This window comes from Nocardia amikacinitolerans NBRC 108937 (genome assembly GCF_001612615.1).
GTDB lineage: Bacteria > Actinomycetota > Actinomycetes > Mycobacteriales > Mycobacteriaceae > Nocardia > Nocardia amikacinitolerans.
This window is the reverse complement of the sequence record NZ_BDAU01000006.1, coordinates 113,219-207,271: the sequence shown is the minus strand read 5'-3', so window position 1 is coordinate 207,271 and position 94,053 is coordinate 113,219. Positions and strand designations below refer to the sequence as shown.

General features: G+C 68.7%; 85 protein-coding genes and 7 pseudogenes (1 of these 92 running past the window's edge). 65 read left to right on the top strand and 27 right to left on the bottom strand.

Features of this window, described 5'->3' with window-relative positions; all coding sequences use genetic code 11:
* The first annotated feature begins 101 nt into the window (after positions 1 to 101).
* The 8 genes from NAM01S_RS06410 to NAM01S_RS06375 all read left to right on the top strand — a co-directional run bounded on the left by NAM01S_RS06410 (position 102) and on the right by NAM01S_RS06375 (position 7,259).
* Positions 102 to 1,211 (top strand): lycopene cyclase family protein, encoded by a 1,110-nt coding sequence (locus NAM01S_RS06410; protein WP_372511615.1) that lies wholly within the window; start codon positions 102 to 104, stop codon positions 1,209 to 1,211.
* On the top strand, positions 1,211 to 2,143 hold the full coding sequence (gene ku, locus NAM01S_RS06405; RefSeq protein WP_067780726.1) for a non-homologous end joining protein Ku: 933 nt from the start codon (positions 1,211 to 1,213) through the stop codon (positions 2,141 to 2,143). The genes NAM01S_RS06410 and ku overlap by 1 nt, the downstream gene beginning before the upstream one ends.
* Before the next feature lie 126 nt (positions 2,144 to 2,269).
* Entirely contained in the window at positions 2,270 to 2,689 is a 420-nt protein-coding gene (locus NAM01S_RS06400; RefSeq protein WP_067780723.1) for a DUF4247 domain-containing protein, read from the top strand.
* Between the two features lie 12 nt (positions 2,690 to 2,701).
* A complete protein-coding gene (locus NAM01S_RS06395; protein WP_067780720.1) occupies positions 2,702 to 3,127 on the top strand; it encodes a DUF350 domain-containing protein in 426 nt (141 codons plus the stop codon).
* A 2-nt stretch (positions 3,128 to 3,129) separates the two neighbouring features.
* Positions 3,130 to 4,698: a polyamine aminopropyltransferase gene (locus NAM01S_RS06390; protein WP_067780717.1), complete on the top strand. Its 1,569-nt coding sequence runs from the start codon at positions 3,130 to 3,132 to the stop codon at positions 4,696 to 4,698.
* A 47-nt stretch (positions 4,699 to 4,745) separates the two neighbouring features.
* On the top strand, positions 4,746 to 5,300 hold the full coding sequence (locus tag NAM01S_RS06385; protein ID WP_067780714.1) for a GNAT family N-acetyltransferase: 555 nt from the start codon (positions 4,746 to 4,748) through the stop codon (positions 5,298 to 5,300).
* A 507-nt stretch (positions 5,301 to 5,807) separates the two neighbouring features.
* A complete protein-coding gene (locus tag NAM01S_RS06380; protein ID WP_169810813.1) occupies positions 5,808 to 6,461 on the top strand; it encodes a response regulator transcription factor in 654 nt (217 codons plus the stop codon).
* A 159-nt stretch (positions 6,462 to 6,620) separates the two neighbouring features.
* The gene (locus NAM01S_RS06375) at positions 6,621 to 7,259 is read left to right on the top strand and encodes a MerR family transcriptional regulator (protein ID WP_067780711.1); all 639 of its coding nucleotides are present in this window, start codon (positions 6,621 to 6,623) and stop codon (positions 7,257 to 7,259) included.
* Here NAM01S_RS06375 and NAM01S_RS06370 read toward each other — a convergent pair.
* Positions 7,229 to 7,903 carry an HAD-IA family hydrolase gene (locus NAM01S_RS06370; protein WP_067780708.1) on the bottom strand — a complete coding sequence of 225 codons (675 nt, stop codon included), beginning with the start codon at positions 7,901 to 7,903 and terminating at the stop codon, positions 7,229 to 7,231. The two genes, NAM01S_RS06375 and NAM01S_RS06370, sit on opposite strands and share 31 nt — an antisense overlap.
* A gap of 269 nt (positions 7,904 to 8,172) precedes the next feature.
* On the opposite strand from NAM01S_RS06370, the gene NAM01S_RS06365 reads away from it, so the two are divergent.
* From NAM01S_RS06365 to NAM01S_RS06315, 11 genes are all read left to right on the top strand, one after another.
* Positions 8,173 to 9,900 carry a fatty acyl-AMP ligase gene (locus NAM01S_RS06365; protein WP_067780706.1) on the top strand — a complete coding sequence of 576 codons (1,728 nt, stop codon included), beginning with the start codon at positions 8,173 to 8,175 and terminating at the stop codon, positions 9,898 to 9,900.
* Positions 9,897 to 15,500 (top strand): type I polyketide synthase, encoded by a 5,604-nt coding sequence (locus NAM01S_RS06360; RefSeq protein ID WP_067780704.1) that lies wholly within the window; start codon positions 9,897 to 9,899, stop codon positions 15,498 to 15,500. The genes NAM01S_RS06365 and NAM01S_RS06360 overlap by 4 nt, the downstream gene beginning before the upstream one ends.
* Positions 15,497 to 18,565, top strand: a complete 3,069-nt coding sequence (locus tag NAM01S_RS06355) for a type I polyketide synthase (protein WP_067780701.1) — start codon at positions 15,497 to 15,499, stop codon at positions 18,563 to 18,565. Before NAM01S_RS06360 ends, NAM01S_RS06355 begins: the two co-directional genes overlap by 4 nt.
* Positions 18,562 to 19,377 (top strand): thioesterase II family protein, encoded by an 816-nt coding sequence (locus tag NAM01S_RS06350; RefSeq protein WP_084482546.1) that lies wholly within the window; start codon positions 18,562 to 18,564, stop codon positions 19,375 to 19,377. Before NAM01S_RS06355 ends, NAM01S_RS06350 begins: the two co-directional genes overlap by 4 nt.
* A complete protein-coding gene (locus NAM01S_RS06345; RefSeq protein ID WP_067780698.1) occupies positions 19,374 to 20,390 on the top strand; it encodes an AfsA-related hotdog domain-containing protein in 1,017 nt (338 codons plus the stop codon). The genes NAM01S_RS06350 and NAM01S_RS06345 overlap by 4 nt, the downstream gene beginning before the upstream one ends.
* The gene (locus NAM01S_RS06340) at positions 20,387 to 22,033 is read left to right on the top strand and encodes an FAD-dependent monooxygenase (RefSeq protein WP_169810812.1); all 1,647 of its coding nucleotides are present in this window, start codon (positions 20,387 to 20,389) and stop codon (positions 22,031 to 22,033) included. Before NAM01S_RS06345 ends, NAM01S_RS06340 begins: the two co-directional genes overlap by 4 nt.
* Before the next feature lies 1 nt (position 22,034).
* Entirely contained in the window at positions 22,035 to 23,150 is a 1,116-nt protein-coding gene (locus tag NAM01S_RS06335) for a cyclase family protein (protein WP_084482544.1), read from the top strand.
* Between the two features lie 98 nt (positions 23,151 to 23,248).
* A complete protein-coding gene (locus NAM01S_RS06330) occupies positions 23,249 to 25,489 on the top strand; it encodes an MMPL family transporter (RefSeq protein WP_067780695.1) in 2,241 nt (746 codons plus the stop codon).
* A gap of 68 nt (positions 25,490 to 25,557) precedes the next feature.
* Positions 25,558 to 26,004 (top strand): nitroreductase family deazaflavin-dependent oxidoreductase, encoded by a 447-nt coding sequence (locus NAM01S_RS06325; protein WP_067780692.1) that lies wholly within the window; start codon positions 25,558 to 25,560, stop codon positions 26,002 to 26,004.
* The gene (locus NAM01S_RS06320) at positions 26,001 to 27,572 is read left to right on the top strand and encodes an MFS transporter (protein ID WP_067780690.1); all 1,572 of its coding nucleotides are present in this window, start codon (positions 26,001 to 26,003) and stop codon (positions 27,570 to 27,572) included. The genes NAM01S_RS06325 and NAM01S_RS06320 overlap by 4 nt, the downstream gene beginning before the upstream one ends.
* Positions 27,573 to 27,600: 28 nt before the next feature.
* Positions 27,601 to 28,272 carry an MspA family porin gene (locus NAM01S_RS06315; RefSeq protein ID WP_067780688.1) on the top strand — a complete coding sequence of 224 codons (672 nt, stop codon included), beginning with the start codon at positions 27,601 to 27,603 and terminating at the stop codon, positions 28,270 to 28,272.
* 29 nt (positions 28,273 to 28,301) lie between these two features.
* On the opposite strand, the gene NAM01S_RS06310 is transcribed toward NAM01S_RS06315, so the two are convergent.
* Together NAM01S_RS06310 and NAM01S_RS06305 are read right to left on the bottom strand one after the other, a co-directional pair.
* Entirely contained in the window at positions 28,302 to 28,925 is a 624-nt protein-coding gene (locus tag NAM01S_RS06310; protein WP_067780686.1) for a hypothetical protein, read from the bottom strand.
* Between the two features lie 197 nt (positions 28,926 to 29,122).
* Positions 29,123 to 30,244 (bottom strand): serine hydrolase domain-containing protein, encoded by a 1,122-nt coding sequence (locus tag NAM01S_RS06305; RefSeq protein ID WP_067780683.1) that lies wholly within the window; start codon positions 30,242 to 30,244, stop codon positions 29,123 to 29,125.
* A 411-nt stretch (positions 30,245 to 30,655) separates the two neighbouring features.
* Between NAM01S_RS06305 and NAM01S_RS06300 the strand changes: the two genes are divergently transcribed.
* On the top strand, positions 30,656 to 31,006 hold the full coding sequence (locus NAM01S_RS06300) for a hypothetical protein (protein ID WP_253798225.1): 351 nt from the start codon (positions 30,656 to 30,658) through the stop codon (positions 31,004 to 31,006).
* A gap of 236 nt (positions 31,007 to 31,242) precedes the next feature.
* Positions 31,243 to 31,701: a hypothetical protein gene (locus NAM01S_RS06295; protein WP_157107613.1), complete on the top strand. Its 459-nt coding sequence runs from the start codon at positions 31,243 to 31,245 to the stop codon at positions 31,699 to 31,701.
* Here NAM01S_RS06295 and NAM01S_RS06290 read toward each other — a convergent pair.
* Positions 31,698 to 32,525 carry an LLM class flavin-dependent oxidoreductase gene (locus NAM01S_RS06290; RefSeq protein ID WP_067780677.1) on the bottom strand — a complete coding sequence of 276 codons (828 nt, stop codon included), beginning with the start codon at positions 32,523 to 32,525 and terminating at the stop codon, positions 31,698 to 31,700. The two genes, NAM01S_RS06295 and NAM01S_RS06290, sit on opposite strands and share 4 nt — an antisense overlap.
* Positions 32,526 to 32,600: 75 nt before the next feature.
* On the opposite strand from NAM01S_RS06290, the gene NAM01S_RS34785 reads away from it, so the two are divergent.
* Complete coding sequence (locus NAM01S_RS34785) at positions 32,601 to 32,741, top strand: hypothetical protein (protein WP_157107612.1); 141 nt, start codon at positions 32,601 to 32,603, stop codon at positions 32,739 to 32,741.
* Between the two features lie 35 nt (positions 32,742 to 32,776).
* Entirely contained in the window at positions 32,777 to 33,721 is a 945-nt protein-coding gene (locus NAM01S_RS06285) for a LysR family transcriptional regulator (RefSeq protein ID WP_067780819.1), read from the top strand.
* Between the two features lie 377 nt (positions 33,722 to 34,098).
* On the opposite strand, the gene NAM01S_RS06280 is transcribed toward NAM01S_RS06285, so the two are convergent.
* On the bottom strand, positions 34,099 to 34,779 hold the full coding sequence (locus NAM01S_RS06280; RefSeq protein WP_067780675.1) for a nuclear transport factor 2 family protein: 681 nt from the start codon (positions 34,777 to 34,779) through the stop codon (positions 34,099 to 34,101).
* 289 nt (positions 34,780 to 35,068) lie between these two features.
* Here NAM01S_RS06280 and NAM01S_RS06275 point away from each other — a divergent pair, with 289 nt between their 5' ends.
* Both NAM01S_RS06275 and NAM01S_RS06270 read left to right on the top strand, forming a co-directional pair.
* Positions 35,069 to 35,896 (top strand): MHYT domain-containing protein, encoded by an 828-nt coding sequence (locus NAM01S_RS06275; RefSeq protein ID WP_067780672.1) that lies wholly within the window; start codon positions 35,069 to 35,071, stop codon positions 35,894 to 35,896.
* Between the two features lie 21 nt (positions 35,897 to 35,917).
* Complete coding sequence (locus NAM01S_RS06270; RefSeq protein WP_067780669.1) at positions 35,918 to 36,691, top strand: SMI1/KNR4 family protein; 774 nt, start codon at positions 35,918 to 35,920, stop codon at positions 36,689 to 36,691.
* A gap of 18 nt (positions 36,692 to 36,709) precedes the next feature.
* On the opposite strand, the gene NAM01S_RS06265 is transcribed toward NAM01S_RS06270, so the two are convergent.
* Positions 36,710 to 38,476 carry a GNAT family N-acetyltransferase gene (locus tag NAM01S_RS06265; protein WP_067780666.1) on the bottom strand — a complete coding sequence of 589 codons (1,767 nt, stop codon included), beginning with the start codon at positions 38,474 to 38,476 and terminating at the stop codon, positions 36,710 to 36,712.
* Positions 38,477 to 38,535: 59 nt separating this feature from the next.
* Between NAM01S_RS06265 and NAM01S_RS06260 the strand changes: the two genes are divergently transcribed.
* Positions 38,536 to 39,315 (top strand): alpha/beta fold hydrolase, encoded by a 780-nt coding sequence (locus NAM01S_RS06260; protein WP_067780663.1) that lies wholly within the window; start codon positions 38,536 to 38,538, stop codon positions 39,313 to 39,315.
* Positions 39,316 to 39,499: 184 nt separating this feature from the next.
* Here the strand turns inward: NAM01S_RS06260 and NAM01S_RS06255 are convergent, their stop codons facing one another.
* The 4 genes from NAM01S_RS06255 to NAM01S_RS33770 form a co-directional block, all read right to left on the bottom strand.
* Positions 39,500 to 40,012 carry a nitroreductase/quinone reductase family protein gene (locus NAM01S_RS06255; RefSeq protein ID WP_067780656.1) on the bottom strand — a complete coding sequence of 171 codons (513 nt, stop codon included), beginning with the start codon at positions 40,010 to 40,012 and terminating at the stop codon, positions 39,500 to 39,502.
* 93 nt (positions 40,013 to 40,105) lie between these two features.
* Positions 40,106 to 40,264, bottom strand: a complete 159-nt coding sequence (locus NAM01S_RS34780) for a hypothetical protein (protein WP_157107611.1) — start codon at positions 40,262 to 40,264, stop codon at positions 40,106 to 40,108.
* Positions 40,265 to 40,680: 416 nt separating this feature from the next.
* Positions 40,681 to 41,109 carry an NUDIX hydrolase gene (locus tag NAM01S_RS06250; protein ID WP_067780653.1) on the bottom strand — a complete coding sequence of 143 codons (429 nt, stop codon included), beginning with the start codon at positions 41,107 to 41,109 and terminating at the stop codon, positions 40,681 to 40,683.
* A 15-nt stretch (positions 41,110 to 41,124) separates the two neighbouring features.
* The gene (locus tag NAM01S_RS33770) at positions 41,125 to 43,290 is read right to left on the bottom strand and encodes a bifunctional SDR family oxidoreductase/aminotransferase class I/II-fold pyridoxal phosphate-dependent enzyme (RefSeq protein WP_084482541.1); all 2,166 of its coding nucleotides are present in this window, start codon (positions 43,288 to 43,290) and stop codon (positions 41,125 to 41,127) included.
* A gap of 168 nt (positions 43,291 to 43,458) precedes the next feature.
* Here NAM01S_RS33770 and NAM01S_RS06240 point away from each other — a divergent pair, with 168 nt between their 5' ends.
* The 5 genes and pseudogenes from NAM01S_RS06240 to NAM01S_RS36395 form a co-directional block, all read left to right on the top strand.
* A complete protein-coding gene (locus NAM01S_RS06240; protein WP_067780649.1) occupies positions 43,459 to 44,757 on the top strand; it encodes a helix-turn-helix domain-containing protein in 1,299 nt (432 codons plus the stop codon).
* Between the two features lie 164 nt (positions 44,758 to 44,921).
* Positions 44,922 to 45,098 (top strand): annotated as a pseudogene (locus NAM01S_RS37035) (transposase family protein); the annotation flags it as partial.
* Positions 45,099 to 45,276: 178 nt separating this feature from the next.
* The gene (locus tag NAM01S_RS06235) at positions 45,277 to 45,801 is read left to right on the top strand and encodes a transposase (RefSeq protein WP_067780646.1); all 525 of its coding nucleotides are present in this window, start codon (positions 45,277 to 45,279) and stop codon (positions 45,799 to 45,801) included.
* A 994-nt stretch (positions 45,802 to 46,795) separates the two neighbouring features.
* Positions 46,796 to 46,977, top strand: a pseudogene (locus tag NAM01S_RS37160) (hypothetical protein); the annotation flags it as partial.
* Positions 46,978 to 46,988: 11 nt separating this feature from the next.
* A pseudogene (locus NAM01S_RS36395) lies at positions 46,989 to 47,072 on the top strand (hypothetical protein); the annotation flags it as partial.
* A gap of 180 nt (positions 47,073 to 47,252) precedes the next feature.
* Here the strand turns inward: NAM01S_RS36395 and NAM01S_RS06230 are convergent.
* Complete coding sequence (locus NAM01S_RS06230; RefSeq protein ID WP_253798229.1) at positions 47,253 to 48,119, bottom strand: class I SAM-dependent methyltransferase; 867 nt, start codon at positions 48,117 to 48,119, stop codon at positions 47,253 to 47,255.
* A gap of 525 nt (positions 48,120 to 48,644) precedes the next feature.
* Between NAM01S_RS06230 and NAM01S_RS06225 the strand changes: the two genes are divergently transcribed.
* Both NAM01S_RS06225 and NAM01S_RS06220 read left to right on the top strand, forming a co-directional pair.
* Positions 48,645 to 49,682 (top strand): fused (3R)-hydroxyacyl-ACP dehydratase subunits HadA/HadB, encoded by a 1,038-nt coding sequence (locus NAM01S_RS06225; protein ID WP_067780640.1) that lies wholly within the window; start codon positions 48,645 to 48,647, stop codon positions 49,680 to 49,682.
* Positions 49,683 to 49,812: 130 nt separating this feature from the next.
* A complete protein-coding gene (locus NAM01S_RS06220; protein WP_067780639.1) occupies positions 49,813 to 50,292 on the top strand; it encodes a nucleoside deaminase in 480 nt (159 codons plus the stop codon).
* Positions 50,293 to 50,342: 50 nt separating this feature from the next.
* Here NAM01S_RS06220 and NAM01S_RS06215 read toward each other — a convergent pair whose 3' ends face one another.
* Positions 50,343 to 51,101 (bottom strand): DUF1460 domain-containing protein, encoded by a 759-nt coding sequence (locus NAM01S_RS06215; RefSeq protein WP_084482552.1) that lies wholly within the window; start codon positions 51,099 to 51,101, stop codon positions 50,343 to 50,345.
* A gap of 202 nt (positions 51,102 to 51,303) precedes the next feature.
* Here NAM01S_RS06215 and NAM01S_RS06210 point away from each other — a divergent pair, with 202 nt between their 5' ends.
* The 8 genes and pseudogenes from NAM01S_RS06210 to NAM01S_RS06175 all read left to right on the top strand — a co-directional run bounded on the left by NAM01S_RS06210 (position 51,304) and on the right by NAM01S_RS06175 (position 58,738).
* Positions 51,304 to 51,801, top strand: coding sequence for a MarR family winged helix-turn-helix transcriptional regulator (locus NAM01S_RS06210; RefSeq protein ID WP_067780633.1), 498 nt, complete (start codon positions 51,304 to 51,306; stop codon positions 51,799 to 51,801).
* Positions 51,794 to 53,422: an MDR family MFS transporter gene (locus NAM01S_RS06205; RefSeq protein WP_067780629.1), complete on the top strand. Its 1,629-nt coding sequence runs from the start codon at positions 51,794 to 51,796 to the stop codon at positions 53,420 to 53,422. Before NAM01S_RS06210 ends, NAM01S_RS06205 begins: the two co-directional genes overlap by 8 nt.
* Before the next feature lie 121 nt (positions 53,423 to 53,543).
* On the top strand, positions 53,544 to 54,698 hold the full coding sequence (locus tag NAM01S_RS06200; protein WP_067780627.1) for a hypothetical protein: 1,155 nt from the start codon (positions 53,544 to 53,546) through the stop codon (positions 54,696 to 54,698).
* Between the two features lie 87 nt (positions 54,699 to 54,785).
* Positions 54,786 to 55,079: pseudogene (locus NAM01S_RS06195) on the top strand (OsmC family protein); the annotation flags it as partial.
* A 24-nt stretch (positions 55,080 to 55,103) separates the two neighbouring features.
* Positions 55,104 to 56,407 (top strand): annotated as a pseudogene (locus NAM01S_RS06190) (bifunctional o-acetylhomoserine/o-acetylserine sulfhydrylase).
* Positions 56,408 to 56,810: 403 nt separating this feature from the next.
* A complete protein-coding gene (locus NAM01S_RS06185) occupies positions 56,811 to 57,194 on the top strand; it encodes a type II toxin-antitoxin system RelE/ParE family toxin (RefSeq protein ID WP_157107610.1) in 384 nt (127 codons plus the stop codon).
* Positions 57,191 to 57,532, top strand: coding sequence for a helix-turn-helix domain-containing protein (locus NAM01S_RS06180; RefSeq protein ID WP_067780621.1), 342 nt, complete (start codon positions 57,191 to 57,193; stop codon positions 57,530 to 57,532). The genes NAM01S_RS06185 and NAM01S_RS06180 overlap by 4 nt, the downstream gene beginning before the upstream one ends.
* Before the next feature lie 264 nt (positions 57,533 to 57,796).
* Positions 57,797 to 58,738 carry a formylglycine-generating enzyme family protein gene (locus NAM01S_RS06175; protein ID WP_084482551.1) on the top strand — a complete coding sequence of 314 codons (942 nt, stop codon included), beginning with the start codon at positions 57,797 to 57,799 and terminating at the stop codon, positions 58,736 to 58,738.
* A 78-nt stretch (positions 58,739 to 58,816) separates the two neighbouring features.
* Here NAM01S_RS06175 and NAM01S_RS06170 read toward each other — a convergent pair.
* Both NAM01S_RS06170 and NAM01S_RS06165 read right to left on the bottom strand, forming a co-directional pair.
* Positions 58,817 to 59,480 (bottom strand): annotated as a pseudogene (locus NAM01S_RS06170) (GAP family protein).
* A 60-nt stretch (positions 59,481 to 59,540) separates the two neighbouring features.
* Positions 59,541 to 60,689, bottom strand: coding sequence for an AI-2E family transporter (locus NAM01S_RS06165; RefSeq protein WP_084482537.1), 1,149 nt, complete (start codon positions 60,687 to 60,689; stop codon positions 59,541 to 59,543).
* A 158-nt stretch (positions 60,690 to 60,847) separates the two neighbouring features.
* On the opposite strand from NAM01S_RS06165, the gene NAM01S_RS06160 reads away from it, so the two are divergent.
* Positions 60,848 to 61,648 (top strand): LLM class flavin-dependent oxidoreductase, encoded by an 801-nt coding sequence (locus NAM01S_RS06160; RefSeq protein ID WP_067780618.1) that lies wholly within the window; start codon positions 60,848 to 60,850, stop codon positions 61,646 to 61,648.
* A 13-nt stretch (positions 61,649 to 61,661) separates the two neighbouring features.
* Here the strand turns inward: NAM01S_RS06160 and NAM01S_RS06155 are convergent, their stop codons facing one another.
* Together NAM01S_RS06155 and NAM01S_RS06150 are read right to left on the bottom strand one after the other, a co-directional pair.
* Positions 61,662 to 62,939 carry an RNA polymerase sigma factor gene (locus NAM01S_RS06155; protein ID WP_067780615.1) on the bottom strand — a complete coding sequence of 426 codons (1,278 nt, stop codon included), beginning with the start codon at positions 62,937 to 62,939 and terminating at the stop codon, positions 61,662 to 61,664.
* A 15-nt stretch (positions 62,940 to 62,954) separates the two neighbouring features.
* The gene (locus NAM01S_RS06150; protein WP_067780612.1) at positions 62,955 to 63,374 is read right to left on the bottom strand and encodes a YciI family protein; all 420 of its coding nucleotides are present in this window, start codon (positions 63,372 to 63,374) and stop codon (positions 62,955 to 62,957) included.
* 267 nt (positions 63,375 to 63,641) lie between these two features.
* On the opposite strand from NAM01S_RS06150, the gene NAM01S_RS06145 reads away from it, so the two are divergent.
* Entirely contained in the window at positions 63,642 to 64,841 is a 1,200-nt protein-coding gene (locus NAM01S_RS06145) for a serpin family protein (RefSeq protein ID WP_067780609.1), read from the top strand.
* Positions 64,842 to 64,847: 6 nt separating this feature from the next.
* Here NAM01S_RS06145 and NAM01S_RS06140 read toward each other — a convergent pair whose 3' ends face one another.
* Positions 64,848 to 65,198, bottom strand: coding sequence for a hypothetical protein (locus tag NAM01S_RS06140; protein ID WP_067780597.1), 351 nt, complete (start codon positions 65,196 to 65,198; stop codon positions 64,848 to 64,850).
* Between the two features lie 148 nt (positions 65,199 to 65,346).
* Here NAM01S_RS06140 and NAM01S_RS06135 point away from each other — a divergent pair, with 148 nt between their 5' ends.
* From NAM01S_RS06135 to NAM01S_RS06100, 8 genes are all read left to right on the top strand, one after another.
* On the top strand, positions 65,347 to 65,946 hold the full coding sequence (locus NAM01S_RS06135) for a PepSY domain-containing protein (RefSeq protein ID WP_084482536.1): 600 nt from the start codon (positions 65,347 to 65,349) through the stop codon (positions 65,944 to 65,946).
* An 84-nt stretch (positions 65,947 to 66,030) separates the two neighbouring features.
* The gene (locus tag NAM01S_RS06130) at positions 66,031 to 67,377 is read left to right on the top strand and encodes a cytochrome P450 (protein WP_067780592.1); all 1,347 of its coding nucleotides are present in this window, start codon (positions 66,031 to 66,033) and stop codon (positions 67,375 to 67,377) included.
* Positions 67,374 to 68,282 carry an alpha/beta fold hydrolase gene (locus NAM01S_RS06125; protein ID WP_067780589.1) on the top strand — a complete coding sequence of 303 codons (909 nt, stop codon included), beginning with the start codon at positions 67,374 to 67,376 and terminating at the stop codon, positions 68,280 to 68,282. The genes NAM01S_RS06130 and NAM01S_RS06125 overlap by 4 nt, the downstream gene beginning before the upstream one ends.
* A complete protein-coding gene (locus NAM01S_RS06120) occupies positions 68,266 to 69,141 on the top strand; it encodes an SDR family NAD(P)-dependent oxidoreductase (RefSeq protein ID WP_067780585.1) in 876 nt (291 codons plus the stop codon). The genes NAM01S_RS06125 and NAM01S_RS06120 overlap by 17 nt, the downstream gene beginning before the upstream one ends.
* Positions 69,138 to 70,631: a flavin-containing monooxygenase gene (locus tag NAM01S_RS06115; protein ID WP_067780582.1), complete on the top strand. Its 1,494-nt coding sequence runs from the start codon at positions 69,138 to 69,140 to the stop codon at positions 70,629 to 70,631. The genes NAM01S_RS06120 and NAM01S_RS06115 overlap by 4 nt, the downstream gene beginning before the upstream one ends.
* 10 nt (positions 70,632 to 70,641) lie before the next feature.
* On the top strand, positions 70,642 to 71,277 hold the full coding sequence (locus NAM01S_RS06110; protein WP_253798234.1) for a TetR/AcrR family transcriptional regulator: 636 nt from the start codon (positions 70,642 to 70,644) through the stop codon (positions 71,275 to 71,277).
* Positions 71,278 to 71,477: 200 nt separating this feature from the next.
* A complete protein-coding gene (locus NAM01S_RS06105) occupies positions 71,478 to 72,419 on the top strand; it encodes an alpha/beta hydrolase (RefSeq protein WP_067780579.1) in 942 nt (313 codons plus the stop codon).
* A gap of 192 nt (positions 72,420 to 72,611) precedes the next feature.
* A complete protein-coding gene (locus NAM01S_RS06100) occupies positions 72,612 to 73,382 on the top strand; it encodes an SDR family NAD(P)-dependent oxidoreductase (RefSeq protein ID WP_067780801.1) in 771 nt (256 codons plus the stop codon).
* Between the two features lie 101 nt (positions 73,383 to 73,483).
* Here NAM01S_RS06100 and NAM01S_RS06095 read toward each other — a convergent pair whose 3' ends face one another.
* The 7 genes from NAM01S_RS06095 to NAM01S_RS06065 all read right to left on the bottom strand — a co-directional run bounded on the left by NAM01S_RS06095 (position 73,484) and on the right by NAM01S_RS06065 (position 78,084).
* A complete protein-coding gene (locus NAM01S_RS06095; RefSeq protein WP_067780576.1) occupies positions 73,484 to 73,690 on the bottom strand; it encodes a hypothetical protein in 207 nt (68 codons plus the stop codon).
* Between the two features lie 86 nt (positions 73,691 to 73,776).
* Entirely contained in the window at positions 73,777 to 74,343 is a 567-nt protein-coding gene (locus NAM01S_RS06090; protein WP_067780573.1) for a hypothetical protein, read from the bottom strand.
* Between the two features lie 40 nt (positions 74,344 to 74,383).
* Positions 74,384 to 75,103 (bottom strand): esterase/lipase family protein, encoded by a 720-nt coding sequence (locus NAM01S_RS06085; protein ID WP_067780571.1) that lies wholly within the window; start codon positions 75,101 to 75,103, stop codon positions 74,384 to 74,386.
* Positions 75,104 to 75,516: 413 nt separating this feature from the next.
* Positions 75,517 to 75,936, bottom strand: coding sequence for a hypothetical protein (locus tag NAM01S_RS06080; RefSeq protein ID WP_067780569.1), 420 nt, complete (start codon positions 75,934 to 75,936; stop codon positions 75,517 to 75,519).
* A 345-nt stretch (positions 75,937 to 76,281) separates the two neighbouring features.
* Positions 76,282 to 76,935, bottom strand: coding sequence for a TetR/AcrR family transcriptional regulator (locus NAM01S_RS06075; RefSeq protein WP_067780566.1), 654 nt, complete (start codon positions 76,933 to 76,935; stop codon positions 76,282 to 76,284).
* A gap of 154 nt (positions 76,936 to 77,089) precedes the next feature.
* Entirely contained in the window at positions 77,090 to 77,335 is a 246-nt protein-coding gene (locus NAM01S_RS06070; RefSeq protein ID WP_169810810.1) for a hypothetical protein, read from the bottom strand.
* Between the two features lie 98 nt (positions 77,336 to 77,433).
* Positions 77,434 to 78,084 carry a hypothetical protein gene (locus NAM01S_RS06065; RefSeq protein WP_218018345.1) on the bottom strand — a complete coding sequence of 217 codons (651 nt, stop codon included), beginning with the start codon at positions 78,082 to 78,084 and terminating at the stop codon, positions 77,434 to 77,436.
* A gap of 249 nt (positions 78,085 to 78,333) precedes the next feature.
* Between NAM01S_RS06065 and NAM01S_RS06060 the strand changes: the two genes are divergently transcribed.
* The 8 genes and pseudogenes from NAM01S_RS06060 to NAM01S_RS06030 all read left to right on the top strand — a co-directional run bounded on the left by NAM01S_RS06060 (position 78,334) and on the right by NAM01S_RS06030 (position 85,784).
* Positions 78,334 to 80,001, top strand: a complete 1,668-nt coding sequence (locus tag NAM01S_RS06060; protein ID WP_157107609.1) for a hypothetical protein — start codon at positions 78,334 to 78,336, stop codon at positions 79,999 to 80,001.
* A gap of 127 nt (positions 80,002 to 80,128) precedes the next feature.
* A pseudogene (locus NAM01S_RS37490) lies at positions 80,129 to 80,455 on the top strand (SDR family NAD(P)-dependent oxidoreductase); the annotation flags it as partial.
* A complete protein-coding gene (locus tag NAM01S_RS37485) occupies positions 80,440 to 80,691 on the top strand; it encodes an SDR family oxidoreductase (RefSeq protein WP_444980102.1) in 252 nt (83 codons plus the stop codon). The pseudogene NAM01S_RS37490 and the gene NAM01S_RS37485, both read left to right, overlap by 16 nt.
* Before the next feature lie 68 nt (positions 80,692 to 80,759).
* Positions 80,760 to 81,503, top strand: coding sequence for a DUF8020 domain-containing protein (locus tag NAM01S_RS06050; RefSeq protein ID WP_067780555.1), 744 nt, complete (start codon positions 80,760 to 80,762; stop codon positions 81,501 to 81,503).
* A 90-nt stretch (positions 81,504 to 81,593) separates the two neighbouring features.
* On the top strand, positions 81,594 to 82,220 hold the full coding sequence (locus NAM01S_RS06045) for a TetR/AcrR family transcriptional regulator (protein ID WP_067780553.1): 627 nt from the start codon (positions 81,594 to 81,596) through the stop codon (positions 82,218 to 82,220).
* Between the two features lie 78 nt (positions 82,221 to 82,298).
* Positions 82,299 to 83,801, top strand: a complete 1,503-nt coding sequence (locus NAM01S_RS06040) for a DUF1214 domain-containing protein (RefSeq protein WP_067780547.1) — start codon at positions 82,299 to 82,301, stop codon at positions 83,799 to 83,801.
* A 39-nt stretch (positions 83,802 to 83,840) separates the two neighbouring features.
* Positions 83,841 to 85,337, top strand: a complete 1,497-nt coding sequence (locus NAM01S_RS06035; protein ID WP_084482534.1) for a DUF1254 domain-containing protein — start codon at positions 83,841 to 83,843, stop codon at positions 85,335 to 85,337.
* Positions 85,338 to 85,451: 114 nt separating this feature from the next.
* Positions 85,452 to 85,784, top strand: coding sequence for a hypothetical protein (locus NAM01S_RS06030; RefSeq protein WP_084482533.1), 333 nt, complete (start codon positions 85,452 to 85,454; stop codon positions 85,782 to 85,784).
* Between the two features lie 112 nt (positions 85,785 to 85,896).
* Here the strand turns inward: NAM01S_RS06030 and NAM01S_RS06025 are convergent, their stop codons facing one another.
* Positions 85,897 to 86,814 (bottom strand): NAD-dependent epimerase/dehydratase family protein, encoded by a 918-nt coding sequence (locus NAM01S_RS06025; protein WP_067780543.1) that lies wholly within the window; start codon positions 86,812 to 86,814, stop codon positions 85,897 to 85,899.
* 151 nt (positions 86,815 to 86,965) lie between these two features.
* Between NAM01S_RS06025 and NAM01S_RS06020 the strand changes: the two genes are divergently transcribed.
* Positions 86,966 to 87,706 carry a TetR/AcrR family transcriptional regulator gene (locus NAM01S_RS06020; RefSeq protein WP_067780540.1) on the top strand — a complete coding sequence of 247 codons (741 nt, stop codon included), beginning with the start codon at positions 86,966 to 86,968 and terminating at the stop codon, positions 87,704 to 87,706.
* A gap of 464 nt (positions 87,707 to 88,170) precedes the next feature.
* On the top strand, positions 88,171 to 88,914 hold the full coding sequence (locus tag NAM01S_RS06015) for a DUF899 domain-containing protein (RefSeq protein WP_067780537.1): 744 nt from the start codon (positions 88,171 to 88,173) through the stop codon (positions 88,912 to 88,914).
* A gap of 41 nt (positions 88,915 to 88,955) precedes the next feature.
* Here NAM01S_RS06015 and NAM01S_RS06010 read toward each other — a convergent pair whose 3' ends face one another.
* Positions 88,956 to 89,291, bottom strand: coding sequence for a DUF4333 domain-containing protein (locus NAM01S_RS06010; RefSeq protein ID WP_067780534.1), 336 nt, complete (start codon positions 89,289 to 89,291; stop codon positions 88,956 to 88,958).
* Positions 89,292 to 89,491: 200 nt separating this feature from the next.
* Here NAM01S_RS06010 and NAM01S_RS06005 point away from each other — a divergent pair, with 200 nt between their 5' ends.
* From NAM01S_RS06005 to NAM01S_RS05990, 4 genes are all read left to right on the top strand, one after another.
* On the top strand, positions 89,492 to 89,962 hold the full coding sequence (locus NAM01S_RS06005; protein ID WP_218018344.1) for an FAD-dependent monooxygenase: 471 nt from the start codon (positions 89,492 to 89,494) through the stop codon (positions 89,960 to 89,962).
* A 347-nt stretch (positions 89,963 to 90,309) separates the two neighbouring features.
* Entirely contained in the window at positions 90,310 to 91,011 is a 702-nt protein-coding gene (locus tag NAM01S_RS06000) for a histidine phosphatase family protein (RefSeq protein ID WP_253798240.1), read from the top strand.
* Between the two features lie 282 nt (positions 91,012 to 91,293).
* Positions 91,294 to 91,659: an ArsR/SmtB family transcription factor gene (locus NAM01S_RS05995; RefSeq protein WP_253798243.1), complete on the top strand. Its 366-nt coding sequence runs from the start codon at positions 91,294 to 91,296 to the stop codon at positions 91,657 to 91,659.
* The gene (locus NAM01S_RS05990; protein ID WP_067780526.1) at positions 91,656 to 92,186 is read left to right on the top strand and encodes an SRPBCC family protein; all 531 of its coding nucleotides are present in this window, start codon (positions 91,656 to 91,658) and stop codon (positions 92,184 to 92,186) included. Before NAM01S_RS05995 ends, NAM01S_RS05990 begins: the two co-directional genes overlap by 4 nt.
* 88 nt (positions 92,187 to 92,274) lie before the next feature.
* Here NAM01S_RS05990 and NAM01S_RS05985 read toward each other — a convergent pair whose 3' ends face one another.
* Positions 92,275 to 94,053, bottom strand: the 3' portion of a protein-coding gene (locus NAM01S_RS05985) for an acyl-CoA dehydrogenase family protein (protein ID WP_157107608.1). The gene runs 60 nt beyond the window's last position; 1,779 of the gene's 1,839 nt are visible here — the last part of the coding sequence; its start codon lies off the right edge, out of view — the gene reads right to left on this strand; its stop codon occupies positions 92,275 to 92,277.

Genomic DNA, 94,053 nt, shown 5'->3' with positions numbered 1-94,053 from the left:
CAGCTGGGCACCGCGCGACAACGAGCGGCCGGGGTCGAGCGACAACGCGCGGCCGGGGCCGAGCGGCGGCAGGCGGCGCGGCGCGACCGACGGCGGCGGCCATCGTGACCGACATCGTCGTCTGCGGCCTCGGCCCCGCCGGGCGGGCGCTCGCACATCGCTGCCTGGCCCGCGGCATGTCGGTTGCCGCGGTCGATCCCGCACCCGCGCGGCCGTGGGCCGCGACCTACGCCGCCTGGGCGGACGAGCTACCCGGCTGGCTCGATCCGGCGGCCACGGCCGCGACGGTCGCGCGCCCCGTCGCGTGGGGCGCGCGACGCCACGAACTCGATCGCGCGTACGTGGTGCTCGACACGAAGCGGTTGCAGGACTCGCTGGACCTGACCGGCGCGGAGATCGTCGCCGAGCGCGCCGTTCGGCTCGAACGGCACGGCGTGACGCTGGCCTCGGGCCGGACCCTGACCGCCGAGCGGGTGATCGACGCGCGCGGGATCGCCCGCTCCCCCGCCCGCGCCGAACAGACCGCCTACGGCGTGCTCGTCGACGAGACGGTCGCCGCGGGCATGGAGCCGCTGTTCATGGATTGGCGCGCCGACAACGGCGCGCATCCGGCCGCGCCGCGCTCGTTCCTGTACGCGGTTCCGCTGGGCGGCGGCGCGATGCTGCTCGAGGAGACCTGTCTGGCCGGGCGGCCCGCGCTGGACACCGGCGAACTGCGCACCCGCCTTCGGCACCGGCTGCGCGCCCGCGGCATCGCGCTCGGCGGCGACGAGCCCGTCGAGCGGGTGCGGTTCCCGGTCGAAGGCGGCCGACCCGGGCGGCGCGCGTTCGGCGCGGCGGGCGGATTCACCCATCCCGCAACGGGATACAGCGTGGCGGCCGCACTGGCGGCGGCGGACGCGGCGGCGGCGGGAGAGAACCTCTGGCCGCCGTCGGCCCGCGCGGTGCGGGCCCTGCGCGCGGCCGGGCTGCGCGCGCTGCTCGCGCTGCCGCCCGCCGACCTGCCCGCCTTCTTCGACGCCTTCTTCGACCTGCCCGCGCCGCTGCAACGCGCCTACCTGTCCGGCCGCGCCGACCTGGCCGGGACCGTCGCGGCGATGGGCGCGCTGTTCGCGTCGCTTCCGGCCGGATCGCGGTTCCGAATCGCCGCCGCGACCTCGGGGATTCCGGTTCGCTCGCGCGGGAGGGGTGGTTCGGCCATCATGGAGTGATGGCACGAGCTATCTGGAAGGGCTCGATTGCATTCGGGCTGGTAAACGTCCCGGTCAAGGTGTACACCGCCACCGAGGACCACGACATCAAATTCCACCAGGTGCACGCCAAGGACGGCGGCCGGATCAAATACCAGCGCGTCTGCACCGTCGACAACAAACCCGTCGAGTACGTCGACATCGCCAAGGCGTACGAGTCGCCCGACGGCGACCGGGTGATCCTCTCCGACGAGGATTTCGCCCGCCTGCCCGCCGCGGAGAAGCACGAGATCCCGGTGTTGCAGTTCGTGCCGTCCGACCAGATCGACCCGATCCTGTTCGACAAGAGCTACTACCTCGAGCCGGACTCCACCACGCCGAAGGCCTACGTGCTGCTTGCCACCACGCTGGAGCGCATCGACCGGACCGCGCTGGTCCACTTCACGCTGCGCCAGAAGACCCGGCTCGCCGCGCTGCGGGTGCGCGAGGGCATGCTCGTGTTGCAGACGCTGCTGTGGCCCGACGAGGTGCGCGCGGTCGAGTTCGAGTCCCTGCAGGACGCGTCGGAGCCGCGGCCGCAGGAGATCAAGATGGCCGAGACGCTGGTCGAGTCCATGTCCGACGATTTCGATCCGAGCCAGTTCACCGACGAGTACCAGATCGAACTGCAGAAGATCCTGGACGAGGCGATCGCCAGCGGCAGTGACCGGGTGACCACCAAGCCCGAGGCCGCGCCCGCCGAGATGGACGCCGAGGTGGTCGATCTGGTCGCCGCGCTGCAACGCAGCCTCGAGGCCAGCGGCAGGCGCGCGGCGGGTTCCTCCGGCGGTGCCCAGAAGAAGACCGCGAAGAAGGCCGCGCCCGCGAAGAAGACCGCCAAGGCGGCCAAGAAGACCGCCGAGAAGCCCGCCAAGAAAGCCGCGAAGAAGACCCAAGCCCGCAAGGGCGCCTAGCGCGCGATCGCCTCGGAGACTGGACGCGGACGGCCGCGTCGGTGATACAGTGCCCGACGAGTTTTCGACAGAGGGGACTCGACGTATCACCTACCGGGCTCGGCCCGGCGCTCTACGGGGGGACACATGCACCACCTCGGCAGGACGGTCATCGGCTTCGTCGCGGTGGCCGCGCTGCTGCTCTCGGTCGTCGGCTGTGGCGACGACATCGAGAGCGCGCGCGATTTCGTCGCCGCCAAGTATTCCCGTGCCGCCTCGCTGGACCAGGCGAACGACGGCCGCGCCTACACCGCCGCGCTCGCGCCCGCCGCCGTCGGCAGCGCCATCGTCGCGGCCTCGCAGCCGCTGGACAACCGCCGCGTCGGCGACCGCACCTATCTGCAGTATCGCAACGACATCATCACCGTCGCCCCGCACGGGACCGGCTCGATGATCCTCGTCGACCAGTACGGCAACGGATACCGGCGCCACCAGTCGACGGTGTCGAGTTTCGGCTGGCCGAGTCAGCCGCCGGGCAGCGAATACCGCGGCCAGAGCGGCAAATAGAAGGAGAAACACATGCTGGCAGATCTCGCGGCCGACGCGGGCGCGGCGCTCGCCTACACCGGCGTCGGCATCGCGTTGATGGCGCTCGGTTTCGTGCTCGTGGACGTCATCACGCCTGGCAACCTGCGCGAGCAGATCTGGGTCGAGCGCAACCGCAACGCCTCGCTGCTTGTGGCGTCGAACCTGCTCGGCGTCGGGATCATCGTGGCGATGGCGATCTGGACCTCCCAGGGCGCGATCGGCGAGGCGCTGCTGGCCAGCGCGGTGTACGGCGTGATCGGTCTCGGCGCGATGGCGCTGTCGTTCCTGCTGCTCGATCTGCTGACCCCCGGCCAGTTCCGAGATGTGGTCGCGGACGGCGCGATTCACCCGGCCGTCTGGGTTACCGCGGCGCTGCATCTCGCGGTGTCCTTCGTGGTGGCCGCGGGCCTGTCCTGAGTATGGTGGCGGGCACCGAGACCGCACCGCTACCGCCGCGGCTGCGGCGCCGCCCGGCCCGGATCGCGCTGCTCGTCACCGCGTTCGTCTGCGCGGCATGCGGCCTGGTCTACGAACTGTCGCTGGTGACGCTCGGCAGCTACCTGCTCGGCGACACCGCGGCGCAGGCCTCGATCACGTTGAGCGTCATGGTGTTCGCCATGGGCATCGGCGCGCTGGCCGCGAAACCGCTGCGCAGGCACGCCGCGGCGGCGTTCGTTGCGGTGGAGCTGATCCTCGCGCTGCTCGGCGGGCTGTCGGTGGTGATGCTCTACGCCGCCTACGCGTGGCTGAACATCTACACCACGGCGCTGATCGTGATCGCGAGCATTCTCGGCATTCTGGTGGGCGCCGAAATCCCTTTGCTGATGGAGCTTTTGCAGCGGATTCGCAAGCAGGAGCCGGGCAGCGCGGTGGCCGACCTGTTCGCCGCGGACTACGTGGGCGCGCTGCTCGGCGGGTTGGCGTTCCCGTTCCTGCTGTTGCCCGTGTTCGGCCAGATTCGCGGCAGCCTGATCGTCGGCGTGGTCAACGCGGCGGCGGGGCTGGCGCTGGTGTTCCTGTTGTTCCGCACCGAACTCCGGCCGCGGGCGCGGTGGGGCTTCGGCGCGCTGACCGCGCTCGTCGCGGCGACGCTGTTCGGCAGCTACCTCTACGCCGACCGGTTCGAGGCGACGGCGCAGCAGGCGCTGTTCGCCCATCCGATCGTGCTGCACGAGCGGACCAGGTACCAGAACATCGTTCTCACCGAGTCGATCTCACCGTTCGGCACCCCGGACACCCGGCTGTTCCTCAACGGCGATCTGCAGTTCTCCTCGGTCGACGAGTACCGCTACCACGAGGCGCTGGTGCATCCCACCCTCGCCGGTCCGCGCCGCGATGTGCTCGTCCTCGGCGGCGGCGACGGTCTGGCGCTGCGCGAGATCCTGCGCTACCCCGATGTCGAGACGATCACCCTGGTGGAGCTGGACCCGGAGATGATTCGGCTGGCCCGCACCGACGCGCGGCTGGCGGCGTTGAACCGCAACGCTTTCGACGATGCGCGGGTGCGTGTCGTCAACGAGGACGCGTTCTCCTGGCTGCGCGGCTCCCCCGGCGCCTACGACGCGGTGCTCGTCGACCTGCCCGATCCCGACCAGACCTCGATCGCCAAGTTGTACTCCAAGGAGTTCTACGCGATGGCCGCCCACGTGCTCGCCCCCGGCGGCACGCTCGCGGTCCAGTCCGGTTCGCCGTTCTTCGCACCGCGCTCGTACTGGTGCATCGCGAACACGATTCGCGCGGCGGGCCTGCGGACACTGCCATACCACGTGGACGTGCCGAGCTTCGGCGACTGGGGTTTCGTGCTGGCCACCAGGGACACCGAACCGCGCCTGCGCCTGGACCCGCCCGCCCCGCTGCGCTCGCTCGACGAGGCGACGCTGGCCGCCGCCGCGGTGTTCGCGCCCGACCGCCGCGACACCGGCGCGCCCGTCTCGACCCTGATGCATCCGGTGATCGTCGACTTGGAACTGCGGGAATGGCGACGCTGACTCCCGCATGAGCGGCACGGCGGCTAGCCCCTGGCAAACTATGCGCCATGGACACCGCCACCGTGATCGTCCCCATGGGCCTCGGCCACTTGCGCCAGGTGCTCGATCTCGGCCATCAGGTCTTCGACACCGGCACCAAGCCATACACCTCGTGGTCGCTGACCAGCGTCGCCGAGCACCTGGACAGCCCCGACAACGCGTGCTGGGTCGCGCTGGATTCCGATCGGGTCGTCGGATTCGTGCTCGGCTCAATGGAATTCGAGCTGCGCGACGACTGGGGCTATCTGGAATGGATCGCGGTCGCGCCCGACATGCAGGGGCACGGCATCGCGCGCAGGCTGGTCGACGCGTGCTCGGCGGCACTGTTCGCGCGCGGCGCGCGGCGCATCGTCACCGACGTGGAGAACAACAACACCGCCTCGGCGACGCTGATGACCCGCAGCGGTTTCCGTCCCGCCGCGACCGTCACACTGTTCGTGCGCTCCAACCCCGACGAGCCGGCAGCCGATGCCGACGCGGCACTGCCGCCGATCGCGCCCGGCACCAAACGCGATCTCATCCGCCGCGGCAGGCTCGCGGGCGAGGGCCGCGGCGGTCGTTGAGTACGCTCGATTTCCCGCGAATCCCGTTGCGTGCCCCTATTTTTCGCGGCTTGACCGCGAATTTCCGTACGCGCTTCTCACAACCACGTTTCCGATCCTTGCGGTAAGTGTTAACGGATCGGGAACATTCGAAGCCTAATTGTGCGCTGCGGAACAACCGGGTTGTGGAGTGCACCGTTAGCGGATAGGGTCACTTCCTATAACCGGTCGCAGGTTCCAAAAGCCAAGTGTCGGTAGTCGTTTCGATACCGATCCGGGACGGGGCCGGTTTTCTGGTTCATCGTCGAACGAAATCCAGCGGGTTGATGCCGCGCGCTCTCGTGGCATCGGCCGACGGGTCGGCTACACGCCGGAGGTCGTCCTCGTGGCGACCGCCCGGGTCCGACTCAGCAAACCCCGAGGTGGATGGTGGAAATGAGCGGAACCGCCCGAATGAGACGCACGGCAGACGTGGAAAGCGCGATAACGGACGCCGTTTCGGAATGCTCCGCTCCACGCCTCGTGTCGGTGATACCGACAAACGGTCTGCCGCAGCGCGTCATCCACATCCAGATTGTCACGGACAACTTCCTCACCCGCGAGATGTTGTGTGATTTCCTGAATTCCGAAGAGGATTTCACGGTGGTCGGTGACGTGTCCTGGAACGAGGCCGGATATCTCGCCGCCGCCGTGCGTCCGGACGTCATCGTGTTGGACAACGACGAAATCGGCAGTGCCACCGTGCGCATGGTGCGCTCGCTGACCCGCGCCTGCCCCGGCGCGGCGGTCGCGGTGCTCAGCTCGACGGGCACCGAGACCCTGCTGTACGACATGCTCGACGCGGGCGTGCGCTGCTTCCTGCACAAGAAGATCTCGCGCAGCGAGCTGGTCAGCGCGATCCGGGGGATCGCCGCGGTGGAGGATCAGATCACCGTCAGCGTGCCGCGGGATTTTCTCACCGGCGCCGGGGCCAATCGCGGCAGGCTCTCGGCGCGCGAGGAACAGGTGCTGCGCCTGGTGTCGGAGGCGATGACGAATCGGCAGATCGCCAATGCGTTGTCCATCACCGAGGGCACCGTGAAACGGCATCTGCGTAGTATTTTCGACAAGCTCGGCGCGGTCTCCCGCATCGACGCGGTGAATCGGTATCGGGCGCACATCGGCCAGCAGGATTCCGCCTGACGGCGCCGCCGGACACGATCACTTCGGAGCCCGCGCATGGCCGTAGCGCACACGAAAGTACGTCCATGCGGCCGGAGCATTCGAACAGCAACCGGAACTGGCCGCTATCCGTCTGACCTACACTTGGGCGACCAGTAGTAGCGCGGACGGGAGGCGGATATGCGTATCGCCGAATTGAGCAAGGTCTCGGGCGTGCCTGCACCCACCATCAAGTACTACATGCGCGAAGGGCTGCTCTTTCCCGGCGAACGGACCAGCCCCAACCAGATGCAGTACGACGACTCACATGTGCGGCGGCTCAAGCTGGTTCGGGCGTTGATCGAGGTCGGCGGGCTGTCGGTGGCGGCGACAAGGGAAGTCCTCGACAAGATGCGGACGCCGGGGATGACGGTGCTGGAGTCCGCGGGCAAGGCGCAGTTCGCGATGAGCAAGCCCCCCGCCGGGGAGCCGGACGACGCGCAGCTGGCCGCCGCCGATCAGGTCCGCGATCTGCTCGCCCGCCGCGGCTGGCAGGTCCGCGAGACGAACCCGGCGCGCGGCACCCTCGCCGCGGTGCTCGCCACCCTCGGCAGGCTGGGACAGCAGCACTGGGACCTGCTCGACGACTACGCCGAGCTGGCCGAACGGATCGCGGCCAAGGAGATCGACACGCTGCTGCGCCAGCCGAACGCGGAGAGCATGGCCGAGGCGCTCGTCGTCTGGACGGCGCTCGGCGACGCGATGTTCAGCGCTCTGCGCCGGCTGGCGCACGAGGACGCGGCCTCGGCCTATATCGCGACGCCCTCGGCGACGAGCTGACGCAGCTCGGCGTCCACCTCGGCGATCGCCGTCGCGGCGTCACGGAACAGCACCGCGCGCCACCCGGCCGCCCTCGCGCCCGCGCAGTTCTGTGGCAGGTCGTCGATCAGAATGCAGCGGTTCGGTTCGACGCCCGCGCGCGCGGCCGCCAGCTCGAAGATCTCGGGATCAGGCTTGCGGCAGCCGACCTGCGCCGAGTTCACGACCTGCTCGAACAATTCCTCCGCGACGACCATCCGCCGCCAGTGCGGCTCCCACGCGGGCGGCATGTTCGACAGCATGCCGACGAAGTGTCCGGCGCCTCGGTAGCGGCGCAGCGCGTCGTCCCACTGCGCGTTGGCCTTTCGGCCGTCGAACCAGGTCTCGGCGAGGCTGGGCACCGCGGTGTGCACGCCCTGCCCGCGCAGCGCCGCGCGCACCAGATCCAGCCACTCGTCCTCGCCGATCAGCGGCGTGTCCAATGGCAGCATCATGTCCTCGGTGCCGAACGTCGCGGTGACTTCCGCGATCGCGCGGCGCAAAGGATCCGGCGCCAATCCCGTCTTCGCGCAGAATGCCGCGAATGTTTCGGCTACCGGCGGCGTGAGCACTCCCCCGAAATCCGACCAAATGGCGATGCGCTTCCGCGCTGTGCTGCTCGTCACAGTTCTACTCCGCTCTGTGTTCGGCAATTCTTCGGTGCAGCGGGACCGTATCTGCGAGACTGCGCCGGTCGCCATTGCACAAAGGTGACAATCCCTCCGGACTATTCCTTCCGAGAGTTTTCCGTCCGAAAGTGATACGTCTTCCGATCCCGCGTGCGTCACCCTTCGGACCACGTTCTGCGCCTGTCCATTTCGCCGCCTCCGCCCGTAATGTCCCTGTTCTGTCGGCACCGTCGTGATGGCTGCCGGCTGATCGAGGAGGGATTGCGATGGAAACCGAACTCCGGGCTCGAACGCTCGCCGAGGCAATTTCGCAGCGCGCCGCCGACGCTGCCGACAGAATCGCGTACACCTTTTTGCCGGACGGCGAAAAAGAATCGCATTCCTGGACTTTCGCGGAACTGGAGCAACTGACCCGCGCACTGGCCGCGCGCATTTCCCGAGAGGTCGCGCCCGGCAACCGGGCGCTGATCGTGGCGCCGGATTCCGCCGATTTCGTGCTCGCGTTCCTCGCCTGCCAGTTCGCGGGCGTGGTCGCGGTGCCGGTGTACCCGCCGTTCCCGGTGACCTCGCCGCGCCGGGTGGAGACCCTGCGCACCATCGCCGAAGACTGCGGCGCCGCCGCGGTGCTGTGCGCCGCGCCGGAGCAGACCCGCGCCATGCTGATCGGGGCCACCCCGGAACTGGATCGCCTGCGCTGGATCGGCATCGTGGCCGACGCGGACGGCACCGCGGACTTCGAACCGGTGCCGGTGACGGGCGCGGATGTGTCGTTCCTGCAGTACACCTCGGGCTCGACTTCCGCGCCGAAGGGTGTGGTCGTCACCCATGACGCGCTCATGCACAATCAGGAATTGCTCTGCCGGACAATGGGTTACAGCGCCGAATCACGCATCGTCGGCTGGCTCCCGCTGTTCCACGACATGGGCCTGATGGGCATCGTGGTGCCCGCCGTCTACGCGGGCAGCCGCACGGTGCTGCTGCCGCCGCTGACCTTCGTGCAGCGTCCGGTCCGCTGGCTGCGCGCGGTGACTCGCTATCGGGCCACCATCACCGGCGGTCCCAATTTCGCCTACGAGCTGTGCTGCCGCCGCATCCCCGCCGCCGATCGGGCGGGCATCGACCTCAGCTCGCTCGAGGTCGCGTTCAACGGCGCCGAGCCCATCCGCGCGGAGACCCTCGACAAGTTCGCCGCCGAATTCGCCGGGCACGGCTTCGATTCGAACAGCTACTACCCCTGCTACGGGCTGGCCGAGTCCACGCTCATGACCACCGGTTCGCGCCGCGGAGCGGGCGCGGTCACGCTGACGGTGAGCCGCGCCGAACTGGCCGAGGGCCGCGTCACGCCGGGCCAGGACCAGACGCTGGTCGGTTCCGGACGCGTGGCGCTGCACCGCGAACTGCTGATCGTCGACCCGGACACCAAGGTCCCCCTGCCCGACGGACAGGTCGGCGAGATCTGGATCGGCGGCCCGGACGCGGCGCTGGCCTACTGGGGCAACGAGGACGCCACCCGGGAGACATTCCGCGCGGAAACCGTTGCGCCGCAGTCGGGTCCGTACCTGCGCAGCGGCGATCTCGGCGCGCTGGTCGACGGCGAGCTGTACGTGGTCGGCAGGCGCAAGGACTTGGTCATCGTCGGCGGGCGCAACTACTACCCGCAGGACATCGAGCACACCGTCGAGAACGCAGACCCCCGAATCCGGCGCGGCTGCACCGCCGCGTTCGCGGTCGACCGCGAGGGCGGTGAGGAGCTGATCGTGGTGGCCGAGGTCAAGGCGGACGCCGATCCCGACATCGCCGCGCTCACCGCGGCGTTGCGCGCGGCGGTCAGCGTCGACCACTCGATCACCCCCGCGCGGGTCGTCCTGGTGCGGGCGGGCACGGTGCCCAAGACCTCCAGCGGCAAGTTGCAGCGGCGCGCGACTCGCGCGGCGTTCGAGGCGGGCACGCTCGACGAGATCACCGCCGCCGCGACCGAGGCGGTGCAGCTATGAGGTCGGCGGCCGACATCGAAGCCTGGCTGGTCGCCAGGATCGCCGAGCTGCTCGGCGCCGATCCGGCCGGTCTCCCGGTCGACGTGCCGTTCGCGGCGCTCGGCATGTCCTCCATGCAGGCGGTGGAGCTGTCCGACGATCTGCAGCGCTGGGCCGACACGAGCTTGTCGCCGACCTTCGCCTACGACCACCCCAGCGTGGCCGCCGCGGCCGCCGCGCTGGCTGCCGAACTCGGCGGCGCGACCCAGACGCCGGACCAAGCGGCGATCACCGCCGATCCCGGCGACGCCGTCGCCATCGTCGGGATCGGCTGCCGATTTCCCGGCGCCGACGGCCCACGGGAGTACTGGGACCTGCTGCGCGCTGGCGTGGACGCCATCACGGAGGTCCCCGCGGATCGCTGGGACGCGGCGGCGCTGTACGACCCCGACCCGGACGCGCCGGGCCGGATGACCACCAAGTGGGGCGGATTCCTCGACGACGTCGAGCATTTCGACGCGGAGTTCTTCGGCATCGCGGCCAAGGAGGCCACCAGGATGGACCCGCAGCAGCGGCTGCTGCTCGAGGTCGCCTGGCACGCCATCGAGGACGCGGGCATCGGCCCGAGCAGGCTGGCGGGCACCTCGACCGGGGTCTTCCTCGGCGCTTCGTCCTACGACCACGGCGTCGCCGTGCTCGCACCGGGCACCGAGGTGTCGGCGCAGGACGGCACCGGCTCGGCGCTGAGCATCGTCGCCAACCGGCTGTCCTACTGCCTGAATTTGGCGGGCGCGAGCATGGTGGTGGACACCGCCTGCTCGTCCTCGCTGGTCGCGGTGCACCTGGCCTGCCAGTCGCTGCGCGCGGGCGAATCGGAGGTGGCGCTGGCGGGCGGCGTGAACGTCATCGCCGCGCCGCGAGTGGCGCTGAGCTTCAGCAAAGGCCGGTTGATGGCGCCGGACGGACGCTGCAAGCCGTTCGACGAGAGCGCAAACGGCTACGTCCGCAGTGAGGGGGCGGGCGTGGTGGTGCTCAAGACGCTCGCGCGGGCCCGCCGCGACGGCGACCGCGTCTACGCCGTGATCCGCGGCGGCGCCGTCAACCAGGACGGCAGGACGAACGGGCTGATCGCCCCGAGCCGTCCCGCCCAGGAGCGCGTGCTGCGCGCGGCCTACCGCGCCGCGGGCGTCGACCCGGCCAGGGTCGCCTACGTGGAGGCGCACGGCACCGGAACCGCGGTCGGCGACCCGATCGAGGTGGGCGCGCTCGCGGCGGTGCTCGGACAAGGCCGCGATCCCGAGCAGCCGCTGCGGGTGGGTTCGGCGAAATCGAACCTCGGCCACCTGGAAGCCGCCGCCGGTGTCGCCGGACTCATCAAAACCGCGCTCTCCCTGCATCATCGGGAGTTGCCGCCGACCATCCACTACAAGCGGCCCAACCCGCTGCTGGAGCTGGACCGGGTCCCGGTGGCGGTGCAGGCGGTGGTCGAGGCGCTGCCCGTCGACGCCGACGGCGCCGCGATCGTCGGGACGAGCTCGTTCGGATTCGGCGGCACCAACGCGCACGTCGTGCTGTCCACCGCACCGGCGACCGAGCCCGACGAACCCACGGGCGCAACGGATTTCGTGCTGTTCCCGGTGGCCGCCCGCTCCGCGGCGGGGCTGCGGCGACGGGCACGCGGCTGGGCGCGCGCCGCCGAGCGGAACCGCGACGATTCGACCTGGCTCGCCCGCGCGGCCGCCACCGCAGCGCTGCGCGGCGACCACGACGGTCACCGCGCCGCGGTGGTGGCCCGCGACATCGAGGAACTGATCGACGGCCTGACCGCGCTGGCCGACGGCGAACTGGTGCGCGGTGTCTGCGAACCGCAGGCGCCGAGCCGTCGCGTCCGGCGAACCGCACTGGTCTTCCCCGGCCAGGGCTCGCAGTGGGACGGCATGGGCCGCGCGCTGGCCGCGTCGGTGCCCGCGTTCGCCGAGGCGATGCGGCGGTGTGCCGCCGAGTTGGAGCGCCAGCTCGGGGTGTCGCTGTGGTCGGCCGAGCGCGGCATCGTCGCGCACGGCACCGCGCAGGTGCCGCCCGCGCTGTTCGCCATGCAGGTCGCCCTCACCGAGACCTGGCGGTCATTCGGCATCGAACCCGCCGCCGTCTGCGGGCACAGCATGGGCGAGATCGCGGCGGCGCACGTCAGCGGCGCGCTGTCGCTGGCAGATGCCGCGCGCATCGTGTGCGTGCGCAGCGCGCTGCTCACCGAGATCTCCGGCCGAGGCGGCCTCGCGCTGCTGGAACTCGATGCGGCGCAGGTCGACTCGGCGCTCACGGAGTACCGCGATCGCGTGTCGGTGGCGGCGGTGAACGGTCCGCGCGCGACCGTCATCTCCGGTGAGCCGCGAGCGCTGGACGAGATCGTGGCGCGACTGGAGGCCGACGGGGTGTTCGCCCGGCGCATCGCGGTCGATTTCGCGGCGCACAGCCCGGCCGTCGAACCGCTGCGGCCCCGGCTGCGCGAGGCATTGTGCGACATCGCGGTGCGCGAGCCCAGCGTGCCGCTGTACTCGACCGTCACCGGCGGCCCGCTGACCGACACGCTCGTCGACCCCGACTACTGGGCGCGCAACCTGCGCGAAACGGTGCTGTTCGACACCGCGATCACCGCATTGCTCGCCGCCGAGCACGACACGTTCGTCGAGATCGCGCCGCACCCGGTGCTGGCCCGCTCGCTCACCGAGATCGCGGCCGAGAACGCGCCGGGCGCGGACGTGGTCGCGGTGTCCTCGGCCCGGCGCGACGAGGACGAGGTCTTCGCCTTCCTGCACGCGCTCGGCGTGCTCTACACCCGCGGCGCGGAGCTGGACTGGACGCGGCTCTACCGGCCCGGCACGCCGGTGCCGATTCCCTCGCAGGGCTGGAACGCGCAGCGGTTCCCGCTGATTCGCGCCGCGAGCGCGGCGGCCGCTGTCGCGCCGGTCGGCGGCTGGCTCGGTCGACGCGTGCGGATCGCCACCCGCCCCGAGCTCGGCGTGTGGCCGCTACAGGCGGACGCCGCTCCCGAACTCGCCGATCACGTGGTGGACGAGGTGCCGGTGGTCCCCGGCGCGTACTGGCTCGGCGCGGCGGCGCAGGCCGCGCGCGAGCTGGCCGGTGGCGATACGCCGACCGTGGTGCTGACCAACGTCGCCTTCGAAGCGCCGCACGTCCTGCTGCCCGGTACGGCCCCGTCGCTCCAGCTGGTCGTCGAATCGGCGGGCGGGCGTTCGGAATTCGTGATCGTGTCCGATGCGCAGGGCGCTCCGGTCACGCACGCGCGCGGCCGACTCGACCAAGCGCCGGCCCCGCTCACCGATCGGCCCGCACCGGAGATCGCGGAACTGCTGGCCCGGTGCGCCGAGCCGGTGCCGATCGCGGAGTTCTACGAGCGCCTGGCCGGCAACGGTCTGCACTACGGACCGAGCTTCCGCGGGTTGACCCAGCTTTCTCGCGGCGGCGACGAGGCCGTCGGGAAGCTCACGCTGCCAGTGCAACTCACGGCCGGTACGGGACTGCATCCCGCGCTGCTCGACGCCTGCCTGCACACCGTCGCGGCGGCGGCCGGGCCGCGGCTGACCGACGCGCTCGCGCTGCCCGCGGGCGCCACCCGGCTGCAGTTCGCCACCCCGGCCGCGCCCGTCACCGACGTCTGGTGCCACGCCCGGATCGTGGAATACGGTGAACGGGATCTGATCGCCGACCTCGTGGTGCTCGGTGCCGACGGCCGAGTCCTGTTCTCGGCCATGGACTTCCGCGTCACCACGGCCGAAGCCTCCGCCGCCGAGCGCGGCAGGCTGTACCGCCTCGCCTGGCAGCCGTGGGAATCCGAGGGCGGGCGGGCGTCGCGCGGCGGCTGGCTGATCCTCGGCGGTGCGCATCCTGCGCTCGACGCGCTGGCCGAACGCCTCACCGCCCGCGGGGACCGCGTCGTGCGCACCGAAGCGCACGAGGCGGCCGACTACGAGACCGCGGCGGCCGAATTGGCCGAAACCATCGAAGGATTGCGCGGCGTCATCGACGCACGGGCCTATTCGAGCGCGGGCGAGGACCCTGCCGAGTCGGCCGCCTACACCGCGGACTCGGTGGAGCTGGCCAGGTTCCTGATCGGCCGCACCTGGCGGGAGACACCGCGACTGTGGCTGCTCACCCCGGACACCCAGCGCGCGGTGCGACCGTCGCGGTTGTCCACGGCGAGCCTATGGGGCGTGAGCCGGGTGATCGCCACCGAGCATCCCGAAACGGCCTGCGGCGTCGTCGATCTGCCCGCCGCGCCGAGCGGCGCGGACATCGATCGGCTGGTCACGGTCCTGCGGGATCAGCGAGCGCCGCAGCAGGTTTCGATCGACCGTGCGGTGCTCGCTCCCCGGCTGGTTCCGGTGCCGCGGGCCCGCACCTCGGTGACCATCGATCCGGACCTGTGCCAGGTCGTCACCGGCGGCCTCGGTGCGCTCGGCTTGCGCGTCGCCGACTGGCTGAGTGCGCGTGGCGCGCGAAACCTGCTGCTGCTCGGTCGTTCCGCGCCGGACGCCGCGGCCGAACAGGTGATCGCCGACCTGCGGGCCAGCGGCGTGAAAGTCACCGTGGCGGCCGTCGACGTTGCCGACAGCGCCGCGCTCGCCGCGGTGCTGGCCGACGCCGGACGGATCGGCGGTGTCTTCCACCTCGCCGGCGTGCTCGAGGACGCGGTCGTCGCGGATCTCGACGAGGCCAGACTGACCCGCGCGCTGGCAGGTAAGGCGCGCGGCGCCTGGCACCTGCACAACCTCACCCTCGAGCAGCCGCTCGCGCATTTCGTGCTGTTCTCCTCGCTCGCCGGGCTTTTCGGCTCGCCGGGCCAGGGCGCCTACGCGGCGGCCAACACCTACCTGGACGCGCTCGCCGCCGCGCGCGCCGCGCAGGGACGGCCGGCGCACAGCATCGCATGGGGTCCGTGGGCGGCGATCGGCTTGGCCGCCGCGGTGGGCAGCGAACGCCGCCTCGCCGCGATGGGCGTGCCCGCGCTGGAGACCGAGGCGGCCATGGACCTGCTGGAGGCGGCGCTCGCCGACTCCGGCCCTGTCCTCGCGGCGGCCGCCTTCGACCTGCCGACCCTGTCCGGTCCCGGCACGCCACCGGCGGCGCGCGAGCTGCTGGCGAACCTGCTTCCCGACGACGAGAAGCCCGGCGGCCCAACCGATCAGGCACTGTCGCTGCACGAGATCGACGACCCCGGTGAACGACTGGAGCTGGTGCGCGGCTTCGTGCTCGGCCAGGTCGCGTCGATCATCGGAACCTCGCGGCCGGTCGACCCGACGACACCCTTCCGCGATCTCGGCTTCGACTCGCTGATGGCGGTCGACCTGCGCAATCGGCTGGAAACCGGCATCGGCCAACGGATTCCGGCCAGCCTCATCTTCGCCCACCCCACCGTCGACCAGCTCGTCGATGAGCTGACCCAGCGGATGCTCCCGGCGACGGAGCCCGCGCCCGAAACGCCGCCACAGCGGCACGCCCGGCCCGAAATCGATGCGGACCTGGACCAGGCCACCGATGACGAACTCGCCGATCTCTTGTCGGCGGAGCTGGATCTTTCCACCGAAGGGGATACCCGATGACGACCGAAATCACCGACGATCGCCGCGCGCTACTACGCAAGGCGCTCAGCGAGATCCGCAGCCTGCGAGCCGAAGTCGACCGCCGCACCGAGCCGGTGGCGATCCTCGGCGCCGCGGTGCGGATGCCCTCGGGCATCGAGGATCTGGACGGCTACTGGTCCGCGCTGCGCGACGGCCACGACGCCATCACGCCGCTGGTCGACAGCGAGGACGGCCGCCGCACCGGGCACGCCGCGAGCACCAGCCGCTTCGCGGGACTGCTCGCCGAGGTCGACGGCTTCGACGCGGAGTTCTTCGGCATCTCGGCCGCCGAGGCCGAGCGGATGGATCCGCAGCAGCGGCTGGTGCTCGAGGTGGCATGGGAGGCCATGGAGGACGCCGGGCTGACGCCCGCCGAGCTGCGCGCCGCGACGACCGGGGTGTTCCTCGGCGTGTACGGCAGCGACTACCTGATGATGCAGTTCGCCGATCCGGCCGGCATCAACGCCTACACCGCGCCGGGCGGTGCGCACAGCATCGTCGCCAACCGGCTGTCCTACCTGCTTGACCTGTCCGGCCCCAGCCTCGCGGTGGACACGGCGTGCTCCTCCTCGCTGATGGCCGTGCACTTGGCGGTGCGGGCGCTGCGTAATGGCGACTGCGACATCGCGCTGGTCGGCGGCGTCAACACGATCCTGTCGCCGCTGTCCACCACCGTCACCGAGAAGGTGCTGCCGCTGGCGCCCGGCGGGCGCTGCCGCACCTTCGACGCGGGCGCGGAAGGCATCGTGCGCGCCGAGGGCTGCGGCATGGTGGTGCTCACCAGGGAGTCGGTGGCCGCGGCGGAGGGCAGGCCGGTGCGCGCGTTCATCCGCGGCACCGCCGCCAACCACGACGGTCGCACCAACGGCCTCACCGCGCCGAGCCCGCGGGCGCAGACCGAGCTGCTGCGCCGCGCGCTGCGCGATGCCGCCGCCGATCCCGCCGAGGTGGTCTACATCGAGGCGCACGGCACCGGAACGCCGCTCGGCGACCCGATCGAATTCGACGCGCTGCGCGCGGTATACGGCTCGGGCGAAGAGCCGTGCCCCGTCGGCGCGGTCAAGACGAACTTCGGGCACCAGGAGGCCGCGGCGGGCATCGCGGGTCTGGTCAAGGCGATGCTGGTGCTCGAACACGACGAGGTCCCGCCGAACCTGCACCTGGAGCGGCCCAATCCGGAGCTCGATCTCACCGGAACCCGGCTTCGCCTGCCGAGGGAGCGCACCCCGCTCGGTGGCGAAACCGGACGGAAGCTTGCCGCGATCAGCTCGTTCGGCTTCGGCGGCGCGAACGTGCACGCCGTGCTCGCCGCCGCGCCGCGCGAGGAGGTCGATCCGCACGCGGAAGGCGCTCTGGTGCTTCCCATTTCGGCGCGCAGCGCGGCATCGGCACGGGCACTCGCCGGGCGCTACGCCGATCTGCTCGCGGCCGCCGATCACGCGACCGCGGCCGAGATCTGCGCGGCCGCGGCCACCCGGCGCGCGCACCTGCCGGTGCGGCTGTGCCTCACCGGTGACACGGTCGACGCGCTGGTGGATCGCGCGCGAACGGCCAAGGCGGCCAGGAACATCGGCGCCGCGGCGCGGCACCGGACGCTGTTCGTGTTCAGCGGGCAGGGTTCGCAGTGGCCGGAGATGGGCCGCCTGCTCGCCGACGAGCCCGCGGCAAGGGCCGAGCTCGACGCCTGCGACGCGCTCGTGCGGCGGCTTGCGGGCTGGTCGCTGTGGGAGGAGCTGCTTGCGGCCGAGTCCGACAGCAGGCTGCACCGCACCGATGTCGCGCAGGTGTGCATCGCGGCGGTGGAGCTGGCGCTCGCCGCGCTCTGGCAATCCTGGGGCGTGCGGCCCGCCGCCGTCGTCGGCCACAGCATGGGCGAGCTCGTCGCCGCGACCGTCGCCGGAATGCTGAGCAGGGAGCAGGCTTTCGAGCTCCTGGTGCGCCGGGCGGCGCTCACCGAACGGCACGCCCGCGGCGGCGCGATGTGCAGCATCGCACTGCCCGCCGCGGCGGTGACCGAGCTGCTCGCCGGACAGTCCGAGGTCACGATCGGCGCCGTGAACGGTCCGCGCTCGACCGTCATCACCGGTCCCGCGGACGGCGTGCGCCGCATCGCGGCGGAGGCGAGCACCCGCGGCGCGTCGGTCAAAGACCTGCCGGTCGAATACGGCTTCCACAGCACGCTACTCGCCACGTGCGCGACGGAATTCGCCGCGCACGCCGACGCGGTGCGCGCCGCACCGGGATCGATCCCGATGTATTCGACCGTCACCGGCAAGCGCGTCACCGCCGACCATCTCACCGGCGCGCACTGGGCCGCCAACCTCGCCGACGCCGTGCTGTTCGCGCCGGCCCTCCAGGCGGCGCTGGCCGACGATCACGCGCTGACCACCGTGCTGGAAGTCGGCCCGCACCCGGTGCTGATCCGCGATATCGCCGCGGCGGCAGGCGAACTCGACCGTTCGGTCATCCTGGCGGCGAGCCTGCGCCGCGGCCAGTCCCGGTCCGCGTCGCTGGATCACAGCGTCGCCGAGCTCTACCTCGGCGGCCACGAGCTGGACTGGTCCGCGGTGCTCGGCACGCCGAGCGGACGGCCGCCGCTGCCGCACTACCCCTGGAACCGCAGCAGGCACTGGCTGCCGGAACGCCGGGTCGTCGAGGAGCAGCACGTGCACGCCACCGTCCGCCCTGCGGCGGCCAAGCGCAGGGCGTCCGGCCCGGTGGCGCTGGTGCGCGCGCACCACGTGGACCGGCCGACCCGGCTCGACGCGCTCACCGGGTTCGTCAGGGAACGGATCGCGCGTGCCCTGCGCAAACCCATCACCGAGATCGACGAGGCGACGCCGATCCGCGACTACGGGCTGGAATCGCTGGTGGTGGTCGAGATGAAGAACGAGATCGAGGCCGAGTCCGGCACCGTCGTGCCGCTGGCCCAGCTGCTGGAAACCCTCGAACAGGGCAGCGCGCGGGACCTGGCCAAGGTGATCGTCGAGGCCGAATCCGCCGCGGCGGTGACGGGCGACGAAGTCGGAAGCGGGTCGCTGTGAACGAGCGTCAGCGCGGCGGAGTCGTCAGCGTTTCCGCGACGGCGCCGCTGTCGAACGGGCACCGGGGTGTGCTGACCTGCCCACGCCCGCAAGCGAATCCGGCGATCCGCTTGGTGTGCTTCGCTCACTCCGGCGGCAATCCGCGGATGTTTCAGCCGTGGGTCGATCAGCTCGCCCCCGAGATCGAGCTGTGGTGGGTCACCCTGCCGGGGCGCGGGCCGCGGTGGCGCGAACCGCACGCGATGGCTTGGGAACCACTGGTCGCCGACATCGCCGAGGCGGTGGTGGCGCACGTGCCGCGTCCGGTCGCGCTGTTCGGGCACAGCCTCGGCGCGCTGCTCGCCTTCGATGTGGCGCTGCGGCTCACCGACGCAGGTCTGCCGCCGGAGCACCTGTTCGTGTCCGCCCGCGCGCATCCGCGCAGGCAGTTCACCCTCGACCTGCCCGAGGACGACACCGAACTGCTCCGGTTGGTCGACCGGGTCTATCGCGGTGTGCCGGAGGCGATCCTGGATTCGCCCGAACTGGCCGAGCATTTCGCGCCGACGCTGCGCGCGGATCTGATGCTCGGCGCCGACTACCGCTACCGCGGCGCGGGCACCCTGTCGGTCCCCATCACCGCACTCGGCGGCGTGGACGACCCGATGACACCGACCGACGAGCTGGCCGCCTGGCAGGACCGCACCACCGCGACGGCGCGGTGGCGGCAGTTCCCCGGCGGCCACTTCTACCTCGACGAGTCCGAAGCGGGCGTGCTCCGGACGATCCGCCGCGCGCTCGCCGCACCGATGGGCAAAGGAGCAGAACGATGACCGAGACCGAAATCCGTTTCCCCGCAGCACCTTCCGCGCTGAGTTTCGATCGGACCGTACCTCGGGCCGAGGCGCACCGCCGCGCGCTCGGCGAGGTGTTCGTCGCCGACTCGATCGCCGACGGCGACTCCACCTTCTACACGGCGTTGCAGATCCCGCGCGCGCACAGCCTCTGGTACGACAGGACCACCGTCTATCACGACCCGTTCGCGATGGCCGAGGCCGCGCGGCAGGGCTCGTTCGTGATCCTGCACCGGCACGTCGGCGTGCCCGTGGGGCTGCCGTTCAGCATGCAGCGCTACGACTTCGCGGTCACCGACCGGGAGGCCTTCCGCGACGACGAGAAGTCGCCACTGGAGGGCATCCTGCGCTACGAGATCGTCTCGCGGGTCGATCGCAGCGCCGACTTCAGCGACCTCACGCTGGCGGGTGAACTCGTCATCGGCGGCCGCGCCGCCATGGAATTGAGCGCCGACGTGGTCTTCCTGGCCCGCGCCGACTACGAGGCGCTGCGCGCCTACCAGCTCGGGCGGGTCGCCGCGGGCGGACCCGACTACAGGGCGGCGCCGCTGCCCGCCGCGGCCGTCGGGCGACGGGACTCGCGCAACGTGGTGATCGGCGCGCCGGTCGCGGTCGGCCCCGCATGGGACTACCCGCTGCTGCCGGACCGTCGCCACCCGGCGCTGTTCGACCACGACTACGACCACGTCCCGGGCCCGTTCATCATCGAGGCGTTCCGGCAGGCCGCGCTGGACACCGCGGTCCGCGAGGGCATGCTCGGCACGCCGAACGCCACGGTCGTGTCCTGCTCGTCCCGCTTCACCCAGTTCGCCGAGTTCGGCGCGTCGCTCGAATGCCGTTGCACGCCACTGGATCCGACCCGGCCGGGCACGGCACGCATCGATCTGGAACTGCGCCAGTTCGATCGGGTGCTCACCGTCGGCACGCTGGAGCTCGCCGAGTTGACCGGCGCCGAGGACAGCTACCTGGACCGGACGGAGCAGCCGTCATGAGCGAGATGTTGCACGTGCTCGTGGTCGGCGCGGGGCCGACCGGTCTCGCACTGGCCACCGAACTGCGCAGGCACGGACTGACCTGCCGGATCATCGATCGCGCCGTCGATCGTCCCGCCAATCAGGCTCGGGCGCTGACGATGTGGGACGGCGCGCTGGACGTGCTCGACCGCCACGGCACCGGGGACGCGGTGCGAGCGCGAGGTCTTCCGATGACCGCCGCCCGCTACTTCTCCGGCGGACGCCCGGTCGCGCAGGTGCGTTTCGGACCGGAGACCGGCAACGACGCCGAGCCGCTGATCATCACCCAGCCGTCGGTGGAATCCGTTCTGGTGCAGAACCTTCGGACGCTCGACGTGCCGGTGGAGTGGCGCACCGAACTGGTGGCTTTGACCGATCGGGGCGAACACGTCGAGGTGCTGCTGCGCCACGACGACGCGGAAGAACGACTCACCGCCCAGTGGGTGGTGGGCTGCGACGGTGCGCACAGCGCGGTGCGCACCCTGAGCGGCATCACCTTCGAGGGCAGCACCTATCCGCAGTCCTACACACTGGGCGACGGCGTCATCACGGCGCCGGTGCCGCCGGGCGAGGCGCACTACCACCTGCATCCCGACGGCGTGCTCGTTGTCGTGCCGCTGCCCGACGGTCAGGTGCGAGTCTTCGCCGACGCCAGCGGCATCGGCGGCGATCCGGACGCCGCGCCCACCGTGGACGACCTGCAACAGCTGGCCGACAAGCGCGCGCCCTATCCCATCCGCATCCACGAACTCCAGTGGGCCACCAGGTTTCTGGTGCACATGCGGCACTCGGCCGCCTTCCGCAAGGGCCGCTGCGTGCTCGCGGGCGACGCCGCACACGTGCACAGCCCGGCGGGCGGACAAGGCCTCAACACCGGCATCCAGGACGCGGCCAACCTCGGCGGAAAACTGGCGGCGATCATCAGCGGCGGCGCCGACGCCGAGGTGCTGCTGGCAGGCTACGAGTCCGAGCGGATGCCGATCGCGCGCGAGGTGATCCAGGCCGCCGATCGGCAGACCAAGTTGTGGACGGTGGGCTCGCGTCCGGGACGCGCGGTGCGCGATCTGGTGCTCGGCACCCTGAGCCGCAGCGGGCTGCTGGAGAAGCGACTGGTGCCCTCACTGGCCCAGTACGAGCTCGACTACCGGCACAGCACCGCCGTCGGCAAGCGCGGCGGACGCCGGGCGCTCGGGCGCGCGATCCCGGAGGCGGCGCTCATCGGCCCCGACGGCGCGGCGACCGGGCTGCGCCGGTTGCTCTCCGCCCCTTGGCATGTGCTGCTCGCGGTGCTCGACGCGACGCCGTCGGCGGACGACGCCGGGCGAGTGTCGATGCTGCGTGCGCGAATCACGGAGTCGGGCTTGCCTTTCCGGCTGCACGTGATCGTGCCGGGCGATCCGTCCACGACCACCGCGCCCGACCTCGGCGAGGTGTACTACGCCCCGCCGGGCTTCGCGCCGAAGCACGAGCTCGCGGGCTGCAAGCTCATCGCGATCCGGCCGGACGGCTACGTCGCCGACGCCTCCCCCACGCTCGACATCGACGAACTGCTCGGCAAGCTGCCCGGATTCCGCGCACCGCACGGTGTCGCACCCACCCCCCTCGGACGGAAGGTCTCCTGACATGTGCTCCCCGCAGATCCTCGCCGCCGCCCTGGCCGAGGCGCCGCCGCACGACGACCTGTGCGCCGGACACGGACACCACGCAGGCGCACATCACGAGCACGGCGCCACCGACCACGGGCACGGCGCTCCGGTGAACCACGGACACGGCTCGGCCGCGCACCAAACGCACAGCGCGGCAACGCCTCACGGACGCAGCATCGCATCGCACGACGCGAATAGCGCAGCCGCGCACCACGGACACCGCGCTCGGGAACCGCACGCGGCGCACGAGCACGGCCGCGGCGCGACACCCGCCGAGGGCATCGGCCGTCGGCGTGCGCTGCGCACCGCACTGGGCGCGGCGCTCGGCATCGCGGGTGCGTCGGCCGCCGCGGGGGCGGTCGGCGCACCGCGCGCCCAGGCGCAACCGCTGAACCTCAGCGGATTCGGCGTGCGCGACCTGACCCACGCGGTGGGGCCGGACTTCCCGGTGTTCAACCTGTATGTGCGCCAGCCGGTGCAGCGTCAGGTGATGTTCGAGGAGATCATCGGCTTCAACACCGCCGAGTGGACCATGAACGAGCACACCGGAACTCACATCGACGTGCCTGCGCACTCCCAGCGCGGACTGGCGCGCGCCGACGCGATCCCGGTGGAGAACCTGGTCGCGCCGCTGTGTGTCGTCCGCATCGCCGAGCGGGCGGCCCAGGACACCACGACCGAACTGCACGTGGAGGACCTGCTCGACTGGGAGCGGCGCAACGGCCGCATCCCCGACGGCGCGTTCGTCGCGATGGACACCGGCTGGTACCACCGCGTCCACGATCCCGCCGCCTACCTGCCCTTCGACCCGCTGCGGCTGGCCCTGCTGATTCCCGGCATCGGCCCCGACGCCGCCGAATTCCTGCTCACCGAACGATCCATCGTCGGCTTCGGCACCGATACCAGCAGCCTGGACGTCGGCACCCGATTCGAGCCGATGGTGCACCGGATGTTGCTGCGCTCCGGCCGGTACGGCATCGAGAACCTGGCCGCGTTGGACACCGTCCCGGAAAGCGGCGCGACCCTCGTGGTCGGTGCCGCCAAACTGCGCGGCGGCTTCGGCGCGCCGGCGCGGGTGCTGGCGTTCGTCTGATTGCTGTTGCCGCGCTTGGCAACCCGCCGTAGCATTCCAGAAATAGATAGCAGCACTACCTGTAGTGGATAGTACGACTCTATATAGGTGGAGGAATCGTGTTCGAGAAACTCGGCAGGTGGTCCGCCGCCCATCGCAGATGGGTGGTGGTAGGCACCGTTCTGTTCATCCTGCTCGGCGGTCTCTGGGGCTCCGGTGCGGGCAACCTGCTCGGCGGCGGCGCCGGACTGGACGATCCGACCAGTGAGTCGTCCCACGCGGACGAGATCCTGGAGACCACGCTCGGCAGGCACGTCGCCGACGTGGTGGTCATGTACGAGAGCGCGGAGATGACCGTCGACGATCCGCGCTTCCGCGCGCGGGTCGAGGACGCGGTCGCCAAGGTCCCGCGCGGCTCCTACACCTGGCTGGAGACGTTCTGGACCACCGGTTCCCCGGACTTCGTCTCCACCGACCGGCACAAGACCTACATCTCCATGCAACTGCCCGGCCAGATCGAGGAAGACCGGGTCGTGGTGTGGCGCGAGATCGAGCACCTCTTCGACCAGCCCGGTCTCGAGGTCCGCTTCGGCGGCCTCGTCGCGGTGAACGATCAGTTCAACGACATCACCGAGGAAGACCTCGCGCGCGCCGAGCTGATCTCGTTCCCGCTGCTGCTCATCCTGCTGATCGTCATCTTCCGCAGCGCGATCGCCGCGGCGCTGCCGCTCGCGGTCGGCATCGTCGTCTCGGTCGGCTCGCTCGCGGTCCTGCGGGTGGTCGGCAACTTCACCGACCTGTCCACCTTCTCGATCAACCTGGTCGTCCTGCTGGGCCTCGGCCTCGCCATCGACTACGCGCTGCTCATCGTCAACCGCTTCCGTGACGAACTGGCCGCGGGCCGCACGGTGGACGACGCCATCGGCACCACCATGGCCACCGCGGGTCGCACCGTCGCCGTCTCCGGCATCACCGTCGCGGTCACCCTAGGCGGCCTGGTGATCTTCCCGTCGCGGTTCCTCACCTCGCTCGGCTACTCCGGCGTCAGCGTTGTGCTGTTCGCGGTGCTCGGCGCGCTCATCGTGATGCCCGCCCTGCTGCGTTTCGCGGGCATGCGCATCAATTCGCTGCGAATCCCGCTGCCCTCGTTCGGCAAGCGCGGCGGCGAGCAGGGCGCGCGCTGGTACAAGGTCGCGCACGCGGTCATGCGCCGTCCGGTGCTCGCCGCGGGCAGCATCGGCCTCGTACTGGCGCTGCTCGGTCTGCCGCTGCTCGGCGCGACCTGGTCGCGGCCCGCCGACTGGGCGCTGCCCGCGGGCACCGACAGCCGGGTCGTCTCCGAGGAACTCGATCGGGACTTCCCGCTCGATCCGACCAAGGTGATCACCGCGGTGGTCGACATGCCCGGCGATGCCGCGAGTCCGCAAGCCCAGCAAGCGCTTTCGGGCTACCTCGACCGGCTGCGCGCGGTGCAGGGCGTGGACAGCGCCGTCGTCACAGGAACGGCGGGCGACCTTGCCCGCGTCACGCTCGGCTACTCGATGGACTCGATGGACGCGCCGATCCGCGACGTGGTGCGCCAGCTGCGCGACGTCGAGCCGCCTGCCGAGGCGACCGCCTCGTTCACCAACCGCCCCGCCGCGGTGGCCGACCTGCTCGACATGCTCGCCGAGCGGCTGCCGTGGATGCTGCTGATCGTTACGGTGGTGTCGTTCGCGGTGCTGTTCCTGGCCTTCGGCTCGGTGCTGCTTCCGCTGAAATCGGTTCTGATGAACCTGCTTTCGCTGTTCGCAACCTTCGGCATCGTCGCGCTGATCTTCCAGTACGGATTCCTGTCCGGCCCACTGAATTTCGTTCCCGCGGGATTCATGGACGCGAACATGCCGATGATGATCATGGCGATCGCCTTCGGTCTGGCCATGGACTACGAGGTGTTCCTGCTTGCCCGCATCCGCGAGCACTACCTGCGCAGCGGCGATCCGGTGGAGTCGGTGGCCTTCGGCGTGCGGCACACCGCGCGACTGATCACCAGCGCCGCGCTGTTGCTCGCGGTGGTGCTCGGCGCGTTCGTCTTCTCCGGCATCACCATCGTGAAGATGATCGGCGTCGGCCTGGTGCTCGCCATCTTCCTGGACGCCACCATTGTGCGCGGTCTGCTGGTGCCCGCCACGATGCGACTGCTCGGCGACAAGGCCTGGTGGGCGCCCAAGCCGCTGGCCAACTGGTGGCAGAAGTACGGAATTCCCGAACCTGGAGCCGACGTGGCTCCGGAACCCGGCGGTGCAGGCCGGCCGAGCGGCATCGAACCGGCAGATGCGCTCGGCACAACGGCGGCGACCTCGACAGCGCTGTCGCGGTGATCGTCGGTTTCGTGGCGGGCCCGGTCGACTCCTCTGACCGGGCCCGCCGCCCCGGAAGGACATAGCTCATGGCAGCGAAGTACCAGGCCGGTCCGTTCCGTAGGGTCCTCAACCGCGCCGTGATGGCGTTGGCCGCGCGCGGCGCGGGACCGGACGGCATGTACATCCTGGAGACCATCGGAAGGCGCAGCGGCCGCGCGCGCCGAAACCCGGTGCGCATCATCGAATTCGACGGAGAGCGATGGCTCGTCTCCCCCTACGGGGAGGTGGGCTGGGTGCACAACGTGCGCGCACGCGACGTCGTGCTGTTGCGCCGCGGCAACGACGAACAGCGGGTGTGGGCGGAGGCGGTGCACGGCGAGCGCGCGGGCCATGTGCTGCACCACTACGTCAAGAAGGCGCCGGTGACGACCCCCTACTTCGACGCCTCACCGCGCTCGGCGCCCGGCGTGTTCACCGCCGAGGCGCACAGACATCCCGTCTTCCTATTGCACGGCTGGAGCGAGACCCCATGACCACCACACGCCCCGTGACCACGGCTTCGGCGGCGCTCGAACCGGTGCGCGATCCGAGCCGGTGGTGGGTGCTGGCCACCGTCTGTGTCGCCACGTTCATGCTCACCCTCGACATCACCGTGGTGAACGTGTCGCTGCCCGCCATCCAGGCCGACCTGTCGGCGAGCTTCGGCGCGCTGCAGTGGGTGGTGGACGCCTACGCGCTCGGTATGGCCGCCTGCCTGCTCACAAGCGGCTCGCTGGCGGATCGGGTTGGCAGGCGCAGCCTGTTCGCCGGTGGTCTCGTGGTGTTCACGGCGGCGTCGGTGGCGTGCGGCGTCGCGGGAAGCCCTCTGCTGCTGAATCTTTCGCGCGGCGTCCAGGGCGTCGGCGCGGCCGTCCTCTACGCGGTCGGCCCCGCGATGCTCGCCGCGGCCTTCACCGGCAAGGAACGCGGTACCGCGTTCGGCCTGTTCGGCATGGTGACGGGAATCTCCGTCGCCGCCGGTCCGCTTGTCGGCGGTGCGCTCACCGAAATCGATTGGCGCTGGGTGTTCTATCTGAACGTGCCGACCGGGCTGCTGGCGTTGCTCGTGGTGCTGGCGAAGGTGCCCGAGAGCGCACGACGGGGCGGCAGGCCGGTGGATCGCGCCGGGCTCGTGCTGTTCTCGGCGGCGCTGTTCCTGTTGGTGTACGGGATCATTCGCGGTCCGGTGGTCGGATGGACGGCGGGTTCGACCATCCTGTGCTTCACCGGCTGCGTCGTGCTTGTCGCCGCGTTCGTGCTGGTGCAGCGCCGCGGCAGGCATCCCATGCTCGATCTGGGGCTGTTCGCCAACCGCACCTTCGACGCCCTGTCGGCGGCGACGTTCGTCCTGAATTTCGCTGTGATCCCGGTGATTCTGTTCGGTGTGCTGTGGATGCAGGGCGTGCTCGGCCACTCGGCCATCGAGACCGGTCTGCGCTTCCTGCCGCTCACCGTGATGCTGCTGGTGGCGGGCGTGCTCGGCGGCGTGTTGAGCGTGCGGGTCGCGACCAACCGGTTGATCGGCGCGGCGCTGATCCTGACCGGTATCGGGTTCCTGCTGCTGAACGCCATCGGCCCCGAGGACGACTGGACCGCCGCCCTTGTGCCGTTCCTGGTCGCGGGCATCGGCATGGGGTTGTTCAATCCGCCGCGGGCCAACGCCTCGGTCGCCATCGTCGCGCCGGAGGACTCCGGCATGGGCTCGGGGGTGAACGAGACCTTCCAGCAAGTGGGTTCGGCGCTCGGCGTCGCGGTGCTCGGCGCGGTCGCGCACGCGCGGATCGCCGACAGTCTGTCCGGGCAGCCGGTGCCCGCCGCCGCGGTGGACGCGGTCGCGGCCGGATCCATCGACCGGCTCACCAACGAAACCTCCGCCGCGCACGCGGCCGAGTTGACCGACGCCGCGCACCGGGCGTTCGTGTCCGGCCTGCACGCCGTGGCGACCATCGGCGGGCTGGCCAGCGTGATCGTCGGCGCCGCAGCACTTTTCCTGATCCGCCGCCAGGATTTCGTCCAGGATCCCGCAGCGCCCGAACACGACGACGCACCCGCCCTGTCCTGACGGGCGGGGCCGAGATCGAAGGGGAATCATGAACTGTCGCAAACAGATCGGACGAGCCACGGCGGTGGTGGCGACGGGTGTCGCCGCCCTGGCCTGCGGCACCGCGGGTGCCGACGTGGTGGTGCCGCTACCCGGCGCCCACCAGGTGCAGACGCTCATGGACGGGACGGTGGTCACCGTGCGCCTCACCGGCGAATCGGTGACCATCAGCCCCTCGCTCGGCGCAACGCCGCTGCACCGCAACGCCTGGGTGTCCGGCAGCGCGCACGTCGAGGTGACCGGCGCGGGCGACCGGCCAGGCGGCAAACTCATCCCCGGCTACACCGTCGGCTGCCAAGTGGACATCTCCGGCGGCGCGATGGAAGGGGGCGTGGAAGGCGGGCTCAGCTGGCGCGACGGGCAGAACGTACGCCCGAACGTCGGCGCGGAGTCCGGCGGCGCGCTCTCGCTCGGCCCAGGCCAGACCCGCTCGTTCTATCTGCTGGATGTCGAGGTCCCCGACGACTTCGGCAACGAAGACCACAAGCCCGTCAACCGTTTTCGCGGCAACACCGCCTCGGTCACCTGGGCCGACTCCACCATCGCACTGACCGGATGCGCGGGCTACGCCCAAGCCCGAGCCTTCATCCGCGTGGAAATCGAAACCGCGAACGTCGCGTCGCACCTCACCGTCTGGGGCGCACCGTTCAGCCTCGGCTGAGCGCCGAGCGATCGGGTGCCGGTCGGCCATCACTCACCGGCCGCGGCGCGGTCCCTGCCCTCCTCGAAGAACGCCAGCAACCCGGCGACGGTGCCCACCTGCGCACGCGGGCGCAGCGCGCCGAACGGCGCGTTCCAGAATGCGCCGGTGCGCGGTGTCCACGGCCCGACATACGCGTACGGACCCGGATGCGACGAATCACCGGGCGACACACCGAAATTCACCTCGTCCAGCGTGCTGGACAGGTCGAAGTGCTCCGGCCACAGCACCGGGGTGACGTCGGGCGCGAGGCAGCGCAGGGCCGCGTCCCCGGTGGCGAACCAGTCGGCGATCACGGCCGCGGCCTTCTCGTCGACGCGGATCTCGTCGTCGAGACCGCGCCCGCTGGATTCGGCGTACACGCCTTCCGGTGCGCCCGGCTCGAGACCCGCGGCCTCCGCCAACTGCCGGTAGGTGCCGGTCAGCGGTACGCGACCGGTCGGCCCGATCAGGCTCGCGCCGACCACCGACACCGGTAGCCGCGCCCCGCCGAAACCGCCGAGCACCACCCGTAGCCGGATCGTCCCGTCGCGCCGGTACTGCGGCCCGGCGATCAGCAGCTCCGCCGTGCCGTGCAGGGAGTTCCTGGTCTCGCGGTACGTCGCCTCGTCCACTCCCGCATCATTCCCCGCCGCGGATCGGCGCACAGCGGTTTCGCCGCATCGTGCCCCGCTTACCGGAGCAGTCGACCCCGCCCTGGGCTCCCATCGATGCGTGGCGCCCGCCGCGACATCGGCGCTTGCGCAGGCCGGGAACCGCTCCGGGTTTCGGCCGGAGGCGCTTCGCTCGGAATCGGCGTTCCGAGCGGCACTCACCGGGCGAGGTCGCACAGGACCATGTCGATCACGTCCTGCACTCCCCCGCGCGGAGCGAGCGAGGCGACGAGGGTGGGGAGCTGATTCATCGCGATGGTGACCGCGTGCCGCTCGGTGGCCGCACCCACCACGCTGCTGCCCGCGATGGAGCCGCCGTGGCCCCACGTCTCGATGCCGCACCGATTCACCCTGCGGAACAAGCCGAGTCCGATCTCCTGGTCGAGCAGCGGCACCCCGCTCGGAATCGTCGTGCGCATCTGCTCGAGTTGTGCTGGCGCGACCACCTGGCCCGTGATCAGCGCCATGAAGAAGCGGTTCAAGTCCCGTCCGGTGGCGACCATCGCGCCGTCGGCGAGTCCCCAGTTCGGATCGATATCGGTGATGTCGACGCGTTCCGCTCCGACGACGAGATAGTTGCGCGGATGCGGTCCACGCACCACCTGCTCGACCGGATACAGCGGCCAGTAGGTCTCCTGCAGGCCGAGCGGCAGGATGATCCGCCGCGTCACCTCGACGCCGACGGGAAGGCCGGTCAGCCGTTCGATCAACGAGCCGATGATCAGATAGTTGGTGTTCGAGTACCCCCATCGGGCACCCGGCTCGAACTCCGCGGGCCGGTCCAGCGCGGCTCGGATCAGCTCGGACGCCGGGCGATACCGCTGCATGCCTGCCACGCTGTCGAGATCCACCTCGTTCAGGTAATCGGGGATACCGCTGGTGTGCTGGAGCAGATTGCGCACGGTGATGCGGCGACCGTCGCCGCCGGGTCCGGTGACCTCGCCGGGCAAATAGGCATCGATCGGCGAATCCAGCACGACGCGCCCCTCGCCTACCAGTTGCAAGGTGACAGCGGCCACGAACGACTTCGTGTTGCTCGCGATGCGTAACCGCGCGTCGTCGGGGAACGGGGCTCCGGTGCCGATATCGCCCACCCCGCTGTTGAGCCGCATCTCGCCCGCGTCGCCGCTCACCACCAGCTGCGCGCCCGGCACCCCCGAGGTGAGAACGACCCGATCGAACTCCGCCTGCCAGTTCGCGCCCGGTTCCGCGCCGACGGGACTCGCCGCGGGCCACACCATCGACACGACCAGAACGGCCGCCACCGCGAACCAGCGCACGATCTCCCCTCTCCCCCGATCCCACCGCGATCGCCCGGCTCGATGCCTGCGATCCCGGAGATCGGATACAGAGCGAAATGCCTCGGACATCTGTCTCACGCTTTGATTCGAACAACCGTATGAACGGCCCGCCGCTCGCGGACCGACCGATCCGACACACCCACTCCAGCCTCCCTCATGTCGAGCGTTCGAGATAGTCCCCTCCGGTCGGCGGCTTCCGACCCGCCGGTCAGCTAGGCCCGTGACATCGGCCCGTTTCCGACGTTGATCGGGACCACAGCGTCGCGGAGCTTGCTCGAAGCCGGTCGCCGGCGGAGATGAGCCGGAGCACTGTCCTCCGGTTTGTAACGACGCACGGTGGGCGATCGATGGTCAAGCGACAGTGAAGCAATGCGGCAGAAGGGATTTCGGATGAGAAGGACGACAGCCATCGTGGCCGCCACCGCGGCTTCGGGTTTCGCCACGGTGCTCGGATCCGGTGCGGCCCAGGCCGCGCCGCAGGACTGCGCTGTCACGCGGGACCTGGTCGGCGCGACGGCGAAGTGCCACGACGACGGACCCCCTGGGCGGGAGTACGCCCTGATCGTCGAGTGCTTCGGCCTGCACGGCGTGCCCAACGCCTTTCCGCTCATGGCCATCGGCCCTTACCAGGGGTCGTGGAGTGGTTCCTTCGGCCCGTCCGGCCAGGGCACGGCCTCGTGCTTGGGCCCGATGAGTATCGGGACCGCTACCAACGCCTACGTAACGATCTACCGAGACTGATCCATCACGCGGCGTCGACCGCGACAGCTCGAACAATTCGAAATCCCTACTCGCACAGTCGCTCCGGCAGCGACTGCGATCGAGGCTGGGCTCTACCAGGAGACACTGTGACCCGAACTGCTCTACTCGCTGCCGTTACGGCCACCATCGCGCTATCTCTCACGGCGTGTGGTGGTGAAAGCGAATCCGATCCCGGGACGTCGGCCTCTGGCACCGGTGCGGCCACGGTGACCGCTGTGCCGACCGCATCATCCGCCGCGCCGACCACGGTTCCCGCCGCGCCGACCACGGTGCCCGCCGCGGAGAAGCCGCCGACACCCGCCCACGGGGGCACCGAGCCCGTTTCCGCACCGACGCCCGAACCCTCGGCCGCGCCCGCACCGCCGCAGACCGCGGCGCCGGTGGCCGATCCCTGCGCTGAGGTGACTCGCGAGTACCTGATCACCACGTTGCGAATGACGGGGCTGCCTCGGTATCCCTTGGCCGATCTCCAGCAAGCACGATGCAGTGGCACCTTCGCCTCGGCGATGGCCCAGCCGGAGGGCACTCTGCACCCGGTCATGTACCTGTTCGAGTACTCCGAGCAGAACGGCCACACGCACTGGCGCGTCATCGATGTCGGAGAGGCCCTCGACTGCGTGAACAGGCACGGCGTTCCCGCCAACGTGGGCAGCGCGATCGGCTGCGCCTCCTAGATTCGCGAGGTCTGGTCTCGACGTCCGGCTAGCTCGGCGACGACCGGAGCGAACCTCTCGGCGAAGTCGGCGCCGAAGACGAAATAGGAGAAGCCGATCTCCTCCCGTCGCCGCTGGATTTCCTCGGCGGCGGCCGTCGGATCATCCGGAAGGATGGTCAGTGCGTCCGCCGCGCGAAGCGCAGCGGGGTCGGTGGAGGGGTGCGCCATGTGCGGCGCGACAGAGTCACCGATCACCCCCACGGCGAGCGCGAGCTCGACCTTCCCGCTGAGGCGGAAGTCGCGTGCCAGCCGCTCGACTTCGCCCCGAGGGTGATCGCCCAGCGCGAAGGTGACCGTGTCCGCGACCTCGGCCGCCAACGCCCTGGCCTTCGGACCGAATACCGCCATAGCCACGGGCGTGTGACGGTCGGGACCGTCGAGATCCCGCAGCCTCTCGACGGTCTCCCTGACCTGTGCCAGCCGCTCGTTCGGCGGCGGCACGGCGGGCATTCCCTTGTCGCGCAGCTCGTCCTCGATACCCGGTCTGCCGGTGCCGATACCCATCTCGAAGCGCCCCTCGGTCAGCAGCGACAGCGAGTGCGCTTCCCACGCCGTCAGCCAGGCGGGCCGAAACGGAGAGGCGTACACCCACGTGCCGACGCGCAGGTCGGTCAAGGCGGCGGCGGTGGCCAGCATGGGCCCTGGCGCCGGTTGCATCAGCGGGAAGTCTGGAACCAACAGCGTCGAGTAGCCGATGTCGGCGATGCGGCGCACGCGATCCCGCCACGTCGGGACGTCGGACCTGAGCGGGGCAACGACCCCGAAGCGGAACGGCTTCGTCATACCTGGACTCCTGTCGTTCGGTCTATCCAGAGGACCCGACGGCGGATTCGCCCGAAATTCATCGGTGCAGCGGAGATGTATCCGCTTCGCGGCTGCTCCGCTCGGCTCGAAGGCCTGATCGAGACGCTGATCGGTGGTTTCGTCGTGCTCGGCAGCCTCGGCTACGGCATCGTGGTGATCGCTCGCGTCCGCGAACTCCACCGGGAGAGCTCCTAGCGTCGGTGCGCGGCCACTTGTCGGAGGAGGTGGCGGTGGATCCCGATCTCGCGGCGGTGCGCGCGTTCGTCGCGGTGGCCGACGAGGGACAGTTCGGCTACGCCGCGGACGTGCTCGGCATCACCCAGCAGGCGGTGTCCAAACGCATCGCGAAGCTCGAAACACAGCTCGGCGCAGTGCTGTTCGAACGCGGACGCGAAAGTACCGTCCCGACAGCGGCGGGCGCCCGACTGCTGCCGCACGCGCGCACCCTCCTCGCGGCCTCGCACGCCGCGGTACGCGCGGTCCGAGACGAGGTGCGGCCGTTGCGGGTGGCGGTGCTCGGCAAGCGCATGGCCGCCACCGAGCTGATGGATTTCTATCTCGCGCAACACCCGCACATCGGCACCGAGATCGTCATCTCCAACACGATCACGACCTCGCGGGACGCCCTGCGCGACGGACACGTCGACGCCGCGTTCGCCCGCGTCCACGGCGGTCCCGTCCCGCTCGGACCCGACATCATTTCCGCCCCAGCCTATTTGGAGCCGCTACACCTGTTGGTCGGCAAGAACCATCCGTTCGCGGGCCGCACCTCCGTGACCTTACGTGAGGCCGCCGGCTACCCGGCGTGGGTGCCGGGAGCCGCGGTGCCGTCGGAATGGGCCGACTTCTACCGAGATCTCGCCGCCTACAGCGGAATTCGCATCGACACCGGCGGACCGCTGGTAGGCCTCGCCGAGATCGTCGAACGCATCGCGGACTCGCCGTCGTCGATGACCTTCACCGGCGACGGCGCACGCACACCGTGGCATCCCCACATCCGCCGCGTCACCATCCTCGACCCGACGCCCGCCTACCCCCTTGCGCTCCTATGGTCCGCACGCAACCCGCACCCCCAACTTCCCCACCTCGTCGAGCACGTCGCACAAAACTACAACCGCGACACCGCCGGGCAGAGCTGGATCCCGGACGCCGACCGCCCACTGTTCATGTCCTGAACACGGAGGTGGAGCCGCACCGAGGCGAGGCCCCACCGCTTCGCGGGTCGATCATCATGCTCGTCCCCTCCGCGCGCCGATGTCTACGGTTCGAATCGTGTTCGCGCGCACACTCGTTACTTACTCGGAAGACGGGAGTCGACGGCCGCGGTCGGACTGACCGCGTGCGCGCCGATCGACGCCACCCTCACCAGATGGCCGCTGTCTCGCGCGAGGGAAGCGGGAGGGCGGCCGCGATGCCGTGCAGCCGACCCCGGATGTTGAAGTCGATCATCCGATCTCATTCGTCGACCAGGCCCGCGCCCAGCCGCGACAGCGGCATCACACCGCGTTGGCGACCAGGACGTCGAGTGATGTCGCGCCCCGGCTCTGACCGGCTACGACTTCGAGCCGGTGACCGGGCAGCCGTGGGCCAGGGGGCCGAGCAGCGTGCTGTTGTCGTAGAAGTGTTCGAGCTCGAGGATGCGGAGGTCGTCGCTGACTCTGGCGATTGTGACGCCGAACATCTCGATCAGCTCGCCGGTGGGCTGGTGTTCGCGGTACGGGCCGTCGTAGGTGCCCCAGTGTCGCCAGCGGAAGGTGACATTCGGCGGGCCCGCCATCACTTCCAGTACCTCCCAGAAGAATCCGTTCGGCATCGCGGTGTGGAAAATGTGGTGCGAGCTCTCGAAGGTCTCGTTCTCGGCGTCGTAATACGGGTTGTCGCCGATCAGGATGTTGTAGCTACCGATCCGCGCGAATTCCTCGGCGTCCTGCCACGGTCCGCCGTTGACGCGGCCACGGTAGTGTTCGGCCACGAGCGAGACCCAGGTCGCCGGATCCTTCTTGTGTGAGACCTCCATCTCGAAGACCCGGACCAGGTCTTCGACGATCGCCTCGAGCGACCCCGGCGCGTGCTGGGTGGTTCGCTCGCGCGGGACGGTGAGCTCGGTCAGGTGGTAGTCGGGCGCTCCGTTGCGCCAGTCCTCGGGCTTGGCCGCCGCGACCACGGCATCGCGGCCTCGCAGCCACAGCGGTGTTTCCGCGGCCGACGTCGAATCTGTTGCGTCAACTGTCATTTCGTTCTCGTCCCGTAGGCTGTGTCGGACGCGAAGACGTTAGCAGCAGTCCATCGCCCACGAAAGCTATTGCGCAACTGAGACATCGGCTCGACCGTGCGTGCGATGGGCACGCACGGAGGCGTCGTCGTCGATGGTCTCGGAGCTGCCTTCCAGCGAACCGCCATGTGACTGAAGCCACTGTCCCCGTTGATGCTTTGCGGCACCCCCGGCCGGACCTCACCGTTAACGTGAGGGCCGACAGACTGCTTCGAGGTTCACGACCAAGCCGGTCGGTAGCGGGGATCGAGTGCTGCATATTTACCACTTCAGTTACGGGTGGCTGACGCCCGTGCTGGCCTATCTCATGTCCTTCGTCGGATCACTGCTCGGATTGCAGTGCGCCGCCCGCGCCCGTGCGGGTGAGCACCGGGCGCTCTGGCTCGGACTGGCCGCGCTGGCCATCGGTGGCACCGGCATCTGGGTCATGCATTTCATTGCGATGCTGGGGTTTTCGATCCAGGACGCGCAGATCCGCTTCGACGTGCCGATCACGCTGTTGAGCGCGGCCACCGCCATCGTCGTGGTCGGCATCGGCTTGACGCTCGTGCAGGCGCCCCGGCCGCGTCCTCTGGCGCTCGGGGCGGGCGGCGCGATCACCGGCCTCGGCGTCGGCGGTATGCACTACACGGGCATGTACGCGATGAGATCCGACGCGACGATCGGCTACGACTGGCGGGTCGTCACTCTGTCGCTGATGATCGCGGTCGTCGCCGCCACCGCGGCGCTGTGGTTCACCGTGCACGTGCGTGGCATGGCCGCCGCCGTCGGCGCGGCGTTGATCATGGGCGTCGCGGTCTGCGGCATGCACTACACCGGTATGGCGGCTATGCACGCGCACCGCGGCCATCACGGCACCCCGCCGGGCACCGACCCGCTGGCCATGCTCGCACCGCTGATCGTCGTCATCAGCCTGGTCACGATGCTGTTGCTCATCGCGGTCAGCCTGACCTCGATCGAACGCGACATCGATCTTCCGCCCCTGCGGCCAACCGCCGTGCGTCCGGTCACCGACGACATCGCCCCTCCACCGAAAGGTTCGCCTTCCGGAACCGGATACCCCCGGTCGGGCGGGTGATCCAGGTGCCCGCAAGCCTGGATGACACCGCACACGTTCGCGCCGAAATCGCTGATCGTCGTCTCGAAACAGATAGCCACAGTGCGTCTTTCGGAGATCGACGAGCTCGAAGCGCGGATGGGCATTGCGATGCCACCCGGGTATGCCGACCTCCTCACAACATACGGCGAAGGCACCGTGTGCAACGAGCTGAATCTATGGGCGCCGGCACGTATTCGGGCGAGCATCGATGAAGCACGGACGATGTGGGCGGAGGACTGGTTCTGGGAGCACCCGGATTTGGCGCAAGCCGACTTCGCCGCGGGAGTGCCGGTCGGCGATTCCGCCAACGGTGACCAGCTGGTGCTGATTCCAGAACGTGGGCTTGTCATGCTGCCGCGCCATTCGGATGACGCCATCGAAGTGGGTGCCTCGTATACCGATGCCGTGCATTGGTTCTGCACCTCGGGCCGGCTTGTCGCAGCGTGTTCAGTCCTGTGGTTCGAATCCTGGGCACCGCTGCGCTACTACGAGAGCTGGCGCGGTAAGGGGCCCAGCCGGGTACGGGACGCGGTCGCCGCAGTGGACCTGCACGTCGCACAAGATGGCTTGCACTCGAAGGTGCGAACGTTCCTGATCCCGGCAATCGGCGGCGGTGTGGTTGTCGCGGAGACCTTCGGCGGTGACGATGTGCACGTAGATGTGTGTTTCGAGCCGGGATGTATGCCGACCTATGCACGGATCGAGGCTGCCTTGCTGGCCGTCGGAGCGATCAGAGTCTCGCGGTGGAGCTCGGACCCGACGGAGCGGGTCTGAGCGAGCGGCGGGGATCCGTCAGAGCGCCCGCTTCAGCCCGACGTGACTGTTGTCGTACCCGAGCCGTGCATAAAAGGCGTGAGCCCGCTTGCGGACCCGGTCTGTGGTGACCTGCGCGAGTGTCGCACCTCGGTGCCTGCCGTGGTCGTGCGCCCACTCGAGCATCGCGGTTCCGATGCCGCGAGAGCGTTCCGAGGCAGCGACCCGAACTCCCTCGATCTGGAGGCGGGTGGCGCCGCCGCGGGACAGCCCCGGAATGATGGTGAGCTGCATGGTGCCGACGATCCTGTCGCCCTCGTCCCGGACCACGGCCAGATAGTGCGAGGGATCCCTGGTGACGGCGTCGTACGCCTCCTCGTAGCGGGCAATTTCGGAACCTTCACGGGTACGGCCGATCTCGTCATCGGAGAGCAGCGCGACCAGCGCCGGCACGTCGGAACGCCGCGCCCGCTGCACACGATAGATCCGGTCGCCGAGTCGGAGCCGACCACCGACCGAAGCCCGTGCCCGTGACTGCAGCCGGGCGATCAGCGTGTCCAGCCAGGCGCCAACGTGCCGCCGGGCCTCGGGAGTGTCCGGGTACCGGCAGCGCAGGTGCAGCCCCGCCTCGTCGAGGACGAACCAGAGCATCACGCCGTCGGTCCGAATCGTCGCGCCGACGTATTGCGCCTCCAATCCGGTCGCGTCGACTCGCACCGGCAGCCGACGCAGGTCCAGCCACGAAATCGCGAACATCCCCGGCACCTCGGGCATCCCGCCCCACGGACGCAGGATGTCCTCCAGCGGCCAGGAGCCCATCCGGACGGCCTCCTTCACCGCCTCGGCACAGGCACGGGGATCGGAGTCGGCCGATTCGAGCACCGAGTTGGTGATGAACCACCCCACCGAGTCGTGCCAGGTGGCGTCATACCGACTGTGCACCGGAAACACCGCCCGCAGTGCGGTGCCGGCCAACTCGCGGGTCACCTCGGTCATCGCACCCACCACCAGCGCCAAGGTCGAGACGCCGTCGTCGCGGGCCTGCGCCGAGAACGCGGCGCTGTCATCGACATCCAGGACATCGCGCACCTCCACGCGCTCCTCCTGCAACGTCGCCTCACCCAGCGACAGCGGGAACCGTGGCATCACATCGCCGCTGCCCGCCAGCACCTCTGCCCAGCGGCGGTGCACTTCGGCGGGCGCAGGCGGGCGGTCCCGCAGCGAACGGGTGTGCTCCGCGAAGGCGGGTACGGGCGGCAACGACGGTGAACGACCCTGCTGCACCGCGGCCAGCGCGGCGAGCAGGTCACGCGCGATCACCAGCATCGACCACAAGTCGACGTGCGAGTGGTCGGCGGCGACCACCACGGTCGGCCCTACCGCGGTCTCCAGCACACATAGCCGGTGCGAAGGACGACCGTACGGCGAACAAGCACGGTCGAGCACGGCGCGGAGCGCATCGTTGACTGCCTGCCCAGGAGCGATCACATGCTCGACCCAACCGCCAGGGCGGATATCGACCTCGTGCAGCCGAGGCTCGCCGTCCTCGCCCGGCACGAAGATCGACCGCAGCGTGCCGTGCCGCTCGATCACCGCCAGCCAGGCGGTCGCGAGCTCGTCGGGCGGTACCGGCGCGGAGAGCCTGAAGGACAACGCCATCCAGGATCCCGGTCGGTCGCCGGCGCCGACGTGGCGTCGCTGATCGAAGGACACGGGAAGTGACCGGCCCACCCGACTCACGGTGACGTCGAAGCCCAGCAGGCGGCCGAACGGCAGGCGCAGGTGCGCGACGTTGGTCAGCCGCATGACGGTATCCTAGGCTCCTTCCCGAGCGATCGCCGTCTCACCAGCACTCTGGAGCCACCGTGCCGACCTTCCGCGTTCCCGGCGCCGACCTCGACGTGGAACTGAGCGACGAGGGCGGCCATCCCGTCGTCCAACTCCACGGCCTCACCTCCAGCCGCCACCGCGACCGTCTGATGGACCTCGATCTCGGTCGCGGACTCAGCCGAACCCGATTGCTGCGGTACGACGCGCGCGGCCACGGCCACTCGACGGGTCGTACCGTCCCCGAGGACTATCGGTGGCCAGTTCTGGCCGATGACCTGCTGAACCTGCTCGACCACTGGTTCCCCGGTGAGCAGGTGCACGGTGTCGGTCCTTCGATGGGTACCGGGACACTGCTGCATGCCGCTGTCCGCGACCCTGGCCGATTCGCCGGCCTCACCCTGCTGGTGCCCGCGACCGCTTGGCGCACCCGCGCCGCGAAGGCCGACATCTACAAGAACAATGCCCGCTTGATCGAGGAGCAGGGACTCGACGCCTTCCTCCGTGCCGATCTCACCGCGCCTCGCCCGCCGGCCACTCTCGGAACGCCGAAAACCGTGCCGGATGTCGCCGAGCACCTACTGCCCTCACTGCTCCGCGGGGCAGCGATGAGCGACCTGCCCGCCCCCGAGGCGATCGCCGCGATCAAGGTGCCGACCACAGTGTTGGCCTGGATAGACGATCCCGCCCATCCGGTGTCGACCGCCGAGGCGCTGGTGGACCTGCTGCCGAAGGCCACACTGGAGGTGGCGCACACACCGGCCGATCTCGCTCGCTGGCCGAGCATCCTGTGCGAGGACGTGGCACGACACGGGTAGGCACGACGCCCTTGCGATTCGTTCTGGGGCCAACCGACCGAACCGCGCTGACCGAACCGGCCATCGCGGAGCATCGGAAGATCAACTGGCCGTGCCGATCCGAGGCCGGCGGATCCTGGTGTAGCTGCGCGGCCCGGTGTCCGCCAATGTCGGCACGCCGCCGCTGTAAGGTTCCTGGAAGCGCTCAGCCCTCGCCGTCGAAGGTCAGCAAGACCAGTGGAATCGGCCGGTCGACCTTGGACTGGAAATCCGCGAGCAGCGGGTTGTTGGCCAGCACCCAGGCCGCGAACTCGTCGTAGTCCTCGGCTTCGAGCACCTTGCCGGTCGCCTGGTAGGTCTTGTCTCGGAGTTCGACGGTGACCTGCGGATTCGCCTTGATGTTGTACCACCAGGCCGGGTACTTGTCCTCGATGAACGAACTCACGTACATGGTGTCGCCCCGGTACAGGGGTCCCAGCGGAGTCGTGTGCCGCTTGCCGCTCTTGGCTCCGGTGGTGGTGAGCAGGATGAGGTCCCCGCCCGCGTAAGCGCCACCCACCTTGCCCGAGTTTTCCCGGAACTCCTTGATCACATCATCGTTCCAGTCGGCAATGCCGCCTTCCTGGTCCCACGCCTGGTTCCACGGCGCGTTCGGATCGTTGGAGTCGGTGATGTCGGCCTGATCCGGCTGTCCCGCAGTCGATTCGATTTCGCTCATAGTTCGAGTATGTCGGGGAGATAGGACAGTGCCGGTCCTAATTCACCGAGAAATAAAGCATCCTGAAATGCCGAGTTCAGCGAGTCGGCAGGATCAGCCGCAGACCAGGAGCAATTCAAAGGCACTGTGCAGGTCGGGCTCATCGAAGATCTGAAGCTCGCAGCCCGATGCGGTGCGGTCCCAGACAAGGTAGTGGACAGCCAGATAGCGCAAATCGCCCCAGGGCTCCTGCGCGTGGACTCGCGCGAGCACGCGGCCGCACCGCACGCAACCTCGGGCCGGCTTGTCGCAGCGAGTTCTCGGACCCGACGGTCTCGGATCTTCGCGGGGCAGGGGATGGTTGAGAGGTCAGCGGCCCGGACGTTCTGGAACCGGTCTGACCGCCGCAGTGTTACTCCCCTCTCAGCCCGCCTCGCCGACCTTGGCCATAGTCGTCTGGATGGTGCTGCGCCGCAGGCCGAGCCGGATGTGTCGTCCGGGCTGTAGAAATCCCTAGCCGCCTTTACCGCGGGCATCCGGAATCCCGAGTTCATCGCGGCCCGATCCTGACGAGATCGCGCCCGAACCTGCTGAGCCGCGGGACCGGCAGAGGCCTCGGCCCAGCAGAGTTTTCGGAACACAGCGGTATATCCGAGCCTGTTGGCGACCGGATTCGGGTGACCGAGCCATCAGGCAGACGTCAAGGAGCCGAAATACGTTTCGAGAATTGCATTGTCGCCGTAGGCAAGCGGGGTTCTCTCGGCATCGTCGCGGGAGAACCATCGCAACGCCTGGCCCTCTGTGAGCGTCACGTCCTCGATGTCGAAGTCGGCGGCGGCTGTGAAGGTGTGCTCGATGCCGAAGTCGAGGTCCCGTGTGCACAGGTGCGTCACCTTGGCCGGGTCGAGCTGGAAGCCGATCTCATTGGCGTTATCGATCAGCTCCTCGGCGATCTCACGAACGATGCACTCGAGCGGGGTTTCACCGGGCTCGAGCATCCCACCGAGCAGACTCCACATGTTCGGGTAGAGAATGTCCGGCTTGTCATCACGCAGATACAGCAGCACCTGGCCGTGCGAGTTTACCAAAATGATCTGCGTGCCTTCCTTTTCAGCCATTGAGCTGTCGTCCTTTCAGCGTTGGTAGGCGGTGGCAATCTTGCGGACCGCAGCGGCGACGTCATCGACCTCGGCGTCGGTCATCGCGGGGTAGAGCGGCAGGCTGAGGATTCGGTCGGACACCCGGTGGGCGATCGGTGCGGTGTCGGCCGTCATCGCGTGTTCGCGCTGATAGTACGGCTGGCGGGTCAAGGCGATGAAGTGAATGCCGGTGTTGATGCCCTCTTCACGCAGCGCGACGATGAACTTGTCGCGGTCGATTCTGAGCCGGTCGAGTTCGAGATCGATGATGTAGAGATGGTGGGCGTGGCGCACACCAGGACGACGGTGCAGTGGTCGTACACCGGGCACGTCGGCCAGAAGCTGGTCGTAGCGGTCGGCGTAGGCGGCGCGGATGGCGATGAACTCATCGAGTTTGGGCAGTTGGTGTAAGCCGAGGGCCGCCGACAGATCGGGCATGTGGTACTTGAACCCGGCCATGTATTGCTGCCAGTGCGGAGAACCGTTGGCAGAGTAGCGTTTCCACGCATCACGGGAGATGCCGTGCATGACCAACATCCGTGCGGTCTCGGCGAGTTCGTCGTCGTCGGTGACCAGCATCCCACCCTCACCGCAGGAGAGGTTCTTCGTCGCGTAGAAGCTGAAGCAGGTCATCGGCGACCATTGTCCGATGCGGCGACCCTCCTGCTCGGCACCCAGGGCGTGCGCGGCGTCTTCGATCACCATCAGCCCGTGTTGGATCGCCAGCTCGGCGATGGCGGCGATGTCGGCGGGCTGCCCGCCGATATGCACCGGAACGATCGCCTTGGTGCGCTCAGTGATCACCTTCGCGATCGCTTCCCGGGTCACCATCAGCGTGTCCGGGTCGACGTCGGCGAACACCGGTGTCGCGCCCGAGTGGACGATGACGTTGCCGGTTGCGGGCCAGGTGATCGGCGAGGTGATCACCTCGTCTCCGACACCGATCCCTGCAGCGACGAGCGCGGTGTGCAGCGCGCCGGTGCAGGAGTTGGTGGCAACCGCATGCCGCACGCCGACGTAGTCGGCCACCATCTGCTCGAATCGTTTTGTGCGCGGCCCGGTCGACAGCCACCCCGACCGCAGCGTCTCCACGATCTCGCGCTCCTCCTCAGGACCGAAGGACGGCAGCGCGAACGGCAATGGGGTGCTTCGGATCGGCACACCACCATCGACGGCCGGGACGACCAGCTGGCGACGCAGGCTCGCTTCGCTGGAAAACGCCGCATCCGACGCCACGGCGTCCAAACGGCCGGGCTCGGCACGGAACCAGTCGCGCACCTCCCGGATTCCAGCGGCGATCGAGCGCAAGGCGACAAAGCCGGTGGCGGTGGCGAACGCGGCTCCATCGAGCCGATAGTTGCGTAAATCGCGTGGGCCGCCGCTGAATTCGACGTTAACTCCCGCGCCGAGCTCACCGGCCACGGTCCGCGCGAGGGTACGAATGCGAATGTTCTCGCCGACCACGTTCCAAACCGGCGCGACGGGCAGCGCGTCGTCGGGCATCTCGATGCAACGCAAGTAGGCAGCCGCCGCATCGCGCACGTGCAGCATCGGCCGCCATTGCGTGCCGTCGCCATCGACACGAACTTCCCCCTTGGCCAGACCCCGATGCACCATGGCGTGCACCGCGAGATCGATGCGCATGCGCGGTGACACCCCGAACAGTGTGGAGATGCGCAGCGAGATCGGTGTGAACGTCTCAGAGGCGAGCTCGGCGATGGCCTGCTCGGCGGCCTGTTTGCTGCGGGCGTATTCCGAGTGCGGCGCTAGCGGCGAGTTCTCGTCCAGCATGGTGTCTGCCGCACCGTAGACCGCTGCGGTGGAAGCGTGCACGAACCGACGCACTCTGCGGTCACGGGCGAGAACGGCGAGACGGTGCGTGCCGCCGTGATTGACGGCGCTGGTCCACCGCCGGTCGAGATGGCCAGCGGGGTCGTTGGACACCGCCGCCAGCGCGACCACCGTATCGATGCCATCGAGCAGCTCGGCGGGCATGCTGCGCACATCGCAGTTCTCGATGCGCAAGTTCGGGTGGGCATCCAGGGCGGGACCGTGCGGGAAGGTATCGATGGCGACCACGCTGTGGCCGTGTTCGAGTAGTTCGGGGACCAGGACCGAGCCGACATATCCGGCGGCTCCGGTGACCAATATGGCGTTCACGGTTTCTCCTTGGCGAGGTCGGGACCGTACGCATCAAGGGGATCGGTGAAAGTGTGTGTGAACCAGGTGATCACACGAGCCGTCACAAACCGTCACCACCAGCCCACCACCGGGCCTATCGTGGGAACCATCGGATCCGGCAGCGGCTCGAGCAGGGTGGGGATCGGTATGCACGACACAGGACGGCCCACGCTGGGTGCGATGCTGGCCCAAGCACGCATCGACGCCGGGCTGACCCAAGAAGCCGTCGCGACACAATGCCGCGTCAGCCGTTCCTACGTGGGACACATCGAGGGCGGCCGGGCTACCCCGGATCGGTGGTTCTGGATGGCGGCTGATGCGGCAGTGCGTGCTGGAGGGGCGCTGGTGAACGCGTTCGACGCGCACGCCGGTCGCCAGTTCACCGTCGACCAGCCGGTCGACCTACACCAACTTCCCCTCGACCTGAAGGCGTGGATCGACATGAACCGACGTGAACTGCTGGCATTCCTCGGCGCCGCCGGGTCTCTGCCCGCCGCTGCGGTGCTGGCGGGGCTCGACGATGCCGCACGAGCGCGGATCGGCCGCGCCCTCGGCGGCCGAGTCGATGAAGCCACCATTACGCAGCTCGAAGCGGTATGCGACGTGACCGCCCAACAGTACGAGGCGTTCGGCCCGCGAGCAGTCGCCGCGATCCGCAACGAACAAGCAGAACTGGTGGAGACGCTACTCCCGGACTGCCCGACCAAGCTCAAACCACGACTGTTCGCCGTACGTGCACAGCTGGCACGGGTGATCGGCTGGCAGGCATACGATGCGGGCGACATCCGGGCGGCGACATCGCATTACGAAGTGGCTCGCACCGCTGCCGACGACGCCGGAGATCCGGCACTGACCGCGCTGGTGCTGTGCAATGCCTCGCTTGCCGCAACCCGTGAGGGGCGACCCGGGCTCGGTGTCGACCACGCCGCCGCTGCCCGCTGGTGGGCCGAGCAAGCCCAAGATCGACTGCTAGCCGCCTATGCCCTGGACATGGCGGCCGAGGCCCACGCCGAACGCGGAGAAACACGCGAATGCCGCTCGGCACTCGCCGAGGCCGACGACCTCATCGCCCACGCCGACGCCACGCTGCCCACCTACGTGTTCGATCCGGCAATCCACGCCGGATTCAGCTCGGAATGCCTGGTGAAACTCGGTGACAAACAACCCGCCGTCGACGCCGCCCGCCGTTGTGTGGACCTGATCGACCCCTCCTATGCCCTCTCGCGCGGATTCGCCGACATCGGACTGGCCGCCTCCCTGTGCCAAGCCGGACACATCGAGGAATCCGCCGCCATCACAGGCGCGACGAGCACGATCGCCACCGCGTATGGGTCTGCACGGTTGGCCACCGAGGTCCAAGCAACCAGAGATGCGCTGCACGCGGCGGCTCCCACCTCCCCGGCTGTCCGGGAGCTGGACGCACAACTGGCGACCGTCCGCGCTTGAAACAATGGATTGTCGAGTTCGGTGAGATTCTGGATCTGGCACAGACTTCGTGATTGACCCATTCGGGATGCGAAGGGGCGGATGATAGATCATCATGTCGCGGGTGTTCTGATCTTGCTCCGCTGAGGGTCCTGTTCCCGCATCTTGACGGTCTGCAGATCAAGGTGATCAGAGCGGCGGGTTCGACGGTACGAATCGAGGCCGCTACCGGTGTGGATCCGGTTGGCTGCCCCGCCTGCGGGACGCCGTCCGGGCGAGTCCACAGCCGCTATCAGCGGCGGTTGTCCGACACCTCGATCACCGGCCGCGAGGTCCTGATCGAGCTGCGGGTCCGCAGGCTGTTCTGTGACAACTTCGATTGCGGCAAAACAACTTTCGCCGAGCCGATACCGCGGCTGGCGGCCAGGCACGCTCGCCGGACACTAATCTTGCAGCGGGCGTTGTGCGCGGTCGCGCTGGCACTGGGCGGGCCGCGCTGGAGAGCGGCTGACCCGGCAGCTGGCCGCGACCGTGAGCCGGATGACGTTGCGCCAGATCCGGGCGTTGTCCGATCCGCTGTATTCGGTTCCGCAGGTGCTGGGCGACGACGACTTCGCCCTGCGTCGCGGGCACCAATACGGAACGATCCTGATAGATATGCAGACCCGCCGCCCGATCGAGGTACTCGGCGATCGGACCGCCGAGACCCTCGCGGCGTGGTTGCGAGCCCACCCGGGCGTGGAGATCGTCTGCCGGGACCGGGCCGGTGCCTACGCCGAGGGCGCTGCCGCTGGAGCGCCACAGGCGCTGCAGGTGGCCGATCGATGGCATATCTGGCACAACCTCGGCGAAGCGGTCGAGCGCACCGTGGCACGTCACCGCGCCGACCTGGCCGCCGCGACCGCCGATCCCAAGCCACAGAACCGGCCCGACATCACCGAGATCGCCGCCGAAATACATTGCGGGCCTGTTGCGCCCGACCAACGGCAGGATCGCACAGCGGTGCGCACTCGACAGCGGTGTGCCCAGGTCCATGTGCCCGATCCAGCATTGGCGCGATGTTGACACCCCGTGCTATCGAGACGTTGGGAGGGGCTTTTGCCGACTATCCCTGGTTACGTCATGTGGTGGCATCCGAACGAGTGAGCGCGATGCAGCGGCTGTTGGTAGGACACGTCGGGTTGAAACACGGTCGGGTCTGGGTCGCCGACGATGGTGACGCGGTGGCGGTGTGGACGCATCCCGACACGGACGGGGCTGCGGCTATCGGTGCAAGGCAAGGGTTTTGGTAAAGCCATCGTATTGCCCGGCATGCAAGCCGCCGAGCAGGCCGGTGTCCCTGCGTTTCTGGAAACCTCGGATGAGCGCAACCTACAGTTCTACCGGGGCACCTGACCTTGCACCGCGTGCGCGTCTATGGTCATGAAGCCCCAACCTTCGGGAGGTAGCCGGGTTCAAGAATGAGTCGGCGGAATATGGAAGCGCTCGTGATTGTGGAAGCGGCCGTGGTCATGAATGCAACTGGGGTCACTGACGCGCAACCCGTTGCGCACGCGCGTCCCCTCATCGATGCAAAAGCCGTCATCCCGAGTCGGCGGCGCCTCGGCAGTCGCCGTCACCGCGCTCGGCGCCCCAATCGCCGCGGCAATCAGCGCTACAACCAGGGTGCGGCGTACCGGCGCGGCAGTCGCGGGAATTGATCGCCCCATTGGGTTCCTTCCGTTGCGGGATCTCACACCGTTCTATCAGCGCACGCAGCATGGCAACACCCGCCGATTCCAGGGGCGACTCGACGGTCATCGACCGCGGCCCCTTCCTCATCGACCGGTCAGATCCCGGTCCAGTACGGCGAGTTGGGCTCGCACCTGTGCGTACAGCGACGAATCTCGTTCCAGCGACAAGATAGGCCGCCCACGTCGCGGCCGTCTACGGAGGCTATCCACCAGCCGAGGATGGCCGGGTCTCGAGATTTGAGGACGGCGGCGCGCAAGCGAGCACGGAGAGATTCGCGGACTCAGACGACGTCGGGTGCGCGGGAGGTGGGCAGGAGTTGGTCTCGGTAGCGGCTGATAGCCGGGGCCTGCGCCGCGACTTCGATGCTGTCACTGCGGGTTTGACGCTGCCCTGGAGCAGCGGACCGGTCGAGGGACACGTCAACGGATCAAGATGATCAAACGCCAGATGTTCGGCCGAGCAAAACCGGATCCCGGTGGTTTCGGTCGAACTTTGACCCGCCCGTGACGAATCATGAGGTGCTCAACGTGGAGGACTGGGCGGAGATCCGTCGTTTGCATCGGGCCGAGGCGATGCCGATCCGGGCGATAGCCCGGCATCTGCAGGCAGAGCTCATCAAGCTCGGCCGGACAAAGGCGACAGCTACCGGCTCAAAGACCGCGACCTCGGCCGCGTCCCCGCCGCGAAGACCAACGATTGAACGCTCGAAATGCGGCGCTTCCGGATACACCATATGAGCGGGATCGCCGCTGTGCTGCTTCGACGGTGCGAGACCGCGGTGGTTAGCCGGTCTGTAGGACGAAGAACAGGAAGCCCAGGAAGCTGTCGCCGATGACTTCGCGAAACACCTCGGGAAATAGGTCGCGGGCTGTAGGCGCGGGTGGCGGTTCGCTGATGACAGTGATGCGGAAGCCTGCCGCAGTGAAGGCGTCGGTCATCGCGTGCAGTGGCCGGTCCCAGAAACTCAACCGGGTGGTCTGCCCGCCCATGGTCCACTCTTCGATCCGCTCGCGCGTCCGGAAGTAGTCGGTCTTCTCCCCGGCCGAGCGCTCGGCGATCCAGATGGCGAACGGATGCTCAACCGAGGCAATGAACCGACCGCCTGGCTTCAGGACGCGTCGCAGCTCGGTGAGCGTCGGCCCCCAGTCCGGCAGGTAGTGCAGCGCCAGGGATGCGACGACGTCGTCGAACGCGTCGTCGGGAAATGGCAGCGGGCACGCGAGGTCGGCGATCCGCAGGTCCGCGTCGGCGCCCAAGCGCTGCCGAGCCTGCTCCAACATCCCGGCACTCGCGTCGATACCGGTGACGATGGCGCCCCGATCGCGCAGCTCAGCGAATAGTGGACCGGACCCACACCCGGCGTCGAGAATCCGCCGACCGCTCACGTCCCCGGCGAGCTCCAGCATCGCCGGCCGCTCGTAATAGGCGTTCAGCAGGCTGTTCTCGTTCTCGGCGGTATACCCCTCGGCGATGCTGTCATAGCTGGACGTCCGCGCGGGATCGACGGGAAGCGCCGTGCCTTCCGGAACTGGAGTCATGGGCCCCATGCTGCCATGCTGGCATGCGCTCGCGTTGTAAAGCCATGTCAGACAACCATTCTGACTATTCGACGACCACCCACTACGCGGCTGGTGCGCCCTCCGATTCATTGGCAACCACCACCTGGATCAACAACGAAGGCGAGGGCCGACATCCTCGCGCTCATCGGCATTACCGCGCGTTCGACAATAGGTGGGTCACCGCTGAACCGGACCAGGCGGGTCAGAGTGGGTGGCAGCCCGTTCGAGCCGGGCCGAGTCCGAGGGGAGTCCACGTGATGTGGGCTCCCCTGAGCCTCACGGGCCACAAGAAACTGGTCTACCACGCCGAACCCTCCTCGCCAGCGCCGAGGCGCTGGCGCCGCTCGGCGCACGTCGCACTGACCCGCGTAGACGACGACAGCCCCTCGGCATCGTCTTCGCTCCGGAATAGCTGGCGGCACAACGCAACTGGATCCGAACCATTCGTGGTTCGCCACGCCGCCCCATCATCCCGTCGACGGCGGCCTCGACATATCCACGAACCCGGACGACAGGCATGGACCCTGTGTGATGTGGAAGGGTGGGGTCCGTTCGTGAAACGGGTTCTGCGGATGCCGAGAACGAGATCCGAGGAATGCCGGCAGGAGGAGTGGTCTGGTGGAAGCAACGTTCGAGGTGGCCGAGCTGGTGGGACATCGCTATCGCGTGGACGACTACTACGAGGTGGGTCGGGAGAAGATCCGCGAATACGCGCGAGCGGTGCAGGATTTCCATCCGGCGCATTGGAGCGAAGACGCCGCCCGCGAGCTCGGATACTCCGGTTTGGTTGCGCCGACGACGTTCATCTCGACCGCCGCGATGCTGGCCAACCGCCGGCTGCTCGAGACCGTCCTCGCCGACTACGACATGTTCGTCCAGACCGATCAGGTCTTCGAGATGTACAAGCCGGTGCTCACCGGTGATCGGTTGGTCAGCGACGTCGAACTCGCTTCGGTTCGCCGCGTAGCGGGCAAGGACCTGCTCACCATCACCAACACTTTCACCGACCAAAGCGGTGAGGTGGTGCAGATCATGCACACGACCGTCGTCGGCATCACCGGTGAGGACGTCGACGACGGCATCGGCGCCGCGGTCGAGCGGGTCGTCATGCACGGTCTCGACGTGCCTTCTCGGACCACGCCCTCGGCCGCGACCGAGCAGACCGATACGAATTTGGCGCCGGAAATCCGCCCACGACATTCCGCGATCTCCCGGACGCGTGTCCCGCGCACCGCAATTCGATTCGACGACATCGCCGTCGGCGACGAACTTCCCGCTCGGATCGCGCGGCTGACGCGAGGGGATCTGGTGAACTACGCCGGGGTCGCCGGCGATGCGAACCCGATCCACTGGCACGCCGAAACCGCCGCGCTGGCGGGTCTGCCCGATGTCATCGCGCACGGCATGCTGACCATGGGTCTGGGAGCCGGATTCGTCACCGCGTGGCTCGGTGATCCAGGGGCCGTGACCAGGTATGCCGTCCGGCTCTCGAACTACACGGTCATCGAAGCCTCCTCCGCCGGGAGCGTCGAATTCACCGGTCGGGTGAAATCGGTGGACCCCGAGACCAAGACGGCGGTTGTCGTGATCGTCGCGAAGTCCGCTGGACGCAAGGTCTTCGGCCTCGCCACCGCCGACGTCCGCCTCGCATAGTTACGTACACGCCAGACCGACCTTCGGTGACAGTCAGGATTCCACTACAGACGACCCGTCCGGGACCGAAGCCGGGTGAGATCGGCGGCGGCGCAGGATGGGGCTTCGAGACAGGGCCTAGGCTCGGACCATGGTCGATGATGCCGATATGGCGTGCCTGCGGCGCTGTGTGGACCTGGCGCGGGAGGCGCTCGACGGCGGGAACGCGCCGTTCGGGTCGCTGCTCGTGAGTGCGGGCCGGGTCGTGGCCGAGGCGCGGAACGAGGAAGGCGGCGGCGATCCGACGCGGCACCCGGAGCTCGAGCTCGTGCACTGGGCGATCGCGAACCTCACCTCCGCCGAACGCGCGGCCGCGACCGTCTACACCTCCGGCGAGCACTGCCCGATGTGTTCGGCCGCGCACGCCTGGGCCGGTCTCGGTCGCATCGTCTACGCGAGCTCGGCGGCGCAGTTGACCGAATGGCTCGGCGAGATGGGCATACCGCCCGCGCCGGTGCGATCGCTGCCGATCAACGAGGTCGCACCGGGCGTCCCCACCGAGGGTCCGGCCCCGCAACTGGCGGGCGCGATGCGCGAACTACACCGGCTCCACCGCAGACCGCACGGCTGAGCCGCACCCACAGCCGAGACGGACCCGAGTCATCTCCGGCGAACCAAGCACTACTGCGGCCGGAGCACCACGATCCCCGGCGTCGACCGCACGTAATCGAGCAACGGCGAATCCACCACCTGGTTGTTCGCGGCGAGCGAGGACGCGTTCCGGAAGACCGGACCGTTGGGCGTCGTCACGAAGATGCCGACGTGGGTGACGTCCAGGCCGGGCTGGTCGGCGTACGCGCCGATGTAGTCGCCGGTGCGGAGCTGGCCGATGACGTGCTCGTCCACCGCGGCGCTCGGAATGTAGGTGATGTCGCGGGCGACCACCGGAAGCCCCGGAAGATATATTCCCCCATCACCTTTCGCGTTGAGCTGCTTGCCGACGGTGCTCGCGGCGGCGGTCAGTGAGGCGGTGATGTCGGTCGCGGCGATTCGAGGCGTGTGCGCCCAGTCGGTGAAGAAGTGCTTACGGTGCTGGAAGTCGACCTGCCCGCCCGCGTAGCGGGTCTCGATCAGGTTCGCGACGAACTGGTCGCGGTCCGCGGATCTGGTCAGCGCCTCGACGTAGTCGAGATAGGTGAAGCAGTCCACCTGCCGCAGGTCGACGACCAGCTGCTCCGGTTGGGTCGCGGAGCCGACCAACATGTTCGCCTGGTAGGGCGTGCCGAGGAAGCGACTCGACAGCAGCTCGATCAGCTCGCCCTTGGTCGCACCGGGAACGGTCGCGCGCAGAGCAAGCAGCTCGTCGATCTTGCGGGCGCTGGCGTCATCGATGCTCGCCGCGTTCGGCGCTCCCACCGCCACGGGCAGCGCGACAACCATGCCGCACGCGACGGCCAGCAGAACGAGCAGTACGCGGGCGATGGTGCGCAAGACGCCTCCCGAGAGTCGATCGGTCCACGAGTGCGGTACCCACCGTAGCCCGCTCCCCCGACAACCCGAAGTCGAATATTTAGTTGCTTAGCTCAAGCAATTGAAATATAGTTGCTGACTGCAAGCAATTGATCTCGTGCGGGGAGCGGATATGCCGGTGTCACCCGATACGGCGCAAAGCCTGATCAAGGAGCTCTACCTGATCGGCAGGGCCATCCGGATCGCCCTTCTTCATCCGGAGGAAGGACAACTACTGCCGGGCGGTATCGGCGTGCTCGGCACGCTCGAATCGAAGGGCCCGTGCCGCCAGGGCGACCTGGCTATCGACCTGTGCATCAGCGCGTCCGCGCTGAGCAGGCACGTCACCGAACTGGTCGCCGCCGGCTACATCAGCCGCCACGCCGACCCGAGCGACGGCAGGGCCACCGTCATCCAGGTCACCGACGAAGGCCGCGACCTGCTCGGCCGAGTCCGTGCGTCGCGGGCGCGCGGACTGCAAACCGCCCTCGCCGACTGGAGCGAGGACGAGGCCGAGCAGGCCTGCGAGTCGGTACGCAAGCTCAGGAATTCGCTCGCCACGCACGCGCAGCACGCGGGAACGGCGCACCCCCAGCCGGTTTCGAAGGAGAGTCAGGGAGCAGATGTCTAGTTCAGTCGAGACGCCCGCGCGGCGCGATCCGGCCGCGATGACCCATCGCGAGGTCCTCGAGGCGATGACCGGCCTGCTGGCCGCGCTGTTCACCGCCCTGTTGAGCACCACGATCGTCGCCACCGCGCTGCCCACGATCATCGGCGATCTCGAGGGATCCCAGACGGCGTACGCGTGGGTCATCACCACGGCCCTGCTGGCCAACGCGGCGTCCACGCCGATCTGGGGCAAGTTCGCCGACCTGTTCAACAAGAAGCTGCTCGTGCAGTCGGCGATCGTCATCTTCGTGATCGGCTCGATCGTCGCGGGATTCGCCCACAATGTGGCGCTGCTGCTGGTCGCCAGGGTGATCCAGGGCGTCGGCATGGGCGGGTTGACGGCGCTGGCCGTCGCGATCATCGGCACCATCGTCGCGCCGCGCGAACGCGGCAGGTACTCCGGCTACATGGGCGCGGTGATGGCGGTGTCGATGTCGGGCGGCCCGATCCTCGGCGGCGTCATCGTGGACAGCCCGCTCGGCTGGCGCTGGTGCTTCTTCGTCTGCGTGCCGCTGGCCGTGATCGCCTTGGTGCTGCTGCACCGGACCCTGCGGCTGCCCACCGAACGCAAGGCGGGCGTCTCGATCGACTGGCTCGGCGCGGCACTGCTCACCGCGGGCGTTTCGGTGCTGCTGATCTGGGTGTCGTTCGCGGGCAAGGCGGGCTACTACGAGTGGGTCTCGCGGGAGTCGGCGCTGTATGTCGGCGCGGGTGTGCTGCTGCTCGTCGCGACCGTGTGGGTGGAGGCTCGCGCCGAGTCGCCGATCATCCCGCTGCCGATCGTCACCGAACGCACAACCGGCCTGGCCATCATCGCCTCGGTCGCCGTCGGCGTCGGCATGTTCGGCGCGACCACCTTCCTCGGTCAGTACTTCCAGACGGCGCGCGGCTACTCCCCGACCGCGGCGGGCGTGCTGAGCATCCCGCTGGTCGTCGGCATGCTGATCGCCTCCGTCGGCTCCGGACAGCTGATCACCCGCTTCGGCAAGTGGAAGCGGTTCGTGGTCGCGGGCGGCGCGCTCCTCGTGGTCGGATTCGCGCTGCTGTCGACCATCGATCACGCGACGAACCTGTGGCTGGTGTGCGCGTACACGGTTGTCGTCGGGCTCGGCGTCGGCATGATGATGCAGAATCTCGTTCTCGCCGTGCAGAATACGGTGAGCGTGCACAACATCGGCGCGGCGTCCAGCAGCGTCGCGTTCTTCCGCACCTTCGGCGGCGCGATCGGCGTCTCGGTGCTCGGTTCGGTGCTGGCCACCCGGGTGAGCGAGCTGTCCACGGAGGGATTCGCCAAGCTGGGCATCCACACCGGCGCCTCCGGCGGCAGCAACCTGAATCTCGACGCGCTGCCCGGGCCCGTCGCGACGATCGTGCGCACCTCCTACGGCGACGCGACCGGCCGCATCTTTCTGATCGCCGCGCTGGCCACGGTCGTCGCGCTGATCGCCACCGCGCTGCTGCCGAATCGTCCGCTGCGCAACACGATCGACATCGATCCGGCGTTGGATCCGATGCGCGCGAACGCCGAGGACACTCCCCCGGCCGTCGCATCGACCGACAAGGTTCGGGTACTACAGAACTGAGCGACCAAGGGGCGGCGCCGAAAGCGCCGGGCGCGGAACCCACAGAGTTCTCTCACGAGTTGTGGGCGCGCGAGTTCGACTCAGCGCAGTAGCATCCGCGGAAGACGAGAGGAGATCGCGCATGGCTGGTGGGCGCAACGGATTCCTGCTGCTCGGTGGTGTGGCGTCGGTCGGGGCGGGTGCGCTGCACCTGTTCGCCGCGGGACTGCACACCGAGCACGCCACCCTTGCCCGGCTGATGGTCGTGCTGGCGGCAGCGCAGTGCGCGGCCGGGCTGCTGGCGTCGGTGAGCACGCGAAAGGTCGTGCCTGCCACGGTGATCGGGGTGAACCTGGTCGCGGTGGCGATTTGGGGGTACACCCGCTTCGCGGGGTTGCCGTGGCCCGACGGTCTCGGCACCGCGGAGGCGCCTCAGTTCCTCGACAGCACATGCGCGGTGCTTGGCTTGCTCGCGATCGCCGGTGCGACCGTCGCGTTGGTGCGTCCCGGGGCGACACTGCCCACGGCGCCGACCGCGATCGCCGCCGGTCTGGCCGGCGTCCTCGCGGTCGCGGCGATGCTGGGCGGCGCAGGACATGTGCACAGCCACGGCGATGACGCCCACACCCATGCCGCCGGCGACCACACCGACCACGGGACCGGCACCGCATGGCCGCGGCCGTTCGATCCGGCGACCCCGATCGATCTGTCCGGCGTGCCCGGCGTGACCGCCGAACAGGAGCAGCGCGCGGCCGCCCTGATTCGCAGCACCCTCGATCAGCTGCCCGCATTCGCCGACGTCGCTTCCATCGGCGCCTTGGGCTTCCGCTCCATCGGCGACGCGGCCACCGGCTACGAGCACTACATCAACACCGGCTACATCCGCGACGACCGATTCCTCGACGCCACCCACCCCGAGTCGCTGGTCTACCGGGTCGACGGCGCGAAGCGAACCCTGGTCTCGGCGATGTACATCGCCAAGAGCAAGAAAATCGATGACCCCGAGCTGGTCGACTACGCCGGGCCGCTGATGCAGTGGCACGTCCACGACAACCTCTGCTGGCGGGCCGGCGACAACGGACCTCAGGTCGCCGGGGTCACCGACGCACAGGGCAACTGCCCGCCCAACTCGGTCAATCCCGGCGCGGGCAATCCGATGGTCCACGTCTGGATCACCGCCCACCACTGCGGACCGTTCGCGGCTCTGGAAGGCCACGGCGCGGGGCAGGCGTCCACCTCCGCTGACGGCCGCCGCACCGACACCTGCTCCCACGATCACTCCGGCGGGCACCGCTGAGGTAGCTACCTTTCGGCTCACCGGGAATGTAAACCTCGTCAAGAGGCGGGCCGGTTCCTACCGTCGGTAGCCGTGACAGCGAACGCAAGCACTTTGATCGCCTGCCAGGTCGTCACCTACCGGTTCTGGGCGCAGCGGCTCGACATCACCGTCGACGACATCGCAGTGGCGGCCGAGGGCGACCTGGACGTTCGTGGCTTCTTCGGCATCGACGACACCGTCCGTCCCGGCTTCCAGGCCGTGCGCGTCACGGTCCGTATCACCGGACCGGAGCCCGCCGAACGCTACGCCGAACTCCAGCGAGCCGTGGACGCGCACTGTCCGGTCCTGGATCTCTCGACCGCGCCGACGCCGGTCGAGACCACGCTGATCACCGCCTGACCCCCTCTCGCACTGGAGCACTCGATGACCGAATCCCCGCAGCCCGCCGACCCCACCCAGGCGTGGAGCTTCGAAACCAAGCAGATCCACGTCGGCCAGGTGCCCGACGGCACGACCAACGCGCGGGCGCTGCCGATCTACCAGACCACCTCGTACACGTTCCGCGACACCGAGCACGCGGCCGCGCTGTTCGGACTGACCGAAGCGGGCAACATCTACACCCGCATCATGAACCCGACCCAGGACGCGGTGGAGCAACGCATCGCGGCGTTGGAAGGCGGTGTCGCCGCGCTGCTGTTGGCTTCCGGGCAGGCCGCGGAGACCTTCGCGATCCTCAATATCGCCGGTGCGGGCGACCACATCGTGTCCAGCCCGCGCCTGTACGGCGCACGTACAACCTCTTCCGCTACTCGTTGCCAAAGCTCGGCATCGAGGTGTCGTTCGTGGACGATCCGGACGACCTCGATCAGTGGCGCGCGGCGCTCCGGCCGAACACCAAGGCGCTCTACGGCGAGACGATCTCCAACCCGCAGAACCACATCCTCGACATCCCCGGCATCGCGGCAGTCGCGCACGACGCGGGCGTCCCGTTGCTCGTCGACAACACGGTCGCGACGCCGTACCTGATCCAGCCGCTCGCGCACGGCGCCGACATCGTGGTGCACTCGGCGACCAAGTATCTCGGCGGTCACGGCACGGCGATCGGCGGCGTGATCGTGGACGGCGGCACGTTCGACTGGACCGGCGGCCGATTCCCCGGCTTCACCGAACCCGACCCCAGTTACCACGGCGTCCGCTACGCCGACCTCGGCGCGCCCGCCTACGCGCTCAAAGCCCGCGTGCAGCTGCTGCGCGATCTCGGCGCGGCCATCTCGCCGTTCAACGCGTTCCTCATCAGCCAGGGCCTGGAAACACTGAGCCTGCGCATCGAGCGGCACGTCCAAAACGCCCGAGCCGTAGCGGAATTCGTGGTCGCGCGCCCCGAGGTCACCTCGGTGTCCTACGCCGGTCTGCCCTCCTCGCCGTGGTACGAACGCGGCCGCGCGCTCGCGCCCAAGGGCGTCGGCGCGGTCATCGGCTTCGAACTGGCGGGCGGAGTGGACGCGGGCAAGCGCTTCGTCGAGGCACTGACTCTGCACAGCCACGTCGCCAACATCGGCGACGTGCGCTCGCTGGTGATCCACCCGGCCTCGACCACCCACTCCCAGCTCACGCCCGAAGAACAACTCTCCGCGGGCGTCACCCCGGGCCTGGTCCGCCTCGCCGTCGGCATCGAGCACATCGACGACATCCTCGCCGACCTACGGACCGGCTTCGCCGCAATCTGACCGCGCCGCGCTGTTTGTTGCCATGCGGACCGAGACGAATCCCGTTGGTGCTTTCATTGACTCCGAGGCCGAGCGCAGGTCGCAAAAATAGGTCAGGATGCCGGTAGCGAGGGACATCTGACGGACGGAAGAAGCACCTCATATGGCAGGTTTCTGTTGGATTTGCATCCAAGCACGAAGCCGGTGCGTCGAGGACTCAATCGAAGGTAGCGCGCCACCCCGCCTAGCGGACGACAGCAAAGGTGCTGAGGGATACTGGGCCAACGACCAGGCCAGGAAGTGTGCTACACCAAGGCATCGACTCGGGCGAGCCGCAGTCATCATCCGAGCTTCGGCGACAGATTCCCGTTCTAGTCGACGCCACCCTTGCGATATGTTGTCAACGACATATACAGTGCTCGTCGTGGGCGAACTGTTCACCATCGAGATCGAGCCAGAGGTTCGGGACTGGCTACAGGCGCTGCCAGTCAGGCACTTCCTCAAGATCGACGAATATGTGGGCCTACTCGCCGAGCAAGCAGACTCGCTTGGTGAGCCCTACGCACGACACCTCGGCGACGGAGTCCGCGAACTGCGGCCAACGCTGGAAGGTGCCGCCATTCGTATCACCTACTGGCTTGCACCAGGGCGACGAGCCGTCCTGCTGACGGTCTTCCGCAAGACCCGGATGAGAGAAGATGCCGAGGTCAAACGTGCGAAGCTTGCCCAGCAGACTTGCCAGGCAGAACACGAACCGGCACACGAAGAATTCGTCCGCACGATCGAGAGAGGAGAACTGGACCGATGAGCCACGCACGCTGGAAGACCCTCCGGGAGCGCAAAATCGCCGAGGGCTACACCGAACCCGAGGATGTCACCGAGGCTCGCCGGGAAATCCGGCTCTCCATGGCACTGGCCAAAGCCGTTTACGACCGCCGCACCGAACTCGGGCTCACCCAGGCCGATCTCGCTGAACGGGCGGGCCTGACCCAAGCCAAAATCTCGCGCATCGAAGGGTCCGACACCGTGCCGACCCTCCCCCTGCTCGCAAAACTCGCCGACGCCTTGGACGCCACCCTCAACATCGCCCTCGACGCCGACGACACTCGAGTCAACTTCACCAGCCACCACACCGACGCAGCCTGAACCGGGCTGGCTCCGGGCCTCACCTGCGGGCTGGATCGCTTACGAAGCGGACGCGCCACATGTGCCGGTTCACCCGCAGGCGCTGCGTCGGTGCGGCTGCACCGGGGCGCGAAGCTGGGGGCCGATGGCTGGTCGCGCAGCGTCGACGTGCGCCGATTCGGCAAATGCCAGCACACTTCGAGCTACTATCTCGAGGTCGTCGTCGACAACTCGGCGCCAATTCCCGGCGGGCCCGAGCCCGCCCGGACGTGGGAGAGGACGGCCATGGAACACACCGGCAATCAGGCCGCGGGCTGCTGTGCGCCAACCGCTCGACGGAACGCTCGAAGCGACGCCGCGACCGGGGTGGTGAGCGGCGGCCAGGCTTCTGCCTCGCTGGCGTCCCTTCCCGGCGGGACGTTCCTCATGGGCGACGACAGCGCGTGGGCCTATCCGGGCGACGGTGAAGGTCCCCGCCACGAGGTGACCGTCGACTCGTTCGCCATCGATGAATACGCCGTCACCAACGCGAGTTTCGCGGCTTTCGTCGACGCCACCGGGTACCGCACCGACGCCGAACGCTACGGCTGGTCGTTCGTCTTCGCGGGCCAGCTTCCGAAAGACACGCCGCCGACGAGGAGCGTTGTCGGCGCGCCGTGGTGGCGGCAGATGGAGGGGGCGGATTGGCGGCACCCGTTCGGGCCGGATTCGAGTGTCGACGACATCCTCGACCACCCGGTGGTTCATGTCTCGTGGGAGGACGCCCAGGCGTTCTGCACGTGGTCGGGCACGCGCCTGCCGACGGAAGCCGAGTGGGAGTACGCGGCGCGCGCCGGTTCCACCGATCCGTTTCCCTGGGGACCTGACCTCGAGCCCGACGGCGAACGCAGGATGAACGTCTTCCAGGGCAGGTTTCCCCGCACCGATCCCGGGGCGCACCTGGGCACCATGCCCGTCGATGCCTTCGCGCCCAACGCATTCGGGCTGCACAACGTCACCGGCAACGTGTGGGAATGGTGCGCCGACTGGTTCTCTCCCGGCTACTACCGGCACAGCCCCGCGCAGAACCCGACCGGCCCCACCAGGGGAGCCGGACGTGTCATGCGCGGCGGTTCCTACCTCTGCCACCTGTCCTACTGCCGCCGGTATCGCGTGTCCGCCCGCCAGGGCAGCGAGCCGGTCTCCTCGACCGGCAACCTCGGCTTCCGCGTCGCGAAAGACGCCTGAGCCGCCGCCCAATCCGACACGCGTAAGGCCCTGCGGCGGCTCGAAAACCGGCCAGCCCGTCGTCACCGCCGCCCCTCTCTACAGTCCGCCGATGCCTTTGCCGAGCACGACCGCGCCCATCACAAGCAGCACGATCGCCATCACGGCGTGGTTGTTTGTTTGCAGCCACACCCGCGTGTCGTCGAGCACGCCGCGCGCCCGGTCGGCGGCCAGGGCGTAACCGAGCACCACGACCAGCACGCTCGCGGCGGCGAGCACGGTGAAGACGACGACGACCACCACCTTCTCCCCCGCCCCGAGACCGCTGGAACCGATCGCGACCCCCGCGGACAGGCACAGCAGCAGATTCTTCGGATTGACCGCGGCCAGTGCCGCGCCCAATCCGGCCGCTTTTTCGATCGTGAGCTGGTCGATCGCCCGCATCCAGCCCGGCGTCGCGGTGTCCGACCGGTTGCGCCACTGCTGCCCCGCGAGCACCAGCAGCAGGACGCCGAGGGCCACCCTGACCCACGAACGAGGCGGCCGCCGACGGCTCGCGGTCGGTGGATACGCCGAGCGAACCCGCGACGAGCGCGACGACCGAGGTCGCGACCACGATGCCCGCGACCCATCCGACCGCGAATCCGCTGCCCGCGCCCGCCGCGTTCTTCGACAGGATCATGAGGATCGCGGCCACGATCGGAATCGGCGAGATCGCGACTCCCACCGCCAGTGGAAGCAACTCGCCGAGGACTGTGCTCATCCGGCCACGCTAGAGTCGCGCCGCCGTTCGATCGTCACACGTTGCGGGTGAGATCGCGGGTCAGGTCCGTTCCTCGTCGGCTGTCGAATCCTCGACCTCCGGGGCCTTGTCGGCGATCAAGACGTTCGCCCATCGCGTCGCCGGGTCGATATCGAGCAGCGCGGCCTTGGCCAGCAGGGTGAGCGGGATGGCCAGCAGCGCGCCGAGCGGGCCGAGCACCCAGGACCAGAACACCAGCGACAGGAACGTCACCGTCACGCTCAACCCCACGGCGTCGCCGACGAACTTCGGCTGGATCACCGACTGGATGACGAAATTGATCACGCTGTACAGCACGATCACCCAGATCATCAGCCCGACGCCGCCGTCGAGCAGGGCGAGCAGCGCGGGCGGCAGCAATCCGACGATGAATCCGATGTTCGGGATGTAGTTCGTGATGAACGACAGCAGCGCCCACAGGACCGGGAGCGGCACACCGAGCAACCACAGCCCGATACCGTCGAACACCGCGACGATGAGGCCGAACACCGTCGAGACGATCAGATACTTCCTGGTGCCCTGCGCGAACGCCTCGATGGCGAACGCGATTTCGGGCCGGACGCGCTCGACGACCGCCATCTTCCCCCCGATGGCCATGCCGTCCAGCGCCATGAACACCAGCAGCGCGAGCACGAAGAACAGATTGGAGAAGACGGCGAGCAGACCGCGCAGGGCCCCCTCCAGCAGGTCGACGAGTTTGCCGATGTCGACCGAGCTCAGCAGGTTCTGAATCTCCTCGGCGTTGACCCCGGCATCGGCCAGCGCGCGGCGCACACCCTCCAGCAGCTCGTCGACCCGGTCGGCGTAGTTCGGCAGCTCGGTGGCCAGCTGCGCCGCCGACACCACGAGGGCGCCGACCAGCACGATCAAGATCGACCAGACAGCGATCAGGGCAACGACCATGCCGACCCAGGGCGGCCAGCCGCGTCGCCGCGCCCAGGTCTGGAGGGGCTGGACGGCGATGGTCAGCATGAGCGCGAGGAAGACGGGGGCGAGAATGCTCGCGAAGACCTTGATACCCGCGATGGCGCCCACGGCGCTCGCCGCGGCAAGCAGCACGATGAGGCCGCGCGGAATCGCCCAGGCTCCCGCGGTCGCGGCCGGCGGTTCGCCGTTCCGCGCCTGCCCGGTCCGAGGCGATCGCTTCTCCCCTCGCCCGCTGTCGGTCAACTCGCGACGACCTCGCGCATCCTGGCGCTCGGGTGTGCCATGCGTGTTCCTCCGCTCTTCGGTGCGCCGCCGTGGTCGACGCTAAGTCCGCCGAGGGCCGCGGCGCTTCACACGTTTCGGGTGAGATCGGCTGTCCCGTCGGTGCCTATGCTGGCGCCATGAGCCTTCGGCACGGGGTCTATCTGCCGCCGTTCGGTGAGCTCGCCGACCCGCGGGTGCTGGCCGATCTCGCGGCGGAGGCGGAACAGGCCGGCTTCGACGGCGTCTTCGTCTGGGATCACGTGGTTCGCCCGCACCGGCCTGGGCTGGCGGTGTGCGACGCGTGGATCGCGCTGGCCGCCATGGCCCTCGCGACCCGTCGCGTGACGATCGGGCCGCGGGTCACGCCGTTGTCACGGCGGCGGCCGCACGACGTCGCCCGGCAGGCCGTGGCGCTCGATCAGCTCAGCGGCGCCCGGTTCGTGCTCGGCGTCGGCTCGGGTGCGGACACCGGTGGCGAATTGAGCAAGCTCGGCGAGGCCGCCGAGCCGCGCGAGCGGGCCCGGTTGCTCGACGAAGGCCTGCACGTGATCACCGCGCTGTGGAGCGGCGACGAGGTCCGGCACGACGGTCCCCGCTACCGCGTCGACGACCTGCGTTTCCTGCCCCGTCCGGTGCGGCGCCCCCGCATTCCGATCTGGGTGGCGGCGCGGTCCGTGCGGGGCGCGCCCTTGCGCCGGGCCGCGCGTTACGACGGTTTGTGCCCGGAAGCGTCGCCCGGCGAACTGACCGAGATGCTCGAGGTGATCGCGGAGTATCGCGCCGACCTCACCGGCTACGAGGTGGCCGTAGCCGTCCCACCGGAGCGCGACAAGGAACAGGAGGCTTACGAGCGGGCCGGAGCCACCTGGTGGCTGCGCCAGCTGCCCGAGATCTGCACGCGCGCCGAGGCTTTCGCGCTCATCGACCGGGGTCCGTAGGGCACGAACACCGTCAACCGAGTGCCGCGAGTTTGTCTTCCAGCACAGACCTTTCCCGTTCGTTGGCGCACAACCGCACCGCACGCTTCAGTTCGTCGCGGGCCTCGTCCGCGCGGCCGAGCCGGGTGAGCAGTTCACCGCGCACGCTCGGCAGCAGGTGCGAATTCGCCAGCGCGCCAGCGGTTACCAGTTCGTCCACGATCGGCAGTGCCGCGGCGGGTCCCTGCGCCATGGCGACCGCGACCGCCCTGTTGAGGTCGACGACCGGTGACGGTGCGAGTCTGCCGAGCGCCTCGTAGACGAGAACGATGCGCTCCCAATCGGTTTCGTCCACCGACGACGCGAGAGCGTGGCATTCCGCGATCGCCGCCTGCAAGCCGTAGGCGCCGAGACCGCGGCCGAGCTGCTCCGCGCGGGCGAGGGCGGCGCGGCCGCGCCGGATCGCGCCGCGGTCCCAGCGTCGTCGGTCCTGCTGTTCGAGCAGTACCGGCTGCCCGTCGGGGCCGGTGCGGGCGGGGAACCGCGCCGCGGTCAGTTCGAGCAGCGCGAGCAGGCCGTGCGTCTCGGGTTCGCCCGGCATCAGCCGGGCCAGCACCCGTGCGAGGCGCTGCGCCTCGCTCGCCAGGTCGAACCGGATCAGATCGTCACCCGAACTGGCCGTCGATCCTTCGGTGAAGATCACGTAGATCACGCTGAGCACCGATCCGAGCCGCGCGCGCCGCTCCTCGGCCGAGGGCAGCGCGAACGGCACCCGCGCCGCGGCGAGCGTCTTCTTCGCCCTGGTGATCCTGGCCTGCACGGTCGCGGTCGGGACGAGGAACGCCTTGGCGATCTCGTCGCTGGTGAGACCGCCGACCACCCGGAGCGTGAGCGCGATTCGCGCCTCCCGCGGCAGCACCTCGTGACAGGAGACGAACATCAGCGCGAGGACGTCGTCGTCGATCTGGTCCGGGTCCCAGAGCACGTCGCCGACCTGCTCGGCGGGCGCGCCACCGGAGGCCGCGCCGCCCTCGTCCAATTCGTGAGCGAGGGCGGCGTACCTCTCGTCGAGGGCCGAGCGTCTGCGAAACGCGTCGATGGCGCGGCGCTTGCCGACGGTGAGCAACCATCCGGCGGGATTGCGCGGCACGCCTTCTCGCGGCCAGTTCACCAGCGCTTCGGCCAACGCCTCCTGGGCGAGGTCCTCGGCCAGCGCGAAATCGCCGGTGTAGCGCGCGAGCGCACCGACGATCCGCGCGGACTCGATCCGCCAGACGGCGGCGACGGCCTCACGGCCGGTGCGGTCGGCCATCGCGGGTCGGCTCGCTCAGAGCTGGCCGGTGGCTTCGCGCCACGCCCGCTCTTTCTGGATCCACACGTTGTCCTGCGGGAACTCGTCGATCGTCGGGACGCGGCGGATCTCGGTCTTGAAGCCGGGTCCGGAGATGGGCATCCGCTTGGCCCACTCGATGGCCTCTTCCTTCGATGCCACGTTGAGGATGTAGAAGCCGCCGAACAGCTCCTTGGTCTCGCCGTAGGGGCCGTCGGTGACCACGGGCGTCTCCGAGGAGTGGTCGACGACGACGCCTTCGGCGGCGTCCTCGAGGCCCTCCGCGGCCAGCAGCACGCCCGCCCGGATCAGCTCGTCGTTGAACCGGCCCATGGTCTCGAGCATCTTGTCGAAATCGATGTCGCCCATTGCCTTGTAGGCCTCGTCGGTGGCGCGCATGATCAGCATGTACTTCATGATGTGTCTCCCTGTGCTGTGTGGGTCCCTCGTGGACCCTCTCGCCCATAGGTCGAACGGGGATCGCCGCGGATCGACACCGGGGCCGAACTTTTTTTCCGGCGATCGCGGGCAGCATATGACGGACCGTCCGCCGAGGGGGTTCGCTCGGCGATCACCGGCCGATCCGTCCATCCCCAGACGCCGGGAGCGCTGCCGTCTTGCCATCGCGTTCGCGGGGGCCCGTCGACGCGCGCGGGTCACCGTTCGGATCCGTATCGTGGTGCCGTGCAGACCTTTTCAACGCCACACGTGGGCGCCGTCAACGATCTGACCGCACGGTGGTGCGCCGCCGCAGGCGACGGCGACTTCGTCGTCTCCGGAGCCGGGCTCTGGCCGCTGCTTGCCCTACTGGCCGCCGCGGCCGACGGGCCCGCGCGATCGGAACTGGAAGCCGCCGTCGGCCTGCCCGCCGAGGCGGCGCAGGAGGCGGCACTACGGACGCTCGGCATCCTCGCCGACGCCGTCGACCTGTCCGCCGCGCTCGGTATCTGGGTCCGAAGGGACCTTCCGCTGCACGACGAGTGGCTGAGCTCGCTGCCGGTCGGCACGGTCGATCTGCTGACCGGTCAGCCCGCGCTCGACGAGTGGGCACGACGGCACACCAAGGGCTTGATCGAACGATTCCCGCTGCCCGTCAGCCCCGACACGCTGCTGGTCCTGGCCACCGCGCTCGCCGCGAAGACGAGCTGGCGGTTGCCGTTCCGCGCCACCGTCATGTCGCCGGAAGCCGGTCCGTGGCGTGGACGCCGACTTTCCGCGCTCACCCGCACCGACCACGACCTTCGCACAGTGGCCGTGCTGGACGACGAACGGCCGGTGACGCGGTTGGTGGTCGCCGGGAAGGCCGACCTCGACGTGCATCTGCTGATCGGCTCCGACAGTCCCGCCGAAGTCCTCGCCACCGGGTTGTCCGCGCTCGGCGGGTCGGTGCCGTACCGCACCGGACTCGACGCGGGGCCGGTCGCGCCGGGGCTGGTCGCGCGGCAGGTGTTCGGCCGCGAACAGCTCGACCGTCTCGAGGTTCGCCTGCCGCCCTTCGCGATCCGCTCCCAACACGACCTCATGAAGCATGCCGAACTGTTCGGGTTGCGCGCGGCGAGCGACCGGAGCAGGGGTCATTTCCCCCGGATCTCGCCCACTCCGCTGGCGATCGACCAAGGTGCCCAGGACGTGCTCGCCAAGTTCGACCGCGAGGGGTTCGAGGCCGCGGCCGTCACCGCGTTGTCCATGAATGTCGGTGCCGCGCCGGCGCGTCCCGAGCAGCGCCACACCACCGTCTTGGAGCTGGACTTCGACCGGCCGTTCGGCTTCCTCGCCGTCCACCGCCCGAGCGGGATGGCCGTGGTCGCGGGATGGGTCGCCGACGCCGCCGACGCTCCGCCGCCGAATCCGTATCCCGTGCCGGTTCCCGGATTCTCGCGGTGATCGGCGTCAGCCGATGTCGCGCCGCCGGGCGCGCAGGCGACGCGCCCGCGCGGTGATCGTCGCCGACACCGTCCGCAACTCCCCGGACAGCAGGAACGCCTGCACCAAGCCCTCGACCTCGTCGATGACCGCACCGTCCGGCCCGCACACCAGGCAGTGATACCAGCATCGGCCCCGGTGCAGGCCGCCCGCGCCCGGCCCGAGCAGATCTCGGTAGATCCGCGTCGCCAACTCCGACAGCGCCGCCGCCGTCTGCGCGGGCGTGCCGGAGTTGCTGACCCGCCACCACCGCTCCTCCAGCCGGCCGGGTAGCGAGATCTCGACCACGTAAGTCAGCTCCGACCTCGGATCTCCCATATCAGCAATGGTGCCCAGCGGAACCCGTCCTATTCGGCAACGACGCGCCGTCCGCGACCGGGCTGCGGATTCCGAGACGCGGTTTGGTGCCACCTCCGCCGGGTACGCGGGCGAAAACGAGCGGGTAGTGCGGACCGGGAGGTGCGGGATGCGTCGGTGGCGACAGATCGCGGGAGCCGGAGTCGCGGTATGCGCGCTGGGACTCACCGGATGCGGTGACGACGACGCGGACACCGGCCCGACCGCGAGCCCGACCACTCCGATCGCGACTCCGGTCACCACGACCACCCCGGACTCCGCGAGCCAGCAGTCGGTGGAGACGGCCTCGATCTCGGCGGCGCAACGGGCGCTGCGGACCGCGGCCGACGCCGTGCCGAACGGCCGCGCGTTCGACGTGGAGATCGAGACGAGCAACGGCAAACAGGTCTTCGACGTCAAGGTCGCCTCCGACGGCAACGAGGTGAAGGTGCTCGTCGACCAACTCGGTGAACAGGTCGTGGCCCAGAGCCGATCCGACGAGCCGAGCGACGACGTGGCGAAGGTCGAGTCCGCCACGTTCGACGCCGGTCGCGCGCTGGAAGCCGCCGCGGAGCGCGAGCCGGGCGCGAAGCTGGTCGAGATGGAGCTGGACACCAACCGGGACGGGTTGCTGATCTGGCAGGTCGAACTGGTCCGCGCCAACGGTTCGGAGGTCGAGGTCGACGTGGACGCCCGCACCGGCGCTGTCGTCGGCATCGGCCAGGGCTGAGCCGTAATGTGACTCTTGCCACAGGCCGGTACATGCGCGTACCGTTCGAATGGTACGCCGAAGTACCACGCTGGGAGATGGCGCATGAGCACCGTGACACTGCCCGAAGGACCCTCCACGCCGCCGCTCGTCCAGAGCCTCGCGATCGTGGCAGGCCGGACCCGCGCCTGGCGACACTGGCGCCGCAAGTACGGCTCCGCGTTCACGGTCCACATGCCCAGATTCGGTCGCACCGTGGTGATCTCCGATCCCGCGGAGGTCAAAGCGCTGTTCACCGCGGGTAGCGACGTCGCGGACAACCTGGATGTCAACCTCGGCCAATTCCTCGGTCCCGGTTCGCTTTTCGCGCTGAGCGGGGCCGAACACCGCAAGCAGCGCAAGTTGCTCACCCCGCCCTTCCACGGCAAGCGGCTCGCGGTGTACGAGGCGCTCATCGAAGAGGAGACCGAACGCGAGCTGGCGACCTGGCCCTCGGGTGTCGAGTTCGCGACGATGGATTCGATGATGCGGATCACCCTGAACGTGATCCTGCGCGCGGTGTTCGGCGCGGAAGGCCGGGAGTTCGAGGAGTTGCGCGACCTGCTGCCCCGGCTGGTTCTCGTCGGATCGGCGCTGGCCGCCTTGCCCGTTCCGCGAAACTTCCTCGGCCGCTACGGGCCGTGGGCTCGCTTCGCCGCGCACCGCAAGCACTACGACGAGATCGTCGCGCGCCTCATCGCCCGCGCCGCCGCCGACCCCGATCTGGGCGACCGCGACGACGTGCTGTCGATGATGTTGCAGGCCCGCTACGACGACGGCTCCGCGATGACGCACGGCGAGATCGCCGACGAACTGCTCACCCTGCTCACCGCCGGGCACGAGACCACCGCCACGACGTTGGCCTGGACCGTCGAGCGGCTGCGCAGGCACCCGGATATCCTGCGGCGCTTGGTCGCCGAGGTCGACGCGGGCGGCTCGGAACTGCGCGAAGCGACACTGCTCGAGGTGCAGCGCGTGCGGCCGGTGATCGACGCGACCGCGCGCAAGGTGCGCGCCGACTCGATGACACTGGGACGCTGGACGCTACCCAAGGGCCAGAACGTGCTGGTGAGCATTCGGCTGATGCACGACAACGAGGAGCTCTTCCCGAGGGCCCGCACCTTCGACCCGGACCGATTCGTCGGGGTGCGACCGGGCACCTTCACCTGGATCCCGTTCGGCGGCGGTTCGCGCCGCTGCATCGGCGCGGCCTTCGCCACGATGGAGATGAACGTCGTGTTGCGCACGCTGCTCAGGGATTTCACGCTGGTGCCGAGCACCGCGCCGGACGAGCGCGCGCACTTCCGCGGTGTGGCGCTGGTACCCGCCAAGAAGGGCAGGGCGGTCGTGCGCAGGCGAACGCCGCGTCCCACGGTTCCGGCCGAGACACGGGCCGCCGAGGTGACCGCATGAGCGAAGGTCTTGTCGACGTCGGTCGCGGCGTCCGCCTCGCCTACCAGCGCCTCGGCGCGACCGAAGGGACGCCGATCGTCCTGATCGCCGGACTCGGCCAACAGCTGCACGCGTGGCCCGACGGGCTGTGTCGTCTGCTTGTCGAACGCGGTCGTCCGGTGCTGCGCTTCGACAATCGCGATGTCGGCGAGTCGACGCATTTCGCCTTCCCGCCGCCGGGACCGCTCGACTTTCTGCGCAAGCGGTGGCATCCCCAGCAGTACGAACTGGGCGACATGGCCGCCGACACCGTCGGCCTGCTCGACGCGCTCGAGCTGGAATCCGTACACCTGGTCGGCATGTCGATGGGCGGCATGATCGCGCAGACCGTCGCCGCCCGCCATCCCGAGCGGGTCGCCTCGCTGATCTCCGTCATGTCCACCACCGGTGCGCCGCGCGTCGGCCGCCCGGCGCTCTCGACGTGGCGCCGCATGTTCGGCAAACCGCCGCGCACCCGCGCCGAGCACGTGGACGCCGCCGTCCGCATGTACCGGCACATCGGGTCCTCGGGTTATCCGTTCGACGAGGCCGCGGTGCGCGCGGCGGCGGCGCTCGTGTGGGATCGCGACCCGCGGCCCGCGGCGGGCGTCGGCCGCCAGCTCGCCGGAATCCTGAAGTCCGGTGACCGGACTCGCGAACTCCGCGCGGTGACCGCACCGACACTGGTGCTGCACGGCGATCGCGACCTCATGGTGGCGCCGACCGGTGGCGCCGTCACCGCCCGCGCCATCGCGGGCGCGCGCCTGCACACGCTGACCGGCCTTGGTCACGATCTGCCCGAGGGCATCTGGCCGACGCTCGCCGACCTCATCGATGATCACATCCGCACCGCAGTCACCAGGAGCACCGATGCCCCGAAACACTAGGCCCCTGTCCGGTCACCCGGCGATGATCACCGGCGCCGCCTCCGGCATCGGACGCGCACTCGCCCAACATCTTTCCCGCCGCGGGTCCCCGGTCGCCATCGCCGACATCGACGCGGCGGGACTGAAGGAGACCGCCGCGTCGCTGTCCGGTCCCGTGCTCACCCGCGTGCTCGACGTCCGCGACGCGGCCGATCAGCGGGCATTCGCCGACGAGGTGCGAGACTGGCTGACCGCGCCGTTGGCCGCCGTGTTCAACAACGCGGGGGTCGCGGTGTCCGCGTCGGTGCTCGACGCCGACGCCGAGGACGACGAATGGTTGCGCCGGATCAACTTCGACGGCGTGGTCAACGGCACGCGCGCCTTCCTGCCGCTGCTCGTCGAGCAGGACAGCGGCGTGATCGTCAATACGTCGAGCGTGTTCGGGTTGGTCGGCATGCCGAACCAAAGCGCCTACTGCGCGGCCAAATTCGCGGTCCGCGGCTTCACCGACGCACTGCGCCAAGAACTTCGTGGCACCGGCGTCTCGGCGGTGAACGTACACCCCGGCGGCATCACGACGAATATCGCGCGAAATGCCAGGGTGCGCAGGGATCCCGAGGGCCTCGGGCGCAGCAAGGAGCAGATGGCGGCCGATTTCGAAGCCGTCACCCTGACTTCGCCCGAGAAGGCGGCCGACGTCATCACCCGGGGCGTCGAACGGGGCAAAGCGCGGATCCTGGTCGGCCCGGACGCCTACCTCTTCGACGCGCTCGCGAGGATCACGCCAACCCACTACTACGCCGTGATCTCCTTGCTGGAGAGGCGTTTACGGGCCAGGGGACGCGCCTCGAATCCGGGCGTCAGCGAGGCGCGGGCATGAGTGAGCACCTCGACGTGGTGATCGTCGGCGCGGGCCTCTCCGGCATCGGCGCCGCCCACCACTTGCAAACGGCTCTGCCCGACCGGACCTACCTCGTGCTGGAGGCGCGCGAGACGATCGGCGGCACCTGGGACCTGTTCCGCTATCCGGGCGTGCGCTCGGACTCGGATATGCACACCCTCGGCTACCGATTCCGGCCGTGGACCGACGCCAAGGCGATCGCCGACGGACCGGCGATACTCGACTACGTGCGCGCGACCGCGACCGAGGCGGGCATCGATCGGCGAATCCGCTTCGGGCACAGGGTCATCGACGCGTCCTGGGACAGCGCGACGGCACGCTGGACGCTCACCGTCGAGCACGCCGCTGCGACGGTCACCATGACGTGCTCGTACCTGTACGTCTGCGGCGGCTACTACCACTACGACAGTGGCTACACCCCCGAGTTCGACGGCATCGAGGATTTCCGCGGACAGGTGGTGCATCCGCAGCACTGGCCCGACGATCTCGACCACGCGGGTCGGCGCGTCGTCGTGATCGGCAGCGGCGCCACGGCGGTGACACTCGTCCCCGCCCTGGCAACGGACGCTGCCCACGTCACCATGCTCCAGCGTTCGCCCACCTACATCATGTCCGTCCCGACCGTGGATACCGTGGCCACCCGATTGCGCGCGCTGCTCGGTCCGCGCCGTGCCTACGCCGTCACCCGATGGAAGAACGTGCTCATCGGCACGCTCATCTATCAGCTCAGCCAGCGGCGGCCCGCGATGATGCGCAAGTTCATCCGCGAGCAGACGATCAAGCAGCTGCCCGCGGGCTACGACGTGGACGTCCACTTCAACCCGACCTACGGCCCATGGGACCAACGGCTGTGCCTGGTTCCGGACGCCGATCTGTTCCGGGCGATCGGTAACGGCAGCGCATCGGTGGTCACCGACCGGATCGACCGCTTCACCGAACGCGGGTTGCTGCTTGCCTCCGGCGCGGAGCTCGAGGCCGACATCGTGGTGACCGCGACGGGTCTGCGATTGCTCGCGCTCGGTGGCATCCGGCTCACCGTCGACGGGCGGGAGGTCCCGCTGCCGCAGACCATCGCCTACAAAGGCATGATGCTCGGCGGCGTACCGAATTTCGCTTTCACCATCGGCTACACGAACGCCTCGTGGACGTTGAAGGCCGATCTGGTCGCCGAATACGTCTGCCGGCTGCTGCGGCACATGGACGCGCACGGCTACGACCACTGCGTGCCGGTGCCGGACCCGGCGATCGACACCAGACCGCTGCTGGACTTCCAGGCCGGTTACGTCCTGCGCTCGCTGGACCGGTTCCCGAAAGCGGGATCGCGGGCGCCGTGGCGGCTCGGCATGAACTACGCGCAGGACGTGCTCACCCTGCGGCACGGCCGGATCGACGACGGCACCCTCCGATTCGCCCGAGCGACGCGGCACCGCGCGGGATCCGACGTGCTCGCGGAGCCGGGCGGTCACTAACCTGGTCGATGTGACCCGCGCCGAGCCCGCCACCACGACCGCCGCCGAGGCCGCGCCGGAATCCGGCTTCCGGCGCAGGCTGCTCGACGCGATGGCGGAGGCGATTCGGGAGCGCGGCTACCGCGACGCCACGGTGGCCGACGTGGTCCGGGCCGCGCGCACCTCGCGGCGCACCTTCTACGAGCACTTCACCAGCAAGCAGGACTGCTTCATCGCGCTGCTGACCGAACGCAACAGCGAGACCATCCAGCGGATCTACGACGCCGTCGATCCGCGGGCGCCGTGGCGGACCCAGGTCCGCCAGGCCATCGAGGCGTGGATCGAGGCGTCGAAGGCCGACCGGACGGTCACCCTCGCCTGGATCCGCGACACACCTGCGCTGGGTGAGGACGCGCGGCGGCTGCACCGCGAGGCCGCCGACGCGTTCGTCGGCCTGATCCAGAATCTCACCGCCACACCGGAATTCGGTGCCCCAGGCGTCCATCGAGCGACCCGCAGAACCGCCACCATCCTCTACGGGGGCTACCGCGAACTCATCGCCTCCGCCGTGGAGGACGGCGAGGACGTCTCGGATCTGGTCGAGGTGGCCGTGGAGACCGCCATCGCCCTGCTCGGTCCGCGCTACGAAGCCGACGACCGCGAGTAGGCGTACCTCCGCCTTCGCTCCGGCCATGCGCGGGTTTCGGACGGACTGTCGTCCGGCAGCGCCGACTAGAACAGCGACCGAGCTGAGCCCCAGAGGAATTCGCGTCTGGTGAGTGTTCACAGTTTTACGAACACTGCTATTCGCAGAACCTGGTACTCGACTACCTTCCTCTGCGACAGCTCGTACCGAAAGGATCCACTGTGTCCGGACCGATCCGAATCGCGCTCGCGATCGTCAGCGTATTGGCTGGTGTCGCATTGACTTTCGTTCCTCGAACGCCCGCCGACGCGGCGGGCATCGTGCGCTGGGAGGCGCGGGTCAGCGACCGCGTCCTCGACATCGGCATCTCCTCTGCCAACCTGGAAGGCCCCGACTGGTCGGTGAAGGTGGTCCGCCTGCTGCTGCCGCCCGGCTGGTCCAAGGACGCGAACCGCACCTGGCCGACGGTCTGGGTACTGCACGGCGGCTTCGACGACCACAAGTCCTGGACCGACAAGGGAGACCTCGAAGCGCTCACCGAGGACGCGAACGCCATCTTCGTGCTGCCCGAAACCAGTTGGTGCAGCGCCTATTCCGACTGGTACAACAACGGCGCCGGGGGCGCGCCCGCTTGGGAGAAGTACCTCTTGGAAGACGTGCGCACCATTCTCGAATCCACCTACAAGGCCAACACCACCCGCGCCATCGCGGGCAACTCCATGGGCGGTCTCGGCGCGATGAAGTTCGCGGCCGAGTACCAGGGCATGTTCCGTTCCGCGGCCTCGTTCAGCGGCAACGTCGACCCGCTGCACGCCTCCGGCGCCCCCGGCGACCCGGACAAGCCCGGCCAGGGCTGCGCCGCCGACTGGAAGCGCGTCTGGGGTGACTACAACATCCCCGCCCAGCGTGCGATCTGGGAGCAGAACAACCCCTATAGCCAGGCGGCGAAACTCACCGGCAAGCCCTTGTTCGTCTCCTACGGACGCAGCGGCGGCGTGGAAGAGGCTGTCTACCAACAGAATTACCGCTTCGTGGACCGCCTCCAGCAACTCGGCGCCACCGTCGACGAGCGCTACGTCGAAAACCACGGCCACGACTGGTCCGCTTGGCGCACGCAGATGCAGAACGCCCTCGACATGCTGCTCACCTCAGTGGGCGCGTAACGACCGTGCGGCCCCGGCGGCACCGCCGGGGCCGCCCGCTTCCCCCGCCGGGACCATTCCGACCGTATGTCACCCTCACCGGCGGACGCGAGCTCGGGGTCACCTTCGGTCGCGGTGGGCGCGGGCTTCGCCGGCGCGATCTTCCCCGGTACCTTCGAGCACAGGCAACGTCGCCGACGGAAGGACCACCCCATGACCGACTCCCCCTTCGATCTCGGCGGCCACGTCGCCGTCGTCACCGGCGGCAACTCCGGGATCGGGCTCGGTTTCGCCCGCGGTCTGGCCCGCGCGGGGGCCGACGTCTGCGTCGTCGGCCGCAATGCCGAACGCAACGCCGCGGCCGCCGCCGAGTTGAGCGAGTTCGGCGGCCGTGTGCTTCCGCTCGTCTGCGACGTCGGCGAGGAGCAGCAGATCGTGGACACCATCGCGCGCGCCGCCGCCGAACTCGGGCGCATCGACTCCTGCTTCGTCAATGCCGGTGTGGCACAAGGCATGACGCCCTTTCTGGACACCGACTTGGCGGAGTTTCGCCGCGTCACCTCGATCAACCTGGACGGCGCCTTCGTCACGCTGCGCGAGGCCGCGAAGGTGATGGTGGCCAACGGCACGGGCGGCAGCCTCGTCGCCACCGCCAGCCTGGCGGCCAGGCAAGGTGTGCCGCGGGGCCAGTCCTACGCCGCGAGCAAGGCGGGCATCATCGCGGTGATCAACTCGATCGCCGTCGAACTCGGCAAGCACGGCATCCGCGCCAACGCCGTGCTCCCCGGCTGGATCGATACCCCGATGACCGAGCACATCTTCGCCTGGGACCGCTTCCGGGAACGCGTTCAGCCGCGAATCCCGGTGCGGCGCTGGGGCTCCCCCGACGACTTCGAGGCGGTCGCGGTCTACCTCGCGAGCCCGGCCAGCGCCTACCACACCGGCGACACCCTGCTGATAGATGGCGGCTACAGCATGTTCTGACAGGCTGCACCGACGCGGACCGACAGCGCGACGCGTCACGCCGCGGAGGCCGCCTCGTTCCGGGCCCGCAGACGAAACCGCCGACGGGCCCGGGTGCTCGGTCAGCCGATCACATCGGCGAGGCGGTCGACCTGGGTGGGGTCGGAGCCGTAGCAGTAAAGCATCACTTCGTCGGCGCCGACGTCGGCGAATTGCTTTATGGTCGTGCGGATCTCGTCGGGGGCGGTGCGCAGGCCCGCCACCATGTTGTCGGCCCAGCCGCTGAATTCGTAGTAGGCGGCGATCGCCGCCCGGGCTTCGTCGACCACGGACTGGGGTCCGAGGGCGACGTTGACCTGCGCGACGAGCCGGGGCTGGCCGTCGCGTCCAATCGAGCAGGGCGATTCGGGCGTACCTACTTCATGTAGTTCAGCAGGCCGAGGTTCGGTTCGAGTGCGCCGTCCTGGCCCAGGGCAACGAAGTCCGCTTCCACGGCCGAGCGCGCGAGCTTCCCGGCGCGCACGGCGCGGTAGCGCACGAACGACCAGAGGAAGACGTCGAGGTTGTCGAAGCGGGTGCCGCCTTCGAGCACCTCCTCTTCGTGAAACCACACGGCCACTTGACCATTGGTGAGCACGACGTACAGATTGCCGCCGCCGTCGGCGCCGATCGAGTAGACGTCGTCGTCGGCGAGCTCGGTGGTGTAGTCCGAATCGAGGAGGCCGCAACCGTTTTCGCCGAAGTCGAAACCGTAGGACCAGGAGAAGATGTCCAGGAACTGCGGCAAGCGACCCGAGCGCACCCGGCGGTCGAGGGCAGCAAGGGCCGCCGCGTCCGCGGGAGCTAGGCGCGCGAGAAACGGTGTCACGGGCCGGGTTTGCTCCGGTACCTGAACGGGAGTCGCATCGGGGAACCACCGCGCCAGGTCGGCGTCGAGGTCGCGATCGGTGTAGCCGACGAGGTCGGCGAGGGTGAGCGTCACGCGGGGATTGTAGAAGCAGCTTCGGACATACTTTCAACGGTCAGGGACAGCCGGTGGTCAAGGGCTCGCCGCGCAGCGCGCTGTCGATCAACTCCTGGAAAGCGCCGTCGATCGGTTCGTCGGCGTGCGACACCCGGCGGCCAGGGCAGAACGATTGCACGCTCGCGTTCGTCGCGCCGGGCAGTGGTTCGCGCTCCTCGCCCGCATCCTCGGAGAACAGGTGGTAGGCGGGAAGGTCGGGCGGAATCGCCGGTGCGGCGTTGAGCGCGGTGAGGAACGGCGAACCCGGGCTCAGGTCGCGGCAGCCCGGGTAGAACGGGGCGCACAGCAAGGCCAGAACCACACCGTTCTCGGGTGTTCCGAAATCGAGGTAGGTGCCCACCGCCGCGCGCCCGTCGAGAAACTTCACGAAGTGCCGCTGGGCCAGGCCGCCCATCGAGTGGCCGACGAGATCCACTCGCGCCGAGCCGGTTTCACGGCGAATCTCGGCGACCTTGTCGGCGACCGCGCGCGCCGAGTCGACCAGCGGCGCGGTCGCGGCGGGCTGACCAGGCAGCACCATCGCGTATGCGGTGTAGCCGCGCGAACCCAACCATTCCCGCAGCGTCTCGAGTTTGCCGACGTTCGCGTCGAACCCGCCGATCACCAGGACGGGGTTCCGCGCGGAACCGGGCACCGGCTCGGCGGCGGCGGGTCCGACCCCAACGCTGAGGAGCGCGACCGGAACCAGAAGGGCGAGCAGCTTTCGCACGGTATCCATCGACCTGCTTCCTCGAAGGAGGCGGAATGTCGATGGGGACAGTAGCGGACGAGGTTGGGCCTGCGCAGCTGCGGGCGATCGCGTCGTCGAACTGCCCGCGGTGACACCGTGGTGCTGTAAGTGCAGTGGAGACCGCAGCCGGCCGGACTCCGTCGCATGTCTACTGCGCGGCGATCCGCTGGGCGGTCGCGTACGCCAGGCGCGTGAAGCCGGCACCGGCGGCCACCGCCAAGGACTCACCGATCGTGCGGGTCGTGCGCGGTGCGAAGACGCGGCCGACGGTGAAGCGGGGGGCCGCCGCTACCGGCGGGCCGCGTGAACGGGGCCCGCAGCGGTGCGACCACAGTTCCTTCGGTGGGCGGTACCGCCGGGACGCACCCGCGCGGCACCTCGGCCGTGGCCGGCGTGCAGGTCTAGTCGGCTCCGACGCCGAGGGCGGTGAGCAGGACCAGGACGACCGTGGTGACGGCCAGGACACCGTGCGCGGCGACGATCGCGACCGGGAAGTGCCGTTCCGGCGGAGTGGCGTCGCCGACCTCGGCGGTTCGGGCACGGTACACCGGCAGCCAGCGCGCCAGCATGCCGAATCCGAGGGCCGCGACGGGGACCAGCAGGGCGAACGCGATCCATGCCAGCGCCGTCGAGTCCGCTATCAGGTAGATGATCCAGACGATCAGCCCCGCCGCGGCGAGCAGGAAGTGACCGAAGACGACCGCGGGCGGCAGGTGGCTGGCGGTCGGTTCGCGCGCGCCGCCTTTGGCGATCCAGGTGCCGAGCAGGACCGAGCCACCGCCCGCGGTCAACAGCCAGGTGATCAGTGCTGCGATGCCCATGACGTGCTCCTCCAGGTGAGGTTCGAAGGGAATATCAGCGTGGGAATCCGCGGTCGATCGCACTCCACCCCCGACCGCCGTTCGAGCGACGACCTCCAGGGGCCGATCCGCCCTGGAGGCCGACTTTTCCAGTGATCACATCATCATCGGCATGCCGGGCAGCATGTTGAGCAGACCCATGAACATGTCCATCATCTGCATGCACATACCGGGCATCATCATCGCGATCACCTCCTCGGGTCCCGCGAATCGCTGATCAGTTGCCGCCTACCCATGATCGCCGCGAGTATGCGGAGTTTGCGACGCCGTTCGAGACTCGCAGGTGAATTGGTGGGATGTTTTGGTTCAGGTCGCGGGTTCGGGCTCGAGGGATGCGGCGGCGGCCCCGCTTGGAGTCGGTGGAGCAGGCGCGTGGTGATCGAACAGGAACGCCGCTGCCATGTCGCCGGCGTCGCGCAGGCGGGTGGCGGCGTCGGGCGTGCGGTCGAGGACCCAGACGCCCTGGAGGAAGACCAGCAGGAAGCGGGCCAGCGCACGGGGATCGCGGTCGGCGGCCAGTTCGCCTTGCGCGTGGGCGCGCACGAACGCCGAGGTGAACACGGTTTCCCAGCGTGCCCAACCCGATTCGACCAGCGCGGCGATTTCGGGGTCTCTGGCGGCGAGTTCGACGGCGGTATTGGACACCAGGCAGCCCAGGTAGCGGTGTTCTTCGCGGACCTCCGAGACGAAGTGGTCGAGGAGCGCCCGGATGGCGGGGACAGCCGGGCCCGGTCGCGAGAGCGCGCCGGTGATCCGCTCGTCGGCGAGTTCCAGATAGCGTCGCAGCGCCTTGATGAACAGGTCGCGCTTGCAGCCGAAGGCGGCGTAGATGCTGGCCTTGCCTATGCCGAGATGCTCGACCAGGTCGGCCATCGAGGTCGCTTCGAACCCGCGCTGCCAGAACAGATCCATGGCGAGGTCCAAGACGACGTCTGGGTCGAATTCCTTGGTGCGCGCCATGTTTCGAAATTCCTCCCTATTGCGACCGATAGGTCGAATATGCACCCCTCGGCCGTCACGCCCTTCCGCTGTCACGTAAAACTACAGAAGAGGGTCTTATAGCAGAAGTTCGCGTCGCTACCGCCATTAGGTCGAAACCGGTTCAATTCTGCAATCAGACGCCAGGGCCACCGCCGCCGGGGCCACCCGGCCAAGGCTGGTGCGGGCCGCCGTAGCCCGGGCCCACCCCCGGCCCGCCCTGCGCGCGGCGATTGGACCGGCGGGTCACCAGCACGACGATCAGCGGAATACCGATCACCACCAGCGCGACCACGCCGATAATGGCCAACCAGATCAGGTATCGGACGATTTGCAGGTGTTTCTCCGAACCGGGCGGCGGCTCCGGAGTCGGGTTGCCCACTTGCGCGAGAACATCGAATGCGGTCGCGAGAATCATTGTGGTGCTGCCGATCTGCTCAGCGGGAGTCCTCGACGAATCGTACGACGCCAGAAGGGAAATCAGGAAAGACACGGCTTTGCCCAGTCGGTGAACCGCTCCCCCAGCTCCGCCTGCGCCGCCGCGAGGACAGCGGCCGGATCCGTCGCCGCCGAAAGACCGAATTTCTCGTCGAGCCATGCCACGAACTCGTCGTGGCCGTCGCTGTACGAATCGTCCTCGCCGCGATAGAAATACGCCTCTTCCCCATCGACCGAGATCTCCGAGTCGAAGCCGAGAAGCCGGAACAACTCTCGGACGTCGCGGGCGACGACATGTTGTCCGCCTTCGTCTCCGAAGACGACCACGGGCAGCGTCGCCAGATCGGCCCGGTCATCGATACGCCAGAGCGCGTAGAACGAACCGGAACCATTGGCCTGCGCGAAGGGAATCAGCCGGTCGGTGAACTCCGGATCTTTCGACCAACCCGCCACCAGGCCCGAGAGGTCGCCGAAGTCCGTCAGGCCGAACCCGTCGGCGTAATTCTCGTAGCCGAGCCGGTCCTGCAATTCCATCAGCAGGTTGAGCTCGTCGACGGGCGAGTACGTGCTGTTCACTGTGTCTCCAGGGTGCGGGAGTCCTGTTGCGGCCGCCGGGATTTCGATGCCGAGTGGATCGAGCGCCACGCTCCGAGAGCATAGGACCTCGGCTCGCACCGCGCCCACCGCGCCCATTCCGACGTCGTCCGCACACCGACGGTACGCGCCACACCCGCCGTGACGACGCGATCGACCGCTGAGCGGAACGACACTTGCGACCCACGTCACACCTAAGGCACTATGCCTTAACTCGATCGCTTCGCATCAGCGGCCCGATCGCTGCCAGCCGTTTAAGGCGATGTGACTTACAACGAAGAGGTGTCATTCATGAAGCACATAACTCGATGTCTGCGCGCGCGTCCGCGACAGGCACTGGTTCGTCGAATGGTTGCCTTGCTGATGGTCCTCGCGCCCGGTGCGGCGCTTGCGGCATGCGCGAGCGAACGGTCGGCCTCATCGGCGTCCGAAACCCAGGACGCGTCGCCTGCCATGCCGCCGCGGAACCCGTGGCTGGCCGACAGCGCTTATCCGATCAGCCATGTCAATTCCGCCGCGACGGATTCGACCACGCTTCCCGGCCCCGACGTGGGACGGCCACTGTCGGTGCGAGACACGCAGACCCATCCGACCGTCTTCACCTCGAATCCGACGGTGAAGACGGTCGGCGCGGATTCGGTCATCCTGGCAGCCGGTGCACACGGCATCGACAAGTTCTACGCCACCGACGGCGCATTCCGGCCGGTGGGTTTTCTGCCCTACCCGGGACACGAGGATGCCGCGGCGAAAGCCGACCCGAAAGCGCTTGCCGATCTGCTGTCGAAGACGGACGAGGCATACCGGGCCAAGGACGAGGCGCGCCTGCTCGAGCTGAGCAAGGACGCCGCCGCGCTGGGCTTCAACCGGGACAATATCGCCAACGGCGCCTACAACATGATCGACCGCGACGGGTTCCACTACGTGGCGATCTCGGGCATGCGGATCGTCAAATCGACCGACGACAACGATCCGCACAAGCCACTGCGCGTCGACAAAGTCGTCGATCTGGCGGACATCCTGCCCACCGGGTTGCCCGCGAATGTGGTCGGCGCGGTGTCGGATCCCAAGGCCAAGATCGTGGCGCTCGGCATGACCTACGACGGTCATATCGTCGCGGCCGCGTCGGCGGCGCTGTTCTTGCTGGATCGAGACCTCACGATCCGAGGAGTGTTGCCGTTCCAGGGCGAGCAGATGGAAAACAACGTCGCCATCGACGAATCCGGAATCTACGCGGTCACGTCCCGCCACATGATGAAGGTGGTCTGGACCGGCGATCGGTTGTCGACGGAGGAGGCCGACGGCGGTTGGGTCGCCGACTACGACACCATGTCGCCGGAACAGGCGACCGCGGCCGGTGCGCTGACGCTCTCGGGCGGTTCCGGCACGACACCGACGCTCATGGGCTTCGGCGACGACGCGGACGAGCTGGTCGTCATCTCCGACGCCAATCCCAACGGCCCGAATCTCGTCGCGTTCTGGCGGGATCGGATTCCCGAAGGGTTCACGGCGAAGCCGGGCGCACGCTCGGCGCGCATCGCGGGCCAGGTTCCGATCGACGTCGCCAAGGTCACCATCGAACTGTCCCCCAACGTCGTCGGATACGGCGCACTGGTCGCTTCGACCGCGTATCCCGATCCGGTGCGCGACATCTGGGGCAATGTCTTCACCGCGGGGGTGACTCGACCGGCGCCCATGGGCCTGCAGAAGTTTCAGTGGGACCCGGAAACCGATTCGTTCACCAAGAAGTGGGCGAACCGGGAGATCGACAACAGCGATGTGATCGTGCCGGGTGTCTCCGCGAGTACCGGCCTGATCTATGCCGCGAACAAGTCCAACGGCGTCTACGAGATCACCGGCGTCGACTGGGAAACCGGTCGAACAGCGGCTCGCTGGCCGTTTCCCGACGACAGCCGGATGTGGAACTGTTTCGGCGGCATCACCGGAATCCTCGACAACGGAGACCTTCTCGTCGGCGGACTCTTCTCCGTCAAGCGAATTCACGCGGGTCCCGCGTGATTGCCCACAACGTGCGCTCCGCCGGGCACGCTTCCCGGGCAACTCGCAGCCGGCATATCGACCGGGAGCGACCCAAGCCACCACCTAACTACTTGCGCGACAACACATCTCGACAGGAGGAAGCAGAATGAACGGACGACTACACGGGCGCGTCGCACTGATCACCGGCGGGGCATCCGGCATGGGCGCCGCGCACGCCCGCGCGTTCGTGCGCGAGGGGGCGCGGGTCGTGATCGCCGATATCGTCGATGACGCGGGTTCCGCACTGGCCGACGAAATCGGCGCTGCGGCGGCATATCTGCGCCTCGACGTCACGCGATCAGGCGACTGGGCGACGGCGGTCGCCGAGACGCAGCGGATCTTCGGCAAGCTCGACGTGCTGGTCAACAACGCGGGAGTGCTCGACGGCGGACCGTTGGGCACCTTCACCGAACAGCAGTGGGCGCGCGTACTCGATATCAACCTCACCGGGCCGTTTCTCGGAATGTCCGCCGCGCGTGCGGCATTGATCGCGGCGAGGCGACGGCCCGCCAGGCCATCGACCGAGGCGACAACACCCTGCGACGCCTCGGCCTGCCCGAGGAGGTCACCGAGCTCGTGGTCTTCCTGGCCGCCGAAGAATCCAGCTACTGCACCGGTGCGGAGTTCGTCGTCGACGGCGGCATGACAGCCGGGTCGACATTCGACTGACGGGCATTCGGCTCTATCCCCACCACGTCATTCCCGACGCGGTGAATCCACCTGATGAGGAGAATATTGTGCACATCCGAAAGCTCGCCGCCTCAGCGGGAGTCGCGGTAGCCGCCTTGGCTTTCGCCGGGCCAACGGCCAATGCCGAACCAATGGGAACGACCGGCGTTCCGGCCGAATCGGGCGCCCTTGAAGTGAATGTCGCCCCCGGCGTCCGCTACACGGCCTACAAGGACGGAAACGCCGCCGTCGTCACCGTGGATTCCGGGCGACTCGTCGTCGACAACGGCCAGTTCCAGATCCGGTCGAACGACGGACGAATTCTCGCAGGCGTCCCGTTGGAGGTGAACATCGATGACATCGCCTTCCCGGTCGACGTCGCGATCGAGGGCAACTCTGCGTCGCTGACGCCGGTGCTCGATCCGGCCCGGGCCCGGTACGCGCCGGTCGCGCTGCCGTTCCAGGACAGCGCGCCCTGGCGGACGCCGTATGAACGGGAGCAGGCGGCCTGGAATCGGATGACGCAGACCGTCACCATGGGCGCGGCGGTCGGGGCCATCGTCGGGGCGGTCGGCTCCGGTCTGATCGGATGCCTGCTCGGCGGCGCGGCAGGCGCGGCGTTGACCGGCCCGTTGGCGACATTGTTCGGCGCGGGTCCGCTCGCCGGGTGCCTCATCGGCGCCGGAGCGCTCGCACCGCTCGGCATGATGGCAGGGTCGATCATGGTCGCCGCGCCCGTGGCCATCGCGGCATTCGTGCAGTACCAGACCACGATCAACGAACCGTTCCGCCCGGCACCGCAGCCGAAGTAGCGCGATCCCCGGCCGCGGTGCCGCTGCCATCCCGCCACTACGATGTGCCCCATCGGTTAAGACAGGGCGCATTACCGGGAAAGGGTTGCCATGCGGGAAGCCTCGGGAAGGCTCGAGTTTTCGGATGCTCAGCGGCGGATCCTGCTGGCAGCCGAACGACTCTTCGCGGAGCGCGGGGTTTCCCACGTCTCGATGCGGGAGATATCCGCCGCGGCCGGGCAGCGGAACAATTCGGCGGTGCAATATCACTTCAAGAACAAGAAGGCGCTGCTGTGGGCGCTGTACGACTTGCGGATGATGCCATTGAACACGCAACGCAACAGCTTGCTGGACAACCACACCGAACACACCGTGCGCACACTGGTCGATGCGTTCATTCGGCCCCTCGGCGACGCCGTCGTCGCGGCAGGCGGTAGGACGGCCTACGCGCGGTTTCTCAATCGACACCTCACCGAGATGCGCAGGCTGCCCGAGGAATTCGACGACGAACATGTCAGCGGCGCCGTCCGGGTGTATCACCTGCTCGATGACCTGCTGACGGATCTGCCCGACGCCGAGCGAGCGGAACGCTTCCACCAGATGAATCGGATCGTCACCTCGGTACTCGCCGATCTGGAAGAGCGCCTCGAACTGGGCGAAGCGGATTCGACGGCGGCTCGACGCGCCGTGGAGACGTTGATCTCCGGTGCCGCGGCCGCGGTCGCCTGTTCTTCTTGATTCGATCGAAGGAAAAGGGACTTTTGCCGTACACAGTCGTTAAGTCAGTTTGACTTAAATTGGCACCAAGGAACTGAAATGCGAAACATATTGATACGCAACGTCGTCTCAGGCGTCTTTGTCACGGCTATGCTCGCGCTGCTCGGATGCACGCCCACCGCGGACAGCGCCGACGGGCCGATCGACCCCACGCTGTCGGAGGACCGAATCGCGCAGCTTTCCGAGGAGGCCTTCTACTGGGGTCTGAACATCGCGGGGTTCTACGAGCTGCGGTACGTGTTCAGCCAGCAGGAAGGGCAACCGGCCTACCGCGGCCTGAACCGGCTGAAGCCGGACCTGAAGCTCTACGACGCGACCATGCGCTTCGCCACCACGGTCAACGCCTCGACGCTCTACAGCGGCGGATTCTTCGATGTCTCCGACGAACCCGTGGTGCTCGAGACCCCGTCGGTGCCCGACGATCGCTATTGGAGCGTCCAGCTCGGCGATCACAACGCGAACTGGTTCTTCGCCGCCGGATCGCAGTTCAGCGCGAACGTTCCCCAGCGGTACCTCATCGTCGGCCCGGAGTGGCGCGGACAACTGCCGCCGGGGTTCGCGGGCACGAATGTGATTCGGGCGACGTCGAATTCGTTCGTGCTCGCGACCCGCGTCGAGGTGACCTCGCGCACCGACGCCGATCTCACCACGGCGCGGTCCATCGTGACCGGAGTGGGTGCGGTCCCATTGAACCTCTGGTCGGCCAACGGTGGCCGGGTACCGCCGCTGGACCAGCAGCCGGTGGTCAAGGCGAATTACCCGACCTTTCCGCGGATGTCGGAGATCGCCGATATCGGCAAGTCGATGACAGCGGTCGACTACCTGCACTTGCTGAGCCTGGCGCTCAACGATCCCAGCATCACCAAACGCACCGATTCGGTGAAGGAAAACCAAACCCTGGATCGGTTGGCGTCGCTCGGACTCCGCGTCGGCGAGACATTCGACCCGAGCAAGCTCACCGAGGCGCAAGTAGCCCAGTTGGACAAGGGTTTTCGACAGGCGAGGGAGAACGCCAAGCGCGCGTTCGCGGCCGGTCAGGTCGACATGAACGGATGGCGGCTCCAGTCGAGCCTGTTCTTCGACGATCTGGACTACGTCGCGAAAGCGGGCGCCGACGATGTCGCCTGGGGAACGCCGGTGCCGTACGAATCACATACGATCGCCTTCCTTTTCGACGACAGTCGCGGCCGGACGTTGGATGGCGACAATCGGTACACCCTGACCTTCGATATGGCGAATCTGCCGCCGGTCACCGAGTTCTGGGAGCTTCCCGTCTACGATTCCGCCGGCTACTTCATCGCCAATCCCGCCCATCGCTACAGCGTCACAAGCGGCCAGCTCGCGGCCGGCCAGTACGCCGTCGCGGACGGAAAACTGACCTTCTACTTGCAACCCGACCCGCCGACCGACCCGGATCAGCTGCGCAACTGGCTGCCCACCCCGGCGGGCGACACCTTCCAGTTGGCCGCCCGGTTCTACGGCCCGACCTCCGGCCTGCTCGACGGCAGCTACCCGATGCCGCAGGTCGTCGGTAGCGACTGAACCTGATGCGCCACAACAGATCCCATTGATTGGAATGTCATGCGATTCATCCCGACACACCGGCTTGCCGCGGTGTGCGCAACGATCGGCGCCGTCACGGTGTTGGCTGCCGCAGGCTGCGGGCAGCCCGTCGTCCCATCGACCGCCCCACCGTTCACCATGGACGGCACGAACTATCCCAGCGACGACACCAGCCGTCGTCTCACCGACGAACTCACCTACCAGCGCGCCGTCCAGGCCTACATCTGGGCACAACCGTTGGTCGGCCTGGCCGCGATGCGACAAGGCGCCCAGCAACTCGGCATCGCGCCGCTGCAGACGTTCATCTTCGATCGACTCCAGCAAGTCAACCAAAAACTCCAGACCGGCAACGACGACGTCGTCTACTCCTTCGCCTACTTCGATCTTTCCCACACCGGGCCCCTGGTCGTCGAGATCCCACCCAGCGGTCAATACGGGGTGCTCCTGGACGCATGGCAGCGGCCGATCGAGGATGTCGGCGGCACCGGCCCTGACGCGGGGGTCGGCGGGCGGTATCTGATCGTTCCACCCGGATACGCCGGGCCGGTACCGGACGCCGGCTACCACGTCCGAACCTCTCAGACGAACACCGGCATGCTCTTCCTGCGTGCGGTGCGTAAGCCGGGTGATCCCATCGCTCCCGCGGCCGAACGTTTGAAGCACACCAACCTCTACCCCTATGCCGCGGCAGCACAGCCGCCCGCCCCGAACTATCACCTGATGGGCACCAGCGACTACGACGGCCTCACCCCCAAAGGTATGGACTACTTCGACCTGCTCGCGTCCATGGTCGCCACCGAGGTGACCCAGGAACGCGACCGCGTCATGCTCGGCATGCTCGCCTCACTCGGCATCGAACCGGGCAAGCCGTTCCAGCCCGACAGTCATCTGGAACAGATCCTCGTCCGCGCGGCAGATACCGGCCGCAAGATGGTCGCCAACCTCGAGTTCAACCCGGATCCGGATCGGCGAACGCCCTACCCGAAAACCCAGTGGCGCAACCCGACCGGGATGCGCCACTACTCGCAAGAGCGCGGCGCGCTCACCGAAATCGACGAGCGGGCAGCACTGTTCCGGTTCGGTTTCGCGATGCAGAAGTTCCTGGACCCCGCCGCGAAGCCGCCGGTGGGCACCGGAGGCGTCTACCTCACCAGTTTCCGCGACGCCGAAGGGAACTACCTCGATGGCTCCGAGCACTATGTCCTGCGAGTGCCACCGAACCCCCCGGTCGAGGCCTATTGGTCGGCCTCGGTTTACGACGCGGAAGACTTCAGTTTCATCGCCACCGACCAGCGCAAACCCTCGGTCTCGTCGCTGAAAGACCTTGTCGCGAACCCCGATGGCTCCATCGATGTCTTCTTCGGCCCCTCCGCCCCGAAACAAGGATCGACGAACAACTGGATAAAAACCGTTCCCGGCCAAGGATTTCTGGTCCTCTTTCGACTCTACGGGCCGACGGAGGACTACTACAAAGGCACCTGGCCATTCACCGACATCACCAAAACGACGCCCTAGCCCAATGTTCCGAGCCCTCGCGGTCGGATGCGTGCGTGAGCGGGTTCTGGTGTGATGGTGTCGGGAGGGAGGACACCACATGTACTTCGCCACCGTGACCGCGCAGCGGGGGAGATGAACGATCACGACAACAGGCAGCGCGGCCGGAGGTGGTTGCGGCGGGCGGCGGCGATCGGAGCGGGCGGCGTCGCCGTCGCGGCGGGGTTGCTCTGGGCGCTGAGCGTGGTCATGGTGCTGGAGTCGCGGTTGTCCTCCGACCCGGCCGAGGATCCGCATGGCTACGGTTTGATATTCGGCACGGTGCTCGCGATCCCTGCCGCGACGGTCACCGCCGCCGCGTTGCCGTGGGCGGTGCCGCGACGTCGCAGGGCGCGCGTCGCCCGGCTGACGACATCGATACTGCTGGTGAGCGTCGCGATATTGCTTGTCGCCCTGTTCACCGCGTAGCACCGGCGGCCACTGACGACCAGCAGCCCGGGCACGCCAGACCCTTGCCTGCCGTGGAACACCACTGGCGGACGGGTACGGTGCCACCCGGTCGATCGCGGTGATCCGGTCGTCAGTTCCGCGCGCGGAGGGTGGCCTCCAGCGCCAGGCGGGTCGGTGTGGGCTCGATGCCGAGTTTCTCGGTCGCCGCCGACGAGTTCAAGACGAAGGGGCGGTCGAATTGGTAACGCAATTCCCGGATTTCGCGGGCGTCGGCGTTGACGAGCCCGGCCGCCCACAGCAGCGCCGACGGCATGCGGCGGACCCGCGCCGGGGCCGCGCCCGCGAGAGTGGCGGTCAGCTCCGCCAGGGAGCGGACCGATATCGGGGCGGGGGTGGGCACGTGCCACGCCCTGCCCCAGGTGGATTCGTCATCGGCCAGCGCGACGAGGGTACGGGCCACGTCGTCGATGGCGGTCCAGCTGTGCGGGACGTCCGGGTCGCCGGGGAACATGGCCACCTTGCCCGCGGCGACGGCGGGCAGGACCGTGGCCGTGAATGTCGAGTTGGCACCGGCTCCCAGGTAATCGGAGCCGCGCACCTCCGCCGTACGAATACGCCCCTCCTGGTGCGCGGACAAGGCCTTGTTCCAGAGATCGGCACGTACGCGACCCTTCGCGGAGTTGGGGCGCAACGGATGTGATTCGTCGACCGAACCTTCGAATTCCCCGTAGCCGTACAGGTTTCCGACGGTGAGCAGGACCGCGCCGGAGGCTTCTGCTGCGCTGATCGCGGCGTCGATCAGCGGGGGGAAACCGGTGGCCCAGCGCGTGTACGGGAGGCCAGCGCACTGGTGGATGGCGGTCGCTTCCGCGCAGTGCACCGCGAGGGCCGAGGCGTCGGCGGCGTCGAGGGGGATGCGTGCGATGCGTGGATGCTCCGGCCCCGATCCGCTGCGGGTGAGGAGACGAACGTCGTCGCCTCGCGCTGCCAGGAGTTGAGCGGTGGCCGACCCGACGGGTCCGGCTCCGATGACGACGTGCAGGGACATGAGGGTCCTCGATCCATTCAGGTGTTCCACTTCGAGAACAGCGTTCTCGCTTGCTTCGACACTAGGCCCGGAGGTCGGACGCTGTCAAGAACAGTGTTCTCGAAAGCATCGATCGTTCTTGGATCGGTCACGCGTTCTCTACACTGGTCTCATGTCCGCCCCCTCACTGCGCGCCCGCGTCCGCACGGAAATGATCGAGGAGATCAAGGCCGCCGCCCGCCGACGCCTGGCAACGGACGGGGCCGACCTCTCGCTCCGCGGCGTCGCCCGCGATCTGGGCATCGTCGCCTCGGCGCTCTACCGCTACTTCCCCAGCCGAGACGATCTCCTCACCACCCTCATCCTCGAGGGCTACGAATCCCTCGGCGCGGCAGCCGCTTCCGCCGCCGCGGCGCCGCCCGACGACGACTACCGCGGCCGCTGGCTCGCGGCCTGCACCGCCGTCCGCGACTGGGCCCTTGCCCACCCCGCCGAATACGGCCTGCTGTACGGCAGCCCGGTCCCCGGCTACAAGGCCCCGGCCGACACCATCGGCCCGGCCTCGGTCGTGGTACTCCTGCTCTCCGATATCACCACCGAGGCAGCCGCCGCCGGACACATCGATCCCCCACCGGCGTCTACCCCGCTCCCCACCCCCGTCCGCACCGACCTGCGCGCCCTGATCGAGCGGCGCATACAGACCGAACAGCTGACCGGCAACCTCCCGGAGGACGTCCTCGACCGCGTATTCGCCGGCTGGACACAGCTTTTCGGCCTGATCAACTTCGAGATCTTCGGCCGCCTCGACGGCACCATCGAGGCTCGCGCGGAGTACTTCACCCACCACATGACACTCATGGCCGATCTCGTCGGACTGCCCGACACCCCCGAGCGATACCGGGCCGCCACCTAGCCGGCCGCACCCCCATTCGTCGACGGCGACCGATAAACGCCAGCAGGCGCGTACCTACTCCAGGGCGCGGAATCCCGCCCGAGCCCGGCGAGCGGCAGTGCCGAGGCCAGCGCGACCGGGGTCCGAGTGGGCAGCCCTAATTCCGCCACTTGCCACGCGTCGGCCCGCCGATCGCGCGGCCCGTCATTCGCCGGAGCACTCCTTCGAACCAAGCATGCGATAACAGTGCGCGATCGGTTCGGCACGGAACGGCGCCGCCTGCTCGATGAAATCCTCCTGTACCGGCACGGTCGTACTGCTGGGTCTCGATGTTGCGGAGATGGGCACCTCTACCGGTAGAGACTCGTCCGGCGGCCGAAATGGCTCGCCCCGATCGCCGAACAACGCGTTGGCAACGAGACCGATTGGTCCGCACCGCACCCGATCAAGCCTGAACGACCGAAACCGAAAGGAAGGTCATCGCCATGAACACACCGCCGATCGTCACGCCACAGGAATGGGAGACAGCGTGGCAGCAGCTGCTCGTGAAGGAGAAGGAGCTGACCCGCGCACGCGACGCGCTGGCCGCCTTGCGACGGCGTATGCCGTGGCAGGCCGTGGACAAGGATTACGTGTTCGAGGGACCCGAGGGCAAGGCCAGCTTGCTCGACCTGTTCCGGGGTCGGCGTCAGCTGATCGTCTACCGCGCCTTCTTCGAGCCGGGCGTGGACGGCTGGCCCGACCACGCCTGCCGCGGCTGCTCCATGATGGCCGATCATGTCCCCAACCTCGCCCACCTGAACGCCCGCGACACCACACTCGTGTACGCCTCCCGCGCGCCGCAGGCGGACATCGAGAGGTTGAAGGCGCGGATGGGGTGGGATATGCCGTGGTACACGATTACCGACGACTTCGACGCCGACTTCGGCGTGGACGAATGGCACGGCACCAACGCATTCATCCGCGACGGCGACGACCATGTATTCCGCACCTATTTCATCCACGACCGCGGCGACGAGGCGCTGGGTACCACGTGGAGCTACCTCGATATGACCGCGCTGGGCCGCCAAGAGCAGTGGGAGGACTCACCGGAGGGCTACCCGCAGACCCCGCCCTACGAATGGTGGGACTGGCACGACGCATACGGGCAGCACGCGCCGTCGCGGTGGTTCGGCGACCCCGACCCGGACAACCCCGATGACCAACGGCCGCCGCGAGCCGACTCGTAGGGCGAGCGAGCCGGCGCACCGCCGAACCCTGGGTCCAGGATCTACGAACGGTCCACCGTGATCTCGCCCTGGTCGCTGACAATCTTGACAATCACATCCTCGAAGTGGAGGTATCTCCGGACCTCGCATTCGAACTGGTTGCCCACCTCGACCACGACGGACCCGGGGCAGCTCACCCGGCCCGCCGGCTCGTCTCCCACGCCCTGCAGCATGTTCGCCACCTGCTGCTCCAACGCCGCCTGGTCCAGCACCCGCGGCTGTTCGACCGGGCCCAGATCGGTGCTCATCACCTTCACGGTCACCGCCACCGCGCACACGGCGACTACCGCGGAGGACACCGCCATGACGGAACGGGCGAAGTTCTGTTGATCGACCACGCCGATAGTCCTATCCCCACCAAGAGAACTTGGCAAGACCAGTCGAGGCGCACACCTTTCGGTGCGCTGCGGCCGGAAGCCGTTCCGCGAGCACCGGGCCCGGAGGGCCGGCGCTGCCCAGAACGAGCTGCGGCTAGAGTCCAGCAGACGAAATACCGACGCATGAACGCCAACTCATCGACACGGTCTGGGGTGCACCGATGAATTATTGGCGGATCCGTCGTCGATACCTCTGGATGCACCGGCAGTGGTGGGTCGGAGCAGAAGCAATCGATCCGGACGATGGTTCGGCGGGGCGGGTGGGGTTGCTCGGCGACGCGGCGTTCAGCTCCTCCCCGATGTCGGGCCAGGGCACCGGGCTGGCCCTGGTCGGCGCCTACGTGCTTGCCGGCGAGCTGGCCGCTGCCGAATGGAATCCAGAGACCGGTTTCGCCCGCTACGAGGCACGGATGCGCTCGTTCGTCGAGGCCAACCAGGAGATCGCCCAATTGAACGCGCGCAGCCGCGAGGTCCCCGGCTCCGATGCCGAGCCGGGCCCCGATTTCACCGCAGAGTGGTTCGCCGAGTTGGTCGAGCGCGCGATCAACGGGATCGAACTACCCGACTACGCGGGACTGCCGGACACCGGAGTCCCGGCCGGACCACCGACCACCTCGTCGGCCAAGCCGTAGGTGCCACTCAACGAGTCGAACGCGACGAGGCCCTATGCCTGAACCGCCTATCCGCAGGCGAGCTTGGGGATGCCATCCAGGTGGACCGAATCGCTCCGGTTCTCAACCCGAACAAGGATCTTCGCGTGCTCATCCCTCGCCCGCTACCGGTGGTAGCGCCTGCGCGCAGTACGGTACGCGAAGGATCCCGATGAATGAGATGCCTCGTAGTCGATCCGCGCGAATAGCTGCTTCTGTGAGACGCGACACCCCCAAGTTCCGGTTCATCGGCATACCTGAAGTGGCATTCGCCACGATGAAAGGCATTCCCCCCTATGCGAATCCGATCTCTTCGAATTTCCATTGCGGTGGCAGCGACCGCGGTCGCGGCCACAACCGCTATCACCGGCGTCGCGTCCGCCGATATCGACTTCGGAAGCTCCGGCAGCAGCTCCGGCAAAATGGTCATCACCCTGGTGCGCCATGCCGAGTCCGCCGGTAACGCCTCCGGCCTGATCGATACCAAGGTGCCCGGACCCGACCTGACCGCACGTGGCCGGACACAGGCAGACAACCTCGCTATCCAGCTGGCCGACAAGAACTACGACTGCGCCTTCGCGTCCAACATGGTGCGTACCGAGCAGACCGCGGCACCGACCGTCGCCAAGCAGGACCTGAGCCTCACCATTCAGCCCGGTTTCCGGGAGATCGAGGCAGGCCAGTACGAGGGCACCCCGGAGCGCGATTCTCTGTCCGGGTACCTGCAGGCGCCGATCAAGTGGCTCTCCGGCGACCTCACCGCACGGATTCCAGGCTCCATCGACGGCAACGAGTTCGACGGCCGCGTCGATCAGGCACTGCTCGATGTGCAGAGCCGCAAATGCACCAACCCGGTGATCTTCTCGCACGGCGGCACCATCATGTTCTGGTCCATGATGAACGCCGACAACGCCGACAAGGGCAAACTCAGCAGCGATCCGATGCGCAACGGCGGCCGCGTCGTCCTCGAGGGCAGCCCGCAGAAGGGCTGGACGATTGTCGAGTGGGTCGGCCACCCGGACATCGGCTGATCTACCCTTCCGCGCCCCGGATGTCACCGACACAATCGATGGCACCGGGGCGCAGTCGTATCTCAGCCCAGGGGGCGGATTTCGCGGTGCCGCTCGACACGCTCCCACGCATCCTCGCCAACACGCCCTTCATGATCAACCGTGTTGCGACACAAGCTAGAACCCGGCATCCGCTGCGGCGCCAGCCTTCAGGAGTTACCGACAAGGACATCGTCCTGGGCTCATTGGTCGGCGTGCTCCCCGCGCGGCGTGGACGAACTAATTCAACCAAATGGTTGACGATTGCAGCGCGTCGAGCGCATACTCAACCATGTGGTTGAACAAGAATCCGACCGGCTGGACGCGCTGTTCCACGCGCTGTCGCACCCCACACGCCGCGCCATGCTGCGCAGGCTGGCCGACGGGGCGCACAGTGTTGGCGAGTTGGCCGAGCCGTACGCGATGACACTGGCCGGGGCGTCCAAGCACATTCAGGTGCTCGAGCGCGCGGGGTTGGTGCGGCGGACGGTGCGCGGCCGGGTTCATGTCTGCCGCCTCGACGCGCGGCCGATCCGGGACGGCGCCGAGTGGATGCGCTTCTACGAGCGCTTCTGGACCGAGCGACTCGACAGGCTCGAAGAACTACTCCGAACCGAGGATGAAACATGACGGCACAACAGATTTCCGGCTACGGCACGGTGACCGAACCCGGCGCGGTGCGCATGGAACGACTGCTGCCAGGCCCCATCGAGCGGGTGTGGCGGTACCTGACCGACGCCGAACTGCGGCGCACCTGGCTGGCGGACGGCGAGATGGCGCGGGCGGCGGGCGGCGAGGTCGAACTGATCTGGCGCAATTCCGAACTCACCGGCGCCGACGATCCGGCGCCGCCGCAGTACGCGGGCGAGCACCGGATGCGCGGCGAGGTCCTTGCCTGGGAGCCGCCGCGACTGCTGTCGTTCACCTGGGGCGACGGGTCCGAGGTGACGTTCACGCTGGAGCAGGTCGGCGAACAGGTTCGCCTGGAACTCACCCACCGCAAGCTGCCCGATCGCGGCGCCCTGCTCAGCGTCTCCGGCGGCTGGCACAGCCACCTCGATCTGCTGGTCACCCGGCTGGCGGGCAGCACGCCGGAACCGTTCTGGCCCAAGCTCGCTCGGCTCGAGGCGGAGTACGCCGAGCGTATCCCGGAGTAGCGGACCGCGATTCGCGCTCGAACGGACACGCCGGGATCTACACCGCGGTCGCGACCACCGGTGGCGACCGCGGTTCGATCTCCTGCGGCTAGGACCAGCGACCGGTCCAACCGGCGTACTCCATCCATCGTTCGACGTAGGCGGCCGGTCTGTCGCCGATCTTCCTCGACCCGCCGATGTTGTCGGTGGCGAAGATCGGGCCGGGCAGTGCCGGAATGGCGAAGGCTTCCACCATGCCCGGCAGATGGCCCGCCAGCTCGGCGTAGTGCCGCTGCAACTGGGTTTCGACGCGCGCGGCGAGCTCCGACGACATCGAGCCGCGGGCGGCGTACCACGCACCGTGGGCGTCGACGCGTCCGAGCGCGTACGCCGCGGCGGTCGACTCGATCAGTCGGCGAGCGGCCGGGTCGACCGTTCGAGCGGCGGCGATGACGAGTGCGGTCGTCGCGAGCCGATCTCCGGTGGTGGCGGCCAGCTCGATCGCCGCCGAGTCCCGACCGAGGACGACACCTGCGGATCGGTAGCGGCCGTCTTCCACCGCGGCGGCCAGCGCGTGTTCACGATCGACGAGCAGATCGAGGTACCACGGAAGCTGTGCGGGCGTGTTCGGTAGTCGAAGTTCGGTCAAGCCCGGGGATAGCCCGGCCATGACCAGCAGGATCTGGTTCTCCCCCTCGGCGGTGATGATCGCTTCCAGATTGCCGAGCCAATCCACCAGGTGGTTGACGCGCAAGGCGCCCTGCGCCGCGGCGCGCTGGCGGCAGATCCTCAGCGCGTTGTCGGCGGCGTGGGTCAGCAACGGTTTGGCCAGCGCCGACCACAGCCTCTGGTCGGGTTCGTCAGCGGTCGCGCGCATGTCCCGGATCTGTTGTCCCAGTGCGCTCGTCGCGTACACCGACACCAAGGCCGACACCAGGTCCCGCCGCACCGCGTCGCGGTCGGACATCCTCGTGCCGGATCCCGGACGTCGCTGGCGGCTGTAGTTCACCAGTCCGGACAGGCCAGCGCGGGCACTGGCGATGGCCGCGGTCGCCAAGTCGAGGCGTCCGTTGTCCAGGACGGCGATCGCGCGATGGAAACGGCGGCGCGGCGGGAGCACGCAGTGAAACCGACCGTCCTCGTCGAACCGCGCCCACTCACCCCCCAACAGCGCTTCGCGCGGGAGCCACACCCGATCGAATCGCAGCATCGCGTGATCCATCGGCGCGGACGCTTTGTCCGGCAGGGTGACCACCTCCACGCCGGCCGCGAGCCCGTCGGAGGTGCGCATCCGCAACAGAAACGGCAGCACACCCTCGTCGCGGCCCTCGATCATCAGCCGGGCGGTGACCACGACGGTCTTCGGCACCCCGTCGTCACCGACGTTCGGCATGAACTTCGCGGCTTCCGGTGACGGCGTGGTCAGCCAGAACCCCTTGGAGACGGTGTCCCACTCGGCGATGGTCTGTTGGTCGGCCCCGTTCGTGCCGCCCAGTTCGGTCAGCGCGAGCACTCCCATCGCGGCGCCGGAATCCAGGTCCGCCAGACATTCCTGCTGGTAGGGCGAGCCGTTTCCGTGGGCGAGGATCGCGCCGATCGCGAGGTCGAAGTGGCCGGTCAGCACCAGCAGCAGCCGTGGTGCGGCGACCTGAGCCCAGTCGCACAGCGCGCCGCGCAGCTGCGTGTCGGTCGCGATATCGCTGGCGGGGCGGCCAAGGGCCGCGATGACCGCGCGCAGCAGATCGGGCGCGGCCTTGGTCTGCTGGGCGAAGGTCAGGCCGGACCGCGGGAGATCCCCGAGGCCGGCGACGATGTCACGGACTCGAAGGTGCAGGTCGGTGTGCGCGCCGAAGATCACCTCCCCCAACGCTCGGACGGTCGAGCCCGA

Bases quoted from the DNA above. Each gene is read 5' to 3' on its own strand.
- ku (WP_067780726.1), top strand. From the start codon at position 1,211: ATGGCACGAGCTATCTGGAAGGGCTCGATTGCATTCGGGCTGGTAAAC.
- NAM01S_RS06400 (WP_067780723.1), top strand. From the start codon at position 2,270: ATGCACCACCTCGGCAGGACGGTCATCGGCTTCGTCGCGGTGGCCGCG.
- NAM01S_RS06395 (WP_067780720.1), top strand. From the start codon at position 2,702: ATGCTGGCAGATCTCGCGGCCGACGCGGGCGCGGCGCTCGCCTACACC.
- NAM01S_RS06390 (WP_067780717.1), top strand. From the start codon at position 3,130: ATGGTGGCGGGCACCGAGACCGCACCGCTACCGCCGCGGCTGCGGCGC.
- NAM01S_RS06385 (WP_067780714.1), top strand. From the start codon at position 4,746: ATGGACACCGCCACCGTGATCGTCCCCATGGGCCTCGGCCACTTGCGC.
- NAM01S_RS06375 (WP_067780711.1), top strand. From the start codon at position 6,621: ATGCGTATCGCCGAATTGAGCAAGGTCTCGGGCGTGCCTGCACCCACC.
- NAM01S_RS06365 (WP_067780706.1), top strand. From the start codon at position 8,173: ATGGAAACCGAACTCCGGGCTCGAACGCTCGCCGAGGCAATTTCGCAG.
- NAM01S_RS06360 (WP_067780704.1), top strand. From the start codon at position 9,897: ATGAGGTCGGCGGCCGACATCGAAGCCTGGCTGGTCGCCAGGATCGCC.
- NAM01S_RS06355 (WP_067780701.1), top strand. From the start codon at position 15,497: ATGACGACCGAAATCACCGACGATCGCCGCGCGCTACTACGCAAGGCG.
- NAM01S_RS06345 (WP_067780698.1), top strand. From the start codon at position 19,374: ATGACCGAGACCGAAATCCGTTTCCCCGCAGCACCTTCCGCGCTGAGT.
- NAM01S_RS06340 (WP_169810812.1), top strand. From the start codon at position 20,387: ATGAGCGAGATGTTGCACGTGCTCGTGGTCGGCGCGGGGCCGACCGGT.
- NAM01S_RS06335 (WP_084482544.1), top strand. From the start codon at position 22,035: ATGTGCTCCCCGCAGATCCTCGCCGCCGCCCTGGCCGAGGCGCCGCCG.
- NAM01S_RS06325 (WP_067780692.1), top strand. From the start codon at position 25,558: ATGGCAGCGAAGTACCAGGCCGGTCCGTTCCGTAGGGTCCTCAACCGC.
- NAM01S_RS06320 (WP_067780690.1), top strand. From the start codon at position 26,001: ATGACCACCACACGCCCCGTGACCACGGCTTCGGCGGCGCTCGAACCG.
- NAM01S_RS06315 (WP_067780688.1), top strand. From the start codon at position 27,601: ATGAACTGTCGCAAACAGATCGGACGAGCCACGGCGGTGGTGGCGACG.
- NAM01S_RS06300 (WP_253798225.1), top strand. From the start codon at position 30,656: ATGAGAAGGACGACAGCCATCGTGGCCGCCACCGCGGCTTCGGGTTTC.
- NAM01S_RS06290 (WP_067780677.1), bottom strand. From the start codon at position 32,525: ATGACGAAGCCGTTCCGCTTCGGGGTCGTTGCCCCGCTCAGGTCCGAC.
- NAM01S_RS34785 (WP_157107612.1), top strand. From the start codon at position 32,601: ATGTATCCGCTTCGCGGCTGCTCCGCTCGGCTCGAAGGCCTGATCGAG.
- NAM01S_RS06280 (WP_067780675.1), bottom strand. From the start codon at position 34,779: ATGACAGTTGACGCAACAGATTCGACGTCGGCCGCGGAAACACCGCTG.
- NAM01S_RS06270 (WP_067780669.1), top strand. From the start codon at position 35,918: ATGACACCGCACACGTTCGCGCCGAAATCGCTGATCGTCGTCTCGAAA.
- NAM01S_RS06265 (WP_067780666.1), bottom strand. From the start codon at position 38,476: ATGCGGCTGACCAACGTCGCGCACCTGCGCCTGCCGTTCGGCCGCCTG.
- NAM01S_RS06255 (WP_067780656.1), bottom strand. From the start codon at position 40,012: ATGAGCGAAATCGAATCGACTGCGGGACAGCCGGATCAGGCCGACATC.
- NAM01S_RS06250 (WP_067780653.1), bottom strand. From the start codon at position 41,109: ATGGCTGAAAAGGAAGGCACGCAGATCATTTTGGTAAACTCGCACGGC.
- NAM01S_RS06240 (WP_067780649.1), top strand. From the start codon at position 43,459: ATGCACGACACAGGACGGCCCACGCTGGGTGCGATGCTGGCCCAAGCA.
- NAM01S_RS06235 (WP_067780646.1), top strand. From the start codon at position 45,277: ATGACGTTGCGCCAGATCCGGGCGTTGTCCGATCCGCTGTATTCGGTT.
- NAM01S_RS06230 (WP_253798229.1), bottom strand. From the start codon at position 48,119: ATGAATCGGAGGGCGCACCAGCCGCGTAGTGGGTGGTCGTCGAATAGT.
- NAM01S_RS06220 (WP_067780639.1), top strand. From the start codon at position 49,813: ATGGTCGATGATGCCGATATGGCGTGCCTGCGGCGCTGTGTGGACCTG.
- NAM01S_RS06215 (WP_084482552.1), bottom strand. From the start codon at position 51,101: ATGGTTGTCGCGCTGCCCGTGGCGGTGGGAGCGCCGAACGCGGCGAGC.
- NAM01S_RS06210 (WP_067780633.1), top strand. From the start codon at position 51,304: ATGCCGGTGTCACCCGATACGGCGCAAAGCCTGATCAAGGAGCTCTAC.
- NAM01S_RS06205 (WP_067780629.1), top strand. From the start codon at position 51,794: ATGTCTAGTTCAGTCGAGACGCCCGCGCGGCGCGATCCGGCCGCGATG.
- NAM01S_RS06200 (WP_067780627.1), top strand. From the start codon at position 53,544: ATGGCTGGTGGGCGCAACGGATTCCTGCTGCTCGGTGGTGTGGCGTCG.
- NAM01S_RS06180 (WP_067780621.1), top strand. From the start codon at position 57,191: ATGAGCCACGCACGCTGGAAGACCCTCCGGGAGCGCAAAATCGCCGAG.
- NAM01S_RS06175 (WP_084482551.1), top strand. From the start codon at position 57,797: ATGGAACACACCGGCAATCAGGCCGCGGGCTGCTGTGCGCCAACCGCT.
- NAM01S_RS06160 (WP_067780618.1), top strand. From the start codon at position 60,848: ATGAGCCTTCGGCACGGGGTCTATCTGCCGCCGTTCGGTGAGCTCGCC.
- NAM01S_RS06155 (WP_067780615.1), bottom strand. From the start codon at position 62,939: ATGGCCGACCGCACCGGCCGTGAGGCCGTCGCCGCCGTCTGGCGGATC.
- NAM01S_RS06150 (WP_067780612.1), bottom strand. From the start codon at position 63,374: ATGAAGTACATGCTGATCATGCGCGCCACCGACGAGGCCTACAAGGCA.
- NAM01S_RS06140 (WP_067780597.1), bottom strand. From the start codon at position 65,198: ATGGGAGATCCGAGGTCGGAGCTGACTTACGTGGTCGAGATCTCGCTA.
- NAM01S_RS06135 (WP_084482536.1), top strand. From the start codon at position 65,347: ATGCGTCGGTGGCGACAGATCGCGGGAGCCGGAGTCGCGGTATGCGCG.
- NAM01S_RS06130 (WP_067780592.1), top strand. From the start codon at position 66,031: ATGAGCACCGTGACACTGCCCGAAGGACCCTCCACGCCGCCGCTCGTC.
- NAM01S_RS06125 (WP_067780589.1), top strand. From the start codon at position 67,374: ATGAGCGAAGGTCTTGTCGACGTCGGTCGCGGCGTCCGCCTCGCCTAC.
- NAM01S_RS06120 (WP_067780585.1), top strand. From the start codon at position 68,266: ATGCCCCGAAACACTAGGCCCCTGTCCGGTCACCCGGCGATGATCACC.
- NAM01S_RS06115 (WP_067780582.1), top strand. From the start codon at position 69,138: ATGAGTGAGCACCTCGACGTGGTGATCGTCGGCGCGGGCCTCTCCGGC.
- NAM01S_RS06100 (WP_067780801.1), top strand. From the start codon at position 72,612: ATGACCGACTCCCCCTTCGATCTCGGCGGCCACGTCGCCGTCGTCACC.
- NAM01S_RS06085 (WP_067780571.1), bottom strand. From the start codon at position 75,103: ATGGATACCGTGCGAAAGCTGCTCGCCCTTCTGGTTCCGGTCGCGCTC.
- NAM01S_RS06080 (WP_067780569.1), bottom strand. From the start codon at position 75,936: ATGGGCATCGCAGCACTGATCACCTGGCTGTTGACCGCGGGCGGTGGC.
- NAM01S_RS06075 (WP_067780566.1), bottom strand. From the start codon at position 76,935: ATGGCGCGCACCAAGGAATTCGACCCAGACGTCGTCTTGGACCTCGCC.
- NAM01S_RS06065 (WP_218018345.1), bottom strand. From the start codon at position 78,084: ATGGGCGCGGTGGGCGCGGTGCGAGCCGAGGTCCTATGCTCTCGGAGC.
- NAM01S_RS06060 (WP_157107609.1), top strand. From the start codon at position 78,334: ATGGTTGCCTTGCTGATGGTCCTCGCGCCCGGTGCGGCGCTTGCGGCA.
- NAM01S_RS06045 (WP_067780553.1), top strand. From the start codon at position 81,594: ATGCGGGAAGCCTCGGGAAGGCTCGAGTTTTCGGATGCTCAGCGGCGG.
- NAM01S_RS06040 (WP_067780547.1), top strand. From the start codon at position 82,299: ATGCGAAACATATTGATACGCAACGTCGTCTCAGGCGTCTTTGTCACG.
- NAM01S_RS06035 (WP_084482534.1), top strand. From the start codon at position 83,841: ATGCGATTCATCCCGACACACCGGCTTGCCGCGGTGTGCGCAACGATC.
- NAM01S_RS06030 (WP_084482533.1), top strand. From the start codon at position 85,452: ATGAACGATCACGACAACAGGCAGCGCGGCCGGAGGTGGTTGCGGCGG.
- NAM01S_RS06025 (WP_067780543.1), bottom strand. From the start codon at position 86,814: ATGTCCCTGCACGTCGTCATCGGAGCCGGACCCGTCGGGTCGGCCACC.
- NAM01S_RS06020 (WP_067780540.1), top strand. From the start codon at position 86,966: ATGTCCGCCCCCTCACTGCGCGCCCGCGTCCGCACGGAAATGATCGAG.
- NAM01S_RS06015 (WP_067780537.1), top strand. From the start codon at position 88,171: ATGAACACACCGCCGATCGTCACGCCACAGGAATGGGAGACAGCGTGG.
- NAM01S_RS06005 (WP_218018344.1), top strand. From the start codon at position 89,492: ATGAATTATTGGCGGATCCGTCGTCGATACCTCTGGATGCACCGGCAG.
- NAM01S_RS05990 (WP_067780526.1), top strand. From the start codon at position 91,656: ATGACGGCACAACAGATTTCCGGCTACGGCACGGTGACCGAACCCGGC.